Annotated in this window: 100 protein-coding genes and 3 pseudogenes (1 of these 103 only partly in view); 47 read left to right on the forward strand and 56 right to left on the reverse strand. The window is 73.0% G+C overall.

Annotation, left to right across the window (positions count from 1 at the left end; all coding sequences use genetic code 11):
- Positions 1-91: 91 nt before the first annotated feature.
- On the reverse strand, positions 92-217 hold the full coding sequence (locus AB0M76_RS30630; protein WP_365955980.1) for a hypothetical protein: 126 nt from the start codon (positions 215-217) through the stop codon (positions 92-94).
- 268 nt (positions 218-485) lie between these two features.
- Between AB0M76_RS30630 and AB0M76_RS30635 the strand changes: the two genes are divergently transcribed.
- From AB0M76_RS30635 to AB0M76_RS30645, 3 genes are all read left to right on the forward strand, one after another.
- Positions 486-905, forward strand: coding sequence for a hypothetical protein (locus AB0M76_RS30635; RefSeq protein WP_365955981.1), 420 nt, complete (start codon positions 486-488; stop codon positions 903-905).
- 104 nt (positions 906-1,009) lie between these two features.
- Positions 1,010-1,663: a hypothetical protein gene (locus AB0M76_RS30640; protein WP_365955982.1), complete on the forward strand. Its 654-nt coding sequence runs from the start codon at positions 1,010-1,012 to the stop codon at positions 1,661-1,663.
- A gap of 90 nt (positions 1,664-1,753) precedes the next feature.
- Complete coding sequence (locus AB0M76_RS30645; protein WP_365955983.1) at positions 1,754-1,951, forward strand: hypothetical protein; 198 nt, start codon at positions 1,754-1,756, stop codon at positions 1,949-1,951.
- A 16-nt stretch (positions 1,952-1,967) separates the two neighbouring features.
- Here the strand turns inward: AB0M76_RS30645 and AB0M76_RS30650 are convergent, their stop codons facing one another.
- The 6 genes and pseudogenes from AB0M76_RS30650 to AB0M76_RS30675 form a co-directional block, all read right to left on the reverse strand.
- On the reverse strand, positions 1,968-2,390 hold the full coding sequence (locus AB0M76_RS30650; RefSeq protein ID WP_365955984.1) for a hypothetical protein: 423 nt from the start codon (positions 2,388-2,390) through the stop codon (positions 1,968-1,970).
- Positions 2,391-2,520: 130 nt separating this feature from the next.
- Positions 2,521-3,204, reverse strand: a pseudogene (locus AB0M76_RS30655) (MFS transporter); the annotation flags it as partial.
- A gap of 109 nt (positions 3,205-3,313) precedes the next feature.
- Positions 3,314-5,329 carry a prolyl oligopeptidase family serine peptidase gene (locus AB0M76_RS30660; RefSeq protein ID WP_365955985.1) on the reverse strand — a complete coding sequence of 672 codons (2,016 nt, stop codon included), beginning with the start codon at positions 5,327-5,329 and terminating at the stop codon, positions 3,314-3,316.
- 70 nt (positions 5,330-5,399) lie between these two features.
- The gene (locus tag AB0M76_RS30665; protein ID WP_365955986.1) at positions 5,400-7,019 is read right to left on the reverse strand and encodes a glutamate synthase subunit beta; all 1,620 of its coding nucleotides are present in this window, start codon (positions 7,017-7,019) and stop codon (positions 5,400-5,402) included.
- A gap of 44 nt (positions 7,020-7,063) precedes the next feature.
- Positions 7,064-7,927, reverse strand: a complete 864-nt coding sequence (locus tag AB0M76_RS30670; RefSeq protein WP_365955987.1) for an alpha/beta hydrolase — start codon at positions 7,925-7,927, stop codon at positions 7,064-7,066.
- A 64-nt stretch (positions 7,928-7,991) separates the two neighbouring features.
- Positions 7,992-8,468: a helix-turn-helix domain-containing protein gene (locus AB0M76_RS30675; RefSeq protein ID WP_365955988.1), complete on the reverse strand. Its 477-nt coding sequence runs from the start codon at positions 8,466-8,468 to the stop codon at positions 7,992-7,994.
- Positions 8,469-8,528: 60 nt separating this feature from the next.
- On the opposite strand from AB0M76_RS30675, the gene AB0M76_RS30680 reads away from it, so the two are divergent.
- Complete coding sequence (locus tag AB0M76_RS30680) at positions 8,529-9,443, forward strand: alpha/beta hydrolase (protein ID WP_365955989.1); 915 nt, start codon at positions 8,529-8,531, stop codon at positions 9,441-9,443.
- On the opposite strand, the gene AB0M76_RS30685 is transcribed toward AB0M76_RS30680, so the two are convergent.
- Together AB0M76_RS30685 and AB0M76_RS30690 are read right to left on the reverse strand one after the other, a co-directional pair.
- Entirely contained in the window at positions 9,391-9,678 is a 288-nt protein-coding gene (locus AB0M76_RS30685) for a DUF6225 family protein (protein ID WP_266670255.1), read from the reverse strand. The genes AB0M76_RS30680 and AB0M76_RS30685 overlap by 53 nt on opposite strands.
- A 74-nt stretch (positions 9,679-9,752) precedes the next feature.
- The gene (locus AB0M76_RS30690; RefSeq protein ID WP_365955990.1) at positions 9,753-10,355 is read right to left on the reverse strand and encodes a TetR/AcrR family transcriptional regulator; all 603 of its coding nucleotides are present in this window, start codon (positions 10,353-10,355) and stop codon (positions 9,753-9,755) included.
- Between the two features lie 124 nt (positions 10,356-10,479).
- Here AB0M76_RS30690 and AB0M76_RS30695 point away from each other — a divergent pair, with 124 nt between their 5' ends.
- Positions 10,480-11,895, forward strand: a complete 1,416-nt coding sequence (locus tag AB0M76_RS30695) for an amidase (RefSeq protein WP_365955991.1) — start codon at positions 10,480-10,482, stop codon at positions 11,893-11,895.
- Positions 11,896-11,914: 19 nt separating this feature from the next.
- Here the strand turns inward: AB0M76_RS30695 and AB0M76_RS30700 are convergent, their stop codons facing one another.
- From AB0M76_RS30700 to AB0M76_RS30710, 3 genes are all read right to left on the reverse strand, one after another.
- Positions 11,915-13,066, reverse strand: coding sequence for a S8 family peptidase (locus tag AB0M76_RS30700; RefSeq protein ID WP_365955992.1), 1,152 nt, complete (start codon positions 13,064-13,066; stop codon positions 11,915-11,917).
- Positions 13,067-13,221: 155 nt separating this feature from the next.
- Positions 13,222-13,482, reverse strand: coding sequence for an aldo/keto reductase (locus AB0M76_RS30705; protein WP_365956074.1), 261 nt, complete (start codon positions 13,480-13,482; stop codon positions 13,222-13,224).
- A gap of 120 nt (positions 13,483-13,602) precedes the next feature.
- On the reverse strand, positions 13,603-14,202 hold the full coding sequence (locus tag AB0M76_RS30710) for a helix-turn-helix domain-containing protein (RefSeq protein WP_365955993.1): 600 nt from the start codon (positions 14,200-14,202) through the stop codon (positions 13,603-13,605).
- Between the two features lie 66 nt (positions 14,203-14,268).
- Between AB0M76_RS30710 and AB0M76_RS30715 the strand changes: the two genes are divergently transcribed.
- Complete coding sequence (locus AB0M76_RS30715) at positions 14,269-14,790, forward strand: DUF3995 domain-containing protein (protein WP_365955995.1); 522 nt, start codon at positions 14,269-14,271, stop codon at positions 14,788-14,790.
- A 123-nt stretch (positions 14,791-14,913) separates the two neighbouring features.
- Here AB0M76_RS30715 and AB0M76_RS30720 read toward each other — a convergent pair whose 3' ends face one another.
- The 3 genes from AB0M76_RS30720 to AB0M76_RS30730 form a co-directional block, all read right to left on the reverse strand.
- Positions 14,914-16,557 carry an isovaleryl-CoA dehydrogenase gene (locus AB0M76_RS30720; protein ID WP_365955996.1) on the reverse strand — a complete coding sequence of 548 codons (1,644 nt, stop codon included), beginning with the start codon at positions 16,555-16,557 and terminating at the stop codon, positions 14,914-14,916.
- Positions 16,541-17,155: a TetR/AcrR family transcriptional regulator gene (locus AB0M76_RS30725; protein WP_365955997.1), complete on the reverse strand. Its 615-nt coding sequence runs from the start codon at positions 17,153-17,155 to the stop codon at positions 16,541-16,543. The genes AB0M76_RS30720 and AB0M76_RS30725 overlap by 17 nt, the downstream gene beginning before the upstream one ends.
- A 69-nt stretch (positions 17,156-17,224) precedes the next feature.
- Positions 17,225-18,550 (reverse strand): cytochrome P450, encoded by a 1,326-nt coding sequence (locus AB0M76_RS30730; RefSeq protein WP_365955998.1) that lies wholly within the window; start codon positions 18,548-18,550, stop codon positions 17,225-17,227.
- Positions 18,551-18,692: 142 nt separating this feature from the next.
- Here AB0M76_RS30730 and AB0M76_RS30735 point away from each other — a divergent pair, with 142 nt between their 5' ends.
- The gene (locus AB0M76_RS30735) at positions 18,693-19,382 is read left to right on the forward strand and encodes an SUMF1/EgtB/PvdO family nonheme iron enzyme (RefSeq protein ID WP_365955999.1); all 690 of its coding nucleotides are present in this window, start codon (positions 18,693-18,695) and stop codon (positions 19,380-19,382) included.
- Between the two features lie 33 nt (positions 19,383-19,415).
- On the opposite strand, the gene AB0M76_RS30740 is transcribed toward AB0M76_RS30735, so the two are convergent.
- Positions 19,416-20,789, reverse strand: a complete 1,374-nt coding sequence (locus tag AB0M76_RS30740) for an MFS transporter (RefSeq protein ID WP_365956075.1) — start codon at positions 20,787-20,789, stop codon at positions 19,416-19,418.
- Between the two features lie 197 nt (positions 20,790-20,986).
- On the opposite strand from AB0M76_RS30740, the gene AB0M76_RS30745 reads away from it, so the two are divergent.
- Positions 20,987-21,850, forward strand: coding sequence for a helix-turn-helix domain-containing protein (locus tag AB0M76_RS30745; protein WP_365956000.1), 864 nt, complete (start codon positions 20,987-20,989; stop codon positions 21,848-21,850).
- A 22-nt stretch (positions 21,851-21,872) separates the two neighbouring features.
- Here AB0M76_RS30745 and AB0M76_RS30750 read toward each other — a convergent pair.
- Positions 21,873-24,148, reverse strand: a pseudogene (locus AB0M76_RS30750) (ATP-binding domain-containing protein).
- A 968-nt stretch (positions 24,149-25,116) separates the two neighbouring features.
- Here AB0M76_RS30750 and AB0M76_RS30755 point away from each other — a divergent pair.
- On the forward strand, positions 25,117-25,842 hold the full coding sequence (locus tag AB0M76_RS30755; protein WP_365956001.1) for an aspartate/glutamate racemase family protein: 726 nt from the start codon (positions 25,117-25,119) through the stop codon (positions 25,840-25,842).
- Positions 25,843-26,021: 179 nt separating this feature from the next.
- On the opposite strand, the gene AB0M76_RS30760 is transcribed toward AB0M76_RS30755, so the two are convergent.
- Complete coding sequence (locus AB0M76_RS30760; RefSeq protein WP_365956002.1) at positions 26,022-26,813, reverse strand: SGNH/GDSL hydrolase family protein; 792 nt, start codon at positions 26,811-26,813, stop codon at positions 26,022-26,024.
- A complete protein-coding gene (locus AB0M76_RS30765) occupies positions 26,800-27,369 on the reverse strand; it encodes a PadR family transcriptional regulator (RefSeq protein ID WP_365956003.1) in 570 nt (189 codons plus the stop codon). Before AB0M76_RS30765 ends, AB0M76_RS30760 begins: the two co-directional genes overlap by 14 nt.
- Before the next feature lie 134 nt (positions 27,370-27,503).
- On the opposite strand from AB0M76_RS30765, the gene AB0M76_RS30770 reads away from it, so the two are divergent.
- The 3 genes from AB0M76_RS30770 to AB0M76_RS30780 are packed head-to-tail and all read left to right on the forward strand — an operon-like array spanning position 27,504 to position 29,229.
- Positions 27,504-27,971: a nuclear transport factor 2 family protein gene (locus AB0M76_RS30770; RefSeq protein ID WP_365956005.1), complete on the forward strand. Its 468-nt coding sequence runs from the start codon at positions 27,504-27,506 to the stop codon at positions 27,969-27,971.
- A 44-nt stretch (positions 27,972-28,015) separates the two neighbouring features.
- On the forward strand, positions 28,016-28,354 hold the full coding sequence (locus AB0M76_RS30775; protein WP_365956006.1) for a MazG-like family protein: 339 nt from the start codon (positions 28,016-28,018) through the stop codon (positions 28,352-28,354).
- Positions 28,351-29,229 carry a hypothetical protein gene (locus AB0M76_RS30780; protein ID WP_365956007.1) on the forward strand — a complete coding sequence of 293 codons (879 nt, stop codon included), beginning with the start codon at positions 28,351-28,353 and terminating at the stop codon, positions 29,227-29,229. The genes AB0M76_RS30775 and AB0M76_RS30780 overlap by 4 nt, the downstream gene beginning before the upstream one ends.
- On the opposite strand, the gene AB0M76_RS30785 is transcribed toward AB0M76_RS30780, so the two are convergent.
- Together AB0M76_RS30785 and AB0M76_RS30790 are read right to left on the reverse strand one after the other, a co-directional pair.
- Complete coding sequence (locus AB0M76_RS30785; RefSeq protein ID WP_365956008.1) at positions 29,223-30,224, reverse strand: endonuclease/exonuclease/phosphatase family protein; 1,002 nt, start codon at positions 30,222-30,224, stop codon at positions 29,223-29,225. The two genes, AB0M76_RS30780 and AB0M76_RS30785, sit on opposite strands and share 7 nt — an antisense overlap.
- A 153-nt stretch (positions 30,225-30,377) precedes the next feature.
- Positions 30,378-32,399: a SpoIIE family protein phosphatase gene (locus tag AB0M76_RS30790; protein WP_365956009.1), complete on the reverse strand. Its 2,022-nt coding sequence runs from the start codon at positions 32,397-32,399 to the stop codon at positions 30,378-30,380.
- 410 nt (positions 32,400-32,809) lie between these two features.
- Between AB0M76_RS30790 and AB0M76_RS30795 the strand changes: the two genes are divergently transcribed.
- The 5 genes from AB0M76_RS30795 (at position 32,810) to AB0M76_RS30815 (ending at position 40,364) form a co-directional block, all read left to right on the forward strand.
- On the forward strand, positions 32,810-33,340 hold the full coding sequence (locus AB0M76_RS30795) for a pyridoxamine 5'-phosphate oxidase family protein (protein ID WP_365956010.1): 531 nt from the start codon (positions 32,810-32,812) through the stop codon (positions 33,338-33,340).
- A gap of 147 nt (positions 33,341-33,487) precedes the next feature.
- On the forward strand, positions 33,488-33,853 hold the full coding sequence (locus AB0M76_RS30800; RefSeq protein WP_267001604.1) for a hypothetical protein: 366 nt from the start codon (positions 33,488-33,490) through the stop codon (positions 33,851-33,853).
- 175 nt (positions 33,854-34,028) lie between these two features.
- Entirely contained in the window at positions 34,029-37,904 is a 3,876-nt protein-coding gene (locus tag AB0M76_RS30805; RefSeq protein ID WP_365956011.1) for a helix-turn-helix domain-containing protein, read from the forward strand.
- A 215-nt stretch (positions 37,905-38,119) separates the two neighbouring features.
- Positions 38,120-38,962 carry an NlpC/P60 family protein gene (locus tag AB0M76_RS30810; protein ID WP_365956012.1) on the forward strand — a complete coding sequence of 281 codons (843 nt, stop codon included), beginning with the start codon at positions 38,120-38,122 and terminating at the stop codon, positions 38,960-38,962.
- A gap of 133 nt (positions 38,963-39,095) precedes the next feature.
- Positions 39,096-40,364, forward strand: a complete 1,269-nt coding sequence (locus AB0M76_RS30815) for a serine hydrolase domain-containing protein (protein WP_365956076.1) — start codon at positions 39,096-39,098, stop codon at positions 40,362-40,364.
- Between the two features lie 65 nt (positions 40,365-40,429).
- Here AB0M76_RS30815 and AB0M76_RS30820 read toward each other — a convergent pair whose 3' ends face one another.
- The 5 genes from AB0M76_RS30820 to AB0M76_RS30840 all read right to left on the reverse strand — a co-directional run bounded on the left by AB0M76_RS30820 (position 40,430) and on the right by AB0M76_RS30840 (position 44,659).
- Positions 40,430-41,248: a hypothetical protein gene (locus tag AB0M76_RS30820; protein WP_365956013.1), complete on the reverse strand. Its 819-nt coding sequence runs from the start codon at positions 41,246-41,248 to the stop codon at positions 40,430-40,432.
- Positions 41,232-42,158, reverse strand: a complete 927-nt coding sequence (locus AB0M76_RS30825) for a sigma-70 family RNA polymerase sigma factor (protein ID WP_365956014.1) — start codon at positions 42,156-42,158, stop codon at positions 41,232-41,234. Before AB0M76_RS30825 ends, AB0M76_RS30820 begins: the two co-directional genes overlap by 17 nt.
- Entirely contained in the window at positions 42,155-42,382 is a 228-nt protein-coding gene (locus AB0M76_RS30830; protein ID WP_266632259.1) for a hypothetical protein, read from the reverse strand. The genes AB0M76_RS30825 and AB0M76_RS30830 overlap by 4 nt, the downstream gene beginning before the upstream one ends.
- A 167-nt stretch (positions 42,383-42,549) precedes the next feature.
- Positions 42,550-43,989: an ATP-binding protein gene (locus AB0M76_RS30835; RefSeq protein WP_365956015.1), complete on the reverse strand. Its 1,440-nt coding sequence runs from the start codon at positions 43,987-43,989 to the stop codon at positions 42,550-42,552.
- Positions 43,982-44,659, reverse strand: a complete 678-nt coding sequence (locus AB0M76_RS30840; RefSeq protein ID WP_365956016.1) for a response regulator transcription factor — start codon at positions 44,657-44,659, stop codon at positions 43,982-43,984. Before AB0M76_RS30840 ends, AB0M76_RS30835 begins: the two co-directional genes overlap by 8 nt.
- Positions 44,660-44,792: 133 nt before the next feature.
- On the opposite strand from AB0M76_RS30840, the gene AB0M76_RS30845 reads away from it, so the two are divergent.
- Positions 44,793-45,437 (forward strand): hypothetical protein, encoded by a 645-nt coding sequence (locus AB0M76_RS30845; RefSeq protein WP_365956017.1) that lies wholly within the window; start codon positions 44,793-44,795, stop codon positions 45,435-45,437.
- 98 nt (positions 45,438-45,535) lie between these two features.
- Here AB0M76_RS30845 and AB0M76_RS30850 read toward each other — a convergent pair whose 3' ends face one another.
- The gene (locus AB0M76_RS30850) at positions 45,536-46,444 is read right to left on the reverse strand and encodes an aldo/keto reductase (RefSeq protein WP_365956019.1); all 909 of its coding nucleotides are present in this window, start codon (positions 46,442-46,444) and stop codon (positions 45,536-45,538) included.
- An 81-nt stretch (positions 46,445-46,525) separates the two neighbouring features.
- Between AB0M76_RS30850 and AB0M76_RS30855 the strand changes: the two genes are divergently transcribed.
- The gene (locus tag AB0M76_RS30855; protein WP_365956077.1) at positions 46,526-47,506 is read left to right on the forward strand and encodes a DUF5937 family protein; all 981 of its coding nucleotides are present in this window, start codon (positions 46,526-46,528) and stop codon (positions 47,504-47,506) included.
- Between the two features lie 176 nt (positions 47,507-47,682).
- On the opposite strand, the gene cynS is transcribed toward AB0M76_RS30855, so the two are convergent.
- Both cynS and AB0M76_RS30865 read right to left on the reverse strand, forming a co-directional pair.
- Positions 47,683-48,153: a cyanase gene (gene cynS / locus AB0M76_RS30860; protein ID WP_266670191.1), complete on the reverse strand. Its 471-nt coding sequence runs from the start codon at positions 48,151-48,153 to the stop codon at positions 47,683-47,685.
- 40 nt (positions 48,154-48,193) lie between these two features.
- The gene (locus AB0M76_RS30865; RefSeq protein WP_365956020.1) at positions 48,194-48,799 is read right to left on the reverse strand and encodes a carbonic anhydrase; all 606 of its coding nucleotides are present in this window, start codon (positions 48,797-48,799) and stop codon (positions 48,194-48,196) included.
- 124 nt (positions 48,800-48,923) lie between these two features.
- Here AB0M76_RS30865 and cynR point away from each other — a divergent pair, with 124 nt between their 5' ends.
- Positions 48,924-49,811 (forward strand): transcriptional regulator CynR, encoded by an 888-nt coding sequence (cynR, locus tag AB0M76_RS30870; RefSeq protein WP_365956021.1) that lies wholly within the window; start codon positions 48,924-48,926, stop codon positions 49,809-49,811.
- A gap of 8 nt (positions 49,812-49,819) precedes the next feature.
- Here the strand turns inward: cynR and AB0M76_RS30875 are convergent, their stop codons facing one another.
- Positions 49,820-50,518, reverse strand: a complete 699-nt coding sequence (locus tag AB0M76_RS30875; protein ID WP_365956022.1) for a hemerythrin domain-containing protein — start codon at positions 50,516-50,518, stop codon at positions 49,820-49,822.
- A gap of 114 nt (positions 50,519-50,632) precedes the next feature.
- Between AB0M76_RS30875 and AB0M76_RS30880 the strand changes: the two genes are divergently transcribed.
- Positions 50,633-51,376 carry an IclR family transcriptional regulator C-terminal domain-containing protein gene (locus tag AB0M76_RS30880; RefSeq protein ID WP_365956023.1) on the forward strand — a complete coding sequence of 248 codons (744 nt, stop codon included), beginning with the start codon at positions 50,633-50,635 and terminating at the stop codon, positions 51,374-51,376.
- A 105-nt stretch (positions 51,377-51,481) separates the two neighbouring features.
- Positions 51,482-51,808 (forward strand): putative quinol monooxygenase, encoded by a 327-nt coding sequence (locus AB0M76_RS30885; RefSeq protein ID WP_365956024.1) that lies wholly within the window; start codon positions 51,482-51,484, stop codon positions 51,806-51,808.
- A gap of 202 nt (positions 51,809-52,010) precedes the next feature.
- Here AB0M76_RS30885 and AB0M76_RS30890 read toward each other — a convergent pair whose 3' ends face one another.
- Together AB0M76_RS30890 and AB0M76_RS30895 are read right to left on the reverse strand one after the other, a co-directional pair.
- On the reverse strand, positions 52,011-53,711 hold the full coding sequence (locus AB0M76_RS30890) for an AMP-binding protein (protein WP_365956025.1): 1,701 nt from the start codon (positions 53,709-53,711) through the stop codon (positions 52,011-52,013).
- Between the two features lie 78 nt (positions 53,712-53,789).
- Positions 53,790-55,622, reverse strand: coding sequence for a hypothetical protein (locus tag AB0M76_RS30895; RefSeq protein WP_365956027.1), 1,833 nt, complete (start codon positions 55,620-55,622; stop codon positions 53,790-53,792).
- 267 nt (positions 55,623-55,889) lie between these two features.
- On the opposite strand from AB0M76_RS30895, the gene AB0M76_RS30900 reads away from it, so the two are divergent.
- Complete coding sequence (locus tag AB0M76_RS30900) at positions 55,890-57,422, forward strand: alpha/beta hydrolase (RefSeq protein WP_365956028.1); 1,533 nt, start codon at positions 55,890-55,892, stop codon at positions 57,420-57,422.
- 28 nt (positions 57,423-57,450) lie between these two features.
- Here the strand turns inward: AB0M76_RS30900 and AB0M76_RS30905 are convergent, their stop codons facing one another.
- The 4 genes from AB0M76_RS30905 to AB0M76_RS30920 form a co-directional block, all read right to left on the reverse strand.
- Positions 57,451-58,143 (reverse strand): RraA family protein, encoded by a 693-nt coding sequence (locus AB0M76_RS30905; protein ID WP_365956029.1) that lies wholly within the window; start codon positions 58,141-58,143, stop codon positions 57,451-57,453.
- Between the two features lie 123 nt (positions 58,144-58,266).
- Positions 58,267-58,515 (reverse strand): hypothetical protein, encoded by a 249-nt coding sequence (locus AB0M76_RS30910; RefSeq protein WP_365956030.1) that lies wholly within the window; start codon positions 58,513-58,515, stop codon positions 58,267-58,269.
- 290 nt (positions 58,516-58,805) lie between these two features.
- Positions 58,806-60,029, reverse strand: a complete 1,224-nt coding sequence (locus tag AB0M76_RS30915) for a cytochrome P450 (RefSeq protein WP_365956031.1) — start codon at positions 60,027-60,029, stop codon at positions 58,806-58,808.
- Between the two features lie 51 nt (positions 60,030-60,080).
- On the reverse strand, positions 60,081-61,193 hold the full coding sequence (locus AB0M76_RS30920) for an alpha/beta hydrolase-fold protein (protein ID WP_365956032.1): 1,113 nt from the start codon (positions 61,191-61,193) through the stop codon (positions 60,081-60,083).
- A 314-nt stretch (positions 61,194-61,507) separates the two neighbouring features.
- Between AB0M76_RS30920 and AB0M76_RS30925 the strand changes: the two genes are divergently transcribed.
- A complete protein-coding gene (locus AB0M76_RS30925) occupies positions 61,508-62,008 on the forward strand; it encodes a hypothetical protein (protein WP_365956033.1) in 501 nt (166 codons plus the stop codon).
- A 66-nt stretch (positions 62,009-62,074) separates the two neighbouring features.
- On the opposite strand, the gene ddaH is transcribed toward AB0M76_RS30925, so the two are convergent.
- From ddaH to AB0M76_RS30940, 3 genes are all read right to left on the reverse strand, one after another.
- Positions 62,075-62,911 (reverse strand): dimethylargininase, encoded by an 837-nt coding sequence (gene ddaH, locus AB0M76_RS30930; protein WP_365956034.1) that lies wholly within the window; start codon positions 62,909-62,911, stop codon positions 62,075-62,077.
- A gap of 208 nt (positions 62,912-63,119) precedes the next feature.
- Positions 63,120-63,668, reverse strand: coding sequence for a HEAT repeat domain-containing protein (locus tag AB0M76_RS30935; RefSeq protein WP_365956035.1), 549 nt, complete (start codon positions 63,666-63,668; stop codon positions 63,120-63,122).
- The gene (locus tag AB0M76_RS30940; protein ID WP_365956036.1) at positions 63,668-63,808 is read right to left on the reverse strand and encodes a hypothetical protein; all 141 of its coding nucleotides are present in this window, start codon (positions 63,806-63,808) and stop codon (positions 63,668-63,670) included. Before AB0M76_RS30940 ends, AB0M76_RS30935 begins: the two co-directional genes overlap by 1 nt.
- Before the next feature lie 96 nt (positions 63,809-63,904).
- On the opposite strand from AB0M76_RS30940, the gene AB0M76_RS30945 reads away from it, so the two are divergent.
- Positions 63,905-65,149, forward strand: coding sequence for a ricin-type beta-trefoil lectin domain protein (locus AB0M76_RS30945; protein WP_365956037.1), 1,245 nt, complete (start codon positions 63,905-63,907; stop codon positions 65,147-65,149).
- A 92-nt stretch (positions 65,150-65,241) separates the two neighbouring features.
- Here the strand turns inward: AB0M76_RS30945 and AB0M76_RS30950 are convergent, their stop codons facing one another.
- Positions 65,242-66,888, reverse strand: a complete 1,647-nt coding sequence (locus tag AB0M76_RS30950) for a phospholipase D-like domain-containing protein (protein ID WP_365956038.1) — start codon at positions 66,886-66,888, stop codon at positions 65,242-65,244.
- Between the two features lie 307 nt (positions 66,889-67,195).
- Here AB0M76_RS30950 and AB0M76_RS30955 point away from each other — a divergent pair, with 307 nt between their 5' ends.
- Together AB0M76_RS30955 and AB0M76_RS30960 are read left to right on the forward strand one after the other, a co-directional pair.
- Complete coding sequence (locus AB0M76_RS30955; protein WP_266670156.1) at positions 67,196-67,840, forward strand: RDD family protein; 645 nt, start codon at positions 67,196-67,198, stop codon at positions 67,838-67,840.
- A gap of 205 nt (positions 67,841-68,045) precedes the next feature.
- Positions 68,046-68,687 carry a MerR family transcriptional regulator gene (locus AB0M76_RS30960; protein WP_365956039.1) on the forward strand — a complete coding sequence of 214 codons (642 nt, stop codon included), beginning with the start codon at positions 68,046-68,048 and terminating at the stop codon, positions 68,685-68,687.
- A 66-nt stretch (positions 68,688-68,753) separates the two neighbouring features.
- Here AB0M76_RS30960 and AB0M76_RS30965 read toward each other — a convergent pair whose 3' ends face one another.
- The gene (locus AB0M76_RS30965) at positions 68,754-71,438 is read right to left on the reverse strand and encodes a DUF6493 family protein (RefSeq protein WP_365956040.1); all 2,685 of its coding nucleotides are present in this window, start codon (positions 71,436-71,438) and stop codon (positions 68,754-68,756) included.
- A gap of 315 nt (positions 71,439-71,753) precedes the next feature.
- Between AB0M76_RS30965 and AB0M76_RS30970 the strand changes: the two genes are divergently transcribed.
- Positions 71,754-72,539, forward strand: coding sequence for an alpha-N-acetylglucosaminidase C-terminal domain-containing protein (locus AB0M76_RS30970; protein ID WP_365956041.1), 786 nt, complete (start codon positions 71,754-71,756; stop codon positions 72,537-72,539).
- Positions 72,540-72,552: 13 nt separating this feature from the next.
- Here AB0M76_RS30970 and AB0M76_RS30975 read toward each other — a convergent pair whose 3' ends face one another.
- Both AB0M76_RS30975 and AB0M76_RS30980 read right to left on the reverse strand, forming a co-directional pair.
- Positions 72,553-73,518 carry an MASE1 domain-containing protein gene (locus tag AB0M76_RS30975; RefSeq protein ID WP_365956042.1) on the reverse strand — a complete coding sequence of 322 codons (966 nt, stop codon included), beginning with the start codon at positions 73,516-73,518 and terminating at the stop codon, positions 72,553-72,555.
- Between the two features lie 33 nt (positions 73,519-73,551).
- Positions 73,552-74,385, reverse strand: a complete 834-nt coding sequence (locus AB0M76_RS30980) for a PP2C family protein-serine/threonine phosphatase (protein ID WP_365956043.1) — start codon at positions 74,383-74,385, stop codon at positions 73,552-73,554.
- A 232-nt stretch (positions 74,386-74,617) separates the two neighbouring features.
- Between AB0M76_RS30980 and AB0M76_RS30985 the strand changes: the two genes are divergently transcribed.
- A complete protein-coding gene (locus tag AB0M76_RS30985; protein WP_365956044.1) occupies positions 74,618-75,538 on the forward strand; it encodes a MurR/RpiR family transcriptional regulator in 921 nt (306 codons plus the stop codon).
- A gap of 315 nt (positions 75,539-75,853) precedes the next feature.
- On the forward strand, positions 75,854-76,225 hold the full coding sequence (locus AB0M76_RS30990; RefSeq protein WP_365956045.1) for a hypothetical protein: 372 nt from the start codon (positions 75,854-75,856) through the stop codon (positions 76,223-76,225).
- Positions 76,226-76,241: 16 nt separating this feature from the next.
- Here AB0M76_RS30990 and AB0M76_RS30995 read toward each other — a convergent pair whose 3' ends face one another.
- From AB0M76_RS30995 to AB0M76_RS31005, 3 genes are read right to left on the reverse strand one after another with little or no spacing between them, the layout of a single operon-like run.
- On the reverse strand, positions 76,242-77,318 hold the full coding sequence (locus tag AB0M76_RS30995) for a serine protease (RefSeq protein WP_365956046.1): 1,077 nt from the start codon (positions 77,316-77,318) through the stop codon (positions 76,242-76,244).
- An 11-nt stretch (positions 77,319-77,329) separates the two neighbouring features.
- Positions 77,330-78,475, reverse strand: coding sequence for a trypsin-like peptidase domain-containing protein (locus tag AB0M76_RS31000; RefSeq protein ID WP_365956047.1), 1,146 nt, complete (start codon positions 78,473-78,475; stop codon positions 77,330-77,332).
- A 6-nt stretch (positions 78,476-78,481) separates the two neighbouring features.
- The gene (locus AB0M76_RS31005) at positions 78,482-82,564 is read right to left on the reverse strand and encodes a hypothetical protein (RefSeq protein WP_365956048.1); all 4,083 of its coding nucleotides are present in this window, start codon (positions 82,562-82,564) and stop codon (positions 78,482-78,484) included.
- Positions 82,565-82,850: 286 nt separating this feature from the next.
- Between AB0M76_RS31005 and AB0M76_RS31010 the strand changes: the two genes are divergently transcribed.
- The 3 genes from AB0M76_RS31010 to AB0M76_RS31020 are packed head-to-tail and all read left to right on the forward strand — an operon-like array spanning position 82,851 to position 85,167.
- On the forward strand, positions 82,851-83,651 hold the full coding sequence (locus tag AB0M76_RS31010; RefSeq protein ID WP_365956049.1) for a caspase family protein: 801 nt from the start codon (positions 82,851-82,853) through the stop codon (positions 83,649-83,651).
- Between the two features lie 41 nt (positions 83,652-83,692).
- Positions 83,693-84,235, forward strand: a complete 543-nt coding sequence (locus AB0M76_RS31015; protein ID WP_365956050.1) for a helix-turn-helix domain-containing protein — start codon at positions 83,693-83,695, stop codon at positions 84,233-84,235.
- On the forward strand, positions 84,232-85,167 hold the full coding sequence (locus AB0M76_RS31020) for a 2-dehydropantoate 2-reductase (protein WP_365956051.1): 936 nt from the start codon (positions 84,232-84,234) through the stop codon (positions 85,165-85,167). Before AB0M76_RS31015 ends, AB0M76_RS31020 begins: the two co-directional genes overlap by 4 nt.
- 112 nt (positions 85,168-85,279) lie before the next feature.
- Here the strand turns inward: AB0M76_RS31020 and AB0M76_RS31025 are convergent, their stop codons facing one another.
- A complete protein-coding gene (locus AB0M76_RS31025; protein ID WP_365956078.1) occupies positions 85,280-85,735 on the reverse strand; it encodes a response regulator transcription factor in 456 nt (151 codons plus the stop codon).
- Between the two features lie 577 nt (positions 85,736-86,312).
- On the opposite strand from AB0M76_RS31025, the gene AB0M76_RS31030 reads away from it, so the two are divergent.
- The 4 genes from AB0M76_RS31030 to AB0M76_RS31045 all read left to right on the forward strand — a co-directional run bounded on the left by AB0M76_RS31030 (position 86,313) and on the right by AB0M76_RS31045 (position 88,723).
- The gene (locus AB0M76_RS31030) at positions 86,313-86,729 is read left to right on the forward strand and encodes a hypothetical protein (protein ID WP_365956052.1); all 417 of its coding nucleotides are present in this window, start codon (positions 86,313-86,315) and stop codon (positions 86,727-86,729) included.
- Positions 86,730-86,833: 104 nt separating this feature from the next.
- On the forward strand, positions 86,834-87,025 hold the full coding sequence (locus AB0M76_RS31035) for a DUF5302 domain-containing protein (RefSeq protein ID WP_266632185.1): 192 nt from the start codon (positions 86,834-86,836) through the stop codon (positions 87,023-87,025).
- Between the two features lie 199 nt (positions 87,026-87,224).
- Positions 87,225-87,635 carry a rodlin gene (locus AB0M76_RS31040; RefSeq protein WP_365956053.1) on the forward strand — a complete coding sequence of 137 codons (411 nt, stop codon included), beginning with the start codon at positions 87,225-87,227 and terminating at the stop codon, positions 87,633-87,635.
- Between the two features lie 203 nt (positions 87,636-87,838).
- Positions 87,839-88,723 carry a glycoside hydrolase family 19 protein gene (locus AB0M76_RS31045; RefSeq protein WP_365956079.1) on the forward strand — a complete coding sequence of 295 codons (885 nt, stop codon included), beginning with the start codon at positions 87,839-87,841 and terminating at the stop codon, positions 88,721-88,723.
- 27 nt (positions 88,724-88,750) lie between these two features.
- Here the strand turns inward: AB0M76_RS31045 and AB0M76_RS31050 are convergent, their stop codons facing one another.
- The 5 genes from AB0M76_RS31050 to AB0M76_RS31070 all read right to left on the reverse strand — a co-directional run bounded on the left by AB0M76_RS31050 (position 88,751) and on the right by AB0M76_RS31070 (position 99,547).
- A complete protein-coding gene (locus AB0M76_RS31050) occupies positions 88,751-91,522 on the reverse strand; it encodes a LuxR family transcriptional regulator (protein WP_365956054.1) in 2,772 nt (923 codons plus the stop codon).
- 188 nt (positions 91,523-91,710) lie between these two features.
- Positions 91,711-93,498, reverse strand: a complete 1,788-nt coding sequence (locus AB0M76_RS31055) for a S8 family serine peptidase (protein ID WP_365956080.1) — start codon at positions 93,496-93,498, stop codon at positions 91,711-91,713.
- 611 nt (positions 93,499-94,109) lie between these two features.
- Positions 94,110-98,240, reverse strand: a complete 4,131-nt coding sequence (locus tag AB0M76_RS31060) for a trypsin-like peptidase domain-containing protein (protein WP_365956055.1) — start codon at positions 98,238-98,240, stop codon at positions 94,110-94,112.
- 5 nt (positions 98,241-98,245) lie between these two features.
- Complete coding sequence (locus AB0M76_RS31065; protein WP_365956056.1) at positions 98,246-98,743, reverse strand: CU044_2847 family protein; 498 nt, start codon at positions 98,741-98,743, stop codon at positions 98,246-98,248.
- Positions 98,744-98,800: 57 nt separating this feature from the next.
- Positions 98,801-99,547, reverse strand: coding sequence for a DUF1838 family protein (locus tag AB0M76_RS31070; RefSeq protein WP_365956057.1), 747 nt, complete (start codon positions 99,545-99,547; stop codon positions 98,801-98,803).
- Between the two features lie 112 nt (positions 99,548-99,659).
- On the opposite strand from AB0M76_RS31070, the gene AB0M76_RS31075 reads away from it, so the two are divergent.
- The 10 genes and pseudogenes from AB0M76_RS31075 (at position 99,660) to AB0M76_RS31120 (ending at position 108,879) form a co-directional block, all read left to right on the forward strand.
- Positions 99,660-100,652 (forward strand): DUF1996 domain-containing protein, encoded by a 993-nt coding sequence (locus tag AB0M76_RS31075; RefSeq protein WP_365956058.1) that lies wholly within the window; start codon positions 99,660-99,662, stop codon positions 100,650-100,652.
- Between the two features lie 115 nt (positions 100,653-100,767).
- Positions 100,768-101,364, forward strand: a complete 597-nt coding sequence (locus AB0M76_RS31080; RefSeq protein WP_053787647.1) for a sigma-70 family RNA polymerase sigma factor — start codon at positions 100,768-100,770, stop codon at positions 101,362-101,364.
- Positions 101,361-102,089 (forward strand): zf-HC2 domain-containing protein, encoded by a 729-nt coding sequence (locus AB0M76_RS31085; protein ID WP_365956059.1) that lies wholly within the window; start codon positions 101,361-101,363, stop codon positions 102,087-102,089. Before AB0M76_RS31080 ends, AB0M76_RS31085 begins: the two co-directional genes overlap by 4 nt.
- 1,296 nt (positions 102,090-103,385) lie before the next feature.
- The gene (locus AB0M76_RS31090; RefSeq protein ID WP_365956060.1) at positions 103,386-103,946 is read left to right on the forward strand and encodes a hypothetical protein; all 561 of its coding nucleotides are present in this window, start codon (positions 103,386-103,388) and stop codon (positions 103,944-103,946) included.
- Positions 103,947-104,054: 108 nt separating this feature from the next.
- A complete protein-coding gene (locus AB0M76_RS31095; RefSeq protein ID WP_365956061.1) occupies positions 104,055-104,600 on the forward strand; it encodes a hypothetical protein in 546 nt (181 codons plus the stop codon).
- Between the two features lie 130 nt (positions 104,601-104,730).
- Entirely contained in the window at positions 104,731-105,678 is a 948-nt protein-coding gene (locus AB0M76_RS31100; protein WP_365956062.1) for a hypothetical protein, read from the forward strand.
- A complete protein-coding gene (locus AB0M76_RS31105; protein ID WP_365956063.1) occupies positions 105,675-106,475 on the forward strand; it encodes an alpha-L-glutamate ligase in 801 nt (266 codons plus the stop codon). The genes AB0M76_RS31100 and AB0M76_RS31105 overlap by 4 nt, the downstream gene beginning before the upstream one ends.
- A gap of 91 nt (positions 106,476-106,566) precedes the next feature.
- Positions 106,567-107,421, forward strand: a complete 855-nt coding sequence (locus AB0M76_RS31110) for a DMT family transporter (RefSeq protein ID WP_365956064.1) — start codon at positions 106,567-106,569, stop codon at positions 107,419-107,421.
- A gap of 49 nt (positions 107,422-107,470) precedes the next feature.
- A pseudogene (locus tag AB0M76_RS31115) lies at positions 107,471-107,781 on the forward strand (alcohol dehydrogenase catalytic domain-containing protein); the annotation flags it as partial.
- Positions 107,782-107,940: 159 nt separating this feature from the next.
- Complete coding sequence (locus AB0M76_RS31120) at positions 107,941-108,879, forward strand: NADP-dependent oxidoreductase (protein ID WP_365956065.1); 939 nt, start codon at positions 107,941-107,943, stop codon at positions 108,877-108,879.
- Between the two features lie 158 nt (positions 108,880-109,037).
- Here the strand turns inward: AB0M76_RS31120 and AB0M76_RS31125 are convergent, their stop codons facing one another.
- The 4 genes from AB0M76_RS31125 to AB0M76_RS31140 form a co-directional block, all read right to left on the reverse strand.
- Positions 109,038-109,877 carry a PaaX family transcriptional regulator C-terminal domain-containing protein gene (locus tag AB0M76_RS31125; RefSeq protein ID WP_365956066.1) on the reverse strand — a complete coding sequence of 280 codons (840 nt, stop codon included), beginning with the start codon at positions 109,875-109,877 and terminating at the stop codon, positions 109,038-109,040.
- 60 nt (positions 109,878-109,937) lie between these two features.
- Positions 109,938-110,663: an Asp/Glu racemase gene (locus AB0M76_RS31130; protein ID WP_267003150.1), complete on the reverse strand. Its 726-nt coding sequence runs from the start codon at positions 110,661-110,663 to the stop codon at positions 109,938-109,940.
- An 89-nt stretch (positions 110,664-110,752) separates the two neighbouring features.
- The gene (locus AB0M76_RS31135; RefSeq protein WP_365956067.1) at positions 110,753-111,667 is read right to left on the reverse strand and encodes a fumarylacetoacetate hydrolase family protein; all 915 of its coding nucleotides are present in this window, start codon (positions 111,665-111,667) and stop codon (positions 110,753-110,755) included.
- Positions 111,668-111,684: 17 nt separating this feature from the next.
- On the reverse strand, positions 111,685-112,503 hold the 3' portion of the coding sequence (locus tag AB0M76_RS31140; RefSeq protein ID WP_365956068.1) for a cupin domain-containing protein. It continues 336 nt past the right edge of the window; only the last 819 of its 1,155 coding nucleotides appear in the window; its start codon lies beyond the right edge, outside the window; its stop codon occupies positions 111,685-111,687.

Below are 112,503 nucleotides of genomic sequence, written 5' to 3' on the forward strand. Positions count from 1 at the left end.
AGCTATCTCGCCGGCCTGCACCTTCGCGCCTCCATGATCTGGATCAAGGACCTCACACGAACCGCCCCTTGATCACAACCAGATACACGCCCTAGGGCTCTTTCCTCCCCGACCAGCCGACCAGCTGGGCGATGGAGGCGACTGGCTCCCCCTGGAACTCGGCGAGCGCGCGGCCGTCTGGCTCGAGGCCGTCCTGCGGACGCCGATGGTCCGTCATGAGTGGCACCTCGCGATGGGGCGGAAGCTGGCCGCCCGGCCGCCCGGCCGCCTGGCCGCCTGGCCGCCTGGCCGCCTGAGCTGCGTAGGCCGGCCAGAGCACGTGGAACGCCCGGCCGCGCTGGTTCGGTTTGGTCTTCCCGGGCCGGTGCAGAGCCCGCTCGCTGGAGCTGCCGAAGTGCGCCCCGCGCGATGGGTGCGCACGATGGGTTACGGGACCGGTACGTCATGGAGACCTGGGGTCCCACACCCGAGAGAGAGGCGGCGCAATGAGCAGCACGCCGAGTACTACGCCGAGCGCTACCAGCAGAGCCTGGGCATCGGGCGGTACGACGTTCGCGGGCGTCGTGATGATCGTCACCGGCATCTTCGGCATCATCGAAGGCATCGTCGCCATCGCCAACGACGAGGTGTACCAGCGCGTCGGGAACTACACCTTCAAGTTCGACCTGACGGCCTGGGGCTGGATCCATCTCATCGTCGGCATCCTCGTGGTCTGCGCCGGCGCGGCGATCCTCAAGGGCTGGGAGGCCGGCCGGTACGCCGGTGTCGCCCTGACCAGCTTGTACGTGATCCTGCACTTCATGTGGCTGCCGTATCAGCCACTCTGGTCGATCATCGCCATCGCCATCGGCGTGTTCGTCATCTGGGCCCTGTGCACCGACGTCCCGCGGACGGCGAAGCCCTGACGGTGTGACGGCGCCGGCCGAACTCGGGCGCCCCGACGCCGCGCTGACTGCCGCTACGATCCTGCTGGTACGCATGTGTCACCGGCAAGGGGAGCAGAGACAGCATGGCGATTCACCGGCCGGGCCGGCCCGGAGACCTGCCCGCGGCGGAACTGCTGTGGGCGCGGTGGGCGTTCGTCGCCGTACTCGAGGCGACCACCGAGGCGGAGGGCCGCGGAGTCCACCGCACCGGCCACTGGATCGACGGCGGCGGGCTCCATCTCGACGACGCCGGCTGCACGTGGTGGACCCTGGCCCGGATGGGCCAGGGTCGTTTCGTGCTCTACGGCGAGGACGAGTCGAGCGACGTCAAGTGGCACAAGCCCGCCGTCGACATGCTGGCGCAGGCCCCGGACTGGCTCCCGTACGAGAGGCTGCGCGACCTGCTCGAAGGCTGGGAGCTGGGCTGCGTCTACTGGTACGAGAACGGCGCCTGGGCCCGCGCGCCCTACCCCGAGAGCCTCAAGGACGACGGGCTGGACTGCGGAATGAGCCGTTTCGTGGATCGCGAGGAGGTCCTCGGGCTGCTGGCCGGCCACGGGCCGGCCGCGAAGGGGCTCCTGGAGGCGGCGGAGAACCACCGGCTGACGCCCGAGGCGCTGGACCTGCTGGTCGCCGAGACCGGGAACGGCGACCGGGACGAGGACTGGGACCTGCCCGCCGTGCACCGCGCACTGCAGCTCGCCGGCCTCACGGCCGACGCCGTCCCGGCCTCGTAGAACCGGCCTCGCCGTCACTCGAATGGCCCAGCCCGTACGGCGTGCAGGACGTCCTGCGATCCCGCACCCTTGACGGGAGAGGTGAGAACAGTGACCAGTCCGACTCCGGCCCAGTTCCGGGCCGTCCACGGAGACATGGGGCGGTGGCAGGCCGTCGACTTCGAGATCTACGAGCACCTCGTCGAGAACCAGTACGTCGTCGGCCCCAAGGCCCCGCCGGAACCCTCCGACCGGGCTGCGGCCCGCCAGGACCCCCACCCGCCGACCGGGTTCAGGCCGACGCGCTAGCCGGGCCGGGGCGTCCTCAGCGCGCGGGGTTCACGGGCAGGCGCGGGGCGGCGAGCCGCCTGACGCCACGGACCAGCCCGTACGTCCCGAGCGCCGCCCCCGGAACGGCCGTGACGGCGACCAGGGCCCACTCCTGTGCGTAGTGCACGGCCTGCGTGGGCGTCCGGTCGAAGGTGATCATCGGGCCCCAGGTGTAGTAGCCCCAGATCATCAGCAACTGGGAGAACACGGCACGGAGCACGGCGTGCACCGCCGTGGGGGCGGTGGCCGCCACGGCGACCACAATGAGTGCGTACGGCACGTACCCGGATGCGAAGCGGCTCGCCGCGGTCACGTTCAGCCCGTCGCCGTCACCCGCGACGGCGATCCACGCGGACAGGGCTCCGGCGGCCATGACCACGGCCACCGTGACGGCCGTCCGCTGTACGCCCCTCTTCATCCGGTTCTCCTCAGCTGCCGCTCGCGTTCCCGTTCGCCTCCACCCTCCGTTCCGCGTATGCGCGCAGAATGACCGGACTATGACCGTTTCGTCACGACGGGACGGGGCGGACGGGACGGGACCCGACCGCTCAGGCCGCCGGCTGGTCCGCGCGCTTCGCCTCGCGACGCCGCAGCGCGTCCTCGTCCGTGTCCGCGTCGTACGTCACCAGCTTCGGCAGCAGTACGGACAGGGCCGCCACCGCCGCCACGCACATCAGGCCGCCGCTCCAGAACGCCGGCCGGGTGCCCGTCCAGCCCGCCACGCTGCCCGCGCGGACCTGGCCCAGCTGCGGGCCCACGCTGTACGACAGCACCTCGATGCCGGCCAGCCGCCCGCGCAGTTCCTCGGGGATGGTCTGGTTCCAGATCGTCGCCCGGCCCAGGCCGCTCAGCATGTCGCCGGCCCCGGCCACCGCGAGGCACGCCAGCACCACCCAGATGTCGGTGAACCAGCCGGCTCCCGCGATCGCCGCGCCCCAGACCATGGCTCCGAACACCACGAAGAGGCCGTGCCGCCGTACCCGCGAGGTCCAGCCGCTGGTCATCCCGAGCACCATGGAGCCCACGGCGCCCGCGGAGTACATCAGGCCCAGCGCCCACACCGCGTCGAGCTCGTCCGCGAGGAAAGGGAAGATCGTGTTCGGGAAGGCGAAGAACATCGCCGCGAGGTCCACCGCGTACGTGCCCAGCAGCACCGGCCGGCTCCACGCGTAGCGCGCCCCCTCGGCGATCCCGCGCAGCGAGGGTCGTTCCGCGTCGGGCGACGGCGGCGCCACTCACAGCGGATCATCGTGTGTGACGGGCCCGCGCCCGGGCAACGGATTTTCCCGTGCCCGGGCACGGGCCCGTTCCTGTACCCGTGCCCCGTCACATCACGTCACATCACGTCGTTTCCGCTCCCAGGTGCCGCCACAGGAAGGTGTACGCGAGCGCGTGGTTGACCGCGGCCTGTTCGTTGTCGCTCGCTCCGCCGTGGCCGCCGCCGGTGTTCTCGTGGAACAGCACCCGGTGGCCCAGTTCCCGCAGCCGGGCGGCCGTCTTGCGGGCGTGGCCGGGGTGGACGCGGTCGTCGCGGGTGGAGGTCATCAGGAGCAGGGGCGGGTACGGCCGGTCCGCGGACAGGTTGTGGTATGGGGAGAGGGCTTCGAGGTGGGGCCGGTCGGCCTCGCTTTCGGGGTCCCCGTACTCGGCGACCCAGGACGCCCCGGCGAGCAGCCGGTGGTAGCGGAGCATGTCCAGCAGGGGCACCTTGGCGACGACCGCGCCGAACAGCTCCGGGTGGCCGACGAGCATGGCGCCCATGAGCAGGCCGCCGTTGCTTGCGCCGGTGATGCCGAGCTGCTCCGGGGTGGTGATGCCCCGGGCGGCGAGGTCGGCGGCGACGGCCGCGAAGTCCTCGAAGGCCCGTACCCGGTTCGCGCCGAGGGCGGCCCGGTGCCAGGCGGGGCCGTATTCGGAGCCGCCTCGGATGTTGGCGACCGCGTACGTACCGCCGCGGGCGAGCCAGGCGCAGCCGGTGAGCGGGCTGTAGTACGGGGTCTGCTGGTCCCGGAAGCCGCCGTACCCGTAGAGCAGCGCGGGCCCCGGCCGGTCCTGGCCGGCCGGGCCGACGACGAAGTACGGGACCTGCGTGCCGTCGGCGGAGGTCGCGAAGAACTGCCGGACCGACAGGCCGCGGGCGTCGAAGCGGGCGGGGGCCTGCTTGAGCGGCTCGGAGTCGGCGCCGATGTGCCCGTACGTAAGGGTGGAGGGCTGCAGGAAACCGTCGACGTTGAGGAAGTACTCGTCGCTGACGTCCGGGTCGGTGTCGGTGACGGTCGCCGAGGACAGCGCCGGCACGTCGGCCAGCGGCCGGCGGCTCCAGCCGTCCGGGCCGGGGGTGAGGACCTCTATGCGGGTCGCGACGTCGGCCAGCGTCTCCAGGATCAGGTGGTGGCGGGTCCAGCTGTGCCCGGCCAGCGCGGTGCGCTCGTCCGGCGCGAACAGCACGTGCGCGGTGCGGTCCCCGGCGAGGAACGCCTCGAAGTCGAAGGCGAGGAGCGAGCCGGCCGGGTGCTCCAGCCACGGGGTCTTCGGGGTGACGATCAGCCACTGCCGGTACGCGTACTTCCCGGCGTCGTCCGGCACGTCGATCCTGACGAGCCGGTCGCCGTCGGCGAGGAGGTGGAGCTCGTCGTGGAAGAAGTCGGTGGAGCGGGAGACGAAGTCACGCTCGTAGCCGGGGGTCGCGTCGTGCCAGCCGGAGGCGGACACGTCCCCCGTCTCGGCCTCGAAGACGAGCTCGGCGTCCGCCGGGGCGGTGCCCCTGCGCCAGCGCCGGACCGTACGGGGATAGCCGGAGGCGGTCAGCGAGCCCGGTCCGAAGTCCGTGCCGAGGAAGACGGTGTCCTCGTCGATCCAACCGATCCGGGTCTTCGCCTCTGCGACCTCGAAGCCGCCGCCGACGAAGGCGCGGTCCTCGATGTCGAACTCGCGGACCACGACGGCGTCGGAGCCGTCCCGGGACAGCTGGACCAGCGCCCGCCGGTAGTCGGGGTAGCGCACCCGGGCGCCGGCCCACACCCACTCCTCGCCCTCCTGAGCGGCGAGGGCGTCGATGTCGAGGAGCACCTCCCAGGCGGGGTCGTCCTTGCGGTACTGCTCCAGGGTCGTACGCCGCCACACGCCCTTCGGCCGGTCCGCGTCCCGCCAGAAGTTGTAGAGGTGCGCCGCGCGGCGGACGGTGTACGGGATGCGGTCGGCGTCGTCGAGGGCCTCGCGCAGCTCGGCGCGCAGCGCCTCGAAGCGCGGGTCGCCGGTGAGCGCGGCGGCGGTCTCCGCGTTCCGCTCCCCCACCCAGGCCAGCGCGGCCTCGCCCTCGACGTCTTCCAGCCACAGGAAACGATCTTCAACAGTCACCCCATGATTGTGCAGCCCCGCGGGGCCGGCCGGAGCCGCGTCGGGCCGGCGGGGCCGCGGGCGGGGCCCGTCATGCCGAAAGCGGCCGGTCGTGGGCGCCGACGGGAGCGGGCAGGGCCGTCGAGCCGGTGAGGTAGCGGTCCACGGCGGCGGCTGCCGCCCGGCCCTCCGCGATGGCCCACACCACCAGGGACTGGCCGCGCCCGGCGTCGCCCGCCACGAAGACCCCGTCGGGCCGGCGGCGGGAGGGCCGCTCCGGGGGCATGCCCCACGCCGGCGGCGCGCCCGGGGCCGGCGCCTCGGCCCAGGGCGGCGTCCTGACGTGTGGGGCTGCCCCGCCCTGCGGGGATCCGTCCGAGGCCGACGGCGACGGCTCGCCGAGGGCCGCGAAATCCGCGTCCCGCGCGAAGTTGCCCCGGCCGTCCCGCGTGAGCCCGAGCTGCTCGGCGAGCCCGCACGCCCGCTCGGGACCCGAGAAACCGAGCGCCAGCAGGACCAGCCCGGCCTCCAGCACCCGCTCGGTGCCCGGCATCGGCCGCCTCGCCGTGGGCTCGACGGCGGTCAGGTGCAGGGCGCGTATCCGGCCCTCCGCATCGCCCTCGAAGTGCACGGTCGCGCTGGAGAAGACCCGGGGATCGGTGCCGTGACGTCCGCGCGCCTCCTCGTGGGCGTGGGAGATCCGGTACACCTGCGGGTGCACCAGCGGCCAGGGCTCGGCGTCGGGCCGCTCCGGGCCGGGCTCGGGGCGGATGTCGAGCTGGACCACCGACAGCGCTCCCTGCCGCAAGGCGGTGCCCAGGCAGTCGGAGCCGGTGTCCCCGCCTCCCACGATCACCACGTGCCGGCCCTCGGCCGTGATCCCGGGCACTGACAGGTCGCCCTCGCCGACCCGGTTGGCGCAGGTCAGGTAGTCCATGGCCTGGTGGATGCCGTGCAGCTCGCGGCCCGGTGCGGCCAGCTCCCGGCGCTCCGCGGCCCCGACGGCGACGACGACCGCGTCATGGCGCCGTCGTATTTCGGCCGCCGATGTCCGGCCGCCGATGTCCGCGTCCGTACGGAAGACCGTGCCTTCGGCCTGCATCTGGGCGATCCGCCGGTCCAGGTGCGTCTTCTCCATCTTGAACGCGGGGATGCCGTAGCGGAGCAGACCACCGAGGCGGTCGTCCCGCTCGTACACGACGACGGTGTGCCCGGCCCGGGTGAGCTGCTGGGCCGTGGCGAGCCCGGCCGGGCCGGAGCCGATGACGGCGACGGTCTGCCCGCTGAGCCGGCCGGGCGGCGCCGGCGGGGTGTACCCGAGCTCCCAGGCCTGGTCGGCGATGGTCTGCTCGACGTTCTTGATGGTCACCGGGTCGGCGTTGATCGCCAGTACGCAGGCGTCCTCGCAGGGGGCCGGGCAGAGCCGGCCGGTGAACTCGGGGAAGTTGTTGGTGGCGTGCAGCCGCTCGGCCGCGGCCCGCCAGTCGCCGTGCGCGGCGTACGCGTTCCACTCGGGGATGAGGTTGCCGAGCGGGCAGCCGCCGTGGCAGAAGGGGACGCCGCAGTCCATGCAGCGGTTCGCCTGTGCGGACACCAGGGGCAGCAGCGTCTGCCCGGCGTGCACCTCGCGCCAGTCGCCGAGCCGCTGGTCCGCGGGGCGCGACGGGACGGGGTTCCGGGGGGTCCGGAGGAAGCCGTACGGATCGGTCATGCGCCGCCTCCCTGGTCACAGGCGGATATGGCGGTCAGACCAGGCTACGCCGGGTTCCGGACTGCCGTGGTGGCGAGGAATGCCGTGGTGGCCTCCAGGAACCGCTCGGGGTCGTCGAGCCACGGGGCGTGGCCGGCTCCGGGCTGGACGACGAGCCGGGCGTGCGGGAACAGCCCGGCGTACTCGTCCGCGGCGCACCGTGGAAGCGAGACGTCGTATGCGCCGGCGAGCACGAGCACGGGAGCCTCGAGCCGTGTGAGTGCCGCGCGGGTGGCGTCCGGGTCGAAGGCGCCTTCGCCGGCGTAGGCGGCCGCGGCCTCGCCGTTCTTCTGCTCGTCGTCGGCGGCCTGGAAGGCGCGGGCCGCATCGTCCCAGCGCCCGTGGAGGAACGGTGCGATCGCCTGCCAGCTGTCCGCGGTCGCCCGGCCGGCGACGACGGCCTCCAGGGCCGCGTACGCCGCCGGGTACCAGGGCTCGTCCCGGCGCAGGCGGGCGGTCTCGATCCTGCTCTCGCCGGTGATGGTGATGCCGACGCCCATGACGCTCGGGGTGAGCATGACGAGCTTCCCTACGCGCTCGGGGTGGCGGCCGATGTACAGGGCCGCGAGGTTCGCGCCGGCCGAGTGCGCGAGCAGGTCCATCCGGTCGAGGCCGAGGTGCTCACGCAGGGCCTCGACGTCACCGGCCTGCCGGTCGCAGCGGTAGGACGCGGTGTCGTCCGGCACCTGCGACCGGCCGGTGCCCCGGAGATCGAGCATGATCAGCTGCCGGTGCGCGGAGAGCCCGCCGAGCTCTCCGAGGTACGCGGAGTCCCGCATCGGTCCGCCGGGGAGGCAGACGAGCGGGGGCCCGTCCCCGAAGACGTGGTAGGCGAGCAGCGTTCCGTCCGGGGCGGTGAAAGTAGGCATGGGCCCAGACCTTGTCAGCGCCCACGGCACCCGGCAACCGGGTTTTGCCTGCACCGGGCCGTCTTCATCCGAGGGCGGGGCCCTGTTCCGCGTCGGCGGGCGCCGCAGCATGCAGGGCCGCAGCCAGGTAGCGCTGTACGACTTCCAGTTCGGCGGGTGTGAAGTCCTCGGCCGCATCGACCAGGCTTCCGATGAGTGGGCCGAAGAAGGACCAGCCGAGGTCCACCGCCTTCGGCTCCACCACCAACAGCACTCGGCGCCGGTCGCGTTCGTCGCGACTGCGGCGGACCAGGCCCAGTCGTTCGAGCCGGTCGAGCAGGGCCGTGATGCCCGCCGAGTTGAGCTTCAGGGCCTCGCCGAGCCGCCCCGGGGTGACGGTCTCACCCGCCCGGTCGGCGTCGAGCAGCCGGATCAGGGCCCGCAGATCGGTCGGGTGCAGGCCGTTGCGCCCGGCGAACTCGCCGCCGCGCAGGTGGAGTTCCACCGTGACGGCACGCAGGAGGTGGACCAGCTGCATGGCGGGGGTGTCGTCATCGCTCACTCGGCTAGTATCTCGCCGAGCGAGATAATTGGTCAACGAGACGATGCCCAGGGGGCCACCGTGTCCGCATCCCGTCAATTCTTCGCCGCCTACGATGCGCTGCTCGCCCGCTGGCCGGCCGGCACCGCCGAGATCGACGTTCCGACCCCGTACGGCACGACCCGCGTCCACGCGTACGGGCCCCCCGAGGCCGCTCCGCTTCTGCTCCTGCACGGCGGCGGCTCCACCGGCGCGGTGTGGTTCGCCAACGCCGCAGCGCTCGGCGCGCACCACCGGGTGCTCGCCGTCGACATCCTCGGCGACGCCGGCCGCAGCGTGCGCGCGGGCCGCCCGATGCGCACCACCGCCGACCTGATGGCCTGGCTGGACGGGCTCCTCGACGGCCTCGGCACCCGGCGCGTCAGCCTGCTGGGCCATTCGTACGGCGCCTGGATCGCCCTGACGTACGCCCTGCACGCGGCGCAGCGGGTCGACCGGCTGGTGCTCCTCGACCCGACCCGGTGCTTCGCCGGCTACCGGCCCGGTTTCCTGCTGCGCTCACTGCCCGTGCTGGTACGGCCGACGGCGGCGCGCGTGCTCGCGCATCTCGACCGCGAGACGGCAGGCACGGACACCGACCCGGACTGGCGGCGGCTCTTCGCCCTGGCGGCCTCGGATTTCGCGGACCGCAAGCCGATCGTCGGCCGCCGCCCTGACCCCGGGGCGCTCACCGCCCCGCTGTTGGTCCTGCTCGCAGGCCGCAGCGGCGCCCACGATCCGGAGAAGGTCGCGGCCCGCGCCCGCAAGGCCGTACCGCACGCCCGGATCGAGACGCTCCCGCACCTCAGCCACTACGCACTGCCCACGGCAGCGCCGGCGCAGACGAACCGCCTGATCTCCGAGTTCCTCACGGCCGCCGACCGGCCTCGGACCGGCCCGGGGGTCAGTCCAGGTCGAGGTGGTAGGCCCCGGCCGCGGCGTCGGCGAACAGTGTGAACTGGACCCGGGGGCCCTGCTCGCCGCCGTGGCCGGCCTCGCCCTCGACCTCGCCGTCGAGGTCCACCTCCACCGGCTCGGCGTCCACGAGGACGTACTCCCCGTAGCCCTCGAAGTCCCCGGGACCGTCGGCGACACCGATGTGGATCGGCGTCTCGTCGGGCAGTGCTGCCAGCACCTCGCGGAGCCGGCCAGCGGTCCACACCTGCGGATTGTGATCGAACATGTCAGCCATGCCGCGACATTAGAGCGCGAAGGGTGCACTACGGCCACGGCACGCCGAATCGTTTCCCGCATCCGCGACGACCGTCACCCGGAGTGCGTCCAAAGGCTGCCCAGGTGCGCGTGGAGGACGTCCTGCGCCTCCTGCGGGGTGAGGTGGCCGATGAGGACGTGTGCGGTGAGGCCGTCCGCGAGGGCGAGGAGGGTACGGGCCTCACGCTGCGGATCGAGGGGCACGGCGCGGCCGGAGCTTTCCGCCGCCTCCGCGATGAGCTGCGTGAACGACTCCTGGAGGGCCGCGTAGTTCGCCTTCAGCGTCCCGGCGAGCGGCTCGCTGACCGCTGCCTGCGCGACGAAGGCAAGCCAGACCCTGGCCTCGGCCCGGTGCTCCTCCCGCAGCAGGGAGATCTCGGTGGCCGCATGGCCCAGGGCGGTGCCGGCCGACTGGGCCGGGCTCCTGACGAGCCGGGCCCGTACGCGCTCGCCGATGCGCTCGCCGACGTACCCGAGGGCGAAGACGAGCATCTCGTCCTTGGTGCGGAAGCACCGCTGCACGGCGCCCATCGACACCTGCGCCCGTGCGGCGACATCGCGCAGGCTCACGCCTTCGAGCCCGCTTTCGTCGGCGAGGCTGCATACGGCCTCGGCGATGAGGCGGCGTCGGCCGTCGTGGTCCACCTGCCTGGGCATGCCCGGTCTCCTCCCACCTGCTTCTCTCTCGTACGGCCGACTTTATTCGATGCGGTCGCATCGGTTCGCGGGTTATTGTTCCGATGCAACTGCATCGGAACGTGGAGGGGAGAGGGTTCACACCATGCTGGATCCCTTGTGGCAGATGTCGGCCGCCGCGCAGGCGGAGGCGGTACGCCGCGCGGACGTGTCGGCCGTGGAGCTGGTCGACAGCCACCTGGCGCGCATCGCGGAGGTCAACCCGCAGGTGAACGCGGTCACTCAGCTCTTGGCGGAGCGCGCACGCGCGGCCGCGGCGCACACCGACCGGCTGCGGGCCGCAGGTGCGGTGCTGGGGCCGCTCGCGGGTGTGCCGTTCACGGTGAAGGAGACCACCGCCGTCGAAGGCGTGCCGACCACCTTCGGTGTGGAGCGCTTCCGCGATCTGGTGGCCCCGGCCGACGCTCCCCCGGTGGCACGGCTGCGCGCGGCGGGAGCCATCCCCATCGGGCACAGCAACGTACCGACCCTGATCCTGGCCGGGATGCACACCCGCAGCGAGCTGTTCGGCGACACGGTCAACCCGTGGGACCGCAGCCGGACCCCGGGCGGCAGCAGCGGGGGCGATGCGGTGGCCGTCGCCTCGGGCATGGCGGCGCTCGGACTGGGCAACGACTCGGGCGGATCGGTGCGCATCCCGGCCCAGTTCTGCGGTGTGGCGGGACTGAAGCCGTCCACGGGCCGGTTCCCGGCGGACCACCGCGTACTCGGCCCGGACGACCCCGGCCCGGCGTCCCAGATGCTCGTCACCGACGGACCGCTGGCGCGGTCGGTGGGCGACCTGCGGCTGGCGTACGAGGTACTGGCCGGGACCGATCCGCGTGATCCGCGGGCCGTACCGGTGCCGCTCTACGGGGAACCGCTGCCCGGGCCGGTGAAAGTCGCCGTGGTGGCGGACCCCGGCGGGCAGGGCGTCCACCCGGCGGTGCGCGGGGCCGTGGAGGCCGCTGCCGGCGCGCTGCGGGACGCCGGGTACGACGTGCGCGAGGTGGCGGACGTACCGCGCATGGCCGAGGCGCTCGAGGCCTACGGCCGGATCACCGTGACCGAGTTCGCCCCGAGCTGGCCGGTGGTGCGCCCGCTGCTCGGGCCGGGCGGGGACCGGTACATCGCGATGGCGATGGAGCGGACCCCGCCCGCGAGCGCGGACGAGCTCGTGAAGCTGATGGGAAGTTGGCTGAACATCCGCCGCTCATGGGCCGAATTCCTGGACGAGTACCCGCTGTTGCTCGGCCCGGTGTTCACCGAGCCGCCGGTCGAGCCGGGGCTGGAATCGCGCGACAGGGCGGGCCGCGACCGGGTGGCGGCGGGCATGCGCCTGTGCAGCGTGACCAGCTTCGTGGGCGTGCCGGCGGTGGCCGTGCCGACGGGGATGTCCGACGGGCTGCCGTGCGGGGTCCAGATCGTCGGGCGCACGTTCCGCGAGGACCTGTGCCTGGACGCCGCGCAGGCGGTCGAGGACCGGCTCGGGGTCCTCACGCCGGTGGACCCGCGCGGGTGAGCGCGGGCCCGGCCGGGCGTCAGAGGCCTCCGGTGTGGAGCAGCCGGTTCGGGGTCTCGGCCGGGACACCGGTCAGGACGTCGCGTACGGCCTGCTCGGTGAGCCAGGTGCGGACCTGGGCGGGCGTCGCGGTGGGGTGTGCGCAGAGGTAGAGGGCGGCGACGCCGGTGACGTGCGGGGCGGCCCACGAGGTGGCGGTGGCGTCGCTGGTGGCGGTGGAGCCGCCCGCGAGCGCGGAGGTGATCTTCTCGGCGGGGGCGTAGAGGTCCACGCAGCGGCCGTACCCGGAGCCGAATGCGTCCCCGTCGGTCCAGTGCCGGTCGTCGGCGGTGGCGGCGGCCACGACGATCGCGCCGTGGGCGCCTGCCGGGGAGTGGCCGCAGGCGTCGTCGTTGAAGTTGCCGGCGGCGACGACCGTGGTGATCCCCGCTTCGACCATGTGCTGAACGGCGGTGTCGACGGCCGTGGAACGGTTCTTGAGGTTGAGGGACATGTTCACCACGGCCGGTCGCTGGGCGTGGGCGGTCACCCATTCCACGGCTTTGACGACGGAGTCCTCCGGCGCGGTGCCCGCGCTCGGCGAGACGTCCTTGGTGTGCGGGCCGCTGCCTTCCTCGCAGGCGATGCCCTGGACGCGCACGATGCTCGACTTCGGGGCGACGCCGTACGTGGTACCGCCGATGATGCCCGCGACGAACGTGCCGTGGCCCAGTCCGCCGCCGTCGAAGCAGTCACCGGCGTCCGGATCCCCGACGAAGTCGGCGCCGAGGGCTGCGCGGCCGCCGAACTCCGCATGCTTGACCTCGAGTCCGGTGTCGATCACGTAGACGTGCACGCCGTTGCCGTCGGCGCGCGAGGTGAACTTCCCGTCGAGCGGACGGGTCCGCTGGTCGAGGCGGTCGAGGTTCCACGGAACCCCGGTGCGGACGACGGGCTTCGCCGCTGCCGAGCCGGACGTCGCACCCGACGGCGCACCGGACGGCCGGGGGGTGCCCGTCGGAACGCCGGTGGGCAGCGGCGTACCGGACGCCGCGACGGACGGCGATGCGGCGCCGGCTCCCGCGCCGCCACCGGGCCCGGGCACCTCCTCCGGGGAACACGCCGAAACCCCCAGCGCCGCCAGTGCCACGACTGCTCCGAGCATCGCCCTGCTGCTGCGCCCGCGTCCCATGACCCACCCCTGTCCCCGTGCGGCACCACGCCGCCGAGGAGGGAGACGCCGGCCCCACCCCCACCGGTTTCCACCCGGCGCGATTCCGTTTCAGCGGTCCCGGCCCGCCCCAGGGGCCCGCAGCGGCGGCGGCCCGGGGCTCCGGCCCCGCACGTTCACCCGTTCAGGGACTTCATCAGCTCCGGGGCGTAGCGGTCGCCCGAGACGACCCCGTGCGGGGCAACCGCGCCGATGGCGGCCACGTCCGCGTCCGTGATCGTCACCGCGGTGGCGGCGATGTTCTCCTCCAGGTAGCGGCGGCGCTTCGTGCCCGGGATCGGCACCGCGCCCTGGCGCAGGGTCCAGGCCAGGGCCAGCTGTGAGGGGGTGACTCCCTTTTCCGCGGCGAGCCGGCGGACCTGGTCGACGACGGCCAGGTTGCGGTCGAAGTTGGTTCGGCGCGGTGGGCGGGCCGGCTGCGGGCGGCTCGGGCACCGGCTGGGCGCCGGAACGGCTCGCCCGGCACCGCGCGGCGGTGGTCGAGGCCGTACGCCGCATCACGGCGCCGCAGCGGAACCCGACGTAGGCGGCGTCAGGATCATGCCGATCAGGTGGTCCAGGGCCGCCTCCGCGCCCGGGGCTTCCGGCAGCACCTCGGGGGCCGTGTCGGGGGCGGTCCGGCGCAGTTCCAGCCAGCCCAGGTAGGCGGCGTACCCGGCGAGGGCGCGATGGCGGGACTCCTGCGCTCCGAAGCCCAGCCCCCCGAAGATCTCGGCCAGGAAGTCGAGCCGGGTCCGGGTGACCCGGGCGACGACCTCGGCGACCGCCGGGTGGGCGGTGTGCGCGACGAGGGCCGGTTCCAGCCCGGCGATCTCCTCGGTGCCCAGCGCGACCGCGAACAGTGCCCGCGCCCGCGTCCACGGATCCTCCTCCTGCCGGACAGTGGTGATGACCTCCGCAGTGGCGTGCCGCTCCCACGCTTCCAGGGCCGCCACGAGCAGCGCCTCCCGGTTCTCGAAGTGCCAGTAGAAACTGCCTCGCGAGACCGCGAGTTCGCGGGCCAGTACGTCCACCGCCACCGCAGACAGCCCGCCCCGGGCCAGCGCGCGCAGCGCCGCCATCGTCCAGTCGTCCTTGGTGACTCTCCCCTTGGCCATGTTCCGTACAGTACTGTATGGAACATCCATACAGAGCTGTATGGAAACGGGGAGAGGGGTGACGGCATGAGCGCCATGTCCAGGGGTGTCGGTGCAGTGGAAGACGGGGCCGCCGAGGTCGGTACGGAGCGGGCGGGCGCCGCGGTGCGCGCCGCGGCGGCGGCCGCGGCCGGGGGGCTGCTCGCGGCGGGGGCCCTGCACGCGGTGTGGGTGTTCTCCCCGTGGCCGCTGGACTCCCGGGCCGAATTCGCGGCCGTGGTGGTCGGCGTGGAGGAGGCACAGCTGCCGTCCGGGCCGCTGACGTTCGCCGTGGCGGGCCTGCTGGGCGCCGCCGCCGGGCTGGTGGTGACCAGCGCCCGGCCGGCGAGCCGGTTGGGCCGGTCCCGGCCGGTACGGGCCGGGCTGTGGGCGGTGTCCGGAGTACTGGCGGCACGCGGGCTCGGCGGTCTGGCGGCTTCGGGGCTCGGCCTGGGATCCGCGCCGCCCGAGTTCCGCCACTGGGACCTGCTGCTGTACTCCCCGCTGTGCGTCGCACTGGGCGGGCTCACGGGGTACGTGGCCCTGCACACCCGGCGCCGCCGCACCTGACGGGAGGCAGGCCCCGCCGCGAACGGGCTGCGGACCGGGCCGCGAACCGGCTGCGGCTTGGGCCTGCGTCGTGCGGCAGGGGCCGGCCGCAGCCACACGGCAGCGCCGGTCAGCGCACCTGGATCAGGCGGCCGTCGCGGCCGCGGTCCGGACCCGGGCCAGGATGGCCTCCGTGTCCACGCCCGTCGGCAGGGTGCCGTACGCACCGCCGTGCTCGCCGCCGAGGCGGGAGGCGCAGAAGGCCTCGGCGACCGCGCCCGGGGAGTGGCGCAGCAGGAGCGACGCCTGGAAGACCAGGGCCATCGTCTCCGTGAGCTGCCGGGCCCGGTACTCGGCTTCGGCGGGGTCGGCGAGCTGCTTCTGGAGACCGGCCACCGCCGCATCCAGATGGCGGTCGGCGCCCGCCGCCCGGCCGACCTCCTCGAAGAAGGCCTCGACGGTCTCCGGCTGCCGGGCCATGGCCCGCAGCGAGTCCAGGGCGGCGACGTTCCCGGAGCCCTCCCAGATCGACGACAGCGGGGCCTCCCGGTAGAGCCGCGGCATGCCGGAGTCCTCGATGTAGCCGTTGCCGCCGAGGCATTCGAGGGCTTCGGCGGCATGCCCGGGGGCGCGCTTGCAGACCCAGTACTTGGTGACGGCCAGCCCCAGCCGGCGCAGCAGCGCCTCGTCCTGGTTGCCCTGGGCGACCCGGTCCGTGGCGCCCGCGAGGCGCAGGGCGACGGCGGTCGCCGCCTCGGATTCGAGGGCGAGGTCCGCGAGGACGTTGCGCATCAGGGGCTGGTCGATCAGCGCCTTGCCGAACGCCCGCCGGTGGGTGGCGTGGTGGACGGCGCGGATGACTCCGAGCCGCATGCCGGACGCCCCGCCGAGCACGCAGTCGAGGCGGGTCATGTTGACCATCTCGATGATGGTCGCGACGCCGCGCCCCTCCTCCCCCACCAGCCAGCCGAAGGCCTCGTCGTACTCGATCTCGGCGGAGGCGTTGGACCGGTTGCCGAGCTTGTCCTTGAGGCGCTGGAGCAGCAGACGGTTGCGGCTGCCGTCCGGCAGTATGCGCGGCAGCAGGAAGCAGGAGAGCCCGCCCGGGGCCTGAGCCAGCGTCAGGAAGACGTCCGACATGGGCGCGGAGGTGAACCACTTGTGCCCGGTCAGCCGGTAGGTGCCGTCCGGGGCCGGGACCGCCGTCGTGGTGTTGGCGCGTACGTCGGACCCGCCCTGCTTCTCGGTCATCGACATGCCCGCGATCAGGCCCTGCTTGGTGTCCGGCCGGCGGAGTCCGAAGTCGTACGTGCGGGAGGCGAGCAGCGGCTCCAGCCACCCGGCGAGGTCCGGGGTCGCGCGCAGCGCGGGCACCGCGGCGTACGTCATGGACACCGGGCAGGAGTGGCCCGCCTCGACCTGGCCCCAGACGAGGAACTTCGCGGCCCGCGCGACATGCGCTCCGGCCCGGTCGTCCGCCCAGGGCGCGGCGTGCAGCCCGTGGGAGACGGCGGTGCCCATCAGCTCGTGCCAGTACGGGTGGAACTCCACCTCGTCGATGCGGTGGCCGTAGCGGTCGTGGGTGCGCAGCACCGGCGGGTTCTCGTTGACCACGCGGCCCCACTCCGCGGCCTGTTCGCAACCGGCGAGGGCGCCGAGGCGGTGGATCTCGGGTATCGCCCATGCGGCGCCCTCGCGGGCGACCGCCTCCAGCAGGGCCGGATCCGCGGCCGCGTCGTAACCGTGGTGCGGGGGCACCTGGTTGGTGACCTCATGCGTCTGCGGCATCGTGTCCTCCAAGGGCACGCAGGGTGAAGGTGATCAGGCCGGGGATGACGTCCCCCGGGGCCGCGTCCCCGTCGGCCAGCGGGCCGACGAGTGCTTCGGCGATCGCGCCGACGAGTGCGGCAGCCATCAACTCGGGTGATTGCGGCGGGAGTTCTCCGGAGGCCAGGCCCGCGGCGATCTGTTCGGCGTACACGTCGCGGAACGCCCGGCGGAAGACGAGGCGTTCGGTGTCCACGGCGGGGTCGGCGGGCTCCGCGAGCAGGGCGAAGGCCCGGCGCGGCGCCTGCAGCGCGCGGTACGCGAAGGTCTCGACGGCGGCGGCCACCCGCTGCGCCGCGCTGCCAGGGCGGTCCGTCGCGGCGGCGACCGCTTCCAGCTCGCGCGCCACCAGGGTCCGGAAGAGGGCGGCGGCCAGCTCGGACTTGCCGGAGAACGACTGGTACACGCTGCCCGTGGAGATTCCGGCTTCGGCCGCGATCGCGGCGACCGAGCAGCCGCTGTAGCCCTCACGGGAGAGCAGGAGAACAGCGGCCTCGAGCACCCGGTCGCGCCGGGCGTCGAGGCGGGCCTGTACGACTGGGGGGCGGCGGTAGGGCATGGAAGGATTGAAGCACCGATTCATTGCTTCACGCCAGAGCTGTACGGGGCGGAAACGGGCTCCTGCCCCCTACCGGGAGGTGAGGGTGGCCAGGGTGGGCCCGTCCGGGCGGACGGTGATGCTGTACGCGGCCTTGGTGGGGACGGAGTGGAAGGTCGGGGTGTGGGCGGGCAGCAGGTACTCGAGGAGGACGGTCGACTCGCGGAGGGCGAACTGCAGGCCGAGGCAGGCGCGGGGGCCGATGCCGAAGGGGAGGTACGAGCCCGGGTGAGTGGGCCGGCCGCCGGGCGCGGTGAAGCGCCGGGGGTCGAAGTGCTCGGGGTCCGGCCACAGTTCGGGGTCGCGGTGCGTGAGGTACGGGCAGACCACCACGTCGGAGCCCGCTTCGACGGCGTAGCCGCCCAGGGTGTCGGCCTCGGTGGCGTACCGGGGCAGGATCCAGGCGGACGGGTACAGCCGGAGCGTCTCGTGGACCAGGGCCTGGACGGCGCGGCGGCGTTCCGCCGAGCCCGGGGCGCCTGCGGCGAGGGCCTGTTCGCGAGCCGCGGGGTGGCGGTCGAGAAGCAGGTAGAGCCAGGTCAGGGTGGTGGCGGTGGTCTCATGGCCGGCGACGAGCAGCGTGATCAGCTCGTCGCGGATCAGGCGGTCGGTGTACTCGGGGCGCTCGGCCGCCGCACCGAGCAGGATGTGCAGGAGGCCCGGGCCGTCGGGCCCGGCGTCGCCGCCGCGGGCGGCTTCGATGGCGTGGTGCGCGACGGCGTCGATCCTGGCGAGGTCGGCGGCGACGGCGTCCCGCGCGTCGCCGGCGTCGGCCGGCAGCGTCGGCAGGGCGGCCACCACGGCGCCCACGGAGTTCAGTTCGTGCGCGGTGGCGGCGTCGAGGGGGTGTCCGGTGAGGGAGCGCCAGATGGTGTCCAGGGCGAAGCTACGCATCTCCCGGCCGACGTCGAGCGGCTGCCCTGTCCGGGCGTACCCGGCCCAGCGCTCGGCGGTGACCCGGGCGGCATCCGTGATGCGCTGCTCGTAGCGGCGCATGCCGGTGCCGGTGAACTGGGACTGCAAGAGGCGCCGTTGGCTCTTCCAGGCTTCGCCGGTGGCGGCGAGTACGCCGTCGCCGATCAGCAGGCGGGCACGGTGGGAGCGCTTGACGTACCGGTCCGGGTGCAGGGCCAGCACGTGCTGGACTGCTTGGGGGTCGGTGACCAGGACGGTGGGGTTCGGCCCGAGGCGGAACGCGGCGACGCCGCCGAGCCGTTCGCGCACCACCGTCAGCAGATCGACCAGTTCGCCCCGGTCGGAGCGCCACCGCTCCACGAGGCCGGAATCCAGCTCGGGGACCGGCCGACCCGTGCGGGAGGCGTACGGGCGGGGGCCGAAACCGGCTTCGGTGGCCACGGGTCTTCTCCTGTTCGACCGCTGGTCCTGCGTCCCTGACGAGCTTGGGCATCACGGACTGTACGGGAGCGGACGCCTCCCGTGACAGCCCGCCTCGGCGTGGGGCTCGACGCCGGGCGACGGCCGGTAAGATCACCTGCCCATGAACACCGGTGGTGCAGGACACGAGTTGACGGCCATTCCGCCCGGGCAGGTGACGCTGTCGGACGGGCGGACCCGGCGCAGCTGGTCAGTCGAGCTCGCGGCCTACGAGCTGGCGGCCGTCCCGGTCACGCAGGCGCTGTACGCCGAGGTCACCGGCCTGCGGCCGGGCAGCGCCCACGGGGACCGGCTGCCCGTCGAGGGCGTGTCCTGGTGGGACGCGGTGCGGTTCTGCAACACCCTGTCCGAGCGCGACGGGCTGGCCCCGGCGTACCGCCTCGACGCCGAAGTCGACAGCGACGGCGACGGCATCGACTGGGACACCTCCGCCGACGGGTACCGGCTGCCGACCGAGGCCGAGTGGGAGCACGCCTGCCGGGCCGGTACGAGCGGGCCCCGGTACGGAGCGCTCGACGACATCGCCTGGTACCGCGGCAACTCGGACGAGCGCATCCACGGCGTGGGCGGCAAACAGCCCAACCCGTGGGGCCTGTACGACATGCTCGGCAACGTCTGGGACTGGTGCTGGGACGTCTACGACGCCGAGGTCTACGGCAGTTACCGGGTGCTGCGCGGCGGCGGCTGGTTCGACGAGCACTGGAGCTGCCGGGCCTCCGCCCGCCGGCGCAGCCATCCGACGTTCCAGGTGGACGACGTGGGCTTCCGCCTCGCCCGCTCCGTCACCGGCTGATCCGCCCCTGCCGACCGGGCCGCGGCCCGCGGGTCACCGCACGACCCGCGGCAGGCGCAGGCTCAGCAGCACCGTCAGGGCGATCATGCCGAGCTGCACCAGCAGTGTGACGGCGAGTGCGTCCCGCATGCCGATCGTCGGGGCGAGTGCCAGGAAGAGGCTGCCCAGGGTCGCGACGCCGAGGGCGAGCGCGGACTGCTGGGTGGTGATCATGACCCCGCCGCCCACGCCGGCCCGGTCGGCCGGTACGTCCGAGAGCATCAGCCGCATCAGCACGGGCAGTTGGAGCCCCTGGCCGAGGCCGGCGACGGCCACGCCCGGGGCGAGCGAGGCCGGCCCGAGGTCCGGCCAGCCGCGCAGGAACGCGAGGAGGATCAGGACGACGCCGACGGCCTGGAGGACGCCGCCCGCGGTGACGACCCGGCTGCCGAACCGGCCGACCAGCCGCGGCCCGGCGAGGGAGGCCGCGAAGAAGGCCACCGCCATCGGGACGAGCGCGAGCCCCGCCGCCACCGGCCCCATGCGCAGGCCCTGTTGCAGCACCACCGCGATGACGAACATGAATCCGCTGAAGCCGATCGAGAACGGCACGACCAGGACCAGCCCCCGCCGCAGCGACTGCAGGCGCAGCAGGCTCGGCGGCACGAGCGGGGTGCGTCCGAGCCGGTCGGCGCGGCGCTCGGTCAGGTAGAAGGCCGTGGCGGCGAACGGGAAGACCGCGAGCGACACCCACGTCCACAGCGGCCAGCCGGCGGCCCGGCCCTCGGTCAGCGGCAGCAGCAGGGACACCAGGGACAGGGCGAGCAGCAGCGTCCCCGGGACGTCGACCGAGGCCGGGCGGTCCGAGCGGGTCTCCGGAACGGCCCGGACGGCGAGCACCAGCCCGAGGATCACCACCGGCACGTTGACCAGGAACACCGAGCGCCAGCCGGAGCCTGCGACGTCGGCGGCGACCAGGACACCGCCCAGGATCTGCCCCGCGACCATGGACAGCCCGGCGGTGGCCCCGTACAGGCTCATCGCCCGCGCCCGGCGGGGGCCCTGCGTGGTGGCCTGGATGGTGGCCAGCACCTGCGGCAGCATCAGCGCGGCCGCCGCGCCCTGTGCCACGCGCGCAGCCACCAGGGTCCAGGCCGTGGGTGCGATGCCGCAGGCGAGCGAGGTGACGCCGAAGGAGGCCATGCCGATCAGGAAGAGCCGGCGCCGTCCGGCCATGTCGCCGAGGCGGCCGCCGAGGACGAGGAGAACGGCGTACGCGACGCCGTAGCCGCCGACGATCAGTTCCAGCGTGGCGGGGCCGGCCGCAAGGTCGCTGTCGATGGCGGGCAGCGCCACGTTGACGATGAAGAAGTCGATCAGGGGCAGGGCCGCGCCCAGCAGCACGGTGAACAGCCCGAGCGGGCCGATCGCCGCGGGGGCGGGCCCAGGGGCCGGACCGGAGGCCGGGCGGCCCGTCGGGGCGGACGGGGAGGGGCGGGTGGTGCGTACGGTTGCTTCGCTCACACCGGAAATGATCGTCTTGCGCTCAGCCTGGTACCAGAGTCTCCTTATCCTGGTACAAGGACTACCTGGCAACGGGATGAGCAGTGCGGCACCCTGGTTCCATGACCACTGTGGCCCCGGAGAGCGACGTACGCCGGCACGAGCTGGCCGAATTCCTGCGCAGCCGCCGGGAGCGGATCACCCCCGAGCAGGTGGGGCTGCCGCGCGGCCGCCGCCGGCGCACCCCGGGGCTGCGTCGCGAGGAGGTCGCCCAGCTCTCCGCCGTCGGTGTCACCTGGTACACCTGGCTGGAGCAGGCCCGCGAGATCCAGGTCTCCCCGCAGGTCCTGGACGCGCTGGCGCGCGCCCTGCTGCTGGACTCCAGTGAACGTACGCATCTGTTCGCGCTGGCCGGCAGCCTCGATCCGGCCCCGCACGCGCCGTGCCCGAGCGTGACCCCGGCGCTGCGGGCGATGCTCGACCGGCTCGGACCGATCCCGGCCTGCATCCAGAACAGCCGGTACGACATCCTCGCGTACAACGCCACGTACGGACGGCTGCTGTGCGACCTGGACGCACTGCCGCCCGAGGACCGCAACTGCCTCTGGCTCGCGTTCACCAACGCGGACTGGCGGGCGTCCCTCGTCGACGTCGGCGAGGTGAACCGCATCATCGCCGCCAAGTTCCGGGCGGCCATGGCGGAGCACCTCGCCGAGCCGGCCTGGAAGGCCCTGCTGGCGCGGCTGGAGGCGGAGTCGGCGGAGTTCCGGGAGGTGTGGGCCCGGCACGAGGTGGTGAGCCAGGGCGGCAGGACGAAGTACATCCGCAATGCGCACGTCGGTCTGCTGCACCTGGAGCACACCAATCTGTGGCTCGGGCCGGCGGCGGGCCCGCGGCTGGTGACGATGGTGCCGGTCGACGAGGAGAGCCGCGCCCGCCTGGAGCGACTGGAGCGACTGGAACACCTCGAGCCCGCCACGGTCTGAGGCACCCCGCCCGCGCCCGCGGCTACGGCTGCTCGGCCAGCCCCTCCGGCAGCCGGCCCGTGTGGACCACGCCGAGGGTCTGGGTGGCCCGGGTCAGGGCGACGTAGAGGTCGCTCGGCTCGTGGTCCGCGGGCTCCACGACGATCACCGAGTCGAACTCCAGCCCCTTGGCCTGGCGCGGGTCCAGCAGGACGACCGTACGGGTGAGATCCGGCTCCTCCCCCGCCCGTACGCCGGGCAGCTCGGCGGCGAGGGCCTCGTGCAGCAGGCGCGGCGCGATCACCGCCAGCCGGCCGCCCCGGCCCTCGGCCGGTGCGCCGGCGCGCACCGCTTCCGCGACCGTGCGGGCGAGGTCGTCCGTCGCCCGTACCCAGGGCCGCTGCCCCGTGGAGCGCACCGAGCTCGGCGGCTCGAATCCGGGGTGGCGGGCCCGGAGCACGGCGGCCGCGAGGTCCATGATCTCGGCGGGCGTACGGTAGTTGACGCCGAGGCGCACCAGCTCGAAGCGGTCCCCGACGTACGGGTCCAGGATCCGCTTCCACGATCCGCAGCCGGCCTCGTCACCGGTCTGGGCCGGGTCGCCCACCAGCGTCATGGAACGGGTGGGGCAGCGCCGCATCAGCAACCGCCAGGCCATCTCGGACAGTTCCTGCGCCTCGTCCACGATGACGTGCCCGAAGGCCCAGGTGCGGTCGGCGGCGGCCCGCTCGGCCGCGCTGCGGTGGTCGGCCTCCTCGTGCCGCTCCGCCATCCGCTCGGCGTCGATGATGTCGTGCGCGGCGAGGAACTCGTTCTCCATGTCCTCGAATTCGTACGACTCGGAGCCCTGCGACAGGTCCAGGACGCCCTGGGCGTACGCGATGCGCTCCTGCCGCTCCCGCTCCTCGGCGGCGCGCTGTGCACTGTCGTCGGCGCCGAGGAGCTCGGCGGCCTCGTCGAGCAGCGGGATGTCGGCGGGTGTCCAGGCGTCCGTCGTGCGCCGGATCAACTCGGCTTGGTGGGAGGGGAGATGGGTGGGATCGGCGAGGAAGTCGGCGATCAGCTGCCGGGGCGTGAGGGGCGGCCAGAGGCTGTCGATCGCGGCGTGCACCTCGGCGCTGGTGGCGATCTCCTTGCCGAGCTGTGCGATGTCGTCGGGTCCCAGCAGGTTGGGGCCGCCGTACGGATCCGCGCCGAGCCGGTCGGCGAGCTGCTCCGTGAGGGCGTCGATGACGCGGAACGCGAAGTACGGGCGGGCCAGGTTGTGGGGCAGCCCGGTGGCGCGCGCCCGGTCCCTGGCCTCGTGCGCCATGGTCCGGTCCAGCAGCAGGGTTCCGTAGTCGTCGTGGGCGATCTCCACGGCCGGTTCCGGGAGCACCGCGCTGTCCTCGCCGCTGCCCGCGGGTACGGTCTCCGGCAGCGCCTGCCGGTCGCGTACGACGCGCGCGAGGACCTCGGCCATCTGCGCGCGGCCCTTCACGGCGGCGGCGCCGGGCCGGTCGGTTCCGGTCGCCCGGACGCCGGGGAACAGCTCGCCGAGGGTGGAGAGCAGGACGCCGGTCTCGCCGAGGGCGGGGAGCACCTCGCCGATGTAGCCGAGGAATGCCGGGTTGGGGCCGACGATCAGCACGCCGCGCTTGGCGAGCAGCTCCCGGTGCTCGTAGAGGAGGTAGGCGGCCCGGTGCAGGGCGACGGCCGTCTTACCGGTTCCCGGGCCGCCCTCCACCACGAGTACCCCGTGGTGGGGCGAGCGGATGATGTGGTCCTGCTCGGCCTGGATGGTCTGCACGATGTCGTGCATGCGGCCCGTGCGGGCGGCGTCGAGTGCGGCGAGCAGGACGGCGTCCGCGTCGGCCCCCTCGTGGCCCGTGCGCTCGGTGTCGGCGAGGTCGAGGATCTCGTCGTGGAGGGCCGTGACCTCCCGTCCGCGGGTGGTGATGTGGCGGCGCCGGCGCAGGCCCATGGGGAAGTGCCCGGTGGCGAGGTAGAACGGGCGCGGACCTCGGCCCGCCAGTCGAGGACGAGGGGCGTGCGGTCCGCGTCGTCCTGCCTGATTCCGATACGGCCGATGTGGTGGTCCTCTCCGTCGGAGAACTCGAGCCGGCCGAAACACAGACCATTCTCGCCCGCGTTCAGCGCGGAAAGCAGACCGGACTGCTCGGCGACGAGAACATCCCGCTCCAGGCGCGCCTGAAGCCCGCTCCCCGTCGCGGCCAGTGCCCGCTCGACGGCATGTTCGGCCTGGTCACGCAGGTCGTCGAGGCGCGCATAGAGCTCGTCGATGAATTGCTGCTCATTACGGAATTCCACGGTTGACAATTCCACTCCCGACCCGATACGATGTCCTCGTAAAGCTTCTTCACGCACTGCCTTCATCAGGGCGTGAAACATCAAATATACGCAGACGAATACCCCGACCGCCAATTGGTCCCGGGGTATTTTTTCGTTTTGAGGGACGCTGCCTGTGCCGGGTGGGGGCGCCCCGGCGCGACGGGCGGCCGCATGTCACCCGGACGGCTCACCCGTCAGGCTTCCGGCGCCGTGCACTGCTTTGGTGGACACAAGAGCTGTCCACCACATGGAGCACTCTCATGTATGAAATGCAGGTCGGTGAGGCGGCCACAGGGCCTGGCCTCGTATGGCACGTCGTCGCCCGTGACCGCCGGGCCACCCTCTGCGGCCGCCCCCTCCAGCCGGGCGGCAACGCCGAAACGGACCACCACTGCGGTCCGTGTATGACGGCCTTCCAAAACGTCATGCGGGAAGGCTCCGCCGAGTCCTGACAGTGGGGGTGATCACCGCCGAACACCACGCTTCCGCCGCCGGCGCCGGACCGATGGGAGGTCCACGCGCCGGCGGCGGAGGCATCCGGCGCGCCAGGGCGCGAACCGCCGCGGAGCGAACCTCCCCGGAGCCAACCGCCCCGGCGCTACGGCTGCGACGGCTTTCCGGCGATCGCGTCGTAGACGCGGACGCGCAGGCGGCGCTGTCGGCCCTCGCGTTCCTCCCGGACCCGCCCCCGCTGCACCTTGCGGCTGCCGGCCGGGTACCGGGCCCGCGCCCACGGCGACGGCGTGGTGGATGTGCAGTCCGCCGGGGGTCACGATTCCCACGCCCCGATGCCGACACCCCGCCACCACCCCCGCAGCGCGGCGCCGGCTCGAACCCTCCCCGCACAGCCACCCAAAGCAATCCTTATGGATGAACAGGACTGCTACGGTGTTCACTTATGGATAAGGCGGCGCCGCAGCCGGAGCGGGCCGCCCGAGCTGCTCAGGGGTGCCGCCATGAAGACGATCGGACTGCTCGGGGGAATGAGCTGGGAATCGACGGCCGAGTACTACCGGCTGTTGAACGAGCTCACCCGCGACCGGCTCGGGGGGCTGCACTCGGCCCGCTGCGTGCTGTACTCGGTGGACTTCGCGGAGATCGAGCAACTGCAGGCCGAGGGACGGTGGGCGGAGGCCGGCGAGGTGCTGGCGGCAGCGGCCCGGCGGCTGGAAGCCGCCGGGGCGGACCTCGTGCTCATCTGCACCAACACCATGCACAAGGTCGCCGACCGCGTCCAGGCCGGCATCTCGGTGCCCCTGCTGCACCTCGCCGATGCCACCGCCGACGCCGTGAAGGCGGCGGGCCTGACCCGGGTCGGCCTGCTGGGGACCGCGTTCACGATGGAGCAGGACTTCTACCGTGGCCGACTCGCGGCGGGCGGACTCGAGGTGTGCGTCCCGGATGCCGACGGGCGTGCGCTCGTGCACCGGGTGATCTACGAGGAGCTGTGCCTGGGCCTCGTCCACGAGGAGTCGCGGGCCGCCTACCAGCAGGTCATCAAGGACCTCGTGGCCGACGGCGCCCAGGGGATCATCCTGGGCTGCACCGAGATCGAGCTGCTCATCGGCGCCGAGGACAGCCCCGTACCGGTCTTCCCCACCGCGCGGATCCACGCCGAAGCCGCGGTCGAGGCGGCGCTGTCGAGCCATCACGGGGTGGTAGGCATGGTCATCGAGAACTGACCCCGCGGAGCCGGCCCACCGGGCCGGCGGACCACGCTCGTCCTGGAACGGGTCTCCCGGGACCGTGCAGGCCGGGGTGGTGGGCGTCCTCGGCTTCGAGGCGATCGTGCACCTGCTGTACGCGCGCAAGATGCTGCGCCACCGCCTCGCGGCGGCAGCCGCCCCCACTCCGTAACCCCCTACGCCAGGCCGGTCGCCGGCTCCACCGGGAGGAGGTCCGGGCGCTTGGCCGTACGGGCGTCCCCGGAGGAGCGGCCGCGCAGGCGTCGGCCCAGCCAGGGCCCCAGGAACGCGGCGGCCCAGCGCAGTTCGGCGAGAACCGTGGGCGAGGCCGCCCGGGCCGGGGGCAGCGGGTGCGTCCAGGAGTCGTCGCTGCCCGGCAGGCCGAGGGCGTGGGCGAGCGAGGCGGCGATCCGCTGATGCCCGAGCGGGCCGGCATGCAGCCGGTCGGCGCTCCACAGGCGGGGGTCGGTGACCACGGGATGGTGTCCCGTCTCGACGACCACCACACCGTGGCGGCCGGCGGCCCCGCGAATCCGGTCGTAGAGGGCGCTGACCCGCGGGGCGAGCGGGCGGGCGAGCGGGGTGATCCGTGCGAGGTCCGGGAAGGTCAGCGTGGCGACGCGGGCGCCCTGGGCGGTGAGCGCGCCGAACATCGCCTCCAGGTGGCCGGCGACCTCGTCGGCGTCGAACCGCGGCCGCAGTATGTCGTTGACCCCGGCGACCACGGTGGCCAGGTCCGGGCGCAGGGCGAGGGCCGGTGCGAGCTGTTCGGCGCGGACCTGCCCGGCGAGGCGGCCGCGGACGGCGAGGTTGGCGTACCGCAGGCCGGGACCGTGCAGCGCGAGGTGCTCGGCGAGGCGGTCGGCCAGCCCGCGCAGCCCTGTCGTGTCGTCGCCGTCGCCGACGCCCTCGGTCTGGCTGTCGCCCAGGGCGACGTAGCGCAGGTACTGGTGCTCAGCGCCCGGCACGTGCCGCCTCCCGCTCTCGCAGGACCGCGATCGTACGCGCGCACCAGTCGCGGTTGCCCCGCTCGAAGGCGAGGCCGCGCAGGCAGGTCAGATAGGGGCCGACGCGGTCGCCGTACCGCAGGAAGTCCTCCTCGGTGCGGTCGCCGCGCATCGTGCGCAGTAGACCCGTGAACAGGTCGACCTTGGCCTGGGCGAAGGCGGCGCGCTCGGTGAGCTGCGCGACGAGCGTCGCGGTGTCGACGTGGTCGGCGGCCTGGACCTTGACGACCAGGTCGTCGCGGATGGAGGAGGGCTTGGCGGCGGAGGCGGTGAACTGCTCCAGCTCGGCGAGGCCGGCGCCGGTGACGGTGAACAGACGCTTGTTGGGCCGGGTGTCCTGGACCACTTCCCGGCCCGTGATCAGCCCGTCCTTCTCCAGCCGGGTCAGCTCGGCGTAGAGCTGCTGCGGGAGCGCATGCCAGAAGTTGGCCACACCGAGGTCGAATGCCTTGGCCAGTTGGTACCCGCTCAGCTCCTCGTCCAGCAGCGCCGCCAGTACGGCGTGGCGCAAAGCCATCGGATCGCCTCCTTCTCGCCCCTGTTTCCGCTGTGGCCTCTGTCCATGGACACCCTCCGCATGATACTCAAGAAACTGACTAATCACATTGATGAGTAGATGTAGCCGAGCATGCCGAGCATCAGGGAGAAGCCGTGACCGCAGCAGACCGCTTCCGCGCCGCCGTCGAGAGCAGTGACACCGGCGCCCTGGAGGCCCTGTTCACCGAGGACGTCCGCCTCTACAGCCCCGTGAAGTTCACGCCGTTCGAGGGCCGGCCGATGGTGCTGGGGCTCTTCGGGGTGCTGCTGCGCACCTTCGAGGACTTCCGCTACGTCGGGCAGTACACCGGCGCCGCCGAGACGAGCGTGGACGGCACGGTGTCCCCGTCGGAGGTCCTGCTCTTCCGCGCGACGGTGAACGGCAAGGCGATCCACGGCATCGACCTGCTGCACTACGCCGACGACGGCCGGATCAAGGAGTTCACCGTGATGGTGAGGCCCCGGTCCGCGGTGCACGCCCTGGGCGAGGCGGTGCTCGCCGGGCTGGTGGCCGACGGCCTGGCCCCGGCTCCGGCCCCGGCCCCGGCCCCGGCCCCGGCCGAGGGGACGCCCACTCGCTAGGCTCGCCGGGCAGCCAACTCCCGTACGCACGCCCGGAGGAACCGGTGGACATCCGCTCGGCCCAGCAGCACGCCTGGGACAACAAGCTCGCGAAGGGCTTCAACACCACTGACGTGGCATTGGAGTTCGGGCTGCTGACGGCCGAGGTTGGGGAGGCGTTCACCGCCTGGCGCAAGAAACTGCCCGACTTCGGGGAAGAGCTCGCGGACGTGGTCCTGTACGTCGCGGCGCTCGCCGAGATGAACGGCATCGACCTGGAGTCCGAGGTGGAGCGGAAGCTGGCCAAGAACCGCGACCGCGTCTACGTCCGGGACGAGCGGGGCGTCCTGCACCGCATCGAAACCCCGGGCGGAGCGGCCGACGGGACGAGGAGTCTGCGATGACCGCCACCACGCGAGTGGCGCTGGCCACCTCGGCCATGGGACTGGCCTTCGACGCCGACCTGCCGCTGATGCTCGACGCGCTGCGCGCCCGCGGGGTCGACGCCGTGGCGGCGCCCTGGGACGCCGAGGGCTTCGACTGGTCGCAGTGCGCCGCCGTGGTCATCAGGTCCACCTGGGACTACGCCGAGCGGTGCCCGGAGTACCTGGCCTGGGCGGACGCGGTGCAGGGTGCGACGCGGCTCGACAATCCGGCCGGGCTCGTGCGATGGAACACCGACAAGCGGTACCTCGGGGAGCTCGCCGGCCACGGCGTGCCCGTGGTGCCGACCCGGTTCATCGCACCCGGCGAGGCCCTGACGCTGCCCGAGCACGGCCAGTTCGTCGTCAAGCCGTCCGTCTCGGCCGGCTCGCGCGACACCGCGCGGTACGCGGAGCACCATCACGATCTGGCGGCCGGGCACGTCGCGGCGCTGCACGCCGCCGGATCCACCGCGATGGTGCAGCCGTACCTGTCCCGGATCGACGAGGGGGAACGGGCACTCGTCTTCCTCGGCGGCGTCTTCAGCCACGCGATGCGCAAGGGCCCGGTGCTGACCGATGTCGGGGTCGTCGACAACGAGCGCGTGCCGCATCCGAATCTGGTGCCGCACCGGCCGTCCGCGGCCGAACTGGCCCTGGCCGGGGCGGCGCTGGCGGCCGTTCCCGGTACGGAGGCCCTGCTGTTCGCGCGGGTCGACATCGCGACGGCGGACGACGGCACGCCGGTCCTGATGGAGCTGGAGCTCGTGGAACCCAACCTCTTCATGGCCCACAGCGAGCACGGGCTACGGCGCTTCGCGGACCTCGTCCACGAGCGCGCCGCAGCCGATCACTGACGCGGGTCGGAGTCGGGCCCGGAGCCGTGCCACTTGATGTGGGCCGCGACGGGCAGATGGTCGCTTCCCGTCGCGGGCAGCGCCCGGATCCGGGTGACGGTCGCCGCGCGGGTCATGACCTGGTCGATCCGGGCCAACGGCAGCGCTGCGGGCCAGCTGAACGCGAAGTCCCGGCTGGGCGGGTCCAGCTGTGCGACGACCGGATCCAGCCCGCGGTCGTCCACCGTGCTGTTGAGGTCCCCGAGGAGGATCAGCGGGTCCGTCCGCTCCGCGGCGATCGCGGCGCCGAGCAGTGCGGCGCTCTCGTCCCGTCGTACGGAGCCGAACCCGTGCGTCGGGCCGAGGCGCACCGAGGGCAGGTGCGCCACGTACACGGCGACTTCGCCGTTCGGCGTACGGGCGGTGGCCCGCAGTCCGCGGTTCCAGCCCTCCCCCACACCTGTCGGGCGGATGTCCACCGGCCGCACCTGCGCCAGCGGGTGCTTCGACCAGAGTCCGACCGTGCCCTCCACCGCGTGGTACGGATACTCCGGCGCGAGCACCGCCTCGAACGCCGGCGCGGCGGCGGGCGTCAGCTCCTCCAGGGCGATGAGATCGGCCCGGGTCCCGGCCAGGGCGCGCGCGGTGCCCGCCGGATCGGGGTTCTCGTCGCTGACGTTGTGCTGGACCGCGAGGAGGTCGGGGGCCCGGTCGTCGCCGGGGAGCAGGAAGGCGCCGAAGAGGCCGAGCCAGGCGGCTGCGGGCAGCAGCGCCGCGCAGGCGGCCACGGCCGAGCGGCGCAGCAGCGCGAGGGCCGGCAGGACCGGGACGGCCAGGCCGAGCCAGGGGAGGAACGTCTCCAGCAGGCTGCCGGGACGGCCCGCCGCATCGGGCACCGCGCCGTGGAAGACCAGCAGGCAGGCGACGAGGACCGCGAGCCCGGCGATCACCCGCCCCCGCCCGCGCCACGACCCCTGCCGACGCCACGGCCACTGCCATGACCACTGCTTCCCCACGCGTCCTGCTCCCGATCGGCTCGGCATCCCCCGCATCGTGGCCCTCGCACGACGTCGCACGGTACGACGACGCCGCCAGCGGTGATCCGGTTCCCGCGGCCCGCCCCGGCCCGGCGCGCACCCGACACCCCCTGCCCGGCACGGAGCGGGCCGTCACCCCGCCGGTGAGCCGCCGGGAGCCGCGCTGACCCGGGCCAGGACGAGGACCGTGTCGTCGGTCGCCGCGTCGGGCAGCAGGTTCGCGAGGATGCGGTCGGCCGCCTCCTCCAGCGAGCCCAGGGGCGCACGCAGCTGCTCGCGCAGCGCGTCCATGCCGGTGTCGATGTCCTGGCCGCGGGCCTCGACGAGCCCGTCGGTGTACAGGGCCACGGTGGCGCCCTCCGGGAGCTCGATCTCGACCGCCCGGTACGGTACGCCGCCCACCCCGAGCGGCACCCCGAGCACCTCGCCGATGGTGTGCACCGTCCCGTCCCGGTGGCGTACCAGGGGTGGGGGGTGGCCGGCGTTGGCGATGCGGGCGCGGCCGGTGTGCGGGTCGTAGAGGAGGTACAGGCAGGTCGCCCACTCGATGCCGGCCTCCTGGGCGCAGACGTCGAGTTCTTCGAGCAGGGCCGCGGGCTCCGCGGTGTGCCGGGCGAGCGTCTTCGCGGTGATCCGCAGCCGGCCCATGGCCGCGGCGGCGGGCACGCCGTGTCCCATCACGTCGCCGACGACGAGGGCGACCCGGTCGCCGGACAGGGCGATCGCGTCGTACCAGTCGCCGCCGACCTCGGTGACGCGGCTGCCGGGCAGGTAGCGGTGGCTGATGTCCACGTACGGGCCGCCTGCGGGGGCGCTGGGCAGCAGGGCCCGCTGGAGGGTGAGGGCGATGTCCTGGACCCTGCCGTACAGCCGGGCGTTGTCCAGGCACAGCGCGGCCCGGGAGGCCAGTTCGCCTGCGAGGCCGAGGTCCTCCTCGGCGAAGGCCGGGCGGGCGGCGGAGCGGCCGAACATGGCGATGCCCTGCACCGTGCCGCGGGCGATGAGCGGTGCCATGAGGATGCAGGTCAGCCCGCTGTCCAGCAGCAGTTGCGCGCGCTGCTGGTGGACGACGGTCCGGGTGGCGAACTCCTCGTCGACCGTGAAGCAGAGCGGACGGCCCGTGCTCAGCATCTGGTGGGTGTTGGAGCCCGGCGGGTACGTGACCTCCTCCAGGCCGCCCACGAGTTCGACGGCGGGCTCGGGCAGGGTGGTGCCGGAGGCGATCCGGCGGGTGGCCACCGGCAGCGCCGGGTCGAACGCCTCGGTCTCGTCCATCCACTCCACGAGTTCGACGACGCAGGCGTCGCAGAAGTCCGGGACCACCGCGTCGACCAGCTCGCGCGCGGTGGTGTTCAGGTCCAGGGTGGTGCCGATGCCCGTCGTCGCCCGGTCGAGCAGGGCCAGGCGCTGCCGGGCGGCCGTAGCCTCCAGGATGGCCTGCTCGCGGTCGGTGACGTCCAGCAGCAGTCCGCCCACCCCGCGCCGGGTGTCGCCCGCGCCGGTGAGCGGGAAGAAGCTGACCGAGCGCACCTGGTCGCGGTCGGGATGGCCCGGTGTGCGCAGCCCGACGAGGGTGCCGATCACGGTCCGGCCCTCCTGGGCCACGGACCGCAGCATGCGCTGGTACTCCCCGCCGTCCGAGGTGATCATGATGTCCGTCATCCGGCGGCCCAGGTGCTCCTCGAGCGGGACCCCGTCCATGTCGGCGAGTGCCTGGTTGAGGTGGACGTAGCGCAGCTCCTCGTCCAGCATGACCAGGCCGATCGGGCAGGTCTCGAAGAGGGAGTCGAGGAAGGACAGGTTCGTCTTCACCCGGTCCAGCTCGTCGCCCCGGCTCGCCAGCCCCATGACCACGGAGTGACCCGTGGAGCCGGTCATCGGGAAGACCCGGAAGCCGCAGTCGAACACCGTGCCGTCCCGGTGCAGTGCGGGCAGCCGTACGCGCCAGTAGCCGAGGGCGCGGGCGCGCTCCGCGAGGTGTGCGGCCCCACCGGGGCCTTCGCCGGGGGCCGGCTCGGGGAAGAGGACCGCCGCGGGCCGCGACAGCACCGACCGGGCCTCGTGGCCGAAGAGGCTCCGCGCGCCGGGGCCCCAGTAGCAGATCCGGTCCTCGTCGTCGATGCCGAAGACGGCCACGACCACGTGTTCCAGCAAGGACCCCGGTTCGGACCGAATCGGGCCGGGATCCACCGCGCCCCCCAGCCGGTCCGATGGCATCGGCAGGCCCCCTTCTGCGCACGGCTCGCGCGTGTGGCTGACCGGAGCCCGCGTGGCGGACACGGGCTACCCCCTCAATTCTGCCCGCCATCGCGAAGGAGGACATCACGGCGCCGCACGGGAGCCGGCCGGTGACCCCCGGTGACACCGGCCGCAGCCGCCGCAGGCGTGCGCGGGTGCGGGTGCCGCGCGGGTGCGGGTGCGGGTGCGGGTGCCGCGCGGGTGCGGGTGCGGGTGCGGGTGCCGCGCGGGTGCGGGTGCGGGTGCCGCGCGGGTGCGGGTGCGGGTGCCGCGCGGGTGCGGGTGGGCCGGGCCCCGGGCAGCATCGTGTCCAGGAGGAGACGCCCATGACGCAGACCGAACCCCGCGCCGAGCTGGACGAGCGCTACAGCGACCCGAAGGCCGAGCCCGTCGCCTGGCGGCAGGCCGTGGCCCGGCTCGCGGAGGCCGAGGTGTACTGGCTGACCACCGTACGGCCCGACGCGCGCCCCCACGTGACGCCGCTGATCGGGGTGTGGGCGGACGGCGCACTGCATTTCTGCACCGGCGGACAGGAGCGCAAGGCGAGGAACCTGTCCGAGAACCCGGCGGTCGTCCTCACCACCGGCTGCAACACGCTCGACTCCGGCTACGACCTGGTCGTCGAGGGTGATGCCGTCCGCGTCGAGGACGAGGCGCGGCTGCGGACGCTGGCCGCCGCGTGGGAGACGAAGTACGGGGCCACATGGCATTTCGACGTCCGGGACGGGGCGTTCGTCAACCCGGAGGCGGGGCGGGCCCTGGTCTTCGCCGTCGCGCCCCGGACGGCTTTCGGCTTCGGCAAGGGCGATCCGTACAGCCAGACCCGCTGGCGCTTCTCGCCGCCTCTCCCGAGTTGACCACCGCCTCGCAACCGGGCAGGTCACGGGCGGTTTCCCGGCCGCGCCGCCGATGGGCAACAGGCAACCCGTCGACCCCCGCGGGCGGCCGGGCAAGGCTGAAGGTGTCAGCACGTCAGCACCGAGGCAACCCAACAGGGGGACAAGATGCGCAAGATGATCCGCGGCGCCGCCGCGCTCGCCACCGCCGCCGCGGCCGTCGTGGCACTGGGCGGCGCGGCCGACGCCAAGCCTGCCGACGACTGGGCCGGTTGTCCGTACGGAGCGGTCTGCATCTACCCGCAGAACCAGAACCCGGCCGTGAAGCCGAGCCAGATCTTCTACAGCTACGGAGCCCACAACCTGAGCAACCAGTTCGGCAACCACTGGGTCCTCAACAACCAGTACGGCGGAGCCACCGCCAGCCTGTGCACCGGCTCCAACGGCGCCGGCTGCGGGTCCCGCATCGCCGAGGGGACGGGCGTCTACGCCGACCTCGGGCCGATCAACTCCATCACCCTCAACCGACCGTAACCGAGCACCTGTTCACACGGCCTTCCGGATCCGTCGGCTGCGGCGGCTCCGGAAGGCCGCTGTGCTGCGCGTTTTGCGCCACGCCGGGCAGAACGCGTGCTCCGCAGTCCGACCCCCGCGGTAGCCTGGGACCTTCCATCTCACAACCTGGGCGCGCTCTGCCATGGGGGATGCCGTGGGGGACCCGGACCGCGGACGGAACACCGATCACCAGCACGATTCACCTGAAGCCACCGAGGCCGCCCCGGCCACCGACGGCTCCGGCGCGTCCTTTCCCGCCCGCTTGAGGCAGCTGCGGGTACAGCGCGGTCTGTCGCTGGCCGACCTGGCCCGCAGGACGCACTACAGCAAGGGCTACCTGAGCAAGATCGAGACCGGCGCCAAGCGGGTCACCCGTGACGTCGCGCTGCGCTGCGACCAGGTACTGGAGGCCGGGGGCGCCCTGTTACGGCTGGTCCCGGAGGCGGAAGTACCCAGGGCCCGGGCGGGATCGGGCACGGGCGCCGGCGCCGACGGCGCGGGCGGCCCGCAGTCGGCGGGCGAGTGCCCCTACCGCGGCCTCGCCGCCTTCACCTCGCGGGACGCGGGCTGGTTCTTCGGCCGCGACCGGGTGACCGCCGCCCTGGCCGAGCGGGTCTTCGAACGGATCGGCAGCGGTCCGCTGATGCTCGTGGGCCGGTCGGGCGCCGGCAAGTCGTCCCTGCTCAGCGCGGGTCTCGTAGCGGCCCTGCGGCGCACCGGCGGCTTCCCGATGGCGGGCGCCGACGGCTGGCCGGTCGTACGGTTCACACCGACCGCGCATCCGCTCCAGGAGCTGCTGGACTGCACCGCGAAGGTGCTCGGCGGCGATCTCGGCCTCACCGTACGGGAGCTGCGGGACCGGCCGCAGCGGCTGCTCGAGGCCGTCAACGACTTGGCGGGCGACACCCCGGCGCGATCCCGGGAGCACCGGCTGCCCACCGTCCGGCCGGTATTGCTCGTCGATCAGTTCGAGGAACTTTTCACCCTCTGCTCCGACGAGGAGGAGCGGCGCGGCTTCGTCCGCGTCCTGTGCGCCCTGGCCGCATCGGAGCCGGGGCCGACGGCGCACGACCCGGCCGTCGTGGTGCTCGGCGTCCGGGCCGACTTCTCCGCCAGCTGCCTGGACGTTCCCGAACTGGCCTCGGTCTTCACCGACGGGCTGTTCGTCCTGCCCCCGATGTCCGTGGCGGAGCTGCGCGAGTCGATCACCCGCCCCGCGCAACTCGCCGGGCTCACGCTCGAGGCGGGTCTGGTCCCCCTGCTGTTGCGGGACGCGGGCCTGCGCGAGGAGTCCGGGACGCCGGCCCCGGCGGGCGGGCCGGGGGACACGCCGTCCGGTGCGCTGCCGCTGGTGTCCCACGCGCTGATGGCCACCTGGCAGCGGCGCGAGGGGACCACCCTGACCGTCGCGGGCTACGAGGACACGGGCGGGATCCAGGGCGCGGTCGCGCACACGGCCGAGAGCGCGTTCGCCCGCCTGTACCCGGCCGAGCAGCGGACGATCCGCCGCATCCTGGTGGCGCTGGTCCATGTCGCCGACGGCACGGGGGCGACGCGGCGGCGGACGGACCGGACCGCGCTGATGGAGCAGCTGGCCGATGCGGACCGGGCCGCGGCGGCCCTGGACGCGTTCGTCCGGGCCCGGCTGATCACGATGGACAGCGACACCGTGGAGATCACCCACGAGGCCCTGCTGCACGCCTGGCCGCGGCTGCGCGGCTGGATCCACGCCGACCGCGACGGGCTGCTGGTCCACCGGCAACTGGCCGAGGCCGCCGAGGAGTGGGAGCGCGAGGGCCGCGATCCGTCCGTCCTGTACCGCGGCACCCGGCTGGAGAGCGCCCGTGCCTGGGCCGACGAACTCGACGGCAGGAGCCGCCTCAGCCCCCGGGAGGCGGCCTTCCTGCGCGCGAGCCAGGCCGCGGAGGACGCCCGGCGGACGCAGGCCAGGCGCCAGGTCCGGCTCCAGCAGCGGATGCTGGCCATGCTCGTCGGCCTGCTGGCCCTGGCCCTGACCGCCGGGGCGCTGGCGTACCAGCAGCGGGCCGGCGCGCTCGGCCAGGAGCGCATCGCCCGTTCGCAGGCCCTCGCCGTGCAGTCCACCTCCCTCGCCGCCGGTCAGCCCGAGGTCTCGATGCGGCTCGCCGAGGAGGCGTACCGCACCGAGGCGACGCCCCAGGCGCGGGGCGCACTGCTGAGCACGCAGGCCCAGCCGTTCCTCGCCCGCCTCGGCGGGCACAGCGGCCCGGTCAACGCGGTGGCCTTCGCCCCGGGGAACCGGCTGCTGGCGACCGCCGGTTCCGACGGGAAGGTGCTGCTGCGGCGGGTCGCGGACCGGCGGACGACGGTGACCCTGACCGTGCCGGGCCGGGTGCGCGCGGTGGCCTTCGGCCCCGACGGCCGCACCCTCGCGGCGACGTCCACGGACGGTCCGGTACGGCTGTGGGACACGGAGGGACACGGGCTCGCGGTGCTCCCCGCGCAGTCGGCGGACGCCCGCGCCGTGGCCTTCGCGCCCGACGGGCACACGCTCGCCGTGGCGGGCGCCGACGGGACGGTCCGGCTGTGGGATCCCGCGGGCAGCGGTGCGGCGGCGGTGCTGACCGGCCACACCGGGAGGGTCAACGCCCTGGCGTACGCGCCGGACGGCAGAACGCTGGTGTCGGCGGGCGCCGACCAGACCGTACGGCTGTGGGACCCGGTGGCGGCCCGTCAGCTCGCCGTCCTCGAGGGGCACACCGGCGAGGTGCTGGGCGTGGCGTTCGCGCCCGACGGACGGACGGTGGCCTCCGGGGGCGTGGACCGGACCGTGCGGCTGTGGGACGTGGCCGAAGGCCGTACGACGGCGACGCTGACGGGCCACAACGACGACATCAATGCGGTCGCCTACACCCCGGACGGCGCCACGGTCGTCAGCGCGAGCGGCGACGGCACCACCCGGCTGTGGGACGTGCGCAGCGGCCGGCTGACCTCGACGCTGGCCGGGCACACCGACTATGTGCTGGCCGTCGCCGTGGACTCGGGCGGCACGATGCTGGCCACCGCTGCCTTCGACCAGTCGGTGGTGCTCTGGGACCTGCGCGGTCCGGTCCTGACCTCGCGCCCGTTCACAGAGATCTGGCACGCCGCGTACAGCCCGGACGGGAAGCTGCTGGCGACGGCCGACGCCGATCACACGGTGCTGTTGTGGGACGTTGCCGGGCGGCGGGTGGTCGCGACGTTCGCGGGCCACACCGAGACGGTGTTCTCGGTGGCCTTCTCCCCCGACGGGAAGCTGCTGGCCTCGGCGGGCTCCGACGGGACGGTCCGGCTGTGGGACGTGGGCTCGCGTACGGCCCTGGGCACGCTGGCCGGTCACAGCGGGACGGTGTTCTCGGTGGCCTTCTCCCCGGACGGGAAGCTGCTGGCGTCGGCCGGTTCCGACCGTACGGTGCGGCTCTGGGACGTGGCCTCCCGTACGGCCCTGGGCACGCTCACGGGCCACACCGACTTCGCGAACGACGTGGTGTTCAGCCCGGACGGCCACACGCTGGCGAGCGCCGGCGACGATCTGACGGTACGTCTGTGGGACGTGCCCGGGCGGCGGCCGCTGGCCACGCTCACCGGTCACGCGGGCGCGGTACGGGCCGTCGCGTTCAGCCCGGACGGGCGGACGCTGGCGAGCAGCGGCAACGAAGGCACCGTACGGCTGTGGGACGCCCGGCGGTTCGCGGCCGAGGCCGTGCTGGCGGGCCACACCGGCTCCGCCCGCGCCGTCGCGTTCTCCCCCGACGGCAGGACGCTGGCCAGCAGCGGCAACGACCGCACCGTGCGGCTGTGGGACGTGGCCGGGCGGCGGCTGTGGGCCGCCCTGACGGGCCACACCAGCGCGGTGTGGGGCGTGGTCTTCTCGCCCGACGGGCGAACGGTGGCCAGCAGCAGCAACGACGGCACGGTGCGGCTGTGGAACCCGGACCTCCGGGCCCGGCTGGCGGAGATCTGCCGGCTGCACGCAGGCGACGCCGCCGCGCGGTGCGCCGAAGGCCCCTGACCGGCGGGGGTTTCCCAGGGGTTTCCCGTTGCCCGTCCGGGTGGGGTGCCGCCGGGACCTCGACGCGGGGAGGCCGCGGCCCGCAGGCTCGTTCCGTCTGCGGCGCACGCCAACGGCCGCCCCCACCACGGCGCTTCCCCACGGCTTCCCTACGGCCCCTCCCCACGGCCTCTCCCCACGGCCCCTCCCCAGGCAACGAGAATCGAGGATCCCGCATGCTTCGCCGGTCCGGTCTCATCGGCACACTCATCGCACTCCTGGTCTGCCTCCTGTGGCCCCCCGTGTCGGCCGCGGCCGCCGACAGTTCGTGCCGGGTCCTGGCCCCGGGGGCGTCCGCCGCAGCCGAGCGGGCCGTCGGCGCCGCCTGCGCACAGGTCGCGGCCGACGTCTGGTACACGTGGGGCGGCGGCCACGGTCCGCAGCCCGGGGCCACGTACGGGCAGGTGGACCCTACAGATCCGGCCAGCGCACACGATCCCGAGCGGCTCGGCTTCGACTGCTCGGGACTGGTCCGCCACGCCTATGCCGAGGCCACCGGGTCGGACATCCTGAACGGGGTCGCCAGCGCCCAGTACTACACGCACCACGCGGCCGGCCGCTTCACCGCGGCCGACGGCCTGGCCCCGCTGCTCCCCGGCGATCTGCTGGTGTGGGGCACCTCCCAGAACCTGCACCACATCGCGATCTACCTGGGCGCCGGCAAGATGGCGGAGGCCCGGCAGTCCGGTACGAAACTGATGGTCAGCGATGTCCGGCTGAACAGCGGTTACTACGGGGCGGTGCGGATCGACCCCGGTCCGGTGACCGGGCACGTGTTCCGGACCTGGGGCACCGGTGTCTGGACCAAAGCCCAGCCGTCCACCGCGGCCGCGCGCGTCTACGCCTTCCCGGGGCCGACGACGATCCGCGTCGAGTGCCAGAAGCACGCGGAGAAGGTCACCTCCGACGGCTACACCAACGACGCCTGGTCCTATCTGCCCGACTACAAGGCATGGGTCACCAACATCTACATCCAGGGCGCCGCGTGGCTGGAAAACGTCCCCACCTGCACGTTCTGAGGCGGCACGCACTCGGTCCACACCCGTCCGGCACGTACGATCGCAGGCCGCGGCCTTGATCACCGCCCCGCGGCGGCGAGTCCACGAACGCGAAACCCTTCCCGTCACTCTGCAGTTGAGGAACAACGTGCGCCTGCCTCTCGACCGACGCCTGACCATCAGTGCCGCCCTGCTCGCCGTGCTCGCCGGTGCGGTGCCCGCGACAGCCGCCGAGGCAGCGGCGGCCCCGTTCTCCGCCCAGGCGGCGCAGACCGCCGCTCCCGCGCCGAAGCCCGATCTCGAGGCCGTGACGCAGGCGTTGAAGAACACCACTGCGGTCGGTGCGCCCGGCGCCATGGTCCGCATCACCGGTTCCGGTGCGCCGCTGACCAGTGTGGTGGGTGTGCAGGACCGGACCACGGGCGCGGCCATGGACATCAACGGCCGCTTCCGGATCGGCAGCGTCACCAAGTCGTTCTCCAGCGTCGTACTGCTCCAGCTGGTGGACGAGGGCAAGATCAGCCTGGACGCCCCGGTCAACCAGTACCTGCCCGGCCTGCTGCCCGACGACCGCATCACGGTCCGGCATCTGCTCACCCACCGCAGCGGGTTGGCGGATTACACCAACGCCATGTTCGACAAGACCGTGCCCGGCTTCGAGGCCGTCCGGAACAAGGTCTTCACCTACCAGGAGCTGGTCGCCCTCTCGCTGCGCGAGCCGCGCACGACCGAGCCGGGCGTCTCGTACAAGTACTCCAACACCAACTTCGTGGTCGTCGGCATGCTCATCGAGAAGGCCACCGGGCACGGCGTGGCCAAGGAGTACGAGCGCCGCATCATCAAGCCCCTGAAGCTGAAGAACACCTCGTACGTGCACCCCTCGACCGCGATCAAGGGTCCGCACCTGCACGGCTACCTCCACCCGGACGAGGCCGGGGCGCCGCTGGTCGACTCGACCGAGCAGACGGTGTCCTGGGCGCAGTCCGCCGGTGCGATGATCTCGAACACGGCCGATCTGAACACCTTCATGTCCGCGCTGCTCGGCGGCAAGCTGCTGGCACCGCGCACGCTCGACGCCATGCTCACCATGACCCCGACGGACACCACGAACACCCGCTTCTACGGACTGGGCCTGCGTCGCTACGACCTGTCGTGCGGCACCTCGGTGTACGGGCACACGGGCACGGTCCAGGGCTTCTACACGTACGCCTTCGCCACCCGCGACGGCAAGCGCAGCCTCGCCGCGGTGGCGAACACCTCGAACAAGGGTGAGGCCAACACGGCCCTGGGCGGCACGCTCGAGGGCGCCTTCTGCGGGAAGAAGGCGCCTGCGGCCCCCACCGCCCAGCGCAGCTTCGCGCTGATCCCGGACCTGACCGCGGCCCCGGCCGAGCAGGACCTCCCGGAGCACGGCTCGCGCTGACCCCGGCAGCCGGTGCCGCTCGGCGGTCCCCTGCCGAGCGGCACCTCTGTTCCAGGCGGTGGCGATCAGGTGGCCCGGAGCCTGGGCGGGAGACTCGGCGGGGTGCGGCGGCCGGGCCGGGCCGGGCGGGCGGCGGCCGTCAGGGCGCGGATCCGGTCGGTGAAGTCCGGGTCGGGCAACGGCAGTTCGAGATCGTCGTCCACGTAGCTGACTGCGGCCGAGACGTACTCCATGACGGCCTTGACCGTGCTCGAGCCGCGCTTCGACCCGCCTCCGCTGGGCCGTAGCGCCCGCAGGACGCGCAGGGTGGTGGGCAGGCTCGCATCGGCCGCGAGGTTCCGCTCCGCACCGTCGAAGACCACGGTGGCCGCGTCCGGTGCGTCCGGTGCGTCCGCCACGCCCGGCGCATCGGCCGCATTCGGTGAATCCGCCGCGTGCCGGGCGGCGGACGGGGTCGTCTGGCGCCGCCACCACAGGGCTTCGTGGTTCTCGCCGAGCGCGAGGTGGTGGAGGTACAGGCAGTACGAGGCGATCGAGTCTCCGGCGCCGGCCGCGTACTGCCACCAGAAGCGGGCGGAGTCCTCGGCGTCGGTGAGCAGCAGGATGCAGCCCAGGACGCGCGCACCGGAGGGCTGGGGCAGCTTGTTCGTGAGGAAGTCGCCCAGCGCGGCGACGGCGGCGCCGGTGACGGCCGTTTCGCACAGCGCCTGGAGGTCGCGCGCGGCTCCCCGCACGTCCTTGTGCGGTTCGGCCGCCGTCGCGCCGGGCGCCCGTGCGCCCGGCTCGTGGTGCGGTGCGCCGCGGGTGTCGGCAATGTCGGTGGGCGCGTGCGAGGCGTCGTGGAGGCGGGCGCGGGCCAGCAGTTGGTCAATGGTCGAGGTCACCGGAGACCTCCTCCTCGGTGGTGGTGTCCGGGTACAGGGCGGCGTGCAGGTTGCGCTTGGCGTGCCGGGCGGTGGACCGCACGGCGGCGAGGGAGACGCCCAGTTCGTCTGCCGCCCGGGCGTCCTCCAGCCCGCACAGGTACAGCAGGACGATGACGTCCCGCTGGAGCGGCGCCAGGTCTGCGACGGCCCGGAACAGGGCCATGGACTCCTCGACCTGGCCGATCGGGTCCGGGGCGAGGTCCAGGGCGACCGTGTCGAAGGCGGCTTCGAGGAGCGAGGGGCGGCCGTTGTCCTTCGGCGCGCGTTCGAGCACGGTCTGGCGCAGGATCGGCCATGCGAACCGCTCGGGGTTCTCGCTGGCGAGTGCGTCGTGCCACAGCATCAGCAGCAGGGTGAAGACGTCGTCGACGGCCTTCTGTACGAGGCCGGGGCGGCGCAGGTACGCCGAGGCGTAGCAGGTGTAGTGCGGGTGGTGCATCTGCCGGAAGGCCAGGTAGTCCAGGGGGACCGAGGTGGCCCGGGTGCGGTGGCGGGCGCCGCCCTCGTGGAGGCAGTCCTTGATCCACGACGTGCGCTTGCCGAGGTCCCGCGCTGCCAGCACCCAGCGCAGCCGCATCGTGTCGTACGGCACGCCGGGCCGGTCCAGAGCGAGAAGCACCGTACGGACGAAGACCCAGCGGGGATAGCGGCCGACGGCCCGCAGCAGTTCGGAAATGTGCCCCTTGGGCCGGCCGGTGCGCGCCTGGAGCTCCTCCAGGGTCACTCCCCTGCCGTGGATGGCGTCGCGCAGCGGCTCGAGCCAGGCGCGGTGCGCCGCTCCGGTGCCGTCCGCGATGGGCCCCAGTCGGCGGCCCGGTTTGCCGCGCCGGCCCTGGGGGACGTCCTGGGGTGCCGAGTGGAGGTTCATCCGCGCGGCTCCTCGTCCCGGTCGGGCACCTGTACGGAGGGCCGCTCGCGGCGGCTCTCCGCAAGTCCCGTGCCCGCCTGCACGATCTGCTGCACGCCCAGCGCGACCGACGGGATGAGTGCGGTGACGGCTGCGACGGGCTGTCCCGCCACCACCATCACCACACTGAATGCAAAGATCGCTAAGAGCGCCACCACGGTGACGATCATCCGGTTGTTCTTCATCGCGCCGTCCTCTGGCTGTGTGCGCCATGGTTGATGTCTGTTCGGGATGCGGCTCTGGCGTTGCTGACGCCCCCCTTCGAGAGCCGAGGCAAGCATGGAGTGAACAGAGTTGGACAGGTGCGAAAAAAGCAGAACGGGGAACAATCAGAACCGGATATCCGCCCGCTTCAGGCGGAGTCCAGCGGAAGGCGGGCCACCAGACGTGCGCCGGCCGGGGCGTCCTCGACCGTGAGGGAACCGCCCAGCCGGGTGGCGATGTCGCGGGCTATGGCCAGGCCCAGGCCGGTGCCTCCCTCGTCGCGGCTGCGGGCGTCGTCGAGGCGGGTGAACCGCTCGAAGACCCGCTCCCGGTCGGCGACCGGGATGCCCGGCCCGTCGTCGCGTACCTCCAGCACGGCCGTACGCCGGGCCGCGTCGACCCGCAGGAGGAGCCGGACCCGCCGGTCGGCGTGGCGCTGGGCGTTGTCCAGCAGGTTGGTGACGAGCCGGGAGAGCCACAGCATGCTGCCGCGCACGGTGGCCTCGGGAGCGATCTCCATGTCGACGGGGATCCGGTCCCGCCTGCGCGAGCGGGCCGCCTCGCGGGCGACGTCCGCGAGGTCGACGGCTGCTGCCGGGGGCGGTTCGCCGGTGTCCAGGCGGGCCAGCAGGAGCAGGTCGGCGGCGAGGTCCTGCAGTCGTACGGTGTCCTCCAGGGCCCCGCTGACCAGTTCGCCCCACAGCGCCGGATCGGGGTGGGCCTGGGCGACCTCCAGCTGGGTGCGGAGCACCGTGATCGGGCTGCGCAGCTCGTGCGAGGCGTCGGCGATGAACCGGCGCTGACGGATCCCGGCGGCTTCCAGCCGGTCCAGGGTGGTGTTCATGGTGACGGCGAGCCGGGCGATCTCGTCCTGGCTGCGCGGTACCGGCACCCGGCGGTGCAGGTCGCGGTCGCTGATCTCGGCGACCTCGGCCCGGATCGCCTCGACGGGGCGCAGCGCCCAGCCGGTCACCCGCCAGGTGACCAGGGCGACGGTGAGCACGAGCAGCGGTACTCCGACGGCCAGCGCGCCGGTGATGACGTCGTCGGCGGCGTCGGCTTGCCGCAGCGAGGTCCCCGCGTAGACGGTGACCAGTCCCTCCCCGGTGACGGTGGTGACCTGGACGACGCGATGGCGGCGGTCGCCGCGGGCCGGGCCCTCCTTCCACGTGCGGCGGACCGTGCCGGGTTTGCCCGGGCGGGCCGGGGAGAGGGCGGGGCGGCCGGCGAGGTTGGGGCTCGCCGCCAGGACACGGCCGTCGGCGTCGACGACCTGCAGGAAGTCGGTGTCGCGCCCGGGTGCCAGTACGGTGTCGAGCCGGCCCGCGGCCGCGAGCCCGGCGGTGGAGAGGGCCTGCCGTTCGGCATCGGCCTGGGCGTTCCGCATCAGGTTGCCGTCCAGCATCCCGAGCAGGGCGAAGGAGGCCGCGCCGAGGGCGAGGGCCACCACGGTGGAGGCGCCGAGCGTGGCCCGCGCGCGGACGGACCGGGGGCGCAGGCGCCGCGCGGTGCAGCGGATCCGGCGGAGGGCGCGCAGGCGGACCCCGCCGAGGGACCGGGCGGCGGCGCCGGTCTTCGGTTCAGCCACCGTCGGCCGCCAGCCGGTAGCCCGCGCCGCGGACGGTCTCCACGGCGGCCCGGCCGAAGGGTGCGTCGATCTTCCGGCGCAGGGCGCTGACGTGGACCTCGACGACGTTCAGGTCACCCTCGTAGGCGGCGTCCCAGACATGCTCCAGTATCTCCCGCTTGGGTACGACCTCCCCGGCCCGCCGGGCCAGGTACACGAGGACCGCGAACTCGCGCGAGGTCAGCCGGGCTTCGGTACCGGCGCGCGTGCACCGCTGCCCGGCGGGGTCGATCAGCAGGTCGCCGAACTCCATGACCTGCGGGCTGCGGCGGCCGGTGCGCCGGATGAGAGCGCGCAGCCGGGCGACCAGGACCACGTAGGAGAAGGGCTTGGAGAGGAAGTCGTCCGCGCCGGTGTCGAGGGCCTCCGCCTCGTCGTACTCGCCGTCCTTGGCGGTGAGCATCAAGATCCCCGACTCGCAGCCGCTCGCGCGCAGCCGGGCGCAGACCCGGTAGCCGTTGAGCCCGGGCAGCATGATGTCGAGCACGATGGCGTCGTAGTCGTGCTCGCCGGCCAGCCACAGGCCCTGCGGGCCGTCGTGGGCGACGTCCACGGAGAAGCCCTCGGCCTGCAGACCCCGCTGCAGGGCCGCGGCGAGCCGCCGTTCGTCCTCGACCACCAGTACGCGCATGGGGACAAGGTTCTCAGGTCGCGCCGACGGCTTGCTGAAGAGGTCTTCAGGTGGCTTCAGCGAGGCTTCAGCATCGGGCGCGCAGGATCTGCCGAGCCGGGCAGGGTGCTCGGAGAACGCGAGGAGCATGCCGATGACTCAGTCCAGTCCCCAGCCCCCCGAGCCGCCCGCGGGCCCGGGCGAGGCCAAGGCCGACGCGACCGAGACCGCGACCGGTGCGGTGGCGGGTCGCCGCGGCCGGCTGGTCCGGCTGGCCCGTGAGGGGCGTACGCGATGGGTCGCCCTCGGGCTGGTCGTCCTGATCGGCGGCGGGGCGGCAGCGGTGGCCGCGGCCGAGCACGGCCACCGGGAGCACATGCGGGACGGCTTCGGCGTCAAGGTCCGCGAAAACGGCCGTGCGGGGAAGCCGGCGCAGGGCCCGATGGGCCCGAAGCTGCACAAGGGCGCCGAGCCCGAGGTCGTCGACGGCGACCGCGGCCTCCCGGGCCGGGAACCGGGCGGCCGCGGTCCCGGAGGACGGGCGGACGGATCCGCCAAGGGCGCCCCGGTGCCGCTGCCCGCGCTGCCGGCGGCCCAGGCCGTCGAGAAGGCGACGGCCGCCGTGGAGGGCGGCAAGCTCGAATCGCTGCGCGCCGTCGCACAGCAGGGCGGCGGCAGCGCCTGGCTGGCCGTGGTCCTCGGTCCCGACGGGGTCCGGCACGCCGTGACCCTGGCCGGCGCCGACGGCACGGTCACCGGCAACACCGTCGCCGGGAAGGGACCGCTCGGTCCCCGCTGACCGGGCACCCGGCCGTCCGTTCCGCCACGGCGGGGCGGACGGCGAGCCGGCCGACCGGTGGGTCGGCAGTCGGTCTGCCCCCGGTGGGATGTCTGCCGTCACGCTCCCCCGGAGTGCAGCGAGTCCAGCAAGGCGAGGTCCTCGCCGGAGAGGCGCAGGGCGCCGGCGGCCACGTTGGCGGTGAGGTGGTCCGGGTTGCCGGTTCCGGGGATGGCCAGGACGTGCGGTCCGCGGTGCAGGGTCCAGGCCAGCCGGATCTCGGCGGGGCCCACCCCGTGGGCGCGGGCCACGGCGAGCACCTCCGGGTGCTCGGCGCCGCTCGCGCCCGCTTCGCGTCCCGTCCCGGCGATCGAGTAGAACGGCACGAACGCCACGCCCTGCTCGCCGCAGGTGTGCAGGAACGCCTCCTGCTCGGGCCGGGCGCCGAGCCCGTACAGGTTCTGTACGCAGGCCACCGGCGCGATGGCCCGGGCCTCGGCGAGGTGTTCGGGCTGTACGTTGGAGAGGCCGAGGTGGCGGATGAGTCCCGCCTCGCGCAGGTCGGCCAGGGCGCCGAAGCGCTCGGCGATCGAATCGGTCCCGACGATGCGCAGGTTGACCACGTCGAGGTGGTCGCGGCCGAGCTGGCGCAGGTTCTCCTCGACCTGGCCGCGCAGCTGCTCCGGAGTGGCGTGCGGCAGCCACTGTCCCGACGGGCCCCGGCCGGGGCCGACCTTGGTGGTGATGACGAGGTCGTCCGGGTACGGTGCCAGGGCCTGGTTGATCAGCTCGTTGGCGGAGCGCAGCGGGGAGAAGTAGAAGGCGGCGGTGTCGATGTGGTTGACGCCGAGCTCGACGGCGCGGCGCAGTACGCCGATCGCCCGGCTGCGGTCGCTGGGGGCGGCGCCGGGGGCGAACGCCGGGCCGTTCTGGGTCAGTCGCATCGCACCGAAGCCGAGGCGGTTCACTTCGAGGTCGCCGAGTTTCCAGGTGCCCGAGGCGGCCGCGGTGATCGTCTGAGAGGTCATGCCGGAATGATCTCCGCGCAGTAGGCTCGGGGCCATTGATTCGGGCATGGGTGAATCCAAGGGGTGGTCCTCCTGGTGGAGTTGGCGTTCTCGGCGGGCGATCTGGCGCAGATGCGGTTCGCCATCTCGCCGTTGTGGGAGGTGGTGACCAGCTTCCGGCGGCTGCTGAACGACGGCGCCGTCTCGCCCGTGTACCGGCCGTGGGCGGAGCAGGTACGGCCCCGGCTGGCGGCCGCCGGGCTGGACCGGGGCTGGCTCGCCGAGCTGATCCCGCCCAAGGGGTACGTGCCCCACTTCCTCAACCCTGCGTCCGCCGGGCCGGCCCCCGCCCTGGCGGCGGAGCTGGCCGGGGTCCTGGCCGCTCCGGCCGGCCCGGTCCGCCGCAACCTCGACCACCTGCGCTACCACCAGGGCTCGCTCGGCCCCCGGGCACGGGCCCTGCACGCGGACCCGCAGGCCCGGCTGCCCCGGCTGGCGGAGGAGATCGAGACGTACTGGAAGCTCGCGCTCGCCCCGTACTGGGCCCGGATCCGCTCGGTGCTGGAGGCCGATGTCTTCCACCGGGCCCGGCAGGCGGCCGAGCAGGGCGCCGGCCACGTCATCAACGAGCTGCACAGCGCGGTGCAGTGGGACGACAACGCCCTGCGGCTGGTGCGCCGGACCCGGCCCCTGTCCCGGGAGACGGCGGGCCGGGGGCTGCTGCTGGTGCCCTCGGCCTTCCTCGGGCCGGGCCTGCTGACCCGGATGACGCCGCCGGATCCGCCGCAGCTCGCCTATCCGGCGCGCGGGGTGGGCGCGCTGTGGGCGTCGCGGCCGCCGGCCGGGAAGGCCGAGGCCCTCGCCGTCGTGCTCGGCCGTTCGCGGACCCTGTTGCTGACGGAGCTCGAGGCGCCCGCCTCCACCACCGAGCTGGCCCGCCGTACGGGGCTCTCGGCGGCCGGGGTGTCGCAGAACCTGACCGCGCTGCGCGACGCGGGCCTGGTCAGCGCGCACCGGGCGGGCCGCTCGGTGCTGTACGCCCGCACCGCGGTGGCCGAGACGCTCCTCGACGCCTCCGCATAGCAGGGCTGGAGCGGCTAAGCGGCCTCGGGGAAGTGGGGTGCGTTGTCGCGTCGTCCGGTGCGGTGCATCGCAAGGCGGAGCGGCACGCTTGTACTGGACGTACCAGGGTGCTGCGACAACGCGGCGAGGCGCCATGCCGGGCGGCGCGGGGGCGTGCCCCACTCCACCGAGGCCGCTTAGAACGGCTTGGTGGGGAGGTACTTGCCGTCGAGGGTGATGACGGCGCGCTCGCCGCCTTCGGGATCCGCCACCTTCCTGACGTCCAGCTTGAAGTTGATCGCGCTGATGATGCCGTCGCCGAACTGCTCGTGGACCAGGGCCTTGAGGGTGGTGCCGTAGACCTGGAGCATCTCGTGGAAGCGGTAGATGGTCGGGTCGGTCGGGATGCCGCCGGGGATCGAGCCCCGGGTCGGGATCGTCTGCAGGAGCAGCGCGGCCTCGGCGTCGAGGCCCAGCAGCTCGGCGACGGCTTCCGCGGAGGCGGCCGGCAGAGGGTGCTGGCCCAGCACCGCGGCGGTGACGAAGGCGACCGACAGGCCGGCCGCGTCGGCGATCTGCTGCCAGCTGAGGTTCTTGCGGATCTTGGCGTCGACGGCGGCGTCGGCCAGGGCCTGGCGGGCGGAGGGGGCGAACTGGGCGTGGATCATGGGAGGTTCCCTTCAGGGGTGGAGTGGCGGGTGGGGCGGATCAAGCCGCGGGGGCGGCCGACCGGCCGGTGGCGGGGTCGATCTGCTCGACCGTGCCGGTGGGGATGTCGTAGACCCAGCCGTGCAGGGTGACGGCCTCCGCGGCCAGGGCGCGGGCGACCGCGGGGTGCGTGGCGAGGTTCGCGAGCTGCGCGGCGACGTTGTTGCGGATCAGGACCTCGACCTCGCCTTGCGGCGTCCCGGTGGGCGCCGCGTGGCGCAGCCAGCCGGCGATGGCGGGCAGCTCCGCGAGGTCCTGGCCGGCGGCGAGTGCGGTCATGGCGCCGCAGGCGGAGTGTCCGCAGACCACGATGTCGCGGACGCCCAGGACGGCGAGCGCGTACTCGATGCTGGCCGCGACCCCGTCGGTGCCGGTGGCGCCGTCGCCGGCGGCCGCCTGGGCCGGTACGAGATTGCCGGCGGTCCGGATGACGAACAGCTCGCCCGGCTCCCGCTGGGTGATCAGCTCCGGGACGACGCGGGCGTCGGAGCAGCTGATGAAGAGGGTGTGCGGCCGGTGGGTGGTCGCCAGGCGGGCGAAGAGCTCCGCCTTGGCGGGGAAGACGTCCTGCTGAAAGTGCTCGACGCCCTCGGCGAGATCTTGCACGGTCACTCCCTTCGGTGGTGCCTGCCCCGGTCGGGCTGACGAGTTCCACCCTGCATGACCTGTACCTATAGTGTCCAAGACGCAGTATTCATGATCGTTATTGCTGATATCTATAGTGGTGCTCATGCCTCTGGAACTGCGCCATCTCCGCTATCTGCTGGCCGTGGCCGAACACGGCAGCTTCACCCGCGCCGCCGAGGAGCTGCACATCTCGCAGCCCACGCTGTCGCAGCAGATCAAGCAGCTGGAGCGGACCGTGGGGGTCCAGCTACTGGACCGTACGGGGCGCGCCGTACGCCTGACCGACGCGGGCGCGACCTTCGTCCCGTACGCGCGCCGCGCGCTCCGGGACCTGGCCGCCGCGGAGCGGGCCGTCCTGGACGTGGCGGACCTCTCCCGCGGCAGCCTGCGCCTCGCCATGACGCCGACGTTCACCGCGTACCTGCTGGGACCGCTGGCCGCGGAACTCCATGCCCTGCATCCCGGAATCACCCTGAACGTCAAGGAGATGACGCAGGGTCAGCTGGAGTCGGCGCTGCTGGCCGATGCCGTCGACCTGGGAATCGCCTTCCAGGGCGCGCACCTGCCCGGCGTCGGCGCCACCGACCTGTTCACCGAGTCCCTCGGCCTGGTGGTCGGCCCCGCCCACCCGCACGCCGGCCGTACCGAGCCCCTGCCGGTGTCCGAACTCGCCGCGTGCCCCCTCGCGCTGCTCAGCGGCGACTTCGCGACCCGGGCCCACATCGACGCGTACTTCCACCGGCACCGGGTCGAACCGCCGATCGCGGTGGAGGCCAACTCCATCAGCGCCCTCACCGAGATCGTCCGGCGCACCGGGCTCGCCACGGTGCTCCCCGACGCCCTCACCCGCGACCACACCCCGCTGCACCCCGTCCCCCTCGCCCCCGCCCTCCCGGCGCGGACGGTGGTCCTCCTGCGCCGGGAGAGCGCGTACGAGAGCGCCGCCTCCCGCGCCTTCGCCTCGCTGGCCCGGCAGTGGGCCGACGGCTGAAACCGCGGTCAGGCCGCGAACACCAGCGCCACTTCGGCGGCGTACGCCCGTAGCAGGGGTTCCAGGGCGGCCGGGTCCGCGGCAGGGCCGGGCAGCAGGCGGCGGGCCTCGTCCTCGGTGGCGTGGCTCAGCAGCCACGCGCGGGCCCAGGCCGGGTCGGCGGACCGGTCGGCGCTGCGGATGCGCGCCTCCGCGGCCGCGTAGGCGGCGCCGGGCACCCGGGCGGCGATGACCGGGAAGACGTGCTGCTCCTCGGCTTCGATGTGCTCGGCCAGCAGGTCCCGCTGGTCGGCGAGGAGCCCGGCCAACCGCCGGGCGTGGCGGCCGGGTTCGGCGGCGAAGCGGTCCGCGGCCGCGTCGCAGGCGGCCTGGAGCGCGTCGAGCGCCTCGTGGTCGTGGAGGAAGCGCACGATGCCGGCCACTGCGTCGGCCGCGTCGGGTACGGCGTCCAGGACCACCGGCCACAGGATCTCGTCCTCGCCGCGGTGGTGGCCGCGCACGACGGCGTGGTAGCGGTGCACGTACCGGGCGACGGCCTCCGCCCGCGCGGGCCCGGCCGGTTCCGCGGCCGCGGCGAGAGCGGCGAGCAGCCGGGCGAGGCGCTCGATGTCGGCCAGGATCGCCCGGTGGGCGAGCCGGATGCCGCTGAGGTCCGCAACCGCCGCAGGGTCGTACCGCCTCGCGGGGGTGCCGTGTTCGCTGTCCATACGCACGACTGTGCGCGCTCCCGCTCTGCGTCCGGTCAACGTTCGATGAACGCCGCCCGTCCGCTGCGTCATAGGCTCGGGGGATCCGTGCCCTCACCCTCGGGAGAACCCACCATGCCGTCCACCGGTCCGCAGTCCGTCGACCGCGCGCTGGCGATCCTCGACGCCGTCGCCGACGCGGCCGGGCCGGTCAGCGCCAAGGCGCTGGCACGCCGGACGGAGTGCTCCCTGTCCACCGCCTACCACCTGCTGGCCCCGCTGACCGCGCGCGGGTACCTCGTCCGCACCGGGCAGGGGTACGTGCTGGGGCCGCGCGTCCCCGGGCTGCACCGGAGCCTGCTCCGGCAGCTGGAGCCGGCGCCGCGCATGGCCGATCTGCTCACCCGGCTGCGCCGCGCCACCGGCGCCGAGGCGTACCACACCGCCTACCGGGGCGGCCTGATCACCGTCGTCGACACCACCGCCCCGGTCACGGACGCGGCGAACCCGTTCACCCCCGGGCGGGAGACCCGGGCGCACGCCACCGCGCACGGCAAGGCGCTGCTCGCCGAGCTGCCCCGGCCGCTGCGGCGGCGGTACCTGGCCGAGCACGGGATGGCCCGCCTGACCGGGGCCACCATCACCAGCGCCGGGCTGCTGGAGGCGGAGCTGTCCCAAGTCCGGGGGCAGGGCTACGCCCTCTCCGTCGGAGAGGCCGACCCCTCGTACACCTGCCTGGCCGTCGCCCTGCCGCGCGGGCGCGGCGACGACGGCGACGCAGTGCATGCCCTGTCGGTGTCGCTGCCGACCGGGGAGTTCCGGCGGCGCCCGGAGGAGATCCGCACCGCGCTCGCGGATGCCGCGGCGGACTGCGCTTGACGGACGGCCCCGCGGGCGCCCCGGAGGGCGCCGGGATTCCGACCCTGCCGGAAATACGGCGCGATGGGGATGCGCGGCCCGCGGCGGCCTGCCAGGCTGGTCGGCATGATCTTCATCGCCGTCAGGTTCGACGTCCGTCCGGAGCACAGCGACAACTGGCTCACCCTCGTCGACGAGTTCACCCGGGCCACCCGCAACGAGCCGGGCAACCTGTTCTACGACTGGTCGCGCAGCGTCGACGACCCCAACAAGTACACGCTCCTGGAAGCCTTCACCGACGCCGAGGCGGGCGCCGCGCACGTCGCGTCCGACCACTTCAAGGCCGGCATGGAGACCCTCGCGGGCGCCATCGCCGACACGCCGGAGATCATCCACGTCGAGGTGCCCGGCCAGGGCTGGAGCGCCATGGCCGAGCTGTCTCCCCGTAACTGAACCTCGCCGTTCGGCCCGGCTGCTGGTGCCGCGCCAGGCACTAAGCGGCCTCGGTGAAGTGGGGTGCGTTTCCGCGTCGTCCGGTGCGGTGCATCGCAAGGCGGAGCGGCACGCCTGTACTGGACGTACCAGGGTGCTGCGACAACGCGGCGAGGCGCCGTGCCGGGCGGCGCGGGGGCGTGCCCCACTTCCCCGAGACCGCTTAGGAGGAGAGCTCCATCAGCCGGGCCGCCGCCTCGCGCATCTCGACCTTGCGGATCTTCCCGGTCACCGTCATCGGGAACTCGTCCACGACGTGCACGTACCGCGGGATCTTGAAATGGGCCAGCCGTCCGTCGCAGAAGGCGCGGACGGCGGCCGCGGTCAGCGGCTCCGCTCCCTCGCGCATCCGCACCCACGCCATGAGCTCCTCCCCGTACTTGGGGTCCGGGACGCCGATGACCTGGACGTCCAGGACGTCCGGATGGGCGTGGAGGAACTCCTCGATCTCCCGCGGGTACACGTTCTCCCCGCCGCGGATCACCATGTCCTTGATGCGGCCGGTGATGCTCAGATAGCCGTCCTCGTCCATCACCGCCAGGTCGCCGGTGTGCATCCAGCGCGCCGCGTCGACGGCCTCGGCGGTGCGCTCCGGCTCGCCCCAGTAGCCGAGCATCACCGAGTAGCCGCGGGTGCACAGCTCCCCCGGCTCGCCGCGGGGCACCGTCCGCCCGGACTGCGGATCGACCACCTTGACCTCCAGGTGCGGTCCGACGCGGCCGACGGTGGACACCCGGCGCTCGACCGAGTCGTCGGCGCGGGTCTGCGTCGACACCGGCGAGGTCTCCGTCATCCCGTAGCAGATGGACACTTCGCGCATGCCCATCCGGTCGATGACCTCCTTCATCACCTCGACCGGGCAGGGCGATCCCGCCATGATCCCCGTGCGCAGGCTGGACAGGTCGTACGCGTCGAAGCCGGGTGCGGCCAGCTCGGCGATGAACATGGTGGGAACCCCGTACAGGGAGGTGCAGGACTCCGCCTCGACCGCCGCGAGGGTGGCCCCCGGGTCGAACGAGGGCGCCGGGATGACCATCGCCGCACCGTGGCTGGTGCACGCGAGGTTGCCCATGACCATGCCGAAGCAGTGGTAGAACGGCACCGGGATGCAGACCCGGTCCTGCTCGGTGTAGTGGCACAACTCGCCGACGAAGAAGCCGTTGTTGAGGATGTTGTGGTGCGACAGGGTCGCACCCTTGGGGAAGCCGGTGGTCCCCGAGGTGTACTGGATGTTGATCGGGTCGTCCGGGCTCAGCCCGGCCCCCGCGTGGACGAGGTCGGCCGGGTCGCCCCGGCGGCCCTGCTCGAGCAGGGCCGTCCACCGCGGCCCGTCCAGCAGGACCGTGAACTCCAGCTCCGGGCAGTGCGGCCCCACCTCCTCGATCATCCCGGCGTAGTCGGAGGTCTTGAAGCGCTCCGCCGCGACGAGCAGCCGGATCCCGGACTGCCGCAGGACGTACTCCAACTCGTGGGAGCGGTAAGCCGGGTTGACGGTGACGAGGATCGCCCCGATCTTCGCGGTGGCGTACTGCACCAGCGTCCACTCGGCGCGGTTGGGGGCCCAGATGCCGACCCGGTCCCCCTTGACGATGCCCAGGTCCAGCAGGCCCAGCGCGAGGGCGTCGACGTCGGCGGCGAGCTCCGCGTAGGTCCACCTGCGCCCGGCGGCGAGGTCGACGAGGGCGTCGCGGTCGGGGAACCGGCGGACGGTCCGGTCCAGGTTCTCGCCGATCGTGTCGCCCAGCAGCGGCACTTCGAAGACCCCGGATGCATAACTCGACGACGCGGTGCTCGACGCGGCAGACACACGTACCTCCTGGACTCGGTGGCGGGGCGGGGCCCGGCGGGCCGGCGCCCTCCTCATGATCCTCTCCGTCCGGAACCCCGGCCACCCTCGCGGCGCCGTTCCCCCGAAGGGTGTTCCCCGTTCAGTCTTCTGTGTTCAGCGCAGGCAGCCGACGATCCTGACGGAGATCTCCGCGCTGCCGGTGAGTGCGGCCGCCGGATCGGTGGCGCTGAACACCAGCTTGTACGTTCCGTCGGGCAGCAGCGGGACGAGGAAGCGGCCCGACGCTCCCGCGCCCAGGGTCACGGGCCCGTTCGGCCCGTTGATCCGCCAGCTCGTGTACTGCGGGTCGGTGACGGGCTGGTTGCCCGGGCGGGTCCGGGCCGTCCCGGCGAACGGCTCCTCGCAGCCGCGCCGCAGTTGTCCGCCGGCGCCGGGCTGCTGGATGCTCACCGCCGGGGCCTGCGGCTGCTGGCGGGTCGGCGAACTGCTCTGCGACGGGGTGGCCGGCCGGCTCGGGCCGCCCGTGGTCGGGGTCCCCGGGCTGTTGGGGCTGCCGGGCGTGGGAGACGTACCGGGCGAGGCGGTGGGGCTCGTCGTGGGCGAGGCGCCGGGGGTCGGGGCGGAGGCCGAGGGCGACGCGGAGCCCGTGCCGCCCGTCGCACCCGGCAGCGGGTCGAGTGCGTGCGGCAGTTCCGGCCTGGTGACGGCGGGCGGCGAGGGGGCCTTGGCGGGCTCGGTGGGCTTGGCGTCGATGGTGGCGCAGACCGCGCTGGCGACCAGCTCCTGACTGTCCGGCACCGGTGACACGCGCAGTGCCTGGTCGTCCGGGCCCCGGCCGTGCGTGTCGAAGTAGCCGTTGCCGGTGAGCGTCTCGCGGTCGCTGTGCTCGATCCAGACCGAGTTGTAGTAGTCGACACCGGCCTTCTGCTGGTTCCTGCCGGTGACGTGCCATGCCTTCACCTTGTGGCCCGAGGGCTCACCGGCCGCCGGCGCGTCGGTCGGCGCGTACAGCCAGCCGTCGCCGAAGAAGCGTGTCGGAGCCTCTGCGGCGCCCTTCTCGTTGTCGGCCGGGAACTGGAAGCCGCCGCCGACCACCAGCTTCCCCTTCGGACAGGACACGGCCGTGTCCGCGCTGCCGCCCGCGGCCACCGCCACCTTCACGGTGGCCACGGACACGCTCTTCAGCCGGACACAGATCGGACGGACGGCGACCGCGTAGTTCGACTCCGGCGGCTGCGGGTCCTCGATCCGGGTCTGGCGCACGATGTTCTCGGACGAACGGAGCGGGAACACGCCGGTGCTCAGCCGGGTGCCCGGGTTGAGCGCGACCCGGGGCACGGGCTTGGTGACGCCGGCCCCCGACGACTTCGTGGTCAGGCTGTCGAGCGGGACCGGCCCGACGGCGCGGCCCGACACGGTGCGGCCCGCCCGGAACTCGATGCCCACCGGGGTGAAGTCGCCGGAACACGAGGGCCAGCCGGTGGCCTTCTCGGCCGCGTCCGCGAACGGCCCGTCGGTCGTGAGGTCGTGGATGATCGCACCGCCGGTGGCGGTCACCTTGTTGCCCCGGTCGTGGAATGCGTGCGCCTGCTCGGTCCAGTCGACGCCGCCCAGGAAATCCGGTTTCGCGTTGATGCACAGGGCGTACGAGGTGAGCGTGGCGGGCGTGTCGTCCGGGTTGTACGCGGCCGCCAGCCAGGCGTCGCCCATGAAGAGACTGCTCGTGGCGAAGCCGGTACCGGTGATCGCATACCCGCCGCCGAGCGCCTTCTCGTGCGCCTGGCACGGGGCGACCGCGGCCTGCTCGCCGCGCGCCGGGACCGGCACCGAGGCACTGCGCTGGACGACGGTCAGCTGCGGGCCACCGCTGACCGCCCATACGCCGACTCCGACGGCACCGGACACCACCAGGGCGCCGGCGGTCGCCACGGCGGCCGTCTTGGCGGTGATCACAGTGCCCAGCTTCGCGAGAACTCCAGAGCCCATCGTCGATGCCCCTCCCCCGGCCGCACGTGCGGCACCTACCCGCAGCTGCGGGGCGTGGGCAATGTAGCGCTGGGTGCGACACACGTCACAGGGGTGTGAAGTATCGGTTCTGCTACGGCCTCCCCGCGCGGTGGCGGCGAACCCACCCCCAGCCCGGGAGGGGGTGGCACTACTGCCACCCCCGATGCGGATGGCAGTGGTATCGAGGGGCGGGGGCCGGCGCGGGACGATCAAGGGGACCTGCCGGACCCCAGGGGGAGTTCAGACATGCACGTGTTCAAGAAGCCTGCCCGATGGCTCGCGGCCGCCGCCTGCGGGCTGCTCGCCGCAGCCGTCCTGCCCGTCGGCCACGCGAGCGCCGCGCCCACCGGCGCGGGCGGCGGGAGCCCGCGGACACCCGACCGGTATCTGCACCAGCAGCTCAACTGGCAGCCCTGTCCCGGCGGATCACTGGAGTGCGCCTCGATGTCCGTGCCAAGGGACTGGTACCACCCGGACTCCGGACCGAGCCTGACGATCGCGGTCTCCCGGCACCGGGCAGCCGATCCGGCGAAGCGCCGGGGCGTGCTCATGATGGCGGCCGGCGGCCCCGGGGCCTCGGGGCTCCCCCGGCCGGCCCGGCTCGCCTCGTACAGCCCGAAGCTGGCGGACGCGTACGACATCGTCAGCTTCGACCAGCGCGGTGTGGGCGCGAGTACGAAGGTGGTCTGCGCGGACCAGGACAAGGTCGACGCCATGTTCGGCGGCGGCGATCTGCGCGACCGGTCGGCGGCCGCCGTCCGGCAGACCCTCGACCGCGCCCGTGACTTCGTGCAGGACTGCAAGCGCAACTCGGGCGGGCTGCTGCCGTACATCACCACCGATCAGGCCGTGCACGACATGGACCTGTACCGGGAGCTGCTCGGCGCGGAGAAGATCTCGTACTACGGGCCCTCGTACGCCAGCTTCCTCGGGGCGTACTACGCGACCGAGTTCCCCCGCCGCGTCGAGCGGGTCGTCCTCGACAGCAACATCGACTTCACGGGGGACTGGCAATCCTTCCTGACGGGGCAGCCGATGAGTTTCCAACGCCGGTTCGAGCAGGACTTCCTGCCGTGGCTGGCGGCCAACGACGCCACGTACCACCAGGGGCGCACGCCCGAGGAGGCGCAGGCCTCGTACGAGCGGCTGCGGGCCGCGCTGCACGACCGGCCGACGGCCGTCGAGGGGACGGTCATCACGCCCGACCACCTGGACGCGGCGGCCACGAAGGCCCTGTACAACGCCGGCCAGTTCGCGGACCTCGCCTCGCTCCTCGGCTTCCTGGAACATCCGGAGCAGGCGCCGGCGGAGACGAGGAAGGCCGTCGCCGGGCGGCTGAAACACGTCATGAGCGCCGACTTCGTCGCCGACTACTTCGCGGTCACCTGCGGCGACACCCCGTGGAACCGCGACAGCCGGTACTGGGTGAAGGAGAGCGCCGAAGCCACGCGTACCTACCCCCTTGCAGGGGCACGGGAGTTGACGTTCGCTGCGGTCTGCGCCAACTGGCCGCGCTCCAAGGCGCCGCGCATCAAGGTCACCGGCGAGGGGCTGCCTCCGGTGCTGATGCTCAACTCGCGGAACGACCCGGCGACGTACTACGAGGCCGCCGTACGCGCCCACCGGGGGCTGGCGGGATCGCGCCTGGTCACCGTCGAGGGCGGCGACCACGGGCAGTTCCAGAACCGCAACGCATGCGTCGACGCCCACGTCGAGGGCTATCTGCTGGACGGCGCCCTGCCGGCCGGCGACACCACGTGCCCGGCGGCGCGGGGATGATCCGCGCAGCCGGGGTTCGGCGGCGCCGTCACTCCTCGATGGCGCCTCCGGTCCGGCGCAGGTGCCGGCGGAAGGTGTACGAGGAGTCCGCCTCGCGCAGGACCAGGTAGTCGGCGAACGCCGTCTGACTGCGCAGGGTGTCGCCCGAGCGGATCCGGCGGGCCTGTTCGCGCTCGGTCTCCCGGATCCGGAGCGCGGTGTCCAGCACCTCCTCCACCCGGTCGGCGGCGACGAACAGCACACCGTCGGCGTCTCCGAAGACGAAGTCCCAGCCGCCCACCAGATGCGGCCCGAACCGGGCGGTGACCAGCGCCTCGGGCTCGCGTTCGTCCAGCCGTACCGGCCCGGGCGGGTGGCTTCCGTAGCTGAACACGGGCAGGCCGATCTCGGCCAGCTCGGGCGTGTCGCGGTGCAGCCCCCACACCACGAGGCCCGCCACGCCCGCCGTCTCGGCCTCGAGTACGGCGAGGTCGCCCACGCAGGCCTCGTCCGACCGGCCGCCGTTGTCGATGACCAGGACGTCGCCCGGCTCGGCGGATCCGTACGCCTCCAGGAACACGTCGACGCTGCCGTAGTGGCGGACCGGGAGCGCGCGCCCCGCGAGCCGGTGCTCCGGCAGCACGGCGCGGATGCCGGGCGGTGCGACGCGCAGCGGCACGCCGATGCGGTCGCAGGCATCGGCCACGAGCGGCGTGGACAGGTCGGTGAAGGCCTTCAGCATGCCGTCTCCCCTTCTCTCCCGGATCTGCCGAACGGGCGGCTCGGGTCAGCCGCCACCCCCCATGGTGCCTTCCCGGCCGCCCGGGGCGCGGTGTTCGGGGTGCGGCGTCGCGGGATGTCGGTGTCACGGGATGTCGGTGTCCGAGGGCTCCGCCTCGTAGGTGCGCGGCTCGTCGCCCTGCCATTCCACGAGCGCCGAGCCGCCGAGGACCACCTCGTCGGGATCGGGTACACCGGCCCGGCGCAGGAACTCGATCACGTCGGCGTCGTTGAAGGCCATGCCGAGGACCGTGTCCTGCCCTTCGGCGCGCAGGGAGACCCGGCGGCCGCCGGCCGGGGCGATCGGGTGGACGAGGATCGGCACATGGTGCATGGGCCCAGCCTCCGCCGGGACGGGCGGGGCCGCATCCGGACGACGCGATCCCGTCCGCCGTCCGGACACTCAGCGGTCTCGGGGAAGTGGGGTGCGTTTGCGCGTCGTGCGGTGCGGTGGATCGCACGGCGGAGCGGCGCCCCCGTACCGGGCGTACTCGGGTGCCGCGACAACGCGGCGAGGCGCCGTGCCGGGCGGCGCGGGGGCGTGCCCCACTTCCCCCAGACCGCTCAGCGCCGCGTCAGGCAACGTTTGCGCGACGGGGCGAACGTTGCCTGACGCGCCACTAACTAGAGATCCGCGGTGATGGGGAAGGCGCGCAGGGCGTGGAAGCGGAACGTGCTCGCCCAGGGGAGCTCCTCCACGGGGCGGGCCGGGCGGAGCCCGGGCAGCCGGTCGAGGAGCGCGCCCAGCGCGAGCGTGATCTGCAGGCGGGCCAGCGGCGCGCCGAGGCAGTAGTGGAGCCCGTGGCCGAGCGCGAGGTGGGCCTTGTCCTCCCGGTCGATGTCGAAGCGGTCGGGGTCCGGGTAGCGGGCCGGGTCACGGTGCGCCGAGGCCAGGCAGAACAGGACCGTGTCGCCGGCCGGGATGCGGACGCCGCCGATCTCCACCGGCTCGGTCGGGAAGCGGCGGATCGCGGTCTGGTTGGGGCCTGCGTACCGCAGCAGCTCCTCCACGGCTTCGGGGAGCCGGGCCGGGTCGGCGCGCAGGGCGGCGAGCTGGTCCGGGTGGGTGAGCAGGGTGAGGACCCCGCCGGAGACGACGTGCTGGACGGTCTCGCTGCCGGCCATCAGGATCAGGAAGGCGAGCGAGACCAGCTCGTCCTCGGTGAGCCGGTCCTCCTCGTCGCGCGCCGCGATCAGGCTCGACAGCATGTCGTCGCCGGGGCGGGCGCGCCGCTGCGCCACCAGGTCGACGAGGAACCGGTGGACGTGGCCGATGGCCGCCACGAGCTCCTCCTTCGAGCGCGGGGCGAGCATGGTGGCGACCCAGCCGGAGAACCGGTCCTGATCGGGGGCGGGGACGTGCAGCAGTTCGCCGATGGTCCGCAGCGGCAGCGGTCTGGCGAACTCGGCGACCAGGTCCGCCTCGCCGGAGCGGGCGATCCGGTCGGCGAGCCGGGTGGTCAGCTCGTCGACGGAGTCCTGGATGCCGGCGCGCAGCAGCTCGACGTGCCGGGCGGTGAAGCCCTTCGACACGAGGCGGCGCAGCCGCAGGTGGTCCTCCGGGTCGATGTTGAGGAGGTTGCCGTCGAGGGCCGGCGGGAGGGAGAAACCGCTGAACCCAGTCGCCGAATGGCGCTTGTTGACGGAGAGGCGGGGGTCGGCGAGCCCGGCCCGTACGTCCGACGCGTGGGTGACCAGCCAGACCGGGGAGCCGTCGGGCAGCGCGACGCGGTGCACCGGACCGGTGGCGCGCAGGCGCGCGTAGACGGCGTGGGGGTCGCGTGCGAACGACGCGTCGAACGGGCACGGGAGGGGTGGCGTGGTGGTGGTTGCTGCGTTCTGGGTCATGCCTCGTCTTGTTTCCTTGTTCCGATCAGGATGGCCGGTACGCGCCGGAGGTCACTCGGCGCCGATGCGGCCGCCGAGCCACTCCATCGCGGGCGGAATCTCCCGCCTCCACGTGTTGAAGCCGTGCCCGCCGTGGTCGAGGGTGATCGACGAGACGCGCGCCGGCTCCTTCACCTTCTCTATGAACTTCTGCGTCGGCTTGTAGTTCCCCTCGCCCTGCTGAGAGGTCGCCACCAGGAAGGAGGACTTGCCCTGTGGCAGGTTGTCCAGGCTCCACAGCAGGTCGGATCGTTTCTCCTCGGCGGTGTTCCCGTGGAACAGATCGCCGGAGTCCTCGTCGATCTCCGGCTTGTAGTCCGCCGAGAGCCCCACCCCGGCCGCATAGTTCTCCGGGTGTTCCAACGCGACCTTCAGCGCGCAGTAACCCCCCGTGGAATCCCCCATGATGGCCCAGTTCGAGGGCGAGGTGCCGACGCGGTAGGCGCCGGATATCGCCTTGGGCAGGTCCGTACCGAAGAAGGTCTCGCTGAGCGGGCCGCCCGGCACGTCGATGCACTGCGTGTTGCGGGTCGGCACCACCGAGGGCTGCATCATGACCATGATCATCGGCGGCATCTTCTTCTGCTTGGCGAGCTTCCACGCCGTCTTCGGGTAATCCAGCCCCTTGAGCAGGTTCTGCGCCATCCCCGGGAATCCGGTGAGCACGACGGTGGCCGGGAACTTCCTGTGCTCGTTCCCCTTCTGGAAGTACTCCGGCGGCAGGTACACGTAGGCCTGGACGGCGGCCTTGGACCGCTCGCCCTGCACCGTGACCTTCTCGATCTCGCCGCCCACGTGCGGTGTGCCGCCGCCGGGCACGTCCGTCGGCTGCCGGCCGAGGAGCCGCACCCCCGAGCCGGCCTGCGCGCCCTCGCCCATGGTGGGCATCGGCCGCTCCACACCGGCCAGGTCCGCCCAGGAACCGTAGAGCAGGAAGGTCCGGTTGGCCGTGAGGCCGATCGAGGCGAGCAGCAGCACCTGAAGCGTCAGCACCACACCGACCCGGCCGAACACCGGCCGCCGGCCGCGGGGGCCGAGGCGTGGCCACAGCCACACGGCGGACGCGAAGGCCAGCACCGTGGCGAGTACGACGATGATCAGGAGCGTACCGCTTGTCAGACTCACGAATCAGGGGAACTCTCTGCGTGGTGTCGGCACGGACCGGCTGGTCCGGCGGCGCCGCCGGTGCGTGCGCACAGGGCTAGACAGCAACGGGAGCCGATCCGTTCCACACCATTCTCGGGACCGGAGCCATCCAGCCAATCTGTTGACATGGGCCTGACATTTCAAGGTCCCTGTGGGACCTTCCCCGGCGTGTCTCGAAAGCTCTCTCCCCCGGCCATGACGGAAACCGCCCCCGACGGCCGGGTGCACGCCGGCGAGGCCCCCCAAGGCCCCGCTTCACACCCCACGAGGACGTGGCGAAGAGGAGCGACAGGATGAAGATCTCGACATGGCCGGGCGTGACCGCCCTGGCAGCAGCAGTGATCGTCGGCGGAGCGACGTCGGCGACGGCCCTGGGCCCCACGGCCGACCAACGGGTCGACGGCGTCATCGTCGTCGCCGGCAACACCTGTACGTGGACCAACGCGCACACCAGCGCCAACCCCCCGAGCGCACTGACCGTCGACCGCACCACCATCAACACACCGGGCGGCAACCTCGGCTGCAGCGGGAGCATCACGGCCGGCCTCAACAACAACCCGGCGTTCACCTTCGACGACGCCGCCGGCGTCGCCAAGACGGACGCCATCGACATCACGGGCAAGCAGAGCTTCATATCCTGCCGTTACAAGGCCACGAACATCACGTGGAACCGTGACGGAGTCACCCGCAAGTACGTCAACCAGGCCTTCACCGCGACCAAGACCTCGGGCAGCTTCCTGTGCCCCGGCTCGGTCACGACAGCGGCCGGGGACGCCTCGATGCTCTTCCACTGATCCCGCACCCGCCGCAGCTCTGCCGCAGCCCCGCCCGGGGCTGCGGCACACCGGTTTCGACGCGGGTCAGGGCCGGATCTCGAGGGTGCAGCACTTGACGCTGCCGCCGCCCTTGAGGAGTTCGGACAGGTCCATGCCGATGGGGCGGAAGCCGCGCTCGCGCAGCCGGCCGGCCAGCCCCTCGGCCGCCTCGGGGAGCACCACGTTCAGGCCGTCGCTGACGGCGTTCAGCCCGAATACGGCGGCATCCTCGGCGGATACGAGCAGCGCGTCGGGGAAGAGTGTCTCCAGGAGGGCGCGGCTGCCGGGGGCGAAGGCCTCCGGGTGGTACATGATCTCGTCACCGTCGAGTACGGCGAGCGCCGTGTCGAGGTGGTAGTAGCGCGGGTCGACCAGCTCCAGGCTGATGACGGGCCGGCCGAAGAAGGCCTCCGCCTCCTGGTGGCTGCGCTCGTCGCTGCGGAAGCCGTAGCCGGCCAGGACGAAACCGGCGGTGACCAGGAAGTCGCCCTCGCCCTCGTTGACGTACTCCGGGTCGTGCAGCTCGGTGAAGCCGTTCTCGCGGAACCAGTCCAGGTACGCCGGCCCCTCGGGGATGCGCTCGGCGTTGCGGAAGCGGGCGCCGAGGACGCGGCCGTCGACGACGGTGGCCCCGTTGGCGGCGTACACCATGTCGGGCAGGCCCGGCACCGGGTCGATCAGCTCGACGGTGTGCCCGAGCTCGCGGTACAGCTCGCGCAGCCGCTCCCACTGGAGGACGGCGAGTTCGGTGTCGACCGGCTTCTCCGGGTCCATCCAGGGGTTGATCGCGTAGACCACCTCGAAGTGGGAGGGGCGGCACATCAGGTACCGGCGCAGGCGCTGTTCGCGCGGCCGGGCGGAGGGCATCGGGGCAAGGGTCATGGTCGCTCCCGGGCGGGGGCCACGGTGGTGGCCGAAACGAGGGGGTCTTTCCCGCCCGAGCCTGCGCGCCCCGGGCGAACGCCGGATGAAGCCGGCGCGGCCGCCGGGGGCGTTCTGGATAGAGTCCGGGAACCGCAAAGGTCCCACCGGAAAACCGGTGGGACCTTTGCGCGACGGCTGTCACGAAAGCGGCGTGTCAGGCAGCCCCTCAGCCGAGGAGGGAATCACGCATCCAACCCGGTTCGACGCCGGACAAACGCAGACGCACGTTCTCCGCCATCGGATGGTTCAGGCGCCGGAGGGACGAGACGAGACATTCGAGAGTCCGCGTGTCCGAGAGGTCGCACGCGAGCAGCGCCTCTTCGATCGGCCCTGCCGCCTGCGACACCCCGGCCGAGGAAAGGGTGATCGCGGCCATGCACAGGTCCGGATCACCCGCCGCGAGCGCCGCCATGAGCGACGGAACCCCGGCATCACTCCCCAGATAGGTCAGAGCCGAAGCCGACATCCGCCGCAGGCCCTGGTCCTCGGCCTTGCGGTACACGTCCTCCAGTGGTTCGACCATCAGTGAGCCGAACCGGCCGAGCCGCTCGAAGACCAGGGAGCGCGCCTCCTCATCCGTCTCGAACAAGGCTGCCACCTGTGCGGCGATCGCCGATGAGCAGACCGCCAGCGCCTCGACCGCACCGACCCGGGTTGCCAGGTCCGGCGAAGCCAGACCGGCCAGCGCACCCTCGACGTTCTCGGAGAGTTCCATCACCGCACCCTCGTGACCGTGTAGGTGAAGTCCCCGCTGAATTGCGAGCCGCCCGGCATGGTGAAGATCGACTCGTTGTGCGGGCTCATCTCGGGCCTGACGTCGTGGACGAATGCGGCCTCTCGACTGAACTGGACCACATAGTTCTGCCTTTCTCTGAAAACGCCCACTCTATCCAGCTGGCCGGCTGTCGCATCTCGCCCGAGGGTGGTCACGAACATGTCACCGGGTCCGGCTTGGAGCAGGCGGCCTTCCCGACCATCGGCACCTCGGGCGACGTCACGGGCGACAAGCTCGCCGACCTGAGGGCCGTCAGCGCCAACAGGCAGCTCGCCACCCTCGCCGGAACCGGCACCGTGCAGCCCCTGAACGTCACCGGCATCAGCCAGACGCCGGCGTTCCTCGGCAACCTCTCCGCTCCCGCCGCGCAATGGAAGCTCACCGGGCAGACCGGTGGCATCACTCCGAGCGCCGTGGGCGACTACCCCGCGACCACGAGCTGGATCACCTGGCCCACCGCGACCATCGGCGGACGCAGCACCCCGTACGCGGCGTTCGGCGGCGGCCAGGCCACCATCACCGCCAACAAGTGGGTGATCGACACCCGCAAGAGCTTCACCATCAGCACCTGGGCGAAGGCTTCCGGCAACGGCGCCCTCGTCCTCAGCCAGGACAACACCCGCAACAGCGCCTTCACCCTCTACGCCGACCCCGCCACCGGCCAATGGCGATTCGCCCTGGCCAAGGGTGACGTCGACGGCTGGTCGTACGACTGGTCGGACGCGGGGGTCAACGACTCGGCCAAGTTCTACCCGGACGCGTGGACCCAGCTGACCGCCGTCTACAACTCCGACACCGCCCTGATGAGCCTGTACGTCAACGGCACCCTCGCCGCGACGGGCCACCACCCGGCCTCCACCAGCCCCGCCCCCAGCGGCTCGCTCGTGTCCGGCCGCTACAAGGTCAACGGAGCGCCCGACTACTTCGGGGGCTTCACCGGCGGTATCAGCAACCTGGCCGTCTACCCCTACGCGGCGCCCCTGACCGCCCCCGGCGCCATGGGCCCGATGTCCCTGTCGGCCAAGCCGAGCCACTGCCTGGACAACGACAACGGCCGCAACCTGGACGGGAACAAGATCCAGGCCTGGGACTGCAACATGATCAACGGTGGTGACGCGCAGAAGTTCGAGATCCGGGCCGACGGCACCATCCGGATCGCGGGCAAGTGCATCGACCCCGCCTACGCCGGCACCACCAACGGCACGCTCATCTGGCTCTACCCCTGCAACGGCAGCTATGGCCAGCAGTTCCTGCCCCACGCCGACGGCACGATCTACCACCCCAAGTCGGGCCGCTGCCTGGACACCAGCAACATGAACACCGGCACGCAGCTCTACCTCTGGGACTGCAACGCCACCAACCCCCAGCGCTGGACCATCCCCGCGCTGAGCACCGCCCCGCTGCCCGTACCCCTCCCGTAGTGCCCATCGACGGCTGACGCCGACGAGCAGCGCGAGAACCGCCCCCGGCAGTGGCTGCCGGGGGCGGTTTCGTGTGGGCGTCGGGCGGGTGGTCAGGCCGGGCAGATGCCGCGTTCGTGGTCGACCGTGGCGGTCGCGCGGGAGTACTGCCACTGCGGGGTCAGGAGCTGGGCGTCGAGCTGCCCGGCCGCCGTGGGGCTCTCCACCACGTAGCCGAAGTCCTGGAGCCACGACGGGTAGAGGTTCTTGGAGCCGATGTAGAAGGCCGAGTCGTCCACGGAGACCACCTTGTGGTGCTGCGCGTACGGGTGGCCGTCCGCCCACGTCGGGCTCTGCGCGCTGCGGAACGTGGCCAGCTGGAGGTTCGAGCACATCGCGGCCCTGGCCGTGCGCTGGTCGCCGGTCAGCAGGGCGAGGCGGTCGCGGAGGGTGTCGCTGATCTCCGAGAGTGACTTGATCTGCGAGTAGCCTCCGCTGCCCACGGCTCCGCGGTTGGCGGGGTCGCTGACGACGATGCGGACCTTCACACCGGCGGTCATCCGCGCGGCGAGGGCGTCGTAGACGCGGATGTCGTAGCGGGGCAGCGGCGGGCAGGTCGCGTTGACGTCCTGCTGGGAGATCTCGATGTGCCGGTTCGCGCTGGAGATCAGCGTCCGCAGGGCGCTCTCCTCCGGGTTGACCGTGTCGTAGTCGCGGTCGGCATTGGTGTTGTCGTGCAGGCCGACGGTGCACTTGGTGTCGGGGGCGCTCGGCAGGGTGGGCCGGAAGGCCGAGGACGGGTCGTTCCGCTTGATTCCGACGCCGAGTCCGCCGACGGCGATGGCCGGTACGTTGCCCGGGCTCGCCGGAGACGTGGCCGGCGCAGCATCCTCGGCCAGCGTGGGCATGCACCCGGCCCCGTTGGACGAGGCGAACCAGACGCTGGCGATGTTGCCCTTGTTCCGGCAGGTCCAGGACCACAGCTCGTCCAGGTAGCGGCCGGCGGACGCGGCGGCCGGCCCGCGCAGGGCGAGGTCGACGTCGGCGACCGGGTGGGCGGTCTCCAGGTAGTCGCCCTTCCAGCTGTTGATACCGCCGGTGATCACTGACCTGCCGTCGACCACGAGGAGCTTGGAGTGGTTCCACGAGAACGCCGTCTTCGACGTAGTCATCGAGGCGACGTTCAGGTCGATGTTGCGGGCGTCCGTGCCAAGCCTGGCGACGAGCTCGTCACGGTACTTCGAGGGCATCACGTTCAGGTGGTAGAGCGGCGCGGCACCGACCAGGACGCGCACCTTGAGCTTGTTCCCGCGCGCGGCAGAGGACTTGAGGCCCGCGACGATCGCGTCCTGGAACGCGCCGTCGGGTAACGGTGCGAGAGTCGATATGTCGATGGTCTGCGTCGCCCGGGAGATGTTCTCCGTCATCTTCGAGAGGAGCCGCTCGGTTCCCGGCCGTGCGGTGCACGTGTCGTCGCCCCAGCAGCCCGGGGTCTGCAACAGCCAGTCGGCGCCGCCGGGAGTCGAGGCGTCGAGGATGTTGCCGACGGTACGTTCCCACACCTGGCCTTCGAGGCCGGGGGAAACCTGGCGGAGCGTCTGCTCCACCGCATCGAGGTGAGGCGCCGGGGTGGCGGCGGGCCCGGAGCCGGCCGCCGCGGCGGCCGAGGTCGGAACGGCGGTGAACAGGGCCAGCAGGACCGCCGACACCGCCCCGCGCGTGGCGGGAGCGGACGGGCGGGGAAGGGAATGGCGGTGCAATGTGACTTCCTTGCAGGAGGGATCGCCGTCGCCGCGTGGGGGCGACCGGCCAGATCAACTCGCGGAAGTTACCACCGGGTCGGAAGCGCCCGGAATTCCCGCTCATCGGATTCGGCCACGTCGGCGCGGCGGGCGCTGCAGGGCTCACAGCCGGGCCGAACTGGCCGGATTGGACAAGTGGTCGATGGAACGACCACGATGATGCGCGCTAGACCGCGGCCGCTCAGGGGGGCAGAACCGCCCATATGGTGATGTTCCTCCGATCGTTGCGCTACGTCCCCGTTTCCGACACCGGAGAGTTTCAGCCATGAGCTTCGGCGACCCGAACAACCCGTACGGCCAGCAGCCCCCGCAGGGTCAGCCCGGTTACCCGCAGCAGGCCCCCCAGGGCGTGCCGCCGCAGTACGGATACCCGCAGCAGCCTCCGCAGGGCGTCCCCCCGCAGCAGTACGGCTACCCGCAGCAGACCCCGCCGCCGTACGGCGCGTACCCGCCGCCCGGCATGCCCGGCATGCCCGGCTCCGGTATGCCGCCGCTCGCCCACTGGGGCCAGCGCTTCGGCGCGTACCTGCTCGACCTGCTGATCATCGCGGGTCCGATGTACGCGCTGGGGTTCATCGACCTCGCCACCGCGGACAACCCGGCCACGGCCGAGCCCGGCATCTTCTTCACGATCGGCGTGCTGTACGCGATCGGCATGGCCATCTTCCAGCTGTACAAGGAGGGCGCCACCGGTCAGACGATCGGCAAGAAGGTCCTCGGCATCAGCGTGCGCCGCGAGGCCGACGGCAACACCCTCGGCTTCGGCATGGCGTTCGTCCGCAAGCTGGCCCACGCCCTCGACAGCCTCGCCTGCTACGTCGGCTGGCTGTGGCCGCTGTGGGACGAGAAGAAGCAGACCTTCGCCGACAAGGTGTGCAGCACCGTCGTCATCACGGTCCCCAAGGGCTGAGGCCGCCCCTCTCCCCTTTCTCCCACCCGGCAGCGGAGCTCGTCCGCTGCCGGGTGGGCGCGTTTGGACGGCGACGCAGCCCTCGGCGGCTGCGGTGGTGCGGCCCGGTATCGGCTCGGCGAACACACTTCCGCCAGAAGGCTGGTTGGATAGCGACGCTGTCCAAGAACGGGATCGCGGCACTCGCCAAGGAGGGCAACAAGAGATGAGGCTGGCAGAGCTGAGCGAGCGGAGCGGCGTCTCCACCTCGACCATCAAGTACTACCTGCGGGAAGGCCTGTTGCCGCCCGGAGGGAGGGTCAGCGCGACGACCGCCGAGTACGACGAGGGCCACCTGCGCCGGCTGCGGCTGATCCGCGCGCTGCTCCAGGTCGGCAGGATCCCGGTGGCGACGGCCCGGGAGGTGCTCCGCCACATCGACGACGACTCCCTGGGCCGGACGATCCGCCTCGGCGCCGCCCTGTGGGCGCTGCCGCACGGACCCGAACCGGACGAGGGGGACGAGGCGGTGGCGGCCGCGCGCCGGGAGGTGGACCGGCTGCTCGACATACTGGGCTGGACGACCGCCCGGGAGCTCGGTTCCCTCTCCCCCGTCCACCGGTCGCTGGTGGTGGCGGTGGCCTCGCTCATCCGGCTCGGCTATCCCTGGCATGCCGAACTGATGGCTCCGTACGCCGAGTTGATGCACCAGGCGGCGATCCGCGACCTGGATTTCGTGGAGACGCATCCCTCCGAGGCCGAGAAGGTCGAGACCGCCGTGGCGGCGACCGTGCTGTTCCAGCCGGTGATGAAGGCACTGCACCGGCTGGCCCAGGAGGAGGAGTCGTCCCGGCGGTACGGCCTGTGAGCCGGGGGCGGGCTCACGGCTCACAGACCCCGAGCCCGTCCCGCCCCGGCCCCTCCCGCCCGACCGCTACGAAGCCGCCGCCAGGGCCGCCCTCAACCGCCGGGCCTGCGTGACGAGTTGCGAGGAACCGCCCCGCGCGGCGGCCTCGGCCAGCCCCGCCGGGGCGGGACCGCGCGCACCGCAGCGCTCCACACAGTCCGCGGCCACCGCCAGCAGCTCGCCCGTGCCCCGCGCGGCGGCGCTCCCCGCCAGCAGCGGCGGCAGCGCCTCCGCGAGCACCGCCCAGGTCGTGGCGTACGCGCCGGTGGCGGCGGCCGCGCGCGCCGCCTCGGCCAGCCGGCTGGGCTTCACCGTGCCCAGACCGAGCAGTTCGGCCAGATCCCGCCCGACCCTCGGGGCGTCCAGCTCGCCGCGGGCCGCGAGGAGCAGCAGCGCATCGACGGCCGCGCGGCGGTCCTCGGCATGGCCCGCGCCGAGACCGGTCGCCACCGCCAGGTGCAGGGCGGGGCCCGCCGGTCCGCCCAGCTCCGCCAGCCGCGGCAGCGGTGCTCCCGCGCCGCGCTCACGGGCCGTGGCGCCCGCGGTCACCTCGGGCAGCAGCCAGGCCGCCTGCGTCTCGCGGTCCTCGGGCAGGACGGCCTGCTGGACCAGGCCGCCCTCGCACGCGCGGCAGCAGTTGCGGCCCGGCTCGGCCAGCGCCAGGTCGAGCCTGCGGAACGCCGCCGGGAACTCCTGCCGGACGACGCACCGTTCCCGGGGCTCGAGCACGATCTGCCGGGCCGCCGCCGGGGGCCGGTCCCACCAGAGGTGACCGGCCTGCGGGTCCGGTGCCGCCGCCGGGACCGTCACGCGGCGCAGCACCGCGGGCGGTTCGCCCGCACCCGTGAGCCAGGCCGCCAGCCGCTCGCCCTCGGGGGTGCCGAGCGCGGCTGCCGCGGGCGCGGCCCCGGTGTCGCGCCGTACGCGCAGCAGCGCCTGGGCGAAGTCGGCCGGGGCGGGCTCCGCGCCGAGCCGCCGGTACGCGGTGAGCCGTACGACGAGCTCCTCGGGCTCCAGGGAGCCCGTCTCCCAGGTGGGGGTGGCGAGCAGGAACGGCAGCGGGTCGGTGAGGACGCGGTACGCGGCCTCCGCCACCCGGGAGGCCGTCACGGCGCTCAGCGCGGCGTGGACGCAGTCCGGCCGGCAGCCGTCGCCGCGCGGGCCCCGATCCGGTCGCAGGTCGTCCGCGCGGACCCGGCCGAGCACCGCGGCCGCCATCGGCTCCAGCCCGGACAGCCGTTCCGGATCCACCGGCCGGCCGCGCTCGGGATGCCACCAGCGGCCGCCGAGGACCGGGCGCAGGGCTTCGGCCAGGGCTGCGCGGTCGTGGTGGGCGTGCCGGACGAGGCCGTCGAGGGCGGACTCGAACGCGGCGGCGGTCTGCTCCCCGCACCTGACGGAGGCCGCCACCAGGTCGGCGGTCCCGGCGAGCGTCGGGGGTTCGACGGCGAGGCGGCGGCGTACCGGCGCCGGGGGCAGGACCTCCTCGTACGCCGGCTCCGCGCAGCTGCCGCCCGCGGACCCGAGCAGCTCCGCGGCGGCGCGCCGGTGGGCGGGGCTCAACGCATCGGTGTGGAGGGCGAGTTCCCGGCGCAGCTCCCGGTCGCCGGGCCGCAGGTGCCGCACGAGCAGCCCGAGGGCGCGCTCCTGCAGGGCGGTGTCCTCGTGCCCGAAGGCGCCGGCGACGGTGGGCAGCACTGCGTGCCGGGCGGCCGGGTCGCGTCGTAAGGCCTGGCCCAGGAGCACCAGTTGGGCGCGTACGAGCTTCTTCTCCGGTCGGCGGAGCACGGCACACGACATCTCCGCGAGCTGCTGCGCCGGCAACTCGCCGGCCTCGGACAGCCGGGCGAGCACCTGCTGGGCGTGTCCGGCGAGCGGCGACGGCCCGTCGGCGGCCATCGCGATCCAGTCGGCCGTACGCTCCCGCTCCTCGGCCGGGGTGAGTTCGAGGCGTTCCAGCATGGCGAGGAAGAACTTCAGCTGGTTCTGCCGGCCGCCGCGCAGCAGGCGGGCGACGCAGCCGTCGACCAGGACGCGGCGTTCGACGATCCCCTCCTGCGCGAGCGCGGCCAGCTCGGACGGCCAGTGGTTCGGGGCCGTCGGATCGCTGCACCAGTGGAGCGCCTCGGGGGATTCGGCCGTCACGAAGAGCTGGGGCACCAGCTCGCGTGCGTACGGATCCTGGCGCAGGACGATCGACAGCGGGCTGTGCGTGGAACGGGCACGGTCCATCGTGAAGATGGACCGGACCCAGCCGTGCACGAACGCGTCGGTGGTGGGGGCGGGGCAGCCGGCGAGCCGGACCAGCTCCCGGATCAGCGGATAGTCCGCCTCGGCGGTCGCGGGGCGGTCGGCGAGGAGGTGGGCGAGGTCGCCGAGCCAGCCGGGGTCGCGGTCGGCGAGCAGGTCGAGCAGCAGCCCGGTCGGCAACTGCTGCCCGTCGCGCAGATCGGGCGCGCCGATCCAGGAGGCCGCGGCGGCCGCGCCGGTGTGGCAGCCGACGCCTGCGACGAGCAGGCCGGAGCGGATGCGGTCGCGCTCCTGCCAGTGGTTCCAGTCCCAGCCGCGTATCTCGCGGCGCAGATCGGCGAGTCGGGCGAGCAGCTCCCGGCGCTCGGGCGGCGTGAGCGGCTTGAGCAGGCGGGGGATCAGGTCGGTGCGGCCTTCGCGGACCGCCTCGAGTATCGGGTTCATCGGGCTCATCGGGCTCATCGGCTCCTCCGGTGACGGGTCCTGGGGTGGTGACGGCCTCACGCTGCACCGTGCGCTGGGCTGCGCCGTGCGGACGGCGGTGCATGCGGACGGCGGTGCATGCGGACGGCGGTGCGTGTGGGTGTGCGTGCACGGGACTCGGCGGCCACGGTAATCCGGCCCGCCCGCGGCAGGTGCCGGCTCAGGCCCCCGGCTGGCCGATTCCCGGTCCTGGCGGCGGTGTCCGCCCGGGGGGCGACGGACCGTCACCTCGTCGTCCCCGGTTGCGTTATGGGGCTGCCGCCCTGCGGGGCCACCGACTCGGGAGGACCTCCGATGCCACGATCCGGCCGGCCCCGGCCGTCCCGCCGCCCCGGGCTCCCGGCCCTCCTCGTGCTGCTGGTCCTCGCGGCCGAGCCGGGCGGGGCCGCCGCGCTGCCCGTCACCCCGTCGGCAGAACCCGCCCCGTCCGCCGCATCCGCCCCGGTCTCCGGTCCGGTACGCACGGGCGTCCCCGCCGCCCGGGCCGCGCTGCGGCGGCTGCTGCCCCGGCACGCCGGCCAGTTCACCCTCCTGCCCGGTCCCCGCAGCGCCGACGGCCAGGACAGCTTCACGGTGTCCGGCCGGGCCGGGGCCGTCGTCGTCCGGGGCAGTACGCCGGCGTTCCGTTTGCTGGTGGCGGAGTGGCAGTGCGACGAGCGGCTGCTGGCGGCCGTCACCGGATCCGACCGGAACTTCCTGTTCGGCAGGTGGACTGCCGACGCCCGTTCCTGGGGTGTGAACGCCGCGGAGCGCGACCGCTACGAGTACGACGTCCGCTCCCTGCTGACCACATGGGGCACCCGCACCACCAGCGAGCCGCCGTTCGCGCTGCACGACTACGCGAACCGCGAATGGGCGGGACTGCTGGAGGAGTTCTACGCGCCGCGCTGGGCCCGGTACTTCGCCTCGCCGGACCGGGCTCTGGTCTCGGGTGAGGCGCCGGAGACGATCGACTGGTACGCCGTCGAGGAGGCCTGGGCGCGCCGTACGAGCTCGCATCCGACGGAGCCGAGCGGGGATCCGTACGCACTCGCGCGCGCCGTCGCGGACGCGCTGCCGCCCGCGGACGCACGGACCTGAGGCCTCTGGTCAGTCAGTCCCCCGGCCTGCGGGGGGCGAGCCGTTCGACGACCTCGGCCAGGTCCTCGCACACCTGCTCGATCTTCAGGCGGATGTTGTTCTGTTCGGTGACCATCGCGGACAGCAGCAGCGCGGTCAGGGCCGCCGAGCCGTTGAGCGCCTGGAGGTTGACCATGATCTCGAAGAGGGTGTGGTCGGCGAACGGTCCGGCTTGATCGGTCGCCGCCGAGATCACCACGACGGACATGATCAGGACGCAGGGGGCACTGCCGGCCAGCTGGAAGCGCACGGCCGCCCAGATCAGCAGCGGGAAGACGAGGAAGAGCAGCGACAGGGAACTGCGGGAGGCCATGAAGGCTCCGAGCCCGGTGGCGACGCCCAGCGCCACCGCCTCGGCGACGCGGTACGCATCCTCCGGCATCCGGACCGTGGGCAGGACGAGCAGCACCGGGGTCGCCACGAGCACCCCCATTGCATCGCCGGCCCACCACGCCGACCACACCGGCCAGAACCCGCTCGGCGCCAGATCGCCGGTGGCCACCAGCACCCCGGTGCCGATGGACGCGCTGATCAGCATCGGCACGAGCCCGCCCAGGAAGACCAGGGCCAGGCCGTCCCGCAGCCGGTCGATCTCGGTGTGGAAGCCCACACGGCGCAGCAGCAGGTACGCGCACAACGGCGCGAGGGTGTTCCCCAGGACGATCCCCAGGTCCTCGATCCGGAAGCTGCTGAGGTGTTCGATGACGAGATACGTGCCGAGGGCGATCCCCGGCCAGATGCGCGGTCCGAACCACAGCAGGGCGGCGACCGCGATGCCCGTAGGCAGCCACAGGGGCGTGACCTCGGCGCCCTCGACGACCACGCGCAGCAGGAGGCCGATCCGTCCCGTGGCGTAGTAGGCGGCGGCGACGCCGAGGATCCCGAGAAGGGTTCCTGCGGGACGTCGCCATTCCTCGGTGCGCACCACAGCATCAGACAACAACCGCCGCCTCCGGGCGGAGCGTGACACGCGCTACCAGCGCCGGGGGCCCGCCGCGTCATGGCTGAGGACCAGCACGGCCGCGTCGTCGGCGTGGCCGGTGGAGTCGGCCACCTTCATGATCTCGGCGGCGATCTCGTCGGGATCGGCGCCCGCCGCCTCCCGGACCACCCGGGCCACGCGGGCCAGTCCGACGTCGATCGGGAACGACGGCCCTTCGACGACGCCGTCGGTGAGCAGCACGATGGAGCCCGCCTGGTCCAGCCGGCGCCGGGTCACCGCGTATCCCGCCCCGGGCTCCACCCCCAGCGGCAGGCCGCCCTCGTCGTCGGTGATGCCGTACCGGCCGTCGACCGTGGCCCAGACGGAGGGCACGTGGCCGGCCCGGGCGCTCTCGAGCTCCCAGGTCTCGGGGTCGAAGCGGAGCAGGGTGCAGGTCGCGAAGAGTTCGCAGTCCAGCGACAGCAGTACGTCGTTGGCCCGGCTGAGCACCTCCCCCGGGTCCTCGACGACGGCGGACACCGCACGCAGGCCGACGCGGACCTGCCCCATGAAGGCGGCGGCCTCGACGTCGTGACCCTGTACGTCGCCGATGGAGAAGGCGAGGGCTCCTTCGGGCAGCGGGAAGCCGTCGTACCAGTCGCCGCCGATGTCCAGGCCGTGGCGGGCGGGTACGTAGCGGGCCGCGCTGCGCAGCCCGGGCAGGGCGGGCAGCGCGGCCGGCAGCATCTCCCGCTGCAGCGCCTCGGCGAGCTCCACCCGGGCCTGCTGCATCTCCGCCCCGGCGCGGACCCTGGCGGTGAGCCGGCCCAGCGTGGTCAGCAGGTCGTCGGCGCTCACCGACTTCGGGGGACGGCGCGGGGTCATGGACCGCTCCCGGGTGCATCCATACGTCCCGTCCCTGCTCTCGGCTCTCGGTTCCCGCCGCGCGCGGTGCGCACGCTGCGCCGAAAACCCGAGCACATCATATTTCCGGCCTCCGGGGGTCGCGAGAGATGCGGGCCGCTCAACCCGGGGCGGGGCCCGGCCGCTGCGGGTCGGCCGACCACAGGGCGTGAGCTATGTTTGAAGACGAGTGACATGAGAGGGAGGCCCATCGGTGTCATCGGGGCAGCAGGCACGCGCACAGGCGGCTGCGATCACGCCGAGTGGGCAGGCGCCGCCGGTCCATGAGCGCGCCCCCGGCGACCGGGTACGGGCCCTGTTCGACGGCCATCGGCTGTCCCCCGGGCAACGGCGGATCGCCCAGTACCTGATCGACCACCTCACCGAGGCCGCGTTCCTGTCGATCACCGAGCTCGCGGAGCGGGTGGGCGTCAGCCAGCCGTCGGTGACACGTTTCGCCACTTCCCTCGGGTTCAGCGGCTACCCGGCCCTGCGCGACGCCCTGCAGCCGATGGCGCTGAGCGCGGTCGCGGGCTCTCCGGAGACCCGCGAGCAGTTCCGCCGCAATGAGCTGCAGGCGGCCGTGGACGCCGAGATCCTGAACCTGGAGAACGTACGGCGGCTGCTCGCGGACACCGACCAGGTGCTGGACATCGGCCGTGAGCTGGCCCGCTCGGTGCCGCTGACGGTCCTGGGCCTGCGGATCTCGGTCTCGCTCGCGGAGTACTTCGCCTACGCGGCACGGCGCATCCACCCCGATGTCCGGCTGGTGACACGTGGAGGCAGCGTCGCCTACGACGCGCTGCTCCAGTCCCGCGAGGCCGGCGGGACCTGGGCGCTGGCGTTCGCCATGCCCCGGCACGCCAAGGAGACCCTGGCGGCGCTCCGGGCCGCCCGCAGCACCGGGCTGAAGATCGCGCTGATCACCGACACCACGCTGGGTCCGCTGGTGGACGAGGCGGACGTGGCGCTGACCGCCGGGACCGGTGCACGCCTGGTGTTCGACTCGTACGCGGCGCCGGGGATGCTGTCCGCGGCCCTGCTGCAGGCGATGGCGGACGCGGATCCCGGGCGGACGCAGGCGCGCCTCGAAGGGTACGAGCAGGTCGCCGACCAGCACGGATTCTTCCTTTAAGGACGATTTTCAACCGGTACGAGGCAGTCCACTTTCACGCCGTCTCCTCGTATGTAATTTTTCATTCTCTTGTTTACTCGACGGTATATATGTTTACTAAGCAGCGCGCCGGATCCACCAGACGCCAAGGAGAGCGACCCCACGCCCTCCCAGAACGGGCACCCGCGCGGGACGCTCCTCCTCACGTTCCGCCTCGGTGCCGGTTCCCGGCACTGGGATCCACCAGAGCGCTTGTGGCGGCCTCGGTCAACCCCTGGGCCGAGGCCGCCCACCAACCTCTCGATCAGTGTTCGACACCATTCGGAAGCGACGAGAATGCGCCAGACGGCCTCTACCACGCTCAGCCCGGACTGGCCTTGCCAGGTCAAGACCCCCGGTACCCATGACTGGGAACGCACGGCCATGCGCTGGCTGCGGGACCTGCTCCCGGCCCGCTACGGCAGCTACTCGACGCTGACCCGGAGCCCCGTCCTCCTCACCCGGCACGCCCAGCTCCAGCTCCAGCACGAGATGCGCGCGGTCCGGGTCGCCCTGGAGACCAGCCGCGCCGAACTTCCCTCGATGGGCGTGGCCGAGTCCGTCATCGAGAATTCGATCCGGATGTACGCCGTAGAGCTCCAGCAGCTGGGCCGGCTCTCCCGCGCGGTGCGCCTCGTCGGCGACGCGCTGCGCGTCACATCCGGCTGACGCGCCGGTTCCCGCGTCACACCCAGTTGACCTGCGCCCGGCTCAACAGGGGGTCGTCCACCAGCTCCCACAGCGGGACCGCGTAGTTCCCGAAGCCGTAGCGGCCGCCGTAGTGCAGGCCGAGGACGCGGTGGTCGACCAGGTCGAAGACCGGGGAGCCGCTGTTGCCGCCCAGCGTGGAGCAGTCGTGCTTCACCGTGAGCTCGCCGGGAACCAGCCCCGTCGTCGTGCCGGGCTGAAGGCGCTTCACGTTGTAGACGTCCATGAAGATGCGGCGCATGGCCTCCGGTTCGTTGCGGCGGCCGTCCTCCGCCGGGTAGCCGATCACGTACACCGGCCGGCCGGGCACGTCGGCGGGCGGATCGGCCGCCACCGCCACCGGGGTCGCCCGAGCCCCGCCGCCCCGGGCGGTGTCGATGCGCAGCAGGGCCATGTCGACGTCGGGGTGGATGCCCACCACTTCGGTGACCGCGAACTCCAGCGAGCCGTCGCCGGGAACGGCGGCCAGATCCTCCGCCAGGTCCAGCCGCGCGCTCATGCCCGGCCGGAACGTCCAGCCGGCTCCGTCGCCAGTGGCGAACTCGACGGCCACATGACGGTTCGTCATCACGACGTCGGGGCCGACGAGAAACGCGGTGCCCAGCCAGTCCAGACTGGCGTGTCCCGTGACCTCCACCCGGCCCACCCGGGCGATGGACTCCCGGATGGCGGCGCGCTGGCCCTCGAGCACCACCCAGTCGCCCTGCTGGGTGGGAAAGTCCTGGCCCTGGATCAGCAGGGCGGGCCGGCCTTCGAGGAGGACGATCGCCTCGACGCCGAAGTACTCGTCTTCGTCGACCTCGTCGGCCCGCCCGGCGGCGAGTTTCTCCAGCCCGCTGACGCCCGCGTTCAGTACCCTCGCCCGCTCGCGGCGGGCGAACTTGCCGATCTGCCCGGCCGGGGCCCGGTCCGCCGGGAGGCTCTCCGAGGACTCGGGGATCTCCGCGTCCGCGTCCGCCTTCAGGCCCTGGCGTACCCGTTCGGCGACCGCGCCCAGGTCCCGGAAGATCTGCGCGGGACCGGTCGCCACCGGTGACCTGCCGCTGCCGCCCATCTCATGCCTCCTCAGGCCGGGCCCTGCTGCGCCGGCGCCGACTGCGCCGCCGTGATCTCGGCGTGGACCTCGGGGCTGTGCTCCCGCAGGTGCCGCATGACGCTGCTCATCTGGGTGCCGACGTTGACGAACGCAGTGGTCTTGCCCTGGAAGTTGACGTCCTCGACGCGCCGCGTCCCGCGGTGGAGTGCGACCACCTGCCAGTCGTCGGTGAAGACGGGTGATCCGGAGGACCCGCCCCGGGTGTCGGTGAAGTAGCGCACGTCGTTCTCGTTCGCCTCGTAGACGAGGTTGTTGCGCAGGGCGACGCGCTTGGGCTGACCGCCCGGGTGCTGGATGATGTTGACCGCCACCGGCTCCCCGGCGACCGTCAACGGCTCGGTGGCCACCCGCAGAGCGGCCCGCTGCGGCTGGCCGGTGAGCCGCAGGACCGCGTAGTCGAGGGCCTCGTCCCAGGCGACCAGGCCGCTGGCGGCCACCTCCTCGGTCTCCGTGTCGTCCGCGCCGAAGTCGAAGCGCGAGCGGGAGTTCTGCGCCTGCAGCTGGAGGTCCGCGGGATCCACGATGCCGCGGTCCGTCGCACTGCGGGTCCGGGCGTTCACCACGTGGTGGTTGGTGACGAGCAGGTCCGGGGCGATGAGCCAGCCCGTCCCCGAGTGCGGGAAGCCGTTCGGCTGGAGCGGGGCGCCGGCCTGGTACGGCAGGACCTTGATCCGGGCGACCGCCCTGCCCGCCTCCTCGCCGCCGCGCAGGAACTCGAAGGGCACCGTGTCGTCCCGGTGGATGATCTCTTCCTTGGTCTCCCCGGCGGGCAGCCCGGCCGGTACGTCGGGCTCACCGGCGGCGTCGCGCGCCACCTCGTCCAGGGCCTTCTGGAAGACGGCGAGCGGTCCGGCCTCCACGGTCTGGGCGACGGCGTTGCGCAGCCAGATCTCCAGCGGTACCGAGCCGTCGACCAGCCGCTCCACGCGGTTCATCTCGTTCAGGTCCGAGTGCACCTGCATGCCGGGGGCGGCCATCAACGGCAGCGTGCCCCGGTACTTGGGCATGATGCCGTCGAGGAGCAGCCGCCGTACCGACGGATCGGCGAGCCCGGCCTCCAGCGAGGCGTCGACCAGCCGGACGATTTCCTCGGAGGGGAGATACGCGTCGCTCATACGGGTTCAGGCCGCTCGCGGGCCGTTCCTTTCGGCTGTTTCGGCTGTGCGGGCCGGTGCCGACGGCGCAGGGCCGGGGGTACCCGCACCCATGGCGGCCGCCACGCCGGAGACGAGTACGCCGCTGTCGTCGTGCAGCACGAGGAGCCGCTGGGCGAGCACGTCGAGGGTGCCGCGGTCGCGGGCCTCGCGGAGCATGCCGGCCATGGAGGGCGACGGCGGGGGCGGGGGCAGCTGCTGTTGCACGGGCCGGGCCGGTACGGGGCCGACGGCGTTCTGGAGGATCTTCGCGAGGGCGAACCGGAGCTCGGGCTGCTCCGCCAGCACCCGGACGATCGTGTCCGCGAGCGCGTCCAGGGCCCCGTCGTCGGTGTCCGGCAGTCCCACGACGTCCAGGGTGTGGCCGAGCGCGGCCGGATCGTGCCGGGACACCTCGGCCGCGACGGCCCGGACCAGGACCGGCTGCTCCGCCAGTGCCTCGTCGGGCAGCTGCCGCAACTGCCGGGCGAGGCGACGGTCGATGTCGGCGTCGCCTTCGTGCGAGGCGGCCAGCCGGGCCCGCGCCAGCGTGGCTGCCAGGGCATCGAAGTCCCGGCCGAGGCCGGTCGCGATGTCCTCCGCCTCGACAAGGTCGCGTTCGGCCTCCTGCACGTCACCGTCCTCCTCCGCGAGGCGCGCGGAGAGCAGCAGCAGATCCAGCTGCGCATCGACGTCGCCCGCCTCCTCCGCGCGGTCGACGGCCTCCTGCGCCGTGCTCCTGGCCTCCGTACGCCGTCCGCTGCGGGCCAGGGTCTCGACGAGCAGCGGGTCGAGGGGGCTGCCCGGTGTCCAGGGGCGGCGTTCGGCGAGCCGGGCCGCGGCCTCGCCGGTGAAGCCCTGCGCCAGCAGGTCCTCGATCTCCCGTGCAGCGTTCCGCTCCCAGTCCTCCTGGTCGGCCTCGTGCAGTGCCTCGTCGGGGATGTGCCCGCCGAGGCGGCCGGTCAGGAAGGCGGCCGACCGGGACGCCATGTCATGGTCCGCGCGGTCGAGGTAGCGCTCGACGCCGGGCTCCCAGCGCTGCTCCACGGAGCGGGGGTTCTCGTTCAGGCGCAGCCGGTGGTAGATCTCCTCGGCGCGTGCCTCGAGCCCCTCGCGGGCCGCGTAGTACTCCACCGCGCGCTGCCCGACCGTACGCATCAGGTCGGTGCGCGCGGAGTCCGACAGGCGCAGCATGATGGCCCGCAGGTCGGAGCGGTGCCGCAGCGCGCCCGGGCCGGCCGGTTCCATCAGGTCGAGCCGGGCCAGCCGGCCGAAGAGGCGGCGCGCCTGCTCCGGGGAGTCCACGTCCAGTCCGCACGCCGGTGCGAGGACGTCCCTGATGAGCTCGGGGGTGATGGTGCGCAGCGCCAGGCCCGCCTGCGCGAGGCCGCGTGCCTGCACATCGGCGATGTGCTTGAGGATGCGGTCGTACAGGATCCCCTGGACGAGCATCTGGTCGACCTTGCGGTAGAAGTACCGGCGCCGGGCGGGCAGGCTCTCGACCAGCTCGCCGAGCGAACCGGCCTCCTGGCCGGCGAGCACGGCCGCCTGCGCGGCCAGCTTCAGGCTGAGCGGGTGGCCGCCTACCCGCTCGGCCAGGGCCCGGGCCACGCCCTCGTCCTCGATCCCGCTGGACATGAGGAGGTCCACGGCGGCGTCCGGTTCGAGGTCGCCGAGCGCGATCGTCTTCGGTTCCGCGGCCTGCGCCGGGTGGTGGACGCCGGCCCGCCCGGCGACGATGAACCGCAGCCGCGGATACCCCTCGTGGAGGACCGACCAGATGGCCCACATACGGCCGAGTACGGGGTTCGCGCGGTACTGGGCCTCCTCGAACGAGTCGATCACGATCACCAGCGGCGGGACGCCCTCGGCGCCGCCACCCGCGCCCGCCACCGCCTGGACGAGGCATGCGCCGACCCGGCGGACCAGGTCCGTCTCACGGGCGCGCGCCCGGCTGTGGAACTGTTCGGCGGCTCCGCGCCCGGCTCCGGAGCGGGTGGTGGAGAGCCGGTACAGCTCGTCGACGGTGTTCTGCTCCTCCCGCTGGGTGCGGGCGGTCTCCTCGCACTCTGCGGCCAGTGCGTCGAACGCGGCGCGGTGCTCGGGGTACTGGATGCCGAGCTGCCGGGCGATGTCGGCGACCAGGGTGACCGGCTCGTGGACCGAGAGCGTGGGCCGCTCGAAGTCGACATAGGCGAAGGGGAAGTCCGCGGGGAGGTCGACCAGGAACCTGGCGAGCAGGGTGCTCTTCCCCATGCCGCCCAGCCCGTGGATGAGCAAGGGAGGATCTTTGACGAGTTCCCTGACGGGTTCGTGGACGGAACCGGCGCCGTCGAGGGGAGGGGCAGCTGCCGGCGCGGAGGCCGGCAGCCCGACGTACGCCCGCAGCTCGTCGAGCTCGGCGGCGCGCCCACAGAATCTGCCCCTGACCAGGCGTTCGAACGGCTGGCGCAGTCTGGCGCGCTCCAGCAGCTGCTGGACGTGCTCAGGGTCCGGTATCCCGCTCGTGTGCGGGATCTGCACGAGCCACAGCACCGCCTGGAGGATGTCGGCGAGCCCCTCGACATCCTGCTCCCCCAGGGCCGGCGGTGCACCGGAGAGGTAGGCGAGCGCGAACCGCTCCGGTCCGGGGCCCTCGGGGACCTGGCCGAGGTTGGCCTCGAGGCCGAGGCGCGCGGCTTCCGGGCCGGCCAGGCCGCGCAGTGCCGTCTCGCGTACCTCCTGCTTGAGGACCCAGCCGGCCCGGGGCTGCATGCCGAGGGTCGTGCAGTCGTGGACGAGTTCCAGCGCCGCCCGGCCGCTGCTCTCCCCCTCGCCCGGCAGCCGCAGCTGCGTGGGATCGAACTCGGTGAGGAGGCTTGCGGTCTCCCGGTACGCCTTGCGGCGGTCCGGGACGGCGGGCTCGGGCTCGCCCTCCGCGGCGAGCAGTTCCCCGTGCAGCCGGGCGGCGAAGTCCTCGCCGGGCCGCAGCGAGAGGTAGAGGCGTACGGTCCGTTCGGCCGCCGTGCAGATCTTCCGCATGTAGCTGTCGTCCCCCGGTCGCTGCGCCGCGTCGAGGATCGTCGCGACGGCCGCGTCGGCCAGCCCCTCGACCCCGGCCGTGCCTCGCGGCTCGGGCGTCTGTGCGAAGAACGTCAGGAAGAAGCTGCGCAGATCGTCGGGACCGGCGATCCGCGCCGTGTCCCGGCACTCGTTCTTGCGGACGTCGTACGGCAGCTGGCGCATCGCCGACCCGTAGCCCAGCAGCACGAGCCGGGGCACGGTCTCCTCCTGCACCGGGGTGTACTCGTAGACGGCCAGGGCCAGCCGGCCGATGCAGTCCCAGACGTCGGAGTTGGCGTCGAGCTTGTCGCACTCGTCGAGGACGAGCCAGAACCGCTCCTCCGCGGCCGTGGCGCGGCCGACGATCCGGTGGACGGCGTCGTCGACCGACGGCAGTGGATCGTTCAACTGTGTCGTGTTCAACGGTGAGATGCCAGGGTCCCGGTCCCCGACGAACTCGGCCAGCCGCCGGATCACCTGGGCGGCTGTCGAGGTGCGCGACAGCGTCACCCGCACCGGGCGGAATCCGCAGTGCTGGCCGAGGTACCGGATCAGGTTGTACGAGTACGAGCGCCCGCTGTCGGCCTCGCCGTCGACCACCAGCACGGTCTTCTCGGGGTCGGCGAGGAATTCCCGCAGGCGCGCCCGCAGGTCGGCACGGTCGATGAACACCTCGGTGCCGTTCTTGAGCACGCCGGCGAGGAAGTGGTCAGGGGCGGAGGTGTGCACGTTCGCGTCCTCGAGCAGCCTGGCCTGGAACCTCTTGGCCTCATTGCCGTCCGGCAGGGAGGCCAGCCGGTCGAGGCTGACCAGGACCTCGAGCAGATGGAGCTGCGCCGCGATGTCCTTCCGTGAGGCGCGCACCAGCGTGACGGCGTTCTCCCCGCTCTTGTTGGTCAGCGCGAGGCTGCCGATGAATTCCGGGGGAAAGCCGTGCTGGTCGAGCCTGTCATGCGGGTCCGGGGTGTCGAGGAGATATTCCGCCACCCATTGGGTGACGAGGCCCCATTCCGTTTCGGTGAGCGGCATACCGCACCTACCCGGCCGCCCTTGACGGGCAGCAGACGGATTGATTGCTATCTGTCATGGTTTCACCCGGTCTGTTCGGTGGCAAGGCGGCCGGTCGCAGAGTGACCGCCGGTCGACCGCGGTCGACCGCACGGGGTCGCGGAGATCGCGGGCGTTGCTCCGGCCGCCGCGCCCGATCGGGCGTCGCTGCGAGCCGCGCGGTTCGGCGGCCCTCTGCCGCGGAACCCATGCCCGAGGTGTCGCCCCATCCGGTGCCACCGTGCTCACCCCATCCGAGGAGGACCTCATGCCCGCAGGCGTGTCCATCCACGTAGGACTCAACAACGTCGACCCCCGCAAGTACGACGGCTGGGACGGACAGCTCATGGCATGCGAGAACGACGCCCGCGACATGGCCGAACTGGCCCGCGGCGCCGGGTTCGACGACACCGTGATCCTGACGAAGGAAGCCACCGTCGACACCGTCACCACCGCACTGCGCAAAGCGGCCGGGAAGCTCGGGGGCGGGGACATCCTGCTCCTCACCTACTCGGGCCACGGCGGCCAGATGCCCGACAGCGACGGCGACGAGCCGGACGAGCTCGACGAGACCCTCGTGTTCTTCGACCGCCAGTTCCTCGACGACGAGCTGCACCGGGAGTTCCAGCGGTTCCACAAGGACGTCCGGATCATCACGTTCCTCGACTGCTGCCACAGCGGCACCGCCACCGAACTGATCGACGCCCCTGCCCAGGGGGATGCGGTCCGCCTCATGCCGGTGCTGAAGCAGCAGCAGATCTTCGAACGGGACAAGGCGTTCTTCCAGGATCTCCAGCGCGAGCTGCGGAGCACGAACGGCGACGGCGGGGAACCCGGCGTCGTGCTCATCTCCGCCTGCCAGGACGACCAGGTCGCCCTGGACGGCCGCGTCAACGGCAAGTTCACCGAGACCCTGCTCCGGGTCTGGAACGGCGGGGAGTTCAGCGGCGACTACGAGGCCTTCCACCGCGACATCAAGAAGCGCATGCCCGCCACCCAGATGCCGAACTTCTTCACGACGGGCAGCCCCGACACCCGGTTCCTCGGTCAGAAGCCCTTCACGATCTGAGAATCAGTTCGGTCACCGAACTGATTTGCTACGGTGGGCCCATGGCGCTCCCTCGCGACTACCGCGGCCAGTCCTGCTCGCTCTCCCGCGCCATGGAGGTCGTCGGCGAGCGCTGGACCCTGCTGATCGTGCGGGACGCCTTCTTCGGAGTCCGGCGGTTCGGGGACTTCGCCGCCCACCTCGGCATCCCGCGCGCGGTCCTCACCGACCGGCTCGCCGGTCTCACCGGGGCCGGTGTGCTGGCCCGCGTGCCCGGAGACGGCCGGCGCGAGGTGTACGCCCTCACGGACAAGGGGGTCCGCCTCTGGCCGGCCGTCCGCGCGCTGTCCCTCTGGGGCGAGGAACACCGGCCCGCACCCGGCGGGCCGCGCCGGGTCTTCCTGCACGCCGACGACGACGCCCCGGTCGCCGTCGACGGGCGCTGCACGGGCTGCCACGCACCCGTCGAGGTCGCCGACCTCCTCGTGGCGCCCGGGCCCGGACTGCCGCCACCGTCCGCCGATGACGATCCCGTCACCGCGGCCCTGCACCGGCCTCACCGGCTCCTGCAGCCGCTGCCCCTCACGAAAGGCTCTCCCGTATGAGAATCCTGACAGTCGGCGCCGGCGCCGCAGGCGGCTGGTTCGGCGCCCGCCTCGCCCATGCCGGGCAGGACGTCACCTTCCTGGTCCGCCCGGAGCGGGCCGCCGCCCTGCGCGAGCGCGGGCTCCGGGTCACGGGCCTCGGCGAAGACCTCACCCTCACCCCGCAGTTGGTGACCGCCGACGCGCTGTCGCACCCGTACGACCTCGTCCTGCTCTCGGTGAAGTCCACGGCGCTCGACCGCGCGGCGAAGGACCTGGCCCCGGCGGTCGGCCCGCGGACCGCGATCGTGCCGCTGCTCAACGGCATGGCCCACCTCGACCACCTCATAGGCCACTTCGGCGGCGCGCCGGTCCTCGGTGGCGTGGCCAAGGTGGTCACCACCCTGAACGAACACGGCGACATCGTGCGCATGGCCCCGCCGTCCACCCTGCTCACCGGTGAACTCGACGGCCGGGCCTCCGCCCGCGTGGACGCCGTTCGCGCCCTGCTGACCGGGGCGGGCATCGACAGCCCAGAGACGCCGGACGTCGTCGCCGCGATGTGGCACAAGTGGGTCTTCATCACCACCCTGGCGGCCGTCACCTGCCTGGCGCGCGGCTCCGTCGGCGAGGTCGGCGCCGTTCCCGGCGGCTCCGGTCTCGGGCCGGCCGTACTCGCGGAGGCGGCGGCCGTCTCGGCCGCCGCGGGCCATCCCGTACCGGAGACCGAACTCGGCTTCACCACCCGGACGGTGACCACGCCCGGCTCCCCGCTCACCCCGTCGATGTACCGGGACCTGATCGCCGGCCGTCCCACGGAGGTCGAGCACGTCTTCGGCGACCTGGTCGCCCGGGCCCGCGCGCTCGCCGTGCCCACCCCGCTGCTGGACCTCGCGACCCTGCAACTGCGGGTGCACCAGCGGCGCGCGGTGCAGCCCCAGGACGGTGGGTGACTTCCGGCGCGGTCCGTCGTTGAACACGGCGGTCAAGCGAAGTGCACCAGCGAAGTCCCGGGTCTCCCCGCGAGGCCCGGGACTTCGTGTGCCGCCGCCGTGCCGTTCCGGGTCAGACGAGGCCGTTGTCCCTGGCGTAGAGGGCGGCCTGGGTGCGGTCGCGCAGGCCCAGCCGGCTCAGGACGCGGGAGATGTGGTTCTTGACGGTGCCCTCGCTGAGGTAGAGGCGGGAGGCGGTCTCCTTGTTCGTGGCCCCGGCCGAGATGAGGCGGAGCACTTCCGTCTCCCGGGGCGTGAGCAGCTCGGGGGCCGGGAGCCCGGCCGCCAGGCTGGCGATGACCGTCTGGTCGAACTGGGCGACCCCCGCGCGGGCGAGACGTACCGCCCGGGCCAGCTCGGCGGCGGGCGGGTTCTTCAGGAGGTAGCCGACCGCGCCGGCCTTCAGCGCCCGGGTGACGTACTCGTCGTCGTTGAACGTCGTCAGCATCACGATCTTGCATGCGGGCAGGCTGCGGCGGAGCAGCCCCGTGGCGGCCACGCCGTCGATCCCGGGCATCCGGACGTCCATCAGCACCACGTCGGGGCGGCAGGCCGGGGCCGTTTCGGCGGCCTCGGCCTGCCGCCCCGCCCGGGACCCGTGAGCAGTACGCCAACGACCCGATCATCAGCGCCCAGGTGCTCGCCAAGGGCTATGCCTACGCCGCGACGGACAAGGGCAACACGGGAGACGAGCTCTACAAGGACGGCGGCCGCCCCGGCGACGCGATCATGGAGTGGCAGCGCCGGGTGGCGGAGCTCACCGTGGCGGCGAAGCGGGTCACCGACCGGCACTACGGGCGCACGCCGCGCGTCACGTACGCCGCGCGTCACGTACGCCGCCGGGCTCTCCGCGGGCGGATACCTGGTCCGCTGGCAGCTGGAGCACTACCCGGAGCTCTACACGGGCGGCATCGACTGGAACGCGCTCACCTTCACCCAGCAGGGCAGCCTGCTCACGACGCTCCCGCCCGGCGCTGCGCGCCTACCCCCGCCTCGCCAAAGGCGACCAGTCCGCCCGCGAGGCGATCGTCGCAGCAGGCTATCCGAGGGATTCCGAGAAGCAGTGGGGCTAGCACTACTACAACCAGTGGGACCTCCTCCAGCGCGTGATCCGCGAGGAGCTCGACCCCGGCTACGACGGCGCCCAGCAGGGCGGCACCCCGCTCTGCCCGGCGGGCACCGGTCCCGGCTGCGACACGGACTACGACTACGCCTCGCGCCCGCAGTCGGTGCACCGGGCGGTCGAGCGGATCTCGCTGACCGGGAAGATCCAGCGCCCGCTGATCAGCATCCAGGGGACGCTCGACGCACTGACCCCGCCGGCCACGTTCGGTGACGTGTACGACCGGATGGTCACCGACGCCGGGCGGGCGCCGCTGCACCGATACGTCCACGTCGACGGCGGCGCGCACACCGACGGGCTGGTCCTGCTCGACAAGGACCGGCTGAAGCCGATGCTGCCGTCCTTCGTCGCGGCGTTCGGCGAGCTGGAGGCCTGGGCCCGCCCCACCACCCGCTCCTGACCCGCATCACGCGGCCCGACTCGGCCCTGCAAACCGAACCCGCTGGTCAGGGGGGACGCGGGGTGACAGACTGAAACGGCTTCAGGTCAACCCAGGAGGACAACATGGCAGAAGAGTCGGACACCCCGCAGGGCGAATCGGCGGCCGAAGAGGCCAAGCGCAAGTTCCGGGAGGCCCTTGACCGCAACGCCCGCAGTGCCCATGCACAGCAGGCTCACCAGAGCCGGGCGAAGATCCAGGGCGCCAGCGGTGGCGCCGGCGGCAAGAACAAGAAGACCCGCCGCAAGACGGGCTGACCTGCCGCGGTCTCCACGGCGATGCCCTGAAGATGTCGGACGAGGGGGCCGCCTCCAGCTCACAGAGCCGGAGGCGGCCCTCTTCGTGCACTGGGCCACTCAGGTGACGCACGATTACCAAGAGCGTCTGAAGCAGTTGATCAGTTTGTCCCGCCGGGGACAGCCATCCCATGCAACAGTGCGACAGAAGGATCCTCTCGTGCCCAAGAAGCTCATGGCCACCGCTGTAGTCACTGCCTCCATCCTGGGCCTCGGTGCCGCATGGGCCGCCCCGGCGATGGCGATCGGCAACGACGGCGGCGTCACCACGGTCAACGGGAACGACTCCGCGCAGATCTACGGCAACCAGGAGACCAAGGGTGCGATGAGCCCGCAGCTCAGCGTGGTCCAGGGCTCGCTCAACAAGCTGTGTGTCGGGGTGCCGGTGAAGGCCAACGTCCAGGCCCTGCTCAGTGCAGTCCCCATCGACGTCGCGGACATCAACGTCCTGTCCAACCCGCAGGACCAGCAGTGCACCGAGAACTCCACCCAGGCCAAGGGCGACGAGCCGCTCTCGCACATCCTGGACAACATCCCGGTCCTGTCGGGCAACGGCTCCGCCTTCAGCTAACCGCCCCTCGACGGCCGGCAGGGCCCGTACACGCCATGGCGTGTACGGGCCCTGCCCGTTTGCCCGAACACGATAAAAACTGGTCTAGACCTTGACAGGTCCAGACCAGTTTCGCTTCAGTGGCGGTACTTGCCCCCCACGGCAACTCCCCCCACTGAAGGAGCAGTTACGTGATACGTGCGCTTCGCCGCCGCGCCCTCGCCCTGGCCGCCGCCGCGGCCGCCACCTTCGGCCTCGCGGTCGCCCTCCCCGCCTCCTCCGCCTCCGCGGCCGCGGCCTGCGTCACCCCGTGGGCCTCGTCCGCCGTCTACACCAACGGCATGAGCGCCTCCTACAGCGGGCACAACTGGCAGGCCAAGTGGTGGACCCAGGGCGAGACGCCCGGCACCACCGGGCAGTGGGGCGTCTGGTCCGATCTCGGCGCCTGCGGCGGTGGCGGCGGCCAGGACCCGAACCCCGGCAACCCGTCCGGATTCGTCGTCTCCGAGGCCCAGTTCAACCAGATGTTCCCGAACCGGAATTCCTTCTACACGTACAACGGCCTGGTCTCGGCACTGTCGGCGTACCCCGCCTTCGCCAACACCGGCGATGACACCGTCAAGCGGCGCGAGGCGGCCGCGTTCCTGGCGAACGTCTCGCACGAGACGGGCGGGCTCGTGTACATCGTCGAGCAGAACACCGCCAACTACCCCCACTACTGCGACGCGAGCCAGCCCTACGGCTGTCCCGCCGGGCAGGCCGCCTACTACGGCCGCGGCCCGATCCAGCTCAGCTGGAACTTCAACTACAAGGCGGCCGGCGACGCACTCGGCATCAACCTGCTCGCCAACCCGTACCTCGTGGAGCAGGATCCGGCCATCGCCATGAAGACGGCCCTGTGGTACTGGAACACCCAGAACGGCCCGGGCACGATGACCGCCCACGCCGCGATGGTCAACGGAGCCGGCTTCGGCGAGACGATCCGCTCCATCAACGGCTCCCTGGAGTGCAACGGCGGCAACCCCGCCCAGGTCCAGAGCCGGATCAACGCGTACCAGAGCTTCACGCAGATCCTGGGCGTGACACCGGGCAACAACCTCGGCTGCTGACCGGTCCGGCCACCGCTCTGCGCCCCCTCAGCGGGTGCGCAGGGTGGTGGCCAGCTGCGCTCGGGAGCGTACGTCGAGCTTCTGGTAGATCCGGGTCAGCCGGGCCTCGACCGTCTTGACGCTGACGAAGAGCTTCGCGGCCGCCTCCTGGTTGCTGGCGCCCTCGGCGACGAGCAGGGCGAGCCGGGTCTCCGCCTCCGTCAGGGCGGCCAGGGCCACGGCCGGGCCGCCCTCGGAGGGTGCCGGTTCCCGTTGCTCGGAGGCGAGTTCCGCCCAGGGTTTCGCGCCGGCCGCGGTGAACACCTCGGCCGCCGCCGACAGCGCGGCGCGGGCGGGTGCCCGCCGGCGGCGGCGCCGTTCCACCCGGGCCAGGGCGAGCAGCGTACGGCCGCGCTCGACCGGGAGCTGGAGCGCGCCGAACCGGTCCGCCGTGGCCTGCAGCAGGTGCACAGCCGCCTCGGCATCGCCGTGCGCGGACAGGCACAGCCCGCGGGCCCGGTCGAGTGCGGCCACCACCGCGGTGCGCCCCAGGCCGAGGGCGACCGTACGGACGGCACCGAGCAGTTCCGCGGCCTCGTCGGGCGCGTCCGCGGCCACCAGGGCCTCGGCCAGCTCTCCGTGCCAGCGCAGGATCGAGGGGTCGACGACCTGCTGGGCCGCCTCCAGTTCGGCCACCCGGCGCAGGGTGGCCACGGCCTTCGCGGCCTCCCCCGTCGCCAGCTCGGTCAGGCCGAGTGCGTACAGGCTGCGCGAGAGGAACACCTGGTCGTGCTCCTCCTCGGAGGCCTGGATGCCGCGCCGGGCGTATCCGGCGGCGCGCGCGAAGCTGCCGCCCATGGCCTCGGCCATCGCGGCGGCGTACCAGGCGGGGCCGGGCGAGAGGCCCGCCTCGATGGTCAGTTCCAGGGCTCGGCGGGCGTGCGCGGACGCGACCGCGCACCGGCCGCGCCGCAGTTCGACCTCGGTGAGGCTGCGCAGCACCTCGAAGACGTCCTCCGCGGATCCGGTGCGCCGGACGGCGGGCAGCAGGACGAGCAGCTGGCGCCGGGCGTCGGCGATCCGGTCGTCGAAGAGGGCGTGCCGGACGGCGAGGTACTGCGGCGCGTTGCGCATGCCGAGCGGCACCTCGGGGGCGGGCAGGGCCAGGGCCTCGGCCAGGATGTCCTCGGCGTCCGGGTCCCCGAGGATGCGGCCCATCCGGGCCCGTACGGTCAGTGCCATGGCCTCGGCTACCTGGTCGCCGCCGCGGGCGGCGAGCCGGCCGGCCTCGGCCGCGGCGTCGCGGGAGCGGACGGGGTCGCCGTCGCTGAGGTTGTACTTCGTGGCGATCCGCAGCTGTACGGCCGCCTGGAGGACGGGGTCCCCGGCGGCGTCGTCCATGGCGTGCGCGAAGGTCTCGTCGAGGGCGGCGAGGGCCTGTCCCGCGGCGTCGATCACGGCGAGCCGGGCCCGTACCCGGTCGGCGGGTGAGGCGTCGCGGGCCAGTACGGCGCGGGTGGCGCGGCGTGCGAGATCGGCGCGGCCGGCCCAGCCTGCGTCCTCTGCGGCGGCGACGAGGCGGGCCAGTTCGTCCCCGGGCCGGTTGCTCGGCGTACGTTCGGCCGCGAGCAGGCCGAGTTCGGCGGCCAGGGCGCGCTTGCCTCGCCTTCGGCAGGCCGCGGCGGCCTCGGTGATCTCGGCGGCGAGCCATTCGTCGGGGGTGTCCACCGCCAGCGCGCGGTGGCGTACGGCCTGGACGGGGTCGTCGACGGCGGCGGCGAGCGCGGCGTGTCCGGCGGCGCGTTCGGGCCAGCCGGCGTCGGCGGCCAGGGCCATGGGCAGGGCGCCGGCGGTGAACGCGACGGCGCCGTCCTCCCCGACGGTGACCAGCGCGGCCCGTTCCGCCTCGGCGAGTTCGGCCTCGGCGTCGGGCCGGCCGGCCCGGCGCAGCAGGGCGGTCGTCGGGCGGGCCGCGAGGGCGGCGAGCAGCAGGGTGCGGCGGGCCCGGGCCGGGGCTTCGGCGAGGAGTCGGCGGGCGACCTCGCGGGCCTGGCCGGACAGGGGCAGGGGGTCGGCGTGGTGGGCGCTGGCGTCGCGGGCCTCGGCGGCTTCGGCGAGGGAGTGGCCGAGGGCGAGGGCGAGGCGGGGGTTTCCGCCGCTGGCCTGGTGGATGCGGCCGGCGAGGCGGGCGGGGAGGCCGTGGCGGGCGAGGAGCTCGGCCACCTCGTCGGCGCCGAGCGGGGGGACCCGGATCCCGGGGGTGCCGGGCCCGCACAGGGGGCCGCCGACGGGGGCGCCGCCCTGGACGCACTCGGCCACGAGGACCCGTACGCGGGGCGGGGTCAGGCGCAGGGCGAAACGGAGCAGATCGGTGCTTTCCGCGTCCAGCCACTGGGCGTTGTCGAGGACGAGCAGGACGGGGGTGCGAGCGGCGAGGGTACGGAGCACCTCGACGAGGGCGAGGCGCAGCGCGACGTGGTCGCGGCCGGCCCGGGGTGCGTCGGCCTCGCGGCGCAGGAGGGCGATGGCGGTGCGCTGGGGCCCGGAGAGCCGTTCCAGTGCTGCGCAGGGCACGGAGGCGAGGAGCGCGGCGGCGGAGGCCTCCGGTATCCACTGGTCGGCGGCCTCGGGGGCGAGGCGGAGTACGGTCTCGTGGCGGGTCGCGGCCGCGGCCGCGACCGCGCCGACCGCCTCCGTCTTGCCCGCGCCGGCGGGTCCGGTGAGGAGCGCCCGCCCGTGCGTGGTCAGCGCGCGTTCGACCGCCTTGATCAGTTCACCGTGTCCGACGGTCGTGTCAGCGTTCCCCGTCGCCGCCACCACGCACAGCCACCAGCCTCTCGGTCCCCGCTCTGTGCCTTTCCTGTGAGAGGCGACAATACGAGGTCGGATGCCGGGTGGACACGGATTGTGACGCAGAATTCAGTCAGCTGTCAGGAAACGGCTGCGGACCTGCCGATACGAGATGTATCAGCAGGTCCGCGGGCTCAATGGTCCGTACTATCGGGCCTTCAGAAGCCGAGGCTCCAGGCGTCGATGAAGCCGGTGTCGCCGCCGGCGTTGTCGTTGACGCGGAGCTTCCAGGTGCCGTTGGCGACCTCCGAGGAGGCGTTCACGGTGTACTGCTGGTTGATGTTGTCGGTGCCGGCGCCGGACCGGTTGTGCAGCGTGTAGACGCTGCCGTCCGGGGCGACCAGGTCGACCTTCAGGTCACCGATGTAGGTGTGCACGATGTTCACGTTGACCTTGAGGGAGGCCGGGGCGTTGCCCGCGACACCGCTGACGGTGATCGGGCTCTCCACGGTCATGTTGTCAAGGATGTTCACGTTCGTGCCGTTTTCGAAGCCCGGGGTGGTCGGCGAGGTCACGGCGTTGACGGTGGCGGCCGCGTCGGCGAGACCGGCGCCGCAGCCGCCGGTGCAGGTGCCGGCGAGCGGGCGGGCGTTGGCCTTGATGGCCGACTCGACCTGCGCCGGGGTCAGCGAGGGCTTGGCGGCGACGACGAGCGCGGCGAGGCCCGCGATGTGCGGAGCGGCCATGCTGGTGCCCTGGTAGGGCTTGTAGATCTCCGAGCCCGGGGTGGTGGCGCCGTTGTTCAGGGTGGAGAGGATGCCGTTCTCGGGGGTGGTGACGGTGCCGGGCGTGTCGGTGGCGCGGCGGGTCTCACCGCCCGGCGCGGAGACGTCGACCTTGCTGCCGTAGTTCGAGTAGAACGAGCGGTCGCCGGTGCGGTTGGTGGCGGCCACGGAGACCACGTTGTTGCAGCTGGCGGGCGAGAAGCCGGCCGCGTCCGCGTTGCTGTTGCCGGCGGCGACCACGACGGTGGTACCGCGGGCGACGGCCGCGTTGATCGCGTTCTGGTAGGTGGCGGTGCAGGCGCCGGAGCCGCCGAGGCTCATGTTGATGACCTTGGCGGGGGTGGCGTTCGCCGGGATGCCCGCGACGGAGCCGCCGGAGGCCCAGGTGATGGCGTCGACGATGTCGGAGGTGGTGCCGCCGCACTTGCCGAGCACGCGGACGGGCTGGATCTTCGCGTTGTACGCGATGCCCGCGACGCCCTTGGCGTTGTTGGTGGCGGCGGCGATGGTGCCCGCGACGTGGGTGCCGTGCCAGGAGGAGCCGCTGGCCGGGGAGCCGGTGCCGCACTCGTTCGCCGCGCTCCAGTCGCCCTGGTCGGCCGGGTCGTTGTCGCGGCCGTTGCCGTCACGGGCACCGGTGGAGTCGCTGATGAAGTCGTAGCCGGCGACGATGTTCGGGGCCACGTCGGAGTGGGCCACGTAACCGGTGTCGATCACGGCGACGGTGACGCCGGAGCCGGTGGTCTTGTCCCAGGCTGCCGGAACGTTCATGCCGGCGGTGGGCTCGAAGAGGTCCCACTGCTTGGCGTACTCGGTGTCGTTCGGGGTGGCCATCGCGTAGGCGCGGGAGTCCGTCTCCACGTACGCGACGTCCGGGTCGGCACGGAACTGGGCCATCACGTCGGCCGCCGCGGCGGGGGCGACGGAGCCGCCGAGGTTGACGAGGGCGGCACCGGTGCCGAGGCGGCGGTCGAACTTCGCCTTCTTGTTGCCGGCCTTCTTGCCCTTGGCGGTGGCGTCGTCCGCCGCAGCCTTGTTGGAACTGGCCTCGGTGGCCGAGGACTTGTAGCCGACGATCAGGTTCTGCACCGGCGCGGCGGCGGGGGAAGCGGGCGCGCCCGCGGCCGGGAGGGTGGAGGCGGCGGCCGGGGCCGGCGCGGGCTCCGCACCGGTCAGGGCCACGGAAGCGGTGGCGGAGCCGGCGAGCAGGGTGACGGACATCGCCACCACGGATATGAGCCTGCGTCTCGTTGCGTGCACGGTGTTCCCTTTCGCGGGCCGTTTCCGGGCAAGCCGGAGCCGGCGGTTGGAGCTGTGTGGGAGGTGAACCGGCGGCTACGGGGCCGGGGACGGGTTGGTCACGCCCGTCCCGGCCACCGCTGCTCGCCGCGTTGCCCCGGCCGCTTCGGCGGGGCAGGGGCAACGGCGGTGCGGGCGATCCTCCCGGCCGTACGGCTTCACACCATGTGGGGTTGGCGCGGGGTCCGTTCGGGGCGGGAAAGATCGCCGGTGGGCAGACAGTAGGCAACGCGAGGATGAACCCGATACCGGGAAAACCCTTGTCCACCCCCCTGACGCCCCCCTACACCTCCCCGGGACCCTACCTCCAGCCCCTCTGGGCCCTCCTGCGGGGGTGCCCCGTACGGCGCGGGCCGACCACGCGTCGAGGCGGCCTCCAGCAGCAGCCGGAGAGCCGGTCTGGGGCAAAGCCGAATATGTCACCCGAACTCGGGCAAGACCCCTGTCCACAGCGCAGCACGGCCTGTCCCGGGCTACGGGTCAGGCCGTGCAGGGCTGCGTTCGCTCAAGGTCCTGTGCGCCGCGACGCGGCCTCAGCGGGTCGGGCACACGCGGCCGACCGACTTGCGTTCGTCCTCGGTGAGGCTCCGGTTGACGGACCGGCAGATCTCCTTGATCGATGCATCGGGATCGCGGACGACCCACAGCCGCACCGTTCCGTCTTTGCTACCGCTGGCGAGGGTGCCGGAGCTGAACATCACCGAGCCCACCACGGCGGTGTGGCCGGACAGCCTGCTGCGGACCTTGCGCGTGGCCACGTGCCACAACCACACGTCCGAGTCGTCGCTGCCGGTGGCGAGCGTTTGTCCGTCCCTGCTGAACGCCACCGCGTGCACCGGGTACGTGGAGCGCGGCAGGGTGCTGCGATGCGTGCCGGTGTCCCCGTCCCACAGCTTCACGGTGCCGTCGAGGCTGCCCGTGGCCAGGGTGCGCCCATCGGGGCTGAACGCCACCGAGCCCACCTCGTCGGTGTGGCCGGACGGTGTTCTGAGGAGCTTGCCGGTCTTCACGTCCCACAACCGCACCGAGCCGTCGGTGCTGCCGGTGGCCAGGGTGTGTCCGTCGGGACGGAACGCCACCGAGCTCACCGGCTTGCCGGTGCGGCCGTGCAGCGTTCTGAGGTACTTGCCGGTCTTCCCGTCCCACAACCGCACCGTCTTGTCGTCACTGCCGCTGGCGAGGATGCCGTCCCTGCTGAACGCCACCGAGCGCACCGCCCCGGTATGCCCCGGCAGCGCGCGGGCCGTGCCTGTGTCCAGGTCCCACAACCGCACCGTCTCGTCGTCGCCGCCACTGGCGAGGGTGCGCCCATCCGGGCCGAACGCCACCGCCCGCACCGGAGCGCCGAGGCCGGGCAGCGTCCTGAGGTGCTCGCCGGTCTTCCCGTCCCACAGCCGCACGGTCTTGTCCTCGCTGCCGGTGGCGAGTTCGCTCCCGTCCGGACTGAACGCGACCGACGACACCGCGCCGGTGTGACCGGACAGCGGGGGGCGACTCATGTCCGTGTCCGTATCCCACAGACGTACCGTCTTGTCGTCACCGCCGCTGGCGAGCGTGCCGTCCCGTCCGAACGCCACCGACCACACCCCGTCGCCGTGGCCGAGCAGCGGGGGGCGACTCGTGCCTGCGTGCACATCCCACAACCGCACCGTGCGGTCGGAGTTGCCTGTGGCCAGAGTGCGCCCGTCCGGGCTGAACGCCACCGACCACACGCCGTCGCCGTGGCCCGACAGCGGCGGGCGACTCGTGCCCGCCTCCACGTCCCAGAACCGCAAGGTGCCGTCGAGGCTGCCTGTGGCGAGAGTGCGCCCATCGGGGCTGAACGCCACCGACTCCACCGGTCCCGTGTGGCCGGGCAGCGTACGCGCCGTACCCGCGTCCACGTCCCACAACCGCACCATGCCGTCCTCCCCGCCACTGGCGAGCAAGCCGTCACGGCTGAACGCCACCGAGACCACCGGTCGGGTGTGGCCGGGCAGCGTACGCGCCGTACCCGCGTCCACGTCCCACAACCGCACCGTCCCGTCCTCCCCGCCACTGGCGAGCAAGCCGTCACGGCTGAACGCCACCGACCGGACTGCGCCGGTATGGCCGGGCAGCGTTTTACGGAACTCGCCGGTCTTCGCATCCCACAGCCGCACCGTCTTGTCGCCACTGCCGGAGGCGAGCGTGCGCCCGTCCGCGCTGAACGCCACCGACCGCACCACGCCGCCGTGGCCGGACAACGGGGGGCGACTCGTACCTGCGTCCACATCCCACAACCGCACCGTCCTGTCGGTACTGCCGGTGGCGAGTGTGTGCCCGTCGGGGCTGAACGCCACCGACCACACCGGTCCGGTGTGGTCGGACAGGCGCCGCCGCAGCGGGAGGGCGGCGGCAACGTCCAGACTCTTGATCGATTCGAGGGTGTGCCTCGTGCGGTATGCCTTGATGGCCAGCAGTGCGGCAAGGTCGGGGTTTGCGCTGATGAGCGTGTCGGACTGGGCGGCGAGCTCGCGGGAGAGGGCCGTACGGCGTTGGACTTCGGCCGTCCGCCACTCCCAGACGGCTCCGCCCACGGCGACGAGCGCCATGACGAGCAGGGCGGCGAGGATCACGATGGTGATCTTGCTGCGCCGGATGACGGCCAGCTGGCGCTGCTGGCTCGCCGTGAGGAAGTCCCAGATATCGCGCGGCAGACGGCGTTGCTGCTGCCACTCGAGGCCTTCGGCGAGTGCTGTTCCCCCGAGGAGGTCCCCCGGATCGCTCCTCTTCTTCCAGCGTTCCTGCCGTTCGCGGGTGCCCTCGAGCCAATCCTGGAAGCGGTGGTCCTGGCTGACCCAGTCGCGCAGCGTGCCCCAGTCCTGGATGAGTGCGTCGTGGATCAGTTCGGCGACCGGCGGGCCGGCTGGTGCGTCGGCGCCGCCGGGGGTGCGGGGCGTGTGCGTGGTGATGATGCGGTAGCCGGTGAGGGCCTCCAGTACCTCGTCGAAGGCCTCGCCGGCGTCGGGGCCGGCGAGGGGGTCGGCCGCCAGGTCGCGCAGGTCGTGCAAGGGGACCTGCGCGCGGATGGCGGGAATGTGGTGGGCGGGGTCGGCCGGCCGCACCAGAGAGGTCAGGATCCGCTGCGCGATGAGCCGGTGATCGGGGGGCAACTGGTTCAGGGCCGTCTCGCACCACGTGGTCATGCTGCCCCTGACTCCGCCGATGCGCCGGTACGCCTCGTGCGTGAGGTATCCGTCCTGGCGCCTCTGCCACAGCTGACTGAGCGCCAGCTCCAGCAGGGGGAGCGCGGTGACGGGCGCCTCGCGGGTCGCAGCGCCCTCGGGCGCGATGTCCAGGACGTCGCTGATGATCTCCTCGGGCAGCCCGTGCTGGAAATGGGCTCCCAGGTCCTCGGCGGGCTTGGTGATGATGTCGTGCAGGTCTTCCTGGCTCAGCGCACTCGGTACGTTGAGGAGCCCCGGCATCGCCGCCTCCACGATCCGGGCCAGGGCCGCCAGCTGGGGGTAGAAGTCGTCACGCATGACCAGGATCACGCTGAGCTCGGCGTGCGACTTCACCGCTTCGGCGATCTGGTCCGTCGCGGCCTGGCGGTGTGCGTGCTGCCGGCCGTTGCCGGACGGAGCGAGCAGCTCTTCGAACTGGTCGATGACCAGGACGACGCGCTCGTGCACAGGTTCGGCCTCGAGTCTGCGGGTGACGGCTGCGGCGATCCCGTCGGTGGCGGCCCCCGGAAGCCCGGCGCGCTCGATTTCGAGCAGCAGGTTCTGCCGCGGCCGGGCGATGACTTGCAGCCAACGGTCGCTGCCGGGCAGTCCACCGTGCGCCAGCACGGGCAGGACGCCGGCTTCGACCAAGGAGGACTTGCCCGAACCGGAGGGGCCGAGCAGGAGGGTCACCCGCCGCTGCCGGGCGAGGCTCGCGATGACCTGCCGTACGGCGTCCCTACGGCCCTCGAACCAGTGGGCCTGCTCTGCGGTGAACGGCTCCAGCCCCTGGTAGGGGCACACGTCCCGCTCCACCAGATCGGGCCAGACCTCGCGCAGGACGCGTACAGGGGTGACGTAGGCGATGCCCAGCCCCCGCTCGCGCTCGTCCGGGGCGGTGATCTCGGTGAGCATGCCGATGACCAGGCCGGTCTTGGTGTCGAGGATCGGCCCGCCGCTGAACCCGGTGGTCAGGTCGTTGGCGCCGGTCAGCTGGAGGCGCTCGCTCCTGCCCTCGATGGCCGGTAGCCAGTTGCCGACCCGGCCGTAGCCCCAGTGTCCGCCCGGCGGGGCTTGGGCGGGGAACCCGAACGAGAGCACCTCGTGGCCCTCGCTGCCTGCGGCGGAGCCCAACGGAAGCGGCTCCACGTCCGGCAGGGCGCTGCTCAGGCGGACGACGGCCACGTCCTCGTGCTCCGGGGCCCGCCACGGCTCCTCGAGGACCTGTCCCTCGACCCGAGGCGCGCCGGCCGCGCGCGGGAAGACCAGCTGTACGCTCCCGCCGGGCCCGGATCCCGCCCCGGTGACGACATGTGCGCAGGTGACCAGGACGTCCCTGGCCACCAGGAAGCCCGCGCCGGCCACCGCCCCGCCGGCGCCGAGGATCTGGGCCACGGCGGGCGAGATTCCCGCTCCCGGGGTGTGACCGCCCTCCGGCCCCCCGGTGGCATCCGGCCCCTCGGCAGCGCTGTCCACCGGGGTCAGCCCGCGCTGCCGTCCGGGCCCGGTCGGGCAGCGCCGGACGCCTTCCATGCCACGGTCACGTTCAAGTGGCAGCCGGCGCCGGTCTTCGCGATCACGGCCCCGGCCTCGAACGCGAGGTCGACACCGAACGCGACGACGATCTCGTCGGGACGCGCCTTGCGCAGTTGCTCGAGGGTGGCGCGGACCGCCTCCGTGATCGGAACCAGGGCCTCTTGGAGCGTCTCCGGCAGGTCGTGGATGGCGTCGCCGAGGCGACCGGCCTTCACCGGCCCCTCCAACGCCTCCGATCCGGCCGGGGCCTCGATCAGAAGGCTGCCCCCGCCGTCCAAGGGAATCCGAGCCAGAGGCGCCACAACTCCTCCTCCACCCGCGCTTGTAGGGCTGAGGCCGCTCATGGCCGCGAACGGGGCGGCGATGGCGTCGGGCGTCGGCGGCACGTGCGATCGGCCGATCGACGCGCACGTACGAGCCCGCTGCCGGGTCCTGGCCATCATCGCCAGAACCGGGCACGTGCCGCATCCCGGGCTGCGCCGTACGGGGCCGAAGGCCGGTCAGGGCCGAGGCTGCGGTTCGTGGTGCCTGCGGAAGTAGGTCCAGCTGGTCTCGTTGGGTTCGGTCCACTTCTCCGGGGCGTGGGCGTACTCGGGGTGCTGGGCGGCGATGTAGGCACGGGTGCGCTCCGGCACCTCTGCGTACGAGGCGAGCTTGCCGCCCCGGCAGTGGAAGGTGAGTCCGCCCGGGCTCTGGCCCTGTTCCATCCACGGGAGCCACGGGGACATCCGCATCCAGGACATGGTGCACGGGACGCCGGGCTCGTCGGTGGTCAGCGCCGAGCGCGGCGCGAAGAACTGGAAGAGCTCCAGGGCCCTGTACGTGTCGTCGGCGGAGTTCAGCGGGTACTCGGCGACCGACAGCGGCGAGGGGTAGGCGAGCGGGATCTCCAGGCTGAAGCAGACCTGGTCCCCGAGCTCGGTCAGGGGGACCGGGAACGGCCGCAGCCGCAGGTTGGCCGGATCGTTCCAGATGTGGGTCACCGGCTTGCCCTCCCAGGTGTCCAGGATCTCCCGGGTCTGCGGATCCAGGTAGAACGCGGCCTCCCTGGTGAGCAGTTGGAAGCCGCCGCTCTCCGGGTCCTCGACGAGGCGGGCGACGTTGACGCCTTCGAAGCCGAAGAGGCGCCGGTACGGCTGGTCCGGGGCCCAGGAGTGGACGTCCCCCGACCACCAGAAGGTCACCTCGGCGCCGTCGAGCGAGGCGCGGGTGCGGGCGAACGCGTGCAGGAGCTCAGCGGGTGTCATGCCGGGAACTGTGCGCGGTCGCCCGCCGGCTCGGCAAGCTCCCCGGCGGCGGCCTGGCCGACATGTGGATGCCAGGTTGACGCTGCGGCGCGCAGCGGCAACCGTGACCCGCATGCGGAACGAACGCCGACTGCTCACACTGCTCGTCTGCCTGGTGCTCGGCATCGGGCTGACCGCCGCCGTGTTGGGCGCTACCCGGGTGGCGAGCCCCGACGGGACGCCGCATTCCGGGATGAACTCCCGTGACTACGTGGACATACAGGACGTACCGCCCGGTCCCCGCGAGCCGTCGGCCGGGCCCGACGCCTCGACGGGCACCGTGACGGTGGACTGCGGACGCAACGAGGAGCGCCACTACAACGAGGACAACCTCGTGGTGTCGCCGGGACTGCGCTCGGGCGCCCACCACACCCACGCGTACGTGGGGAACCTGTCCACGGACGCGATGTCGACCGATGCCTCCCTGGCCGCCGCCGCGACCAGCTGCCGCGGCGGCGACCGGTCCACGTACTACTGGCCCGTCCTGCGCCGGCTGGACCGGGCGGGCAGCCACCCGCACGAGAGCTCCGCCGGGCACGGCAACTCGGGCGAGATCCTGCCCGAGGCGGCGGTCTCCGTGGAGTTCCGCGGCAGCCCGGTGGGCAAGGTCGTTCCGATGCCGCGCTTTCTGCGCGCGATGACCGGCGACGCAGTGGCGTACACCGCCGCGAGCAACGCCGACGTCCGCGCCCGCTGGGGCTGTTCCGGCTTCCCCGACCGGTTCACCACCCGCTACCCGCGCTGCCCCGCCGGCGAACGCCTCACCCGTACGCTCGTCTTCCCCAGCTGCTGGAACGGACTGGACACCGAGAGCCCGGGCCACCGCTCGCACCTGGCCTTCCCCGCGGCCAACGGCGTCTGCCCGCAGGGCACCTTCGCCGTGCCGCAGCTGCGCATCTCCCTCGCGTACGAGGTGGCGCCGGGCGTGCCGGTCGCCGTCGACTCCTTCCCCGAGCAGCGGCACAGCCCGAAGACGGACCACGCCATGTTCGTGGACGCCATGACGAACGGGCAGATGGCCGCGATCGTCGACTGCCTCAACGAGGGGCTCGGCTGCCGCACCTGAGGGCCGCCCCTTCGAAGTACTGCCACATATGAGTGATGCGCGTCACATGAACCAGGTCCCGTCGGGAGGCGTGTTCTGTCCGCACCAGATGGGCGAGGAAGACGGAGAGGGTGAGATGGCCGGACCACTGTGGCCCCGCACGCGGCGGGGCTCGACCGACGAGGCATTGATCAGGTCGGTCTACGAGGAGCACGGCCACGCCCTGCTCGCGTACGCCACCCGGCTGACCGGGGACCGGGCCACGGCCGAGGACGTCGTCCAGGAGACCCTCATCCGGGCCTGGCGGCATTCCGAGGTCCTGGTCAACGGGAAGGGTTCGGTGCGCGGCTGGCTGCTGACGGTGGCCCGCAACATCATCACCGACCGCTACCGGGCCAAGGCCGCCCGCCCCGCGGAGGTTTCCGGGGCCGCGGCCGCTCCGCCGGTCGAGCTGGACCACGCCGATTCCGTGGTCGACACGATGACCGTGCTCGGTGCGCTCGACCAGCTGTCCCCGGAGCACCGGGACGTGCTGAAGGAGTTGTACTACCGCCAGCTCAGCGTGGCCGAGGCTGCCGACAGCCTCGGCATCCCGGCGGGCACGGTCAAATCACGCGCGCACTACGCCCTCAAGGCGCTGCGCGAGGTGTTCCGACAAGGCAGTACCAGGGAGGGCAATCGAATGGGCAGGCCGCCCCAGCAGCCCGCCGGACTGCGTGAGGTGGTGGCATGAACCGGCAGCGGCACGAGGAGGAACTGCTCGGCCCGTACGTTCTCGGCGTCCTGGAGGCGGAGGACGTCCGCCGGGTCGAAGAGCACATGAGCGGCTGCGTGCAATGCCGTGAGGAGGTGGCCGCGTTGCGCGAGATGGAAGCGGCATTGGGCGAGGTGCCTGCGGAGGCCTTCCTCGACGGACCGCCGCAGGGCGGTGATCTGCTGCTCCAGCGCACCCTGCGGCAGATGCGCAACGAGGCGGATGGCGAGCGGCGCCGACGATGGAGCGTCGCGGGACTGGCCGCGGCGGCCTCGCTGGCCGCCGTGTTCTGGGCCGGGGCGCAGCTGGGCTCAGCGGACGGCGGGCCGGTCGCCCAGCCGCTGCCGCCCCCGCCGACGGCCACGGCGCAGCCGTCGCCCCCGGTGGCGGGCACGAAGGTGGCCTCGGCGACCGACGCGGGCACCAACGCGCGGATGACCGTACAGGTCACGCCCGCCGCCAAGTGGGTACGGGTGCACGCGGCCGTCGCGGGGATTCCGCCGGGCGAGCGCTGCGTGCTGATCGTCGTCGGGAAGGACGGCAAGCGCACCTCCGCCGGCAGTTGGGTCGTCGGCAGCCAGATGGGCGAGGGCAAGGGCGCCTCGCTGGACGGCTCGGCGGCGGTGGACCCGGCCAACGTCAAGGAGGTCGTGGTCGAGAACGAATCGGGCAAGCGGTTCGTGTCCGTGCCCATGCCGGTGTAATCAGGCGGGACCTTGTCGGGGAGCCCGGGCGGCCGCCAGCGGCCGTCCGGGCTCTTCGCTGTACGCGGCCGCCGCGGCTGCCCCGGCCCCTGGAGGACCGGATCGGCGACCTGATCGCGGTGGACGCCGAGCGGTTCGTGCGCTGGCTGACCGCGCCCGAACGGATGGCCGGCCACAGCGAGTACCTCCTTCCGCAGTCCGTGCTGCGCCGGCTCGTCCGGGCCGATCCGCCGTCCCTGCTCGCCCTTGGCCGACGCTGGGCGGGACGCCCCGCGTACTTGGCCGCGCTGGTGCAGGCGCTGCCTCCGGGCCGGCGCGAGGCGTTCCACGACGCGGCCACCGCGCACACGCCCGCGCCCGACGGTCTGGTCCCCGACCCCGTCCTGGCCGTGCTCCCCCGCGGGCGCCGCCAGGCCGAGGCGCGGCGCCGTGCGGAGCGTGCCCGCCGCGACGGGTGGGCGACCGACCGGCTCCTCGAAGTGGTCGCGCACCTTCCGGTCGACGAGGCCCGGCCTGAACTCCTGGCCGCGATACAGCGGTCCGACGCCGACACCCGCCGGGTGGCCTGGGCCCGGCTCGTCGAGAACGCGGTCCGCGCGCGCGACGCCGAGGCGCTGGGCGAGGTGCTCGAACTGATGACACGGCGGCTGCGCAACAACCGCGACCCCGTGCGCGCCACCGCGCTGTTGGCACTGGCCGGGGTGCCGGTGCCGCTGCTGGCCGGCGAGGCATCGGCCGCCTGCCTGGACCGGATCGCCATGGACGCCGTGGAGGCCCGCGACTGCTCCGCCGACACGCGCTGGGCCCTGGAGCGCCTGGTGTTCAAGGTGCTGGAGAGCCGGGCTGCCTCCTCCGTGCTGCTCAACTGGGCGCTGCGCACCCTCCACGAGCTCACCGTCCACACGGGACACCTCGCGTTTGGCGCGCACGGGGGCGCGCTGCCGCGCGGCCGGGAGCAGCGGATCTTCGACGTCCTGCGCCCCTGGCTCGACGTCCGCGCGGCCAAGGGCGACCACCGGCCGCTGATCACGCTCGCGATCCACCTCGGGGACCGCTGCCACCGCATGCCGGAGCTCCAGCGGATGCTCGACGAGGCCCGCAAGCGGTGCACCGACGGGGTGTTCCCGCAGCTCGTCCGGGTCTGGCTCGCGGACCCGGCCACGCGCGGCGAGCGGGTGGCCGCGCTGCTGGAGCAGGAGCCGTCGGCGGTCGCGCTGGCGCCCGTGCTCACGACGGCACGCGCACTCGGCGGACACGCTGCTCGCGGAGACCGCGCTCGCCGCCTCGGCGCGGACGGTGGAGCCGGCGGCGGTCCTGCCCGAACTGCTCGCGCACGCGGGCGACGACCACGCCCGCGTCGCGGTGTACGCCGCCGGGCGGGCAGCGGCGGGTACCTCGCCGACCCGGCTCGCGGAGCTGCTGGACGGACTGTTGGGCGCTTCCTCGGGCGTCAAGGTGACCAGCCGCAAGGAGGCGGCCCGGCTGACCGTCCGGTTCCTGCCGGCCCGCCGGGCCGCGGCGCTGCTGGCGCGCATCGCCGGCGACGAGGTCAGCCACCCCGATGTGGTGACCGCCGCCGTGGGCCTCGCCATCGGGCTCCTGGAGACCGGGGAGGTCTGGAACCTGCTCGAGACGGCCGCGGCGAGCGGTACCCGGGAGGCGGGGGCGGCCATCGCGCACGCCTCGCCGCTCCGGGTGGCGCGGCCGCACCGGCCGCGCTACGCCCGGCTGGTGGCGCTCGTCGCCGCCTCTCCCCACCGGTCCGTGGCCGGTCAGGCGGTCGCGGCCCTGCCGGACTGGGTCGCCTTCGCGCCCGAGGCGGCGGACCCCGTGCGGCTGGCGGTCTGCGGCCTGTAGCCGGACCCCGGCTGGAAGGCCGCGGCGGCGGCGCTGGGGAAGATCGCCGGTTCGGGGCTGCCGCACCCGGTCGGCGGCGGCGAGCCCGGGAGCCAGTTCCATGGTGCCGTGGCCGAGCTGTTGGCCGTCGTACGGTCCGGGGACGACCCGGAGGCCGAGGCGGAGCGGGATCTGCCTGCCCTGCAGCGGGTGCGGTTCATGAGCCAGGGCATCGACGGGGAACACCACGAACTGCGTGCGGCCCTGGTCCGCCAGCTCGCCGGCGAACCCGCCCTGGCCACGACCCGCGTGGCGCTGCTGCGGCGTTCGGTCGACCTGTGCGCGGACCTGGCGGAGCTGCGGGCGGCCCTGGACGCCCTCGTGGCGGCCCATGAGGGCCGGCCCGGGCTGGCCGCGTCGACGGCGAGTGCGCTGCGCGACGGGAGCCGGCACGGCGGCCGGGTCCCGGACCCGGCCGTGGTGCTGGAGGCCGCACGCGGTCTCGCGGAGAACGGGGCCCGGGTACCTGGGATGTTCGCCGTCGCCCTCACCACGGCCATGGGCCGGCGCTTCGGCTGGCCGGCCCAGTGGCGCGCGCTGCTCCGGGAGCTGAGGCGGCACTCGGAGCCGGAGGTACGGGACGCGGCCCTGGTGGCGGTCACGCACGACGAGTGACCGGTGGTTGGCGGCTCGGCGGCCCACATCCCCATCCGGACCGATCATCACATTGCGGTCCATGACATCCTGTGGCGTCACAACTCGCCGGACGGGATCGGCGGACGTCCGGGGAATATGGGGAAGGTCGATGAGGCTCTGCTTCCTGGTGGAGGAGCACTACCGCCACGACGGCATGCCGAACGAGGTGATCCGGCAGCTCACCGCATGGGGTCACCAGGTGGACGTGGTGCGGCCGGGCGGCTCACTGCTGCGCATGGACGAGGTCATGGGCTCGGGCGCGCACGACGCCTGGGTGCTCAAGACCGTGTCGGGCGGGCCCGGGCTGACCCTGCTCGAGGCCGCGGCCGCGGCCGGGATGACCACGGTCAACGACGCCCGCTCGATCCGGGGCGTACGGGACAAGGCCCTGGCCGCCGCCATCGGCCGGACCCGGGGGCTTCCGATGCCCCCGACGTACGCCGTGGCGCTGCCGGAACTGCTGCGGGAGATACCGGCGGCGGAGTACCCGCTCGTCGTCAAGCCCGCGGACGGCAGTTCCGGTCGGGCCGTGCACCTGGTGTCCTCGCCCGGGGAGCTCGAAGCGCTGCTCCCGGAGCTGGCGGGCGAGCACATGCTCATCGCCCAGCCGTACGTGGCCAACTCGGGCACCGACATCAAGGTGTACGCGGTCGGCGGGGAGCAGTTCGCCACCGAGCGCTGCTCGCCCCTGCACCCGGATCCGGCGGTGCGGGAGCGGCGCGTGCCGCTGTCCGCCGAGGTGGCGGCGATCGCCGCGCAGGTGGGGGCGGTCTACGGGCTCGACCTGTACGGGGTCGACGTGCTGCTCGGGCCGGACGGGCCCGTGGTCGTGGACGTGAACGACTTCCCGAGCTTCCGTCAGGTCCCGGACGCGGCGGCCCGGGTGGCCCGGGCCGTGCTGGGGCTGGCGCGGACGGGCAGCCCGGTGGCCGCGGCGGCAGCCGTGTGCCGGCCGCGGGCGCCGCACGGACTGCCCGTGTCGATCCCGGTGCAGGGGCCGCCGGTACAGACGTCTGCGGTGCAGGCGTCCGCGCGGGCCGGCGAGGCCGCCCTGTGAGGGTCTGCCTGGTCACGCCGGAGCCCGGCCATCCGCTGCTGGCCGCCGCGGCGGCGCTGCTCGAGGCCGCCGGGCACCGGGTGGAGTCGCTGGATCCGGGTGCGGTGGGCGAAGCCCCTGCCGACCTGGCCGACGTCTACCTGCTGAAGTCCCGCACGCCGCAGGCGCTGGCCCTCGCGCGGGAGCTGGAGCGGCGCGGGGCCCCGGTCCTGAACTCGGCGGAGGCGACCACGCTCTGCCAGGACCGCACGGAAATGGCGGAGCTGGCCCTGCGGGGCGGTCTGCCGTTCGCGGGCACCCGTACGTACGGCTCCCTCGCGGTGTGGGCGGCGGGTGAGCCGCTCGTCGCCTCGCCCCTGGTCGTCAAGAGCCGGCACAGCCGCAGGCACGACCTGGTCGCCCGGGTCGACGACCGGGCCCGGCTGCGCGAGCTGGCGAACGCCTGGCCGCAGGAGCCGGTCGTGGTCCAGGAGTTCGCGCCCAACAGCGGCTGGGACCACAAGCTGTGGGCGATCGGGGACCGGGTCTTCGCCGCCCTTCGCCGCTCCGAGCTCGCACCGGAGGGCCGGGGTCCGACCCGGCCGCTGGCCCTGTCCGAACTCCCGCCCGGCTGGGCGGACGTGGTGCGCCGGACCGGCGAGGTGTTCGCGCTCGACGTCTACGGGGTCGACCTCATCGACACCGGCGACGGCACCCCGCTGATCGTGGACGTCAACGCCTTCCCCGGCATCCGAGGCCAGGCCGGCGCCCCGGAGGCCCTGGCAGCGCTCGCCCTGGACCGGGCCGCCCGCCGCTGATCCCGTCGGCTGAGGACCGGACAGGGGGAATCCGCCCCGTCGGGGCGTGTCGGCGGGCCGGGGGTGCGGCGGGCGCCGTGAGGATCGGCGGATGGGCGTCGTGCTGCCGGTCTCCTTCGCGCTGTTCGCGGCGCTCAGCAATGCGCTGGCCACCGTGCTGCAGCGGCGGGCCGCGCTGAGCGTGCCGCAGAGCAAGGGCTTCCGGTTCGGCCTGGTCCTCGATCTGCTGAAGCGGCCCGTGTGGATCGCCGGGATCCTGGCCGTGATCGCGGCCGGGGTGGGGCAGGCCGCGGCGCTGACCACCGGCGCGCTGGTCCTCGTACAGCCGCTGTTCGTACTGGAGCTGCCGCTCGCGCTGCTCATCGCCTCGCTGGTGGCCCGGCGGCGGCTGCCGGGGGCCCTGTGGCTCGCCGTGGCGGGGGTGGTGGCCGGGCTGGGGGTGGCGCTGGCCGCGGCCTCCCCCGCAGGGAACCGGACGCACGTGCCGATCGACCGGTGGATCCCGGCCCTCGCCGTGTGCGCGGCCGTCGTCGCGGCCCTGGCGGCGGCCGGGCTGCGCAGGCCGCCGGGGCGCGCGCGGGCCGGCTGCCTCGGCGCGGCCACCGCCGTCTGCTACGCGCTGACGGCCGCCCTGATGAAGCACTCCGTATACGTCCTGACCGAGGGCGGCATCGGGGCGTTCCTGACCACGTGGCAGACGTACGCCTTCGGCGCGACCGGTATCTGCGCCCTGCTGCTGCTCGAACACGCCATGCAGGGCGGGCCGCTGGTGGCCTCGCAGCCGGCGCTGACTCTGGGCGATGCGGGCATCAGCGTCGCGCTGGGCGTGGTCCTGTACGAGGAGCACCTGCGGGCGGGATGGTGGGTCCTCCCCCAAGTGCTGGGCGTGGCACTGATCTGTGCGGGCGTCGTCGCCCTCGCGCGGGCCGGTACGGGTGCTCCCTGACGGCGGGTGCGGGGTAGCGTGCGGAGCAGTCGACTGGAGGGCGGTTCCCATGCGCGCGGTGGTGTTCGAGCAGTACGGGCAGCCGGCCGAGGTCCGAGAGGTGCCCGATCCGAGTCCGTCCCCGGGCGGGGTCGTGGTGCGCGTCGAGGCGACGGGGCTGTGCCGCAGCGACTGGCACGGGTGATGGGGCACGATCCGGACATCGTGCTGCCGCACGTGCCCGGGCACGAACTCGCCGGCGTGGTGGAGGCGGTGGGCTCCGGGGTCGTGGGCCGGCGGCCCGGGGACCGGGTCACCGTGCCGTTCGTCTGCGCCTGCGGGACCTGCGCCGACTGCGCGGCCGGCGACCAGCAGGTGTGCGCGTCAGACGCAGCCCGGTTCACGCACCGGTCCGGGGCGCTGCGGCCCGACCCGAACGACCCGTCGGTCCCGACGTACACCGTCCCGCCACTGCCGTAGGGACGCGGGCGGAGGAGAAACTGCTTTCCTTCCATGATCGTCAGGATCAGAATGATCCGCATGCAGACGACACGGGTGATCACTCAACAGGCCCTCGGCGGCTCCGACGTGCTGGAACTCGCCGAGATACCCCTCCCCTCGCCGGGCCCCGGCGAGGTCCTGGTCCGGGTTCGGGCCACTGGCATGAACCCCGCGGACTGGAAGGTCCGCATCGGCAAGGTGGACTTCTTCGGCCCGCCGCCGTTCGTACTCGGCCACGAGTTCAGCGGCACGGTGGAGGGCGTCGGCGAGGGCGCGGTCCGCTTCGTGGTGGGCGAGGAGGTCTACGGCTGGACCATCCCGCCGCACGGCAGCCACGCCGACCACGTGGTGGTCCCCGAGGACCGGATCGCACCCAAGCCGCGCACCCTCGACCATGTCGGCGCCGCCGCCCTGCCGATCTCCGGCTTCACCGCCTACCAGGCCCTGGTCGCGCTCTCCGACGTACGGCCCGGCCAGCGGGTGCTGATCCACGGCGCGGCCGGCGGGGTCGGCCACCTCGGCGTGCAGATCGCCAAGGCCCGGGGCGCGTACGTCATCGGCACGGCCCGCGCCGCCAAGCACGACTACCTGCGCGGACTCGGCGCCGACGAGCTGATCGACTACACGGTGGAGGACTTCTCGGCGCTGCGCGGCATCGACGCGGTGCTGGACACCGTCAGCAACGACTACGGCCCGCGTAGCCTGCCCACCCTCAACCCGGGCGGCATCCTGGTCGACGTCGTCGGCGTCGGCGTGGACCGCACCGAGGTGACGGCCCGAGCCGCCGAACTCGGCGTACGGTTCGTGGAGTTCTTCCTGGAGCCCACCCCCGCCGTGCTGACCGCCTTCGCCGAACTCGTCGACACCCACGGCGTACGCCCCACGATCTCCGGGACCTTCCCGCTCGCCGAGGCCGCGAAGGCCCACGAGCTGAGCGAGACCGGCCGGGTACAGGGCAAGATCGTCCTCGTGCCGTAAGCGGCTTCGGTGAAGTGGGGTGCGTTTTCGCGTCGTCCGGTGCGGTGCATCGCAAGGCGGAGCGGCACGCTTGTACTGGACGTACCAGGGTGCTGCGACAACGCGGCGAGGCGCCATGCCGGGCGGCGCGGGGGCGTGCCCCACTTCCCCGAGACCGCTTAGTGCCGGGCAGCGGCCTCCTCCAGGCCCGTGACCTCCCGGACGTGGCGCAGGCTCGGCTCCAGCAGGACCGCGTGGAGCTGCTGGAAGACCTGGCGGGCGGCCACCGCGTTCCAGTCGGCCGGCAGGAGTTCGGTCGGCAGGCCCGGGTCGAGGTACGGCAGGCGGCGCCACTGCGTGAGCAGCGGCACGTAGTGGCGGAACGCCTCGGCCGGGCCGGGCTCCCCCTCGGCCGCGAGGCGCTTGGCGACGGGGGCGTAGGTGTCGGTGAAGGCCGCGTACTGCGTCTGGATCGCCGGGAAGTCCCACCACTCGCTCACCGTCTGCGCCAGGTCGCTGAAGGCGGCGTAGTCGGCGGCGAACAGGTGCACGTACTCGCTGAGGCCGAGCCGTACGAGCATGCCGCGGGCGTCCTCGAGCAGCCGGCCCGGGGCCAGCCACACGCCCGGGGCGATGTTGCCGAAGCCGAGCCAGGTCAGCCGGGTGCGCAGCTGGTAGCGGTGGGAGCGCTCGGACTCCGGTACGGAGAACACCGCCATGGCCCAGCCGTCGGCCAGGTCGGCGGGTTCGAGGCTGGCGAAGATGCGGCGGTCGCCCTCGTCGAAGACGGGGTGCACGGCCGGGCTGAGCCGGTAGCCGGTGGCACCCCGGCGCTCCGGTTCGAGGACGCCGCGCTTCTTGAGCCGTGAGATCGCCGACCGCACCGCCGGGCCGTCGACGTCCAGCTCGCCCATCAGCGTGATCAGGTCCGCGATGGAGATCCAGCCGCCGAGGCGGCGCAGAAACGCTCCGTAGACCGTGTTGATCAACGAGCTGGGCCTGAGGGGGCTGTCCGACATGATCGCCTTCCGTTGTACGCGGTCGCGATCATATCGAGCCCGCCCCGAGCCCGGCGGAGACTACTGCGGCAGCGGAGCCTGCGCATACGCGCCGGAGAGCAGGTGTCCAGCCCCCGGGGCCACCGCCGGCAGGTCGAGGGCGCGCAGCATCTGGTGGGCGGTGCAGACGGCCGCCGACACCACCGGCTTGCCCAGGAGCTGTTCGGCCTCCTCGATGGCGCCCAGGGAGGGCATCTGCACGCAGGCGGAGAGCACGACCGCGTCGGCGTCCGCATACTCCAGCGCGCGGGCGAGGCCGGGCAGCTTGGCCGGGTCGTGGGCGGCCACGTCGAGGTTGTCCGGGATTTCGAGGGCCTCGTAGTCGAGGACCTCGATGCCCTCGTGGGTGAGGTAGTCCACGACGGTCCGCGTGAGCGGGCGCATGTACGGGGCGAGCAGGGCGATCTTGCGGGCGCCGATGGTGTGCAGTCCGTGGACGAGGGCGCCCGCGCTGGTGACGACGGGTGCGGGGGCGCCGTTCTCGACCGTACGGGTGTGCAGCCGCTGCTCCGAGGTGCGGTGGTAGCCGAGGCCCATGCTCATGATCGCCACCAGGCAGGCGTAGCCGAGCACGTCCACGCGGGCGTCGGACAGTTCCACGGCGCAGCGGTCGGAGTCGGCGTCCATGGCCTTGAGCTGTTCCGGCGTCACATGGGTCATGCGCATCCGGCTGGAGTGGAAGGTGAACCTCTCGTCGGGCACGACCGCCTGGCGGGCGCGCAGGATGGCGGGGACCTCGGTCTCCATGGTCACGTTCGAGCTCGGCACGATCTGGCCGATGCGGTAGGTGCGGGGCGGCACGGGTACTCCTCGGTGCTTGCTGGGCGTAGGGGGGATCAGCGGGCGTCGACGACGGGGTTGGCCAGGGTGCCGATGCGCTCGACGGTCGCCTCGACCGTGTCACCCGGGACGAGGAATTCCGGCGGCACCATGCCGGCGCCGACGCCGGAGGGCGATCCCGTGGCGATGACGTCGCCGGGCTCCAGGGTCACGCCGGAGCTGATGTCGGCGATGAGGCGGGCGATCGGGAACAGCATGTGCCGCGTGTTCGACTTCTGCTTGGTGACGCCGTTGACGCGCAGCGAGAGGTCCAGCGCCATCGGATCGGGGATCTCGTCCGCCGTGACCACCACCGGGCCGAAGGGCGCGTACGAGTCCTGCCCCTTGGAGAAGAACCACTGGCCGGAGCGGCGCTGGTCGCGGGCGCTGATGTCGTTGACGATGCTGTAGCCGAAGATGTGGTCGTACGCCTCCTCCTCGCTCACCCGGAACGCGGTGCGGCCGATGACGACGGCCAGCTCGCACTCCCAGTCGAGCTGCCGGGTGAGGTCGCCGTTGTGCAGGACCGGCGCGCCGGGGCCGGTGACGGCGGTGGCCGGCTTGCTGAACAGCACGGGACGCGGCGGGAGTTCCTTGTCGGTGTCCAGGCTGCGGCTGGACTCCTCGACGTGCTCGACGTAGTTGAGGCCGACGCCGATGATCTTGCCGGGGCGCAGCGGTGCGGCAAGGGTGACGCCTTCGAGCCGGTGGACGGCCCCGGCCGGGCGGGCGGCGGGATCGGCGTCGACGAGGCGCTGGGCGGCCTCCTGGGCGGCGGGGCCCGCCTGGACGAACGAGAGCAGATCGCGCGGGAGGTCGACGCCGACGTGGTCGGCCAGGACCCCGAGGTCGAGCACGAGGCCGTCGACGTCGGCGCCGAGGCGGGGCGCGGAATCGCCGGTGGCGGCGGTGGTGAAGGTCAGCAGGCGCATGGTGGGGCTCCTCGGGGTCAGGCGGAGGCGGTCGGGGCGGCGGCAGCGTTCGGCGCGGCAGCGGGCATCGGCTGGTGGCCGTCGTTGTCCGGGTACGCCTCTTCGCGGTGGAAGCCGAGCGAGCGCATGACCGGGAAGTCGTTGAAGGAGAACAGGCAGGCGTCCTCGGAGGGGTCCAGGTTGTGGTGCTCGTGCCAGGCCCAGGAGGGGACGCAGAAGATGTCGCCCTGGCGCCATTCGAAGCGTTGCCCGGCGATGACCGAGACCCCGTGCCCCTTGGCGGCCGTGTAGATCACCGAGCCGGTGTGCCGGTGGGCGCGGGTGGCCTGCCCGGGGCGCAGCAGCTGCATGTGGGCGCCCATGGTGGGCATCACCGGGCCGCCGGTGACGGGGTTGGTGTACTCGGCGATGATCGCGTCGTACGGGGAGCCCTCGCTCGCCTTCGCCAGGCCCAGCAGGGCCTCGTACGTCGGCTCCCACGGGTAGGCGAGCAGCGGCGAGTAGGGCCTGCTCCAGCGCTCCGAGCCGTACGGGAGCAGGTTCGCGCTGTACTGGAGCACCGAGGAGTTGACCACCTTCCCGGGCGTCTGGTGGAGCTCGGGGTGGACCTCGTAGAACCCGGCGTCGAGGGCGTTGACGAGCGGGATGTCGAGGCCGTCCTGCCAGATGACGGGGGCGTCGGCGGCGTCGTTGCCGTGCTCGTGCCAGGTGCCGTTGGGGGTGATCGCGAAATCGCGCGGGCCGACCTTCAGCTTCTGGCCGTCGACGATGGTCCAGGCGCCGGTGCCCTCGTGGACGAAACGCAGGGCGGCGGCCTGGTGGCGGTGGGCGGTCAT

The organism is Streptomyces sp. NPDC051364, from assembly GCF_040682115.1.
Classification (GTDB): Bacteria; Actinomycetota; Actinomycetes; order Streptomycetales; family Streptomycetaceae; genus Streptomyces.

Bases quoted from the DNA above. Each gene is read 5' to 3' on its own strand.
- AB0M76_RS30745 (WP_365956000.1), top strand. From the start codon at position 20,987: ATGACCACTGTGGCCCCGGAGAGCGACGTACGCCGGCACGAGCTGGCC.
- AB0M76_RS30980 (WP_365956043.1), bottom strand. From the start codon at position 74,385: ATGACCCCGCGCCGTCCCCCGAAGTCGGTGAGCGCCGACGACCTGCTG.
- AB0M76_RS31080 (WP_053787647.1), top strand. From the start codon at position 100,768: ATGGCCGGACCACTGTGGCCCCGCACGCGGCGGGGCTCGACCGACGAG.
- AB0M76_RS31075 (WP_365956058.1), top strand. From the start codon at position 99,660: ATGCGGAACGAACGCCGACTGCTCACACTGCTCGTCTGCCTGGTGCTC.
- AB0M76_RS30875 (WP_365956022.1), bottom strand. From the start codon at position 50,518: ATGGACAGCGAACACGGCACCCCCGCGAGGCGGTACGACCCTGCGGCG.
- AB0M76_RS30900 (WP_365956028.1), top strand. From the start codon at position 55,890: ATGCACGTGTTCAAGAAGCCTGCCCGATGGCTCGCGGCCGCCGCCTGC.
- AB0M76_RS31125 (WP_365956066.1), bottom strand. From the start codon at position 109,877: ATGTCGGACAGCCCCCTCAGGCCCAGCTCGTTGATCAACACGGTCTAC.
- AB0M76_RS30720 (WP_365955996.1), bottom strand. From the start codon at position 16,557: ATGCCGCAGACGCATGAGGTCACCAACCAGGTGCCCCCGCACCACGGT.
- AB0M76_RS31025 (WP_365956078.1), bottom strand. From the start codon at position 85,735: ATGGACGTCCGGATGCCCGGGATCGACGGCGTGGCCGCCACGGGGCTG.
- AB0M76_RS30640 (WP_365955982.1), top strand. From the start codon at position 1,010: ATGGCGATTCACCGGCCGGGCCGGCCCGGAGACCTGCCCGCGGCGGAA.
- AB0M76_RS30725 (WP_365955997.1), bottom strand. From the start codon at position 17,155: ATGCCCTACCGCCGCCCCCCAGTCGTACAGGCCCGCCTCGACGCCCGG.
- AB0M76_RS30910 (WP_365956030.1), bottom strand. From the start codon at position 58,515: ATGCACCATGTGCCGATCCTCGTCCACCCGATCGCCCCGGCCGGCGGC.
- AB0M76_RS30800 (WP_267001604.1), top strand. From the start codon at position 33,488: ATGCGCAAGATGATCCGCGGCGCCGCCGCGCTCGCCACCGCCGCCGCG.
- AB0M76_RS31085 (WP_365956059.1), top strand. From the start codon at position 101,361: ATGAACCGGCAGCGGCACGAGGAGGAACTGCTCGGCCCGTACGTTCTC.
- AB0M76_RS30755 (WP_365956001.1), top strand. From the start codon at position 25,117: ATGAAGACGATCGGACTGCTCGGGGGAATGAGCTGGGAATCGACGGCC.
- AB0M76_RS30690 (WP_365955990.1), bottom strand. From the start codon at position 10,355: ATGCCCAGGCAGGTGGACCACGACGGCCGACGCCGCCTCATCGCCGAG.
- AB0M76_RS30960 (WP_365956039.1), top strand. From the start codon at position 68,046: ATGAGGCTGGCAGAGCTGAGCGAGCGGAGCGGCGTCTCCACCTCGACC.
- AB0M76_RS31000 (WP_365956047.1), bottom strand. From the start codon at position 78,475: ATGAGCGACGCGTATCTCCCCTCCGAGGAAATCGTCCGGCTGGTCGAC.
- AB0M76_RS31055 (WP_365956080.1), bottom strand. From the start codon at position 93,498: ATGTCCGTCACCCTGCTCGCCGGCTCCGCCACCGCTTCCGTGGCCCTG.
- AB0M76_RS30830 (WP_266632259.1), bottom strand. From the start codon at position 42,382: ATGAAGAACAACCGGATGATCGTCACCGTGGTGGCGCTCTTAGCGATC.
- ddaH (WP_365956034.1), bottom strand. From the start codon at position 62,911: ATGACCCTTGCCCCGATGCCCTCCGCCCGGCCGCGCGAACAGCGCCTG.
- AB0M76_RS31110 (WP_365956064.1), top strand. From the start codon at position 106,567: ATGGGCGTCGTGCTGCCGGTCTCCTTCGCGCTGTTCGCGGCGCTCAGC.
- AB0M76_RS31065 (WP_365956056.1), bottom strand. From the start codon at position 98,743: ATGATGGCCAGGACCCGGCAGCGGGCTCGTACGTGCGCGTCGATCGGC.
- AB0M76_RS30995 (WP_365956046.1), bottom strand. From the start codon at position 77,318: ATGGGCGGCAGCGGCAGGTCACCGGTGGCGACCGGTCCCGCGCAGATC.
- AB0M76_RS30970 (WP_365956041.1), top strand. From the start codon at position 71,754: ATGCCACGATCCGGCCGGCCCCGGCCGTCCCGCCGCCCCGGGCTCCCG.
- cynS (WP_266670191.1), bottom strand. From the start codon at position 48,153: ATGATCCACGCCCAGTTCGCCCCCTCCGCCCGCCAGGCCCTGGCCGAC.
- AB0M76_RS30845 (WP_365956017.1), top strand. From the start codon at position 44,793: ATGACTCAGTCCAGTCCCCAGCCCCCCGAGCCGCCCGCGGGCCCGGGC.
- AB0M76_RS30635 (WP_365955981.1), top strand. From the start codon at position 486: ATGAGCAGCACGCCGAGTACTACGCCGAGCGCTACCAGCAGAGCCTGG.
- AB0M76_RS30915 (WP_365956031.1), bottom strand. From the start codon at position 60,029: ATGACCCAGAACGCAGCAACCACCACCACGCCACCCCTCCCGTGCCCG.
- AB0M76_RS31010 (WP_365956049.1), top strand. From the start codon at position 82,851: ATGCCCGCAGGCGTGTCCATCCACGTAGGACTCAACAACGTCGACCCC.
- AB0M76_RS31100 (WP_365956062.1), top strand. From the start codon at position 104,731: ATGAGGCTCTGCTTCCTGGTGGAGGAGCACTACCGCCACGACGGCATG.
- AB0M76_RS31130 (WP_267003150.1), bottom strand. From the start codon at position 110,663: ATGGAGACCGAGGTCCCCGCCATCCTGCGCGCCCGCCAGGCGGTCGTG.
- AB0M76_RS31020 (WP_365956051.1), top strand. From the start codon at position 84,232: ATGAGAATCCTGACAGTCGGCGCCGGCGCCGCAGGCGGCTGGTTCGGC.
- AB0M76_RS30810 (WP_365956012.1), top strand. From the start codon at position 38,120: ATGCTTCGCCGGTCCGGTCTCATCGGCACACTCATCGCACTCCTGGTC.
- AB0M76_RS30780 (WP_365956007.1), top strand. From the start codon at position 28,351: ATGACCGCCACCACGCGAGTGGCGCTGGCCACCTCGGCCATGGGACTG.
- AB0M76_RS30630 (WP_365955980.1), bottom strand. From the start codon at position 217: ATGACGGACCATCGGCGTCCGCAGGACGGCCTCGAGCCAGACGGCCGC.
- AB0M76_RS30965 (WP_365956040.1), bottom strand. From the start codon at position 71,438: ATGAGCCCGATGAGCCCGATGAACCCGATACTCGAGGCGGTCCGCGAA.
- AB0M76_RS30685 (WP_266670255.1), bottom strand. From the start codon at position 9,678: ATGGCTGACATGTTCGATCACAATCCGCAGGTGTGGACCGCTGGCCGG.
- AB0M76_RS31005 (WP_365956048.1), bottom strand. From the start codon at position 82,564: ATGCCGCTCACCGAAACGGAATGGGGCCTCGTCACCCAATGGGTGGCG.
- AB0M76_RS30890 (WP_365956025.1), bottom strand. From the start codon at position 53,711: ATGAGGAGGGCGCCGGCCCGCCGGGCCCCGCCCCGCCACCGAGTCCAG.
- AB0M76_RS30925 (WP_365956033.1), top strand. From the start codon at position 61,508: ATGAAGATCTCGACATGGCCGGGCGTGACCGCCCTGGCAGCAGCAGTG.
- AB0M76_RS31035 (WP_266632185.1), top strand. From the start codon at position 86,834: ATGGCAGAAGAGTCGGACACCCCGCAGGGCGAATCGGCGGCCGAAGAG.
- AB0M76_RS30935 (WP_365956035.1), bottom strand. From the start codon at position 63,668: ATGGAACTCTCCGAGAACGTCGAGGGTGCGCTGGCCGGTCTGGCTTCG.
- AB0M76_RS31070 (WP_365956057.1), bottom strand. From the start codon at position 99,547: ATGACACCCGCTGAGCTCCTGCACGCGTTCGCCCGCACCCGCGCCTCG.
- AB0M76_RS31135 (WP_365956067.1), bottom strand. From the start codon at position 111,667: ATGCGCCTGCTGACCTTCACCACCGCCGCCACCGGCGATTCCGCGCCC.
- AB0M76_RS30895 (WP_365956027.1), bottom strand. From the start codon at position 55,622: ATGGGCTCTGGAGTTCTCGCGAAGCTGGGCACTGTGATCACCGCCAAG.
- AB0M76_RS30905 (WP_365956029.1), bottom strand. From the start codon at position 58,143: ATGCTGAAGGCCTTCACCGACCTGTCCACGCCGCTCGTGGCCGATGCC.
- AB0M76_RS30955 (WP_266670156.1), top strand. From the start codon at position 67,196: ATGAGCTTCGGCGACCCGAACAACCCGTACGGCCAGCAGCCCCCGCAG.
- AB0M76_RS31015 (WP_365956050.1), top strand. From the start codon at position 83,693: ATGGCGCTCCCTCGCGACTACCGCGGCCAGTCCTGCTCGCTCTCCCGC.
- AB0M76_RS30880 (WP_365956023.1), top strand. From the start codon at position 50,633: ATGCCGTCCACCGGTCCGCAGTCCGTCGACCGCGCGCTGGCGATCCTC.
- AB0M76_RS30710 (WP_365955993.1), bottom strand. From the start codon at position 14,202: ATGGCCAAGGGGAGAGTCACCAAGGACGACTGGACGATGGCGGCGCTG.
- AB0M76_RS30990 (WP_365956045.1), top strand. From the start codon at position 75,854: ATGCGCCAGACGGCCTCTACCACGCTCAGCCCGGACTGGCCTTGCCAG.
- AB0M76_RS30850 (WP_365956019.1), bottom strand. From the start codon at position 46,444: ATGACCTCTCAGACGATCACCGCGGCCGCCTCGGGCACCTGGAAACTC.
- AB0M76_RS30735 (WP_365955999.1), top strand. From the start codon at position 18,693: ATGAACACCGGTGGTGCAGGACACGAGTTGACGGCCATTCCGCCCGGG.
- AB0M76_RS30700 (WP_365955992.1), bottom strand. From the start codon at position 13,066: ATGGGACGCGGGCGCAGCAGCAGGGCGATGCTCGGAGCAGTCGTGGCA.
- AB0M76_RS30825 (WP_365956014.1), bottom strand. From the start codon at position 42,158: ATGAACCTCCACTCGGCACCCCAGGACGTCCCCCAGGGCCGGCGCGGC.
- AB0M76_RS30650 (WP_365955984.1), bottom strand. From the start codon at position 2,390: ATGAAGAGGGGCGTACAGCGGACGGCCGTCACGGTGGCCGTGGTCATG.
- AB0M76_RS30670 (WP_365955987.1), bottom strand. From the start codon at position 7,927: ATGCCTACTTTCACCGCCCCGGACGGAACGCTGCTCGCCTACCACGTC.
- AB0M76_RS30885 (WP_365956024.1), top strand. From the start codon at position 51,482: ATGATCTTCATCGCCGTCAGGTTCGACGTCCGTCCGGAGCACAGCGAC.
- AB0M76_RS31120 (WP_365956065.1), top strand. From the start codon at position 107,941: ATGCAGACGACACGGGTGATCACTCAACAGGCCCTCGGCGGCTCCGAC.
- AB0M76_RS30695 (WP_365955991.1), top strand. From the start codon at position 10,480: ATGCTGGATCCCTTGTGGCAGATGTCGGCCGCCGCGCAGGCGGAGGCG.
- AB0M76_RS30795 (WP_365956010.1), top strand. From the start codon at position 32,810: ATGACGCAGACCGAACCCCGCGCCGAGCTGGACGAGCGCTACAGCGAC.
- AB0M76_RS30715 (WP_365955995.1), top strand. From the start codon at position 14,269: ATGAGCGCCATGTCCAGGGGTGTCGGTGCAGTGGAAGACGGGGCCGCC.
- cynR (WP_365956021.1), top strand. From the start codon at position 48,924: ATGCCTCTGGAACTGCGCCATCTCCGCTATCTGCTGGCCGTGGCCGAA.
- AB0M76_RS30765 (WP_365956003.1), bottom strand. From the start codon at position 27,369: ATGGCTTTGCGCCACGCCGTACTGGCGGCGCTGCTGGACGAGGAGCTG.
- AB0M76_RS30840 (WP_365956016.1), bottom strand. From the start codon at position 44,659: ATGCGCGTACTGGTGGTCGAGGACGAACGGCGGCTCGCCGCGGCCCTG.
- AB0M76_RS30665 (WP_365955986.1), bottom strand. From the start codon at position 7,019: ATGACCGATCCGTACGGCTTCCTCCGGACCCCCCGGAACCCCGTCCCG.